The sequence below is a fragment of the Burkholderia sp. HI2500 genome, from assembly GCF_002223055.1.
Taxonomy (GTDB): domain Bacteria; phylum Pseudomonadota; class Gammaproteobacteria; order Burkholderiales; family Burkholderiaceae; genus Burkholderia.
The window spans coordinates 3136521-3219523 of the sequence record NZ_NKFL01000006.1; the positions used below are offsets into that span (position 1 = coordinate 3136521).

73 protein-coding genes, 1 rRNA gene and 2 pseudogenes (1 of these 76 only partly in view) are annotated in these 83003 nt (G+C 67.1%); 42 read left to right on the top strand and 34 right to left on the bottom strand.

Annotated elements, in window-relative coordinates; translation table 11 throughout:
* The 11 genes from CFB45_RS31925 to CFB45_RS31975 all read right to left on the bottom strand — a co-directional run.
* Window positions 1-571, bottom strand: the 5' portion of a protein-coding gene (locus CFB45_RS31925; protein ID WP_089428971.1) for a TerD family protein. 5 nt of this gene lie to the left of the window's left edge; only the first 571 of its 576 coding nucleotides appear in the window; the start codon lies at window positions 569-571; its stop codon lies beyond the left edge, outside the window.
* A gap of 29 nt (window positions 572-600) precedes the next feature.
* Complete coding sequence (locus CFB45_RS31930; RefSeq protein ID WP_089428972.1) at window positions 601-1632, bottom strand: TerC/Alx family metal homeostasis membrane protein; 1032 nt, start codon at window positions 1630-1632, stop codon at window positions 601-603.
* Between the two features lie 11 nt (window positions 1633-1643).
* On the bottom strand, window positions 1644-2093 hold the full coding sequence (locus CFB45_RS31935; RefSeq protein WP_089428973.1) for a tellurite resistance TerB family protein: 450 nt from the start codon (window positions 2091-2093) through the stop codon (window positions 1644-1646).
* A 47-nt stretch (window positions 2094-2140) separates the two neighbouring features.
* Window positions 2141-3349, bottom strand: coding sequence for a TerD family protein (locus tag CFB45_RS31940; protein WP_089428974.1), 1209 nt, complete (start codon window positions 3347-3349; stop codon window positions 2141-2143).
* Window positions 3346-3939, bottom strand: a complete 594-nt coding sequence (locus tag CFB45_RS31945) for a TerD family protein (RefSeq protein WP_089428975.1) — start codon at window positions 3937-3939, stop codon at window positions 3346-3348. Before CFB45_RS31945 ends, CFB45_RS31940 begins: the two co-directional genes overlap by 4 nt.
* A gap of 256 nt (window positions 3940-4195) precedes the next feature.
* Entirely contained in the window at window positions 4196-5146 is a 951-nt protein-coding gene (locus tag CFB45_RS31950; protein ID WP_254600227.1) for an HpcH/HpaI aldolase/citrate lyase family protein, read from the bottom strand.
* Window positions 5143-6237: a cysteine protease StiP domain-containing protein gene (locus CFB45_RS31955; RefSeq protein WP_089428976.1), complete on the bottom strand. Its 1095-nt coding sequence runs from the start codon at window positions 6235-6237 to the stop codon at window positions 5143-5145. Before CFB45_RS31955 ends, CFB45_RS31950 begins: the two co-directional genes overlap by 4 nt.
* Window positions 6230-6988, bottom strand: a complete 759-nt coding sequence (locus CFB45_RS31960) for a trehalose phosphatase (protein WP_089428977.1) — start codon at window positions 6986-6988, stop codon at window positions 6230-6232. Before CFB45_RS31960 ends, CFB45_RS31955 begins: the two co-directional genes overlap by 8 nt.
* Window positions 6978-8105: a phosphoribosyltransferase domain-containing protein gene (locus CFB45_RS31965; protein WP_089429224.1), complete on the bottom strand. Its 1128-nt coding sequence runs from the start codon at window positions 8103-8105 to the stop codon at window positions 6978-6980. Before CFB45_RS31965 ends, CFB45_RS31960 begins: the two co-directional genes overlap by 11 nt.
* Window positions 8106-8555: 450 nt before the next feature.
* Window positions 8556-10025, bottom strand: a complete 1470-nt coding sequence (gabD, locus tag CFB45_RS31970; protein WP_021156413.1) for an NADP-dependent succinate-semialdehyde dehydrogenase — start codon at window positions 10023-10025, stop codon at window positions 8556-8558.
* Between the two features lie 92 nt (window positions 10026-10117).
* Window positions 10118-11401 carry a 4-aminobutyrate--2-oxoglutarate transaminase gene (locus CFB45_RS31975; RefSeq protein ID WP_089429225.1) on the bottom strand — a complete coding sequence of 428 codons (1284 nt, stop codon included), beginning with the start codon at window positions 11399-11401 and terminating at the stop codon, window positions 10118-10120.
* A gap of 125 nt (window positions 11402-11526) precedes the next feature.
* On the opposite strand from CFB45_RS31975, the gene pdxR reads away from it, so the two are divergent.
* Entirely contained in the window at window positions 11527-13038 is a 1512-nt protein-coding gene (pdxR, locus tag CFB45_RS31980) for a MocR-like pyridoxine biosynthesis transcription factor PdxR (protein ID WP_089428978.1), read from the top strand.
* Between the two features lie 118 nt (window positions 13039-13156).
* Here the strand turns inward: pdxR and CFB45_RS31985 are convergent, their stop codons facing one another.
* The 3 genes from CFB45_RS31985 to CFB45_RS31995 are packed head-to-tail and all read right to left on the bottom strand — an operon-like array spanning window position 13157 to window position 16365.
* Entirely contained in the window at window positions 13157-14665 is a 1509-nt protein-coding gene (locus CFB45_RS31985; RefSeq protein WP_089428979.1) for an SLC13 family permease, read from the bottom strand.
* Between the two features lie 30 nt (window positions 14666-14695).
* Window positions 14696-15469 carry an IclR family transcriptional regulator gene (locus CFB45_RS31990; protein ID WP_089428980.1) on the bottom strand — a complete coding sequence of 258 codons (774 nt, stop codon included), beginning with the start codon at window positions 15467-15469 and terminating at the stop codon, window positions 14696-14698.
* On the bottom strand, window positions 15466-16365 hold the full coding sequence (locus CFB45_RS31995) for an N-formylglutamate amidohydrolase (protein WP_089428981.1): 900 nt from the start codon (window positions 16363-16365) through the stop codon (window positions 15466-15468). Before CFB45_RS31995 ends, CFB45_RS31990 begins: the two co-directional genes overlap by 4 nt.
* A 349-nt stretch (window positions 16366-16714) precedes the next feature.
* Between CFB45_RS31995 and CFB45_RS32000 the strand changes: the two are divergent.
* A pseudogene (locus CFB45_RS32000) lies at window positions 16715-17817 on the top strand (porin).
* 35 nt (window positions 17818-17852) lie between these two features.
* Here the strand turns inward: CFB45_RS32000 and CFB45_RS32005 are convergent.
* A complete protein-coding gene (locus CFB45_RS32005) occupies window positions 17853-18689 on the bottom strand; it encodes a DMT family transporter (protein WP_089428982.1) in 837 nt (278 codons plus the stop codon).
* Window positions 18690-18804: 115 nt separating this feature from the next.
* Between CFB45_RS32005 and selD the strand changes: the two genes are divergently transcribed.
* The 3 genes from selD to CFB45_RS32020 all read left to right on the top strand — a co-directional run bounded on the left by selD (window position 18805) and on the right by CFB45_RS32020 (window position 21858).
* Window positions 18805-19869, top strand: coding sequence for a selenide, water dikinase SelD (gene selD, locus CFB45_RS32010; RefSeq protein ID WP_089429226.1), 1065 nt, complete (start codon window positions 18805-18807; stop codon window positions 19867-19869).
* Between the two features lie 73 nt (window positions 19870-19942).
* Window positions 19943-20533 (top strand): LysE family translocator, encoded by a 591-nt coding sequence (locus CFB45_RS32015; protein ID WP_089428983.1) that lies wholly within the window; start codon window positions 19943-19945, stop codon window positions 20531-20533.
* Between the two features lie 245 nt (window positions 20534-20778).
* Window positions 20779-21858 (top strand): purine-nucleoside phosphorylase, encoded by a 1080-nt coding sequence (locus CFB45_RS32020; protein ID WP_011353903.1) that lies wholly within the window; start codon window positions 20779-20781, stop codon window positions 21856-21858.
* Window positions 21859-22077: 219 nt separating this feature from the next.
* Here CFB45_RS32020 and CFB45_RS32025 read toward each other — a convergent pair whose 3' ends face one another.
* Both CFB45_RS32025 and ceoR read right to left on the bottom strand, forming a co-directional pair.
* Window positions 22078-22371 carry a DUF4148 domain-containing protein gene (locus CFB45_RS32025; RefSeq protein ID WP_077021359.1) on the bottom strand — a complete coding sequence of 98 codons (294 nt, stop codon included), beginning with the start codon at window positions 22369-22371 and terminating at the stop codon, window positions 22078-22080.
* Window positions 22372-22778: 407 nt separating this feature from the next.
* A complete protein-coding gene (gene ceoR / locus CFB45_RS32030) occupies window positions 22779-23783 on the bottom strand; it encodes a putative multidrug efflux transcriptional regulator CeoR (RefSeq protein ID WP_039367883.1) in 1005 nt (334 codons plus the stop codon).
* A 174-nt stretch (window positions 23784-23957) separates the two neighbouring features.
* Between ceoR and CFB45_RS32035 the strand changes: the two genes are divergently transcribed.
* Genes CFB45_RS32035 through opcM form a run of 4 tightly spaced genes read left to right on the top strand, consistent with a single transcriptional unit; the run spans window position 23958 to window position 30860 of the window.
* Window positions 23958-24818 carry an alpha/beta hydrolase gene (locus tag CFB45_RS32035; protein ID WP_089428984.1) on the top strand — a complete coding sequence of 287 codons (861 nt, stop codon included), beginning with the start codon at window positions 23958-23960 and terminating at the stop codon, window positions 24816-24818.
* A gap of 32 nt (window positions 24819-24850) precedes the next feature.
* A complete protein-coding gene (gene ceoA / locus CFB45_RS32040; protein WP_089428985.1) occupies window positions 24851-26068 on the top strand; it encodes a multidrug efflux RND transporter periplasmic adaptor subunit CeoA in 1218 nt (405 codons plus the stop codon).
* Window positions 26069-26113: 45 nt separating this feature from the next.
* A complete protein-coding gene (gene ceoB, locus CFB45_RS32045) occupies window positions 26114-29314 on the top strand; it encodes a multidrug efflux RND transporter permease subunit CeoB (RefSeq protein ID WP_089428986.1) in 3201 nt (1066 codons plus the stop codon).
* Window positions 29315-29324: 10 nt separating this feature from the next.
* Window positions 29325-30860, top strand: coding sequence for a multidrug efflux transporter outer membrane subunit OpcM (opcM, locus tag CFB45_RS32050; protein WP_089428987.1), 1536 nt, complete (start codon window positions 29325-29327; stop codon window positions 30858-30860).
* Between the two features lie 101 nt (window positions 30861-30961).
* On the opposite strand, the gene CFB45_RS32055 is transcribed toward opcM, so the two are convergent.
* Complete coding sequence (locus CFB45_RS32055; protein ID WP_089428988.1) at window positions 30962-31558, bottom strand: TetR/AcrR family transcriptional regulator; 597 nt, start codon at window positions 31556-31558, stop codon at window positions 30962-30964.
* A 125-nt stretch (window positions 31559-31683) separates the two neighbouring features.
* On the opposite strand from CFB45_RS32055, the gene CFB45_RS32060 reads away from it, so the two are divergent.
* Window positions 31684-32112, top strand: coding sequence for a Tautomerase enzyme (locus CFB45_RS32060; protein ID WP_089428989.1), 429 nt, complete (start codon window positions 31684-31686; stop codon window positions 32110-32112).
* 105 nt (window positions 32113-32217) lie between these two features.
* Here the strand turns inward: CFB45_RS32060 and CFB45_RS32065 are convergent.
* The 3 genes and pseudogenes from CFB45_RS32065 to CFB45_RS32075 form a co-directional block, all read right to left on the bottom strand.
* Window positions 32218-32618, bottom strand: a pseudogene (locus CFB45_RS32065) (PIN domain-containing protein).
* Window positions 32615-32860, bottom strand: a complete 246-nt coding sequence (locus tag CFB45_RS32070) for an AbrB/MazE/SpoVT family DNA-binding domain-containing protein (protein ID WP_089428990.1) — start codon at window positions 32858-32860, stop codon at window positions 32615-32617. Before CFB45_RS32070 ends, CFB45_RS32065 begins: the two are co-directional and overlap by 4 nt.
* 179 nt (window positions 32861-33039) lie before the next feature.
* Complete coding sequence (locus tag CFB45_RS32075) at window positions 33040-33930, bottom strand: LysR family transcriptional regulator (RefSeq protein WP_089428991.1); 891 nt, start codon at window positions 33928-33930, stop codon at window positions 33040-33042.
* 99 nt (window positions 33931-34029) lie between these two features.
* On the opposite strand from CFB45_RS32075, the gene CFB45_RS32080 reads away from it, so the two are divergent.
* A complete protein-coding gene (locus CFB45_RS32080; RefSeq protein ID WP_089429227.1) occupies window positions 34030-34479 on the top strand; it encodes a PACE efflux transporter in 450 nt (149 codons plus the stop codon).
* 149 nt (window positions 34480-34628) lie between these two features.
* Here the strand turns inward: CFB45_RS32080 and CFB45_RS32085 are convergent, their stop codons facing one another.
* The 5 genes from CFB45_RS32085 to CFB45_RS32105 all read right to left on the bottom strand — a co-directional run bounded on the left by CFB45_RS32085 (window position 34629) and on the right by CFB45_RS32105 (window position 40838).
* Window positions 34629-35480 (bottom strand): alpha/beta fold hydrolase, encoded by an 852-nt coding sequence (locus CFB45_RS32085; protein ID WP_089428992.1) that lies wholly within the window; start codon window positions 35478-35480, stop codon window positions 34629-34631.
* 276 nt (window positions 35481-35756) lie between these two features.
* Window positions 35757-36086, bottom strand: a complete 330-nt coding sequence (locus tag CFB45_RS32090) for a DUF3579 domain-containing protein (RefSeq protein WP_089429228.1) — start codon at window positions 36084-36086, stop codon at window positions 35757-35759.
* A 25-nt stretch (window positions 36087-36111) separates the two neighbouring features.
* On the bottom strand, window positions 36112-37473 hold the full coding sequence (locus tag CFB45_RS32095; RefSeq protein WP_089428993.1) for a sigma-54-dependent transcriptional regulator: 1362 nt from the start codon (window positions 37471-37473) through the stop codon (window positions 36112-36114).
* Window positions 37463-39346, bottom strand: coding sequence for a sensor histidine kinase (locus CFB45_RS32100; RefSeq protein ID WP_089428994.1), 1884 nt, complete (start codon window positions 39344-39346; stop codon window positions 37463-37465). Before CFB45_RS32100 ends, CFB45_RS32095 begins: the two co-directional genes overlap by 11 nt.
* 127 nt (window positions 39347-39473) lie before the next feature.
* Complete coding sequence (locus CFB45_RS32105; protein WP_089428995.1) at window positions 39474-40838, bottom strand: 2-hydroxycarboxylate transporter family protein; 1365 nt, start codon at window positions 40836-40838, stop codon at window positions 39474-39476.
* A 433-nt stretch (window positions 40839-41271) separates the two neighbouring features.
* Here CFB45_RS32105 and CFB45_RS32110 point away from each other — a divergent pair, with 433 nt between their 5' ends.
* The 11 genes from CFB45_RS32110 to CFB45_RS32160 all read left to right on the top strand — a co-directional run bounded on the left by CFB45_RS32110 (window position 41272) and on the right by CFB45_RS32160 (window position 52337).
* Complete coding sequence (locus tag CFB45_RS32110) at window positions 41272-42102, top strand: MetQ/NlpA family ABC transporter substrate-binding protein (protein WP_089428996.1); 831 nt, start codon at window positions 41272-41274, stop codon at window positions 42100-42102.
* Between the two features lie 11 nt (window positions 42103-42113).
* Window positions 42114-43532, top strand: coding sequence for an LLM class flavin-dependent oxidoreductase (locus CFB45_RS32115; RefSeq protein ID WP_089429229.1), 1419 nt, complete (start codon window positions 42114-42116; stop codon window positions 43530-43532).
* An 18-nt stretch (window positions 43533-43550) separates the two neighbouring features.
* Window positions 43551-44741: a methionine ABC transporter ATP-binding protein gene (locus tag CFB45_RS32120; protein WP_089428997.1), complete on the top strand. Its 1191-nt coding sequence runs from the start codon at window positions 43551-43553 to the stop codon at window positions 44739-44741.
* Window positions 44734-45390: a methionine ABC transporter permease gene (locus CFB45_RS32125; protein WP_046546161.1), complete on the top strand. Its 657-nt coding sequence runs from the start codon at window positions 44734-44736 to the stop codon at window positions 45388-45390. Before CFB45_RS32120 ends, CFB45_RS32125 begins: the two co-directional genes overlap by 8 nt.
* Before the next feature lie 54 nt (window positions 45391-45444).
* The gene (locus CFB45_RS32130) at window positions 45445-46287 is read left to right on the top strand and encodes a hypothetical protein (RefSeq protein WP_089428998.1); all 843 of its coding nucleotides are present in this window, start codon (window positions 45445-45447) and stop codon (window positions 46285-46287) included.
* Window positions 46284-47495, top strand: a complete 1212-nt coding sequence (locus tag CFB45_RS32135; RefSeq protein ID WP_089428999.1) for an acyl-CoA dehydrogenase family protein — start codon at window positions 46284-46286, stop codon at window positions 47493-47495. Before CFB45_RS32130 ends, CFB45_RS32135 begins: the two co-directional genes overlap by 4 nt.
* A gap of 136 nt (window positions 47496-47631) precedes the next feature.
* A complete protein-coding gene (zigA, locus tag CFB45_RS32140) occupies window positions 47632-48840 on the top strand; it encodes a zinc metallochaperone GTPase ZigA (protein WP_089429000.1) in 1209 nt (402 codons plus the stop codon).
* 58 nt (window positions 48841-48898) lie between these two features.
* Complete coding sequence (gene folE2, locus CFB45_RS32145; protein ID WP_179255119.1) at window positions 48899-49819, top strand: GTP cyclohydrolase FolE2; 921 nt, start codon at window positions 48899-48901, stop codon at window positions 49817-49819.
* Window positions 49813-50391 carry a 6-pyruvoyl trahydropterin synthase family protein gene (locus CFB45_RS32150; RefSeq protein ID WP_089429002.1) on the top strand — a complete coding sequence of 193 codons (579 nt, stop codon included), beginning with the start codon at window positions 49813-49815 and terminating at the stop codon, window positions 50389-50391. The genes folE2 and CFB45_RS32150 overlap by 7 nt, the downstream gene beginning before the upstream one ends.
* On the top strand, window positions 50391-50951 hold the full coding sequence (locus CFB45_RS32155) for a gamma carbonic anhydrase family protein (RefSeq protein ID WP_089429003.1): 561 nt from the start codon (window positions 50391-50393) through the stop codon (window positions 50949-50951). The genes CFB45_RS32150 and CFB45_RS32155 overlap by 1 nt, the downstream gene beginning before the upstream one ends.
* A gap of 3 nt (window positions 50952-50954) precedes the next feature.
* On the top strand, window positions 50955-52337 hold the full coding sequence (locus tag CFB45_RS32160) for a dihydroorotase (RefSeq protein ID WP_089429004.1): 1383 nt from the start codon (window positions 50955-50957) through the stop codon (window positions 52335-52337).
* A gap of 7 nt (window positions 52338-52344) precedes the next feature.
* On the opposite strand, the gene CFB45_RS32165 is transcribed toward CFB45_RS32160, so the two are convergent.
* Complete coding sequence (locus CFB45_RS32165; RefSeq protein WP_089429005.1) at window positions 52345-53190, bottom strand: helix-turn-helix domain-containing protein; 846 nt, start codon at window positions 53188-53190, stop codon at window positions 52345-52347.
* 196 nt (window positions 53191-53386) lie between these two features.
* On the opposite strand from CFB45_RS32165, the gene CFB45_RS32170 reads away from it, so the two are divergent.
* Both CFB45_RS32170 and CFB45_RS32175 read left to right on the top strand, forming a co-directional pair.
* Window positions 53387-54349, top strand: coding sequence for a DUF2167 domain-containing protein (locus CFB45_RS32170; protein ID WP_089429006.1), 963 nt, complete (start codon window positions 53387-53389; stop codon window positions 54347-54349).
* Window positions 54346-55071, top strand: a complete 726-nt coding sequence (locus tag CFB45_RS32175; RefSeq protein ID WP_089429007.1) for a site-2 protease family protein — start codon at window positions 54346-54348, stop codon at window positions 55069-55071. Before CFB45_RS32170 ends, CFB45_RS32175 begins: the two co-directional genes overlap by 4 nt.
* A 78-nt stretch (window positions 55072-55149) precedes the next feature.
* Here CFB45_RS32175 and CFB45_RS32180 read toward each other — a convergent pair whose 3' ends face one another.
* Entirely contained in the window at window positions 55150-56529 is a 1380-nt protein-coding gene (locus CFB45_RS32180) for an MFS transporter (RefSeq protein WP_089429008.1), read from the bottom strand.
* Window positions 56530-56776: 247 nt separating this feature from the next.
* On the opposite strand from CFB45_RS32180, the gene CFB45_RS32185 reads away from it, so the two are divergent.
* Window positions 56777-58354, top strand: a complete 1578-nt coding sequence (locus CFB45_RS32185) for an aldehyde dehydrogenase (NADP(+)) (protein ID WP_089429009.1) — start codon at window positions 56777-56779, stop codon at window positions 58352-58354.
* A gap of 256 nt (window positions 58355-58610) precedes the next feature.
* Window positions 58611-59162, top strand: coding sequence for a hypothetical protein (locus CFB45_RS32190; RefSeq protein ID WP_089429010.1), 552 nt, complete (start codon window positions 58611-58613; stop codon window positions 59160-59162).
* 137 nt (window positions 59163-59299) lie between these two features.
* Here the strand turns inward: CFB45_RS32190 and kdgD are convergent, their stop codons facing one another.
* Entirely contained in the window at window positions 59300-60214 is a 915-nt protein-coding gene (kdgD, locus tag CFB45_RS32195) for a 5-dehydro-4-deoxyglucarate dehydratase (protein WP_089429011.1), read from the bottom strand.
* Window positions 60215-60443: 229 nt separating this feature from the next.
* Between kdgD and garD the strand changes: the two genes are divergently transcribed.
* The 4 genes from garD to CFB45_RS32215 all read left to right on the top strand — a co-directional run bounded on the left by garD (window position 60444) and on the right by CFB45_RS32215 (window position 63835).
* Window positions 60444-61997: a galactarate dehydratase gene (gene garD / locus CFB45_RS32200; protein WP_089429012.1), complete on the top strand. Its 1554-nt coding sequence runs from the start codon at window positions 60444-60446 to the stop codon at window positions 61995-61997.
* A gap of 279 nt (window positions 61998-62276) precedes the next feature.
* A complete protein-coding gene (locus tag CFB45_RS32205; RefSeq protein WP_089429013.1) occupies window positions 62277-62669 on the top strand; it encodes a nuclear transport factor 2 family protein in 393 nt (130 codons plus the stop codon).
* Between the two features lie 79 nt (window positions 62670-62748).
* The gene (locus tag CFB45_RS32210) at window positions 62749-63204 is read left to right on the top strand and encodes an RbsD/FucU family protein (protein WP_089429014.1); all 456 of its coding nucleotides are present in this window, start codon (window positions 62749-62751) and stop codon (window positions 63202-63204) included.
* A 193-nt stretch (window positions 63205-63397) separates the two neighbouring features.
* Window positions 63398-63835: a DoxX family protein gene (locus CFB45_RS32215; RefSeq protein ID WP_069260786.1), complete on the top strand. Its 438-nt coding sequence runs from the start codon at window positions 63398-63400 to the stop codon at window positions 63833-63835.
* Window positions 63836-63968: 133 nt separating this feature from the next.
* Here the strand turns inward: CFB45_RS32215 and CFB45_RS32220 are convergent, their stop codons facing one another.
* Together CFB45_RS32220 and CFB45_RS32225 are read right to left on the bottom strand one after the other, a co-directional pair.
* The gene (locus tag CFB45_RS32220; RefSeq protein ID WP_089429015.1) at window positions 63969-65276 is read right to left on the bottom strand and encodes an MFS transporter; all 1308 of its coding nucleotides are present in this window, start codon (window positions 65274-65276) and stop codon (window positions 63969-63971) included.
* A gap of 329 nt (window positions 65277-65605) precedes the next feature.
* The gene (locus CFB45_RS32225; protein WP_089429016.1) at window positions 65606-66742 is read right to left on the bottom strand and encodes a branched-chain amino acid ABC transporter substrate-binding protein; all 1137 of its coding nucleotides are present in this window, start codon (window positions 66740-66742) and stop codon (window positions 65606-65608) included.
* Window positions 66743-67403: 661 nt separating this feature from the next.
* Here CFB45_RS32225 and CFB45_RS32235 point away from each other — a divergent pair.
* Entirely contained in the window at window positions 67404-68198 is a 795-nt protein-coding gene (locus CFB45_RS32235; protein WP_089429017.1) for an AraC family transcriptional regulator, read from the top strand.
* Window positions 68199-68277: 79 nt separating this feature from the next.
* Here the strand turns inward: CFB45_RS32235 and CFB45_RS32240 are convergent, their stop codons facing one another.
* Together CFB45_RS32240 and CFB45_RS32245 are read right to left on the bottom strand one after the other, a co-directional pair.
* Window positions 68278-68541 (bottom strand): hypothetical protein, encoded by a 264-nt coding sequence (locus CFB45_RS32240; RefSeq protein WP_039367795.1) that lies wholly within the window; start codon window positions 68539-68541, stop codon window positions 68278-68280.
* 288 nt (window positions 68542-68829) lie between these two features.
* Window positions 68830-70722, bottom strand: coding sequence for a bifunctional sugar phosphate isomerase/epimerase/4-hydroxyphenylpyruvate dioxygenase family protein (locus CFB45_RS32245; protein ID WP_089429018.1), 1893 nt, complete (start codon window positions 70720-70722; stop codon window positions 68830-68832).
* Between the two features lie 256 nt (window positions 70723-70978).
* Here CFB45_RS32245 and aroQ point away from each other — a divergent pair, with 256 nt between their 5' ends.
* From aroQ to CFB45_RS32260, 3 genes are read left to right on the top strand one after another with little or no spacing between them, the layout of a single operon-like run.
* A complete protein-coding gene (gene aroQ / locus CFB45_RS32250; protein WP_089429019.1) occupies window positions 70979-71434 on the top strand; it encodes a type II 3-dehydroquinate dehydratase in 456 nt (151 codons plus the stop codon).
* On the top strand, window positions 71431-72285 hold the full coding sequence (locus CFB45_RS32255) for a shikimate dehydrogenase (protein ID WP_089429020.1): 855 nt from the start codon (window positions 71431-71433) through the stop codon (window positions 72283-72285). Before aroQ ends, CFB45_RS32255 begins: the two co-directional genes overlap by 4 nt.
* A gap of 32 nt (window positions 72286-72317) precedes the next feature.
* On the top strand, window positions 72318-73661 hold the full coding sequence (locus CFB45_RS32260; RefSeq protein WP_089429021.1) for an MFS transporter: 1344 nt from the start codon (window positions 72318-72320) through the stop codon (window positions 73659-73661).
* Window positions 73662-73737: 76 nt separating this feature from the next.
* On the opposite strand, the gene CFB45_RS32265 is transcribed toward CFB45_RS32260, so the two are convergent.
* Complete coding sequence (locus CFB45_RS32265; RefSeq protein WP_089429022.1) at window positions 73738-74847, bottom strand: 2-aminoethylphosphonate--pyruvate transaminase; 1110 nt, start codon at window positions 74845-74847, stop codon at window positions 73738-73740.
* A 259-nt stretch (window positions 74848-75106) separates the two neighbouring features.
* Here CFB45_RS32265 and phnS point away from each other — a divergent pair, with 259 nt between their 5' ends.
* From phnS to CFB45_RS32310, 8 genes are all read left to right on the top strand, one after another.
* Complete coding sequence (gene phnS / locus CFB45_RS32270; protein ID WP_089429023.1) at window positions 75107-76195, top strand: 2-aminoethylphosphonate ABC transporter substrate-binding protein; 1089 nt, start codon at window positions 75107-75109, stop codon at window positions 76193-76195.
* Window positions 76196-76229: 34 nt separating this feature from the next.
* Entirely contained in the window at window positions 76230-77333 is a 1104-nt protein-coding gene (phnT, locus tag CFB45_RS32275; protein WP_179255120.1) for a 2-aminoethylphosphonate ABC transport system ATP-binding subunit PhnT, read from the top strand.
* Window positions 77311-78231: a 2-aminoethylphosphonate ABC transporter permease subunit gene (locus CFB45_RS32280; protein WP_069252528.1), complete on the top strand. Its 921-nt coding sequence runs from the start codon at window positions 77311-77313 to the stop codon at window positions 78229-78231. Before phnT ends, CFB45_RS32280 begins: the two co-directional genes overlap by 23 nt.
* Window positions 78221-79081 carry a 2-aminoethylphosphonate ABC transport system, membrane component PhnV gene (gene phnV / locus CFB45_RS32285; protein WP_089429024.1) on the top strand — a complete coding sequence of 287 codons (861 nt, stop codon included), beginning with the start codon at window positions 78221-78223 and terminating at the stop codon, window positions 79079-79081. Before CFB45_RS32280 ends, phnV begins: the two co-directional genes overlap by 11 nt.
* The gene (gene phnA, locus CFB45_RS32290) at window positions 79078-80385 is read left to right on the top strand and encodes a phosphonoacetate hydrolase (protein WP_089429025.1); all 1308 of its coding nucleotides are present in this window, start codon (window positions 79078-79080) and stop codon (window positions 80383-80385) included. Before phnV ends, phnA begins: the two co-directional genes overlap by 4 nt.
* On the top strand, window positions 80382-81836 hold the full coding sequence (gene phnY / locus CFB45_RS32295; RefSeq protein ID WP_089429026.1) for a phosphonoacetaldehyde dehydrogenase: 1455 nt from the start codon (window positions 80382-80384) through the stop codon (window positions 81834-81836). Before phnA ends, phnY begins: the two co-directional genes overlap by 4 nt.
* A 4-nt stretch (window positions 81837-81840) precedes the next feature.
* Window positions 81841-82392: a phosphonate degradation HD-domain oxygenase gene (locus tag CFB45_RS32300; RefSeq protein WP_089429027.1), complete on the top strand. Its 552-nt coding sequence runs from the start codon at window positions 81841-81843 to the stop codon at window positions 82390-82392.
* Window positions 82393-82899: 507 nt separating this feature from the next.
* Window positions 82900-83003: ribosomal RNA gene (locus tag CFB45_RS32310) — 16S ribosomal RNA — on the top strand; the annotation flags it as partial.

Below are 83003 nucleotides of genomic sequence, written 5' to 3' on the forward strand. Positions count from 1 at the left end.
AGTTCATGCCGTAGCCGTTGGCCAGGGCACGCAGGCCGCCGGCGTAGCCTTGGCCAACGGCGCGGAATTTCCACTCGCCGCTGCTGCGGTACAACTCCGCGAAGATCATCGCGGTTTCGGTGGAGGCGTCTTCCGCCAGGTCGTAGCGGACCACCTCGGCACCGGAGGTCTCGTTCACGACGCGGATGAACGAATTGCTGACCTGGCCGAAGTTCTGCTTGCGCGCTTCCGCGTCGTGGATGGTGACCGTGAAGGCGATCTTGTCGATGTCGGCCGGAACGCGGCTCAGGTCGACCTTGATGACTTCGTCGTCGCCGTCGCCCGCGCCGGTGCGGTTGTCGCCGGTATGCTCGACGGAGCCGTCCTGGCTGCGCAACTGGTTGTAGAAGATGAAGTCGGCTTCACCGCGGACTTTGCCGTTGGCCCCCAGCAGGAACGCGCTGGCGTCCAGATCGAACTCGGCGCCATCGGTCGCGCGCGGGTCCCAGCCCAGGCCAACCAGGATTCGGGTCAGGCTCGGGTCGGCTTTGGACAGGGAGAGGTTGCCGCCTTTTTGAAGAGTCAGTGCCATGAAAAACAGCTCCTTTGGGTTGTGACGGGTTACTGATTTTCGGCTTGCGCGTCTTCCTTGTTCGGGAAGATCACGCTGGCCAGGATTCCGATTGCCAGGACCGCCATGACGATGAGCAGGCTGGTGTTCGGGGAGATGCTGATACCGTGGTGGAACAGATGGTCGGTCGCGTTCAAGCCCAGCTTCGCCGCGATGAAGAACAGCAAGACGACCACGGCCTTTTCCAGATGCACCACGTAGCGCTTCAGCGCTTCCAGCACGAAATACAGCGTGCGAAGGCCAAGAATGGCGAACAGCATCGCCGAGTAGACGATCAGCGGTTCACGGCTGACTGCGATGACCGCGGGGACCGAGTCGAACGCGAACAGGACGTCGGACACTTCGATCACGACCAGGCAGAGGAACAGCGGCGTAGCGAACAGGCCGCCTTTGGCCGCCAGGCTCATGTCCCGCTCGGCCGTCCGTGCTTCCGCCTCGAGCTGCTTGCGGCTCACGAAAAATTTGTGGCCGTGCAGCCTGGGCCATACGGGGAAGAGCTTTTTCGCGAAGCGGCAAGCAAGATGCTGCGAGTAGTCCTTCGCCTCGTCATCGTCGTCACCGCCCTTGAGCATCATGACGGCGGTCCACGCCACGATCAGCGCGAAGGCGATCTCGACCCATGGGCCGAATGCCAGCAGGCCGGTACCGATGACGACAAAGACACCGCGGAACACGATGGCCCCGATGATGCCCCAGTGCAGGATGCGGTGACGCATGCCGTCCGGGACCTTGAACCACGCGAAGATCGCCATGAAGACGAACAGGTTGTCGACGGAGAGGACCTTCTCCAGCGCATAACCGGTCAGGAACAGGCTGGCCACTTCCGCGCCGTGCTGCACGTACAGGAAGCCGGCGAATGCAACGGAGATGGCCACCCAGAATACCGACCAGATGGACGCCCGGGCGAGGGTGATCGGCTTGTCGTCGCGGTGGGTCACCATGTCCAGCACCAGGGCGGCCAGCGCCAGGCCGATGAATACCGCCATGGTCAACGGCGGGAAGCCAATGTGTGTCGTTTCCACGTTTCGGTTTCCTACAGTTCGAAGTCAACCGGGTTCAAGCCGAGCTCGAGGCAAATCAGGCGGCAAGCTGCTTTTTCCTTGTCGTCGAAATGACCGTCGGATGCGCCAATGGCACAGGCCACACGCACCAGCAAGCGTGCTTCGCCGTCCTTGCCCTTGATCTTGCCGATGGCCTTCAGCGCCTCGGCCTGGCCGATCTGGAAATCGAATTCGAACTTGCCGCAGGCGTCGTTGAACACCGCGATCACGTCGCTCAGGTTGAAGACCTTCAATTCCGGGGAATTGTTGATGAAGCCGACCATCTTCAGCTTCTCTTCGGATTTGATCTCGCCATCCGCGGCGGAGATCAGCGCGCAAGCATTGGCGGTCGCCTCCATGAACGTCCGGTTCTTGAATTTGGCGACTTCGATGGTCAAGGTTTCGCGGGCTTTGGCCGCGTTGGTTTTCAGCCAGTCGAGCATGTGTTTCCCCTCAGTGAGCGGGGCCGGACGGCCCCGCCGGTCAATGGTTACTTGGAGCCTGCTTTCCAGCGCATTCCCCAGCCGTAGGCACGATCCATTTCCTCGTGTCCGGGATGGAAGTCGACTCGACGAGAGACCTTGACGGCCCCGTTCACGTTTTCAAGCAGGGCAATCGCGCACATGCCGTGGCGGCCGCCCTCCTCGTTCATGCGAACTTCGATGTCGGACTGGCCGGGCACGAAAATGGTGACGACACCATCCGTTGCCTTCCAGTTCGGCGCGCCGTCGTAGATGAACGCGAAAATCAGGATGCGTTCGATCTTGTTCCACTGTTGCCCATTGATGCGAAGCCACTCGCCATCGGCAACCGAGCCGGTGCGGTCATCTCCCATCAGCTGGATGTAGGGTGCCTCCCGCAGATCGCCGAAACGCTTGCCGAGCGCCTGCACGGCCCCTTTGAATCCGTCCTGCATTTCGAACAGGCAACCCAGGTCCAGATCGATGGCGCCGCGTTTTCCCAGGAAGCCGCCGAGCAGGCCACTCGTACCCTGGTTCCAGTTGAGGTTCACCTTGATTTCACCGAAGCCGGCAGCGGACTTCTCCAGACTGATGCTGGGGCGTGATTTGTCGAGCGTGACTTTGCTGAGCCGGATCGTGGACGTCGGTGCGCCAGGCGGGGCCGGTGCGAGCGCGGGCGCTGGTACGGGCGCCGGAGCCGGCGCGGGAGGGCTCTGTGTCGGGCTACCGGAAGGCGCGGCAACGTCGACGCCGAAGTGCCTGGCCAGCGGCTCCAGGCCGCCGGCAAAGCCTTGTGCGACACAGCGGAACTTCCATGCGTCCTGACGGCGGTAAAACTCCCCGAGGATCAGTGCAGTCTCATTCATCCCGGCAGTCGGGATCTGCGCCTCGATCCCGCCCGTCACGGCCAGCGCCAGCATCGAAACGCGATCGAAGGTCGCCTTGTTCTCATGGATGGTCGCGGTGAGCGCGACTTTCTCGACGGCAGGGTCGATCCGGGCGAGATCCACGGTGAACGTTGCCCGGCCGGCCGTCGTGGCGGTCAGCTGAACCGCGCCGCCCAGGACGCTGGTTTGGCCGTAGAAGCACATGTCGCCATCGCCCCGGACTTTCGCCGCAGCGGTGAGCGCGAATGCGGAGATATCGATCTCCGCGCCTGGAATCGGCGCGTAGTTGATGTCCACGCGCAATTGACCGGTGGCCACCGGTGCATTGCCGCCAGGTACCAGTGTCGTCATGCTCGCACCGCCTGAATCGCCAGATTGACGAGATCGTCCGCGGTGCGGCCGTGGGTGGACTGGCCGATCGCCTTGAATTCCCAGCCGCCGCCGCCACGGCTGAGGCTGGCCATGACAACACCAGTGTGGCGGCCCTTCTCTGCGAGGTTGAAGCGCGCCAGCTCCTTGTCTTGGGCGTCGTCGAGGATGCGGCAGTAGGCGTTTTCGACTTGGTCGAACGTCTGTCCGCGGAAGCTGTTCACGGTGAACACCAGGTGCTGGATGGTGCCCGGCAGGCGCAGCAGGTCGACGTGGATGGTTTCATCGTCGCCATCGCCTTCACCCGTCAGGTTGTCGCCGGAGTGCTCGATGGCGCCGTCCCTGGATGCCAGTTGTCGGAACCAGACCAGGTCGACGGATTTCATGTCGCCGTCCAGCAGGATGCAGGACGCATCGAGGTCGATGTCGTTGCTGCCGCCGCCCAGCATCTTGGAGAAGAAGCCGCTGGGCTTTACCGGGTCCCAACCCAGGCCCAGACTAATCGAGGTCAAGCCACGGCCCGCGGTTTTTTCCAGCGAGATGCTCTGATTCTTGCTCAGGGTGAGTGCCATCTTTACGCTCCTTGTTGATCTTCAATGTTCAGTGTTCGTGCGAGGGATCGGACGGAGTCACGTTGCCGAGTCCCGGCTTGGCCAAACCGCGAGCGGGATTGCCGCCACACGGGGAAAGCGTCGCCATGACTCGTCTTGTGCGGCAGCCGCTCACTCACGGTCCGGATGCAAGTCGCCGCTGCTGCTCGGCCGACATCGCGTCGGCGGACAGCAGGCCGTGCGCCTTTGGGGGCAGCCTCATGCATTTCCACGCGCATCAGCCGGCCTCCGCCAGTCGAACGCCATGCTCGCCATTGCTCGGGGCGGTGGGCTTCACGCCGTGCCACTTGGCGCGTTCGAGGATGTTGACCGCCCACTTGTAGTGGGTTGCCGGCTCGCACATCGCGTCGTTGTGCTTGAAAACGGCAGGGGCCGCATCGTTGACGATCAGCGTGGCGCAGTTGAAGTCTTCGAGGCTCACGCGCAGCGCCTCCTGGATGATGCGGATCTGGCTCGGATGAATGGCCGTCTTCCCGACCAGGCCATGAGCGATGTCCAGTTCCAGTTCCTCGTTCAGGAGATGGGGCGTGGCGAGTTGCTCGAAGACGGGCGCGGTCAGGGCAAATCCCTGCGCCCCCATGATTCCGGCAAGCATGGGAATCACGTAGCTGAGAGGCGTGCGGTAGAGCGTGGTGGCCGGATTGCGCCGCAGACCAAGACAACCCATCAGGTCGTTGCCGCCGATGCGCAGCGCGATGATGCGTCGGTTCAGGTTCGCCTTCAGGGCCGAGCCAAGCTCCACCATTGCGCCCGGGTCGTAAACGTCGGCCGTCTCCAGTGTCGGCATGAGGTACAGGTCAGGATGACTGACCGCGTTCTCCCACGACGAAAGGGACCGCAGGGTCAACTTGGGTACGACGAACCCGTCGACGTGCTTCATCAGCGGCCAGTCGTTCAGCACCGCCGCCATCGCGGCATCACGTGGCCGAACGAACAGCAAGGGACCGGATTCGACGCGCCCGCCCCGGGCGTCGATATTCATGAGGAGGGCCCGCAGGTTCACCAGCGCGCTGTCGACGTCGATTGCCGCCACCGCGTCTTCCAGACAGACCACCAGCGAGCGCAGCTCAGGGAATCGGGTGCCGGAAACCACATCCAGAATGTCGCTGCGGGTGGCCGGCATGTACAGCGTCGCGCCGAGGGCGAACGGAGAGAGGGTTTTAATCAATTCGCGCTCCGAATGATGGTGACCGCGCAGTACGGCCCCAGATCGGCGCCAGCTTCCTCCACGGTCACGCCCGCGCGTTCGGTGAGATGCAGCAGCAACTGAACATCGCTGTCATCGCGGTCACGTACCAGCACGCGATCCGGCACACGGCGCAGGACCGCTCGGGTTGCCTCGGCGATACCCGGTTTCACGCGGTTCAGGTTGCCGATGTCGAAGCGGGTTGCCAGCGCGGACACCACGTCGTCCGCGGACGCCTGGAGCGTCCGTCGCTGATCGTTGGTCCATGGAGCGGCAGGCCGGGCGCCTGCCAGCGCCCGACGTTCGGCGTCGATCCTGTCGATGAACGCGCGCGTGACATCGTGTTCGCGCAGGTGTTCGTAGACCACGCAACCATGCAGGCCGCCTTGAGCCGGCCAGATGGAGCGGGACACCAGCCCGGAAACGGTTGCACCGAGAATGCCGGACGGAATGGTCCAGTCTTGCGCGGAGGCAGCCAGCCACGCGCGGCCGCAAGGATCCGCCAGAACCACGAGGCGCGGACCTTCAGGGAAGCGCGTGTCGTCCGCGAGGGTCCGTGCGAGCTCGCCGGAAATGGCACCTTTGCCGGTCCAGCCGTCGACGAAGACGATGTTTTCGGCGCCATGCAGCCGGATGATGGCTTCCAGCGCAACCGTGTCGATCCCGCGATCGCGAATGATGCTGATCCCGTAGTGGCGGGCGTCGCGCCCCATCTCCACGAGTGCCCGGCGCAGCAGCACGCCAAGCGGCAGGCCCGCGCGCACAAACGAGACCAACGCGATGCCCGGCCCGGTGCAAGCGGCATTCAGCGCCAGCGCCAGGGACTGCACCTCCGAAGCCATGCGGGCGCCGTTCTGCACCAGCGCGCGGGCGTAAAGGCGCTGGTGCACGTCGCTGGGCGCCTGCTCGAGGCCGATCATTTCCGAGTAGTGTTTTTGATTCGTCTGGATCAGACGTTCCTTCTCCTCGACGTCGGTGACGCTCATCCGCACGTGTTGCAGCAGGACGTGCACATCGTCGGGGGCATAGCTGCCGCTGCCGACGGTGTTCAGGCTCGCGAGGCGATTACCCATGGATCGTCCCCGTCACCCAATTCGCAAGCTGGCTGCGCGCCGGTGTCGCCCACATGTGGCAGAGATCCATGTACCCGAGATCGGTGATGCTGTCGCCGAAGCCCAGGACCGGTCGCTCGCCGTGGATCTCACGGTCGCGGCGCAACCATTCCTGAACCGCCGCGCGCTTGGCCAGCCCCGTTGGCAGGAAGGCGAGGTTGTTGCCGTTGGCATGAACGTGCATGCCGTCCACCATGCGCCGGGACCGCACTCCGGCCAGCACCTCGGCGAGCACCGCGTCGTCGGACGCGTTGTGCTTGATCACCACGTAGTGGCGCAAGCCTTCTTCTTCCACGACCCAGCCGCGGAGTGAGTAGCCGAGTTCCTCGCCGATCGCCAGCGTGGCCTCGCACAGTGCCGGCAGTCGCTCCTGAACGCCCTGGAGAACCTCGACCATTCGCCCGTGCCAGCTTCGATCGCGTAACCCGTCGGGGCGGAGCATGACGCCGCCGTGCGAGCAGATTGCGCCTTCGGTGAAGGGAAGCATGACGCGGCCGTATGCCTCCACGCTGCGCGCGGTGACCGGAACGACGTCGGCGGTGGCGAGCAGCCACGTGATGAACGCGTGCTGGACCGGGTCCATGAAGCCGTTTGGCTGACCGTGCACGTCCAGCGTGGCCGCCGTGCGCGGGACGCCTTCCGCCATCTTGCGGGCGGTCTGGAACAGGGTGTCGTCGAGGTCGACGAATGCCAGGGGGCGGTTACCGCTCATCGACAATCACCTCTGCGTTCAGTGCATCGACGAGTTCCACGGGGAGTGCCTGAGCGGGCGTTTCCGTGCAGATCAGGACCCGGTCGAACTGGCCGGGCTTCACGTTGTAGAGGAAGTTCGGCATACCGAGGCCGTAGTTGTCGGGGAACGACAGCGCGTGCTCGATCGCGTGGCCCAGGGCGATGGGGGACCGCGTGGTCGAGCTGAAGTGGACATCCGCGCCAGATCGCTCCAGGCGTTCCGCCAGCAGAAAAGGACGCCAGACGAACTCGCCGGTACCGACGACAATGACTTTCTCGCCGGGCTGGACCTGAACGTCCGGCGCAAGCGTGTCGTCCACCTCCCGGACGCCCAGACGTCCCCAGTCGTTGCGGGGCGAGAGCGGCCATTCGCCCATGGAAACGGTGCCGACGTTCGGCATGTCCGGGAGGGGCGCGGACTGATCCTCGTGGAACTGGTAGGCGCCGGTCAGCAGCGATACCGCGGTGACCGGTTCCCCGATCGCGTGACGCGCGGCACCGGCAGTCCAGTCCGTCAGGACGCAGGTGACCACTCGCTCGACGTTGCTCAGGCCTGCTGCGACCAGTGCGCGGTGCAGGTTCAGGAAGGTCTTGCCGGTGGAGGCTTCGTCGTCCACCAGGATCAGCGATCGAGCCTTCAGCATCAGGTCACGAATCTCGGGATCGACCGGCAAGTGGATCAGATGAGCGCTCGCATGGCTGTGTTCTTCCTCGAATCGAGCAAAGACGCGGGTACCCAGCGGATGCCGGGTACTGGTGAGGTACACGCTGTCAGCGCGGCCCGCACGATAGGCGCGGTGCACCCCGGCACCGAGGCCCACCGCGGTTTCGGCCATGCCGATCACCAGTACCGGCCCAGGCAGGTCCGCCGGAATGCCGGCCGCCAGGCGCTCGAAGCTGGCCGCCACGATCGACGGGCGTACCGGGATGTGACGGCCCAGGACCTTGGATACGAAGAGGAAGGCTCGCTTGGGATTCCGGCGCTCCGCGAAACCGAACAGGTTCGCGGGAGGCAGCGCGGCGGTGTCGACTCTGATCTCGAGCAGCCCCCGCTTGAGTTGGGCGCGCAGGCACGTTGGTCCTACGTGGCTTTCCATGAACAGCATCCTCGTTGAGCGTGGCTCGAAGGCCCACGACGACCGCTTGCGCCTCGTGCGCAGTCGGTCGAACCGCGTTCGCGCCGGGCGCCGGCACCGTCGGTCCGGCATCCCGAAACCTTTCAAAATGAAATTGAATCGTATCAAATTTGAAAGGTTGGTGGGTGGAGGCGTGTGCCGATGTCGCGAGGGCTTTTGTTTTTCGGTTTTGTTCGAGAAGACGGGCGTTGCGGGCGTGGCGTGGCCTGATGACGACGGTCAGCCGTTCGATCAAAGCCGATGCTGTGATCGCAGTCCGGTGAAAGCGGTGAGGAGGGGGAGGGGGAAGGGGAGAGGAGGGGAAGAGATGACGCGGGCACGACGGAGAGAGAGGGACGCCGGCCCGCGTCGGACCGCCCGGTTCCGGCCGGGCGGTCAGGGCCTGTCGCCGAAGCGGCAGGCCCTGAACCGTCAGACGGCGAGGCAGAGGTACTTGATCACGACGTAGTCGTCGATGCCGTAGTGCGAGCCTTCGCGGCCGAGGCCCGACTGCTTCACGCCACCGAACGGCGCGACTTCGTTCGAGATCAGGCCCGTGTTCACGCCGACCATCCCGTATTCGAGCGCTTCCGCCACCTTCCACACGCGGCCGATGTCGCGGCTGTAGAAGTACGCGGCCAGGCCGAACTCGGTGTCGTTCGCGAGGCGGATCACTTCGTCGTCGCTGCCGAACTTGAACAGCGGCGCGAGCGGCCCGAACGTCTCTTCCTTCGCGACCTTCATCGCCGGCGTGACACCCGTCAGCACGGTCGGCTCGAAGAAGCCGTGGCCGAGCGCGTGGCGCTTGCCGCCCGTCACGACGGTCGCACCCTTCGCGAGCGCGTCCTCGATGTGCGCCTCGACCTTCAGCACGGCGGCTTCGTTGATCAGCGGACCTTGCGTGACGCCCGGCTCCGTGCCGCGGCCCACCTTCAGCTGGCCGACGGCTGCCGCGAGCTTCTGCGCGAACTGGTCGTACACGGCTTCATGCACGTAGAAACGGTTCGTGCACACGCAGGTCTGGCCGCTGTTGCGGTACTTCGATGCGATCGCGCCCTGCACGGCTGCATCGAGGTCGGCGTCGTCGAACACGATGAACGGCGCGTTGCCGCCGAGCTCCAGCGACACCTTCTTGACCGTCGCCGCGCATTGCGACATCAGCAGGCGGCCGACCGGCGTCGAGCCGGTGAACGACAGCTTGCGCACGATCGGGTTCGACGTCAGCTCGCCGCCGATCGCTTTCGGATCGCCCGTGACGACGCTGAACACGCCCGCCGGCACGCCCGCGCGCTCGGCCAGCACGGCCATCGCGAGCGCGGAGAACGGCGTCGCCTCGGCCGGCTTCACGACGATCGGGCAGCCTGCGGCAAGCGCCGGGCCGACCTTGCGCGTGATCATCGCCGCCGGGAAGTTCCACGGCGTGATCGCCGCGCACACGCCGATCGCTTCCTTCGTCACGACGATGCGCTTGTCGCTCGCCGGCGTCGGGATCGTGTCGCCGTACACGCGCTTGCCTTCTTCCGCGAACCACTCGAGGAACGATGCGGCATAGCCGATCTCGCCCTTCGCTTCGGCCAGCGACTTGCCCTGCTCGGTGGTCAGGATCAGCGCGAGATCGTCGGCGTTTTCCATCATCAGGTCGTGCCACTTGCGCAGGACGACCGCGCGTTCCTTCGCGGTCTTCTTGCGCCACGCCGGCCAGGCGGCGTTCGCGGCTTCGATCGCGTGACGCGTTTCGGCCGTGCCCATCGCCGGCACCGTGCCGAGCAGGCCGCCCGTCGCCGGGTTGCGGACTTCGAACGTCTCGCCGTTCGTCGCGCCTTGCCATTCGCCGTTGACGTACGCCTGCTGGCGGAACAGCGACGGGTCTTTCAGTGCCAGGGTTTCCTGAACCGTGCTCATATGAATCACCTGCTTCGAAAAGGACGGATGAAACGGCCGCCGCCGTCATGAAGACGGCGGCGGCGCATTCAATGGATGAAATCGACGGATACTCAGGCCGGCACGCCGACCGTTTCCTTCAGCACTTCCTCGAGGATCACGAGCGCTTCGTCGAACACGGCTTGCGGGATCGTCAGCGGGAACAGGAAGCGCACGACGTTCGAGTACACGCCGCACACGAGCAGCAGCAGGCCGCGCTCGAGCGCACGCGCCTGCACGCGCTTCGTGAATTCCGCATCCGGCTCGCCCGAGCCCGGCTTCAGGAACTCGACCGCGATCATCGCGCCCGGGCCGCGCACGTCGGCGATCTGCGGCACGTCGGCCTGCAGTGCGTTCAGCTTCGCCTTCAGCACGTCGCCGAGTTGCGTCGCGCGCTCGCACAGCTTCTCTTCGTCGATGATCTCGAGCACCGCGTGTGCCGAGGCGACGGCCAGCGGGTTGCCCGCGTACGTGCCGCCGAGGCCGCCGGGCGCTGCCGCGTCCATCACGTCCGCACGGCCGACGACGCCCGACAGCGGCATGCCGCCCGCGAGGCTCTTCGCCATCGTGATCAGGTCGGCCAGCACGTCGTAGTGCTGCATCGCGAACAGCTTGCCGGTACGCGCGAAGCCGGTCTGGACTTCGTCGGCGATCAGCAGGATGCCGTGTTCGTTACAGATCTTGCGCAGCGCGCGCACGAACTCGGCCGGCGCCGGGTTGAAGCCGCCTTCGCCCTGGACCGGTTCGAAGATGATCGCGGCGACGCGCTTCGGATCGATGTCGGCCTTGAACAGCATCTCGATCGCCTTGATCGAGTCGGCGGTCGTCACGCCGTGCACGGCGTTCGGGTACGGGGCGTGGAACACGTCGCCCGGGAACGGGCCGAAGTTCAGCTTGTACGGGGCGACCTTGCCGGTCAGCGCCATGCCCATCATCGTGCGGCCGTGGAAGCCGCCCGAGAACGCGATGACGCCCGGGCGGCCGGTCGCTGCACGCGCGATCTTGATCGCGTTCTCGACGGCTTCCGCGCCGGTCGTGAAGAACGCGGTCTTCTTCGGGAAATCGCCCGGCGCGCGGTCGTTGATCTTTTCAGCCAGCTCGACGTACGACGCGTACGGGACGATCTGGTAAGCGGTGTGCGTGAAGTTGTTCAGCTGATCCGCGATCGCCTTGACGATCTTCGGGTGGCGGTGGCCGGTGTTCAGCACGGCGATGCCGGCGGCGAAATCGATGAAGCGGCGGCCTTCGACATCCCACAGTTCCGCGTTCTCGGCGCGGGCTGCGTAGAAATCGCACATCACGCCGACGCCGCGCGGGGTGGCGGCGTTCTTGCGGGCCTGCAGGTCGGCATTCTTCACGGTCATCTCCTTGATGTTCTTTCCGGTGAGTAGAAATCGGGCGCTTCGACTGCCCATGGAGGCGACTATAATCACATTTGGCTCTGGCAATCAGAGCCATTTCAATAAATATTCAGGAGCCAATCATGCGCGCGAGCGTGTTGTCGGACTGGCTGGCGCAGCGCCTCGTGCGCGGCGGCGAACAGCCGATCTACCGGCAGCTTCACCGGCTGCTGCAACAGGCGATCCTGTCGCGCGAACTGCCGGCCGGCACGCGTGTGCCGTCGTCGCGGCTCCTGGCTGCCGAGCTCGGGATCGCGCGCAACACGGTCACGCAGGTTTACGAGCAGCTTGCGCTCGAAGGCTACGTGAACTCGGCGACCGGCCGCGGCACGTTCGTCGCCGACAGCGCGCCGGACGAGATCGTCGGTGCGCCGACCGACGCGGCTACCACCCACGCGGCGCTCGTGCAGCCGTCCGCGCGGCGGCTGTCCGCGCGCGGCACGCGGCTCGTGGAAGGCGCCGGCGTGTCGAAACGGCAGGGCGGCGCGTTCATGCCGGGCGTGCCCGATGTGTCGCGATTTCCGGCGCGGGTGTGGACGCGGCTGCACAACAAGTACTGGCGGCGCCTGCGCCCCGACCTGCTGACCTACGCGCCGGGCGGCGGGCTCGCGCTGCTGCGCGAGGCGCTGGCCGACTACCTGCGCACGTCGCGCTCGGTGCGCTGCACGCCGGAGCAGATCGTGATCACGACCGGCATCCACCAGTCGATCGACCTCGCGGTGCGGCTGCTGACCGACCCGGGCGATGCAATCTGGACCGAGGATCCGTGCTACTGGGGCGTGCGCAGCGTGCTGAACGTGTCGGGGCTGACAACGCGGCCGATTCCGGTCGACGACGAAGGCATCGCGCCGTCGGCCGCCGATCTCGCCGAACCGCCGAAGCTGATGCTGGTCACGCCGTCGCACCAGTATCCGCTCGGGATGGTGATGAGCCTCGCGCGGCGGCGGATGCTGCTCGAATACGCGCGCCAGCACGGCTGCTGGATCATCGAGGACGACTACGACAGCGAATTCCGCTACGGCAGCCGGCCGCTCGCGTCGCTGCAGGGTCTCGATACGGCCGGGCAGGTGATCTATGTCGGCAGCTTCGGCAAGACGCTGTTCCCGGGGCTGCGGGTCGGTTATCTGGTTGCGCCGGAGCCGCTCGCGGAAAGTTTCGCGACCGCCAGCGCCGAGCTGTATCGCGAAGGGCAGTTGCTGCAGCAGGCGGTGCTGGCCGAGTTCATCGCGGAAGGGCACTTCGTGTCGCATATCCGCAAGATGCGCACGTTATATGGGCAGCGCCGCGAGGTGCTGCTCGACGCGGTCGCGCAGCGCTACGGCGACACGCTGCACGCGCTCGGCAGCGATGCGGGGCTGCATCTGGTCACGCAGTTGCCGGAAGGCGTCGACGATCGCGCGGTCGCGCAGGCCGCCCTCGAACGCAATATCGTCGTGCGGCCGTTGTCGGGGTATTACGCGGACCGCGACCGTGCGGCATCGGGGTTGCTGCTCGGTTATGCGTGCGTGCCGGAGGACGAGATCGCGACCGCGTTCGCGACGCTTGCCGAGGCGATCGACGAGCGGGCGTTTGGTCGGGTGGTCGAGGTGGCTTGAGCGGCGTATTCGGTGGCGGCATCGCGTTGCGATGCCCGCTGCGGCCATCGATACCGGACGGCGGCGTGCGCTGCGCACCGCGAAGCGCACGCGCGTTCTGCCGACCCTGCGGTGAAGCTCAGTATCCGATCCACACCGCGAACGTCAGCACGACGCACGATAGCGCGAGCAGCGTGAGGAACAGCGGCAGCACGAAGCGGATCCACGCGCCGAAATCGACGCGTGCGGTGGCCAGATACGCGAGCAGCATCCCGGACGTCGGCGTGACGAGGTTCGTCAGCCCGCCGCCGAGCACGAACGCGAGCACCGACGTCTGGCCGCTCACGCCCGACAGCTGCGCGATCGGCCCGATGATCGGCATGCTGACCGCGGCCTTGCCCGACACCGACGGAATGAACACGTCGAGCACCATCTGCACGCCCATCAGCCCGTTCGCGACCCACACCGGCGACTGCCCGTCCGCGAGCCGCGTGAAGAAGTGGATCAGCGTGTCGAGCACGAGGCTGTTCTGCAGCAGCAGTTCGACGGACGCGGCGAGCCCCATCAACAGCGCCGCGAGGATCATGTTCTTCATCCCGTCGACGAACGCGTCCGCCGCGCTGCGCGAATCGAGCCCGCCGATCACGGCCGTCACGATGCTCACGAACGTATAGAACGCCGCCAGCTCGACGTTGCCCCACTTCAGTTCGCGCGTGCCGTAGATCAGCATCGCGACCGCCGCGGCGAACACGGCCAGCGTCGCCTTGTGGCGCAGCGACAGCTTCGCGGTTGCGTGCGCGGCGTGGCCGGCGGCGGTCTGCCCGGCGCGATAGCCGGTGCTGCGCACGTAGCGCAGCAGGTACAGGATGCCGATCGTCAGGAAGACGACGAACACGGCCGCGCGCAGCGCGACGCCGCTGAACAGCGGCACGCCGACGAGCGGCTGCGCGACGGCCAGCGCGAGCGGGTTCGTCACCGACGCGATATAGCCGATCTTCGCGGCGAGCGCGACCAGGGCGACCGCGAACAGGTCGGAGAGCCCCAGGCGCCGCGCGATCACGACCACCATCGGAATGATCACGAGGTACTCGGAGATGAAGCCGAGCAGCGTGCTGCCGAGCCCGATCAGGATCATCAGCATCGGTGTCAGCAGGTACGCATTGTTGCCGGTGAGCTGCAGCAGACGGTCGATGCCCGCGTCGACCACGCCGGTGCGGCGCATCACGCCGAACATCCCGCCGACGAACATCACCATCACGATCAGCGGCGCATTCTTCAGCAATCCTTCCGGTATCGCGACGAATGCCGAGACGACGCTCGCGGGCATCGCATGCGTGGGCGTGCTGTGGCTGACTGCCGGTGCAACGAGCGTCGTGAGCGCGGTGGTCTTCGGCACCACGTGATAGGTGCCCGGCACGACGAGCCGGCCGTTGCGCTCGAAGCGGCCGGAATCGACGAACCACGTGAGTGCGATCGCGACGGCCAGCACCCACAGCATCATCACGACCGGATGCAGCATCTTGCCGTGCGGATGCGGCGCGCGGCCGGCGTGGGCCGATGCGTCGCCGGTCGATGCATCGGCCGGAGCGGCGAGCGTGGTGGCGTCGGCGGCGCGTGCGCCGGCAGGGTTCGGGGAAGAGGCGGACATCGGATCCTCGTCGGAGAAGGAAGCGGGCCGTCAGGCCGGTTGCAGCGCGGCACGCGCCGGGACGTAGCCGAGTTCGGCGGAAATCGCGAGGCTGCACGCCTGCAGTCGTTCGAGATAGTCGGGAATGTCGGCGTGGCTCACGCGCACCTCGGGCCCCGTCACGCTGACCGACGCGACTGTCGCCCCCGTCAGGTCGCGCACCGGCACCGCGATCCCGACCGCGCCGGGCGTCACCTCGCCGCTGCTCACCGCGTAGCCCTTGCGCGCGACCGCGTCGAGTTCGCCGGCGAGCTTCGCCGGATCGTCGGCGTGCCCGTTTCGGCGCAGTTGCGCGAGAAAGTCGTCGCGCACCGGATCGGGCGCGAATGCGAGCAGCACCTTGCCCGATGCGCCGAAATTGATCGGCCGGCGGTTGCCGACCGCGCCGACGGTGCGTACCGCGTGCGTCGTTTCGCAGCGCGCGACGCACACCGATTCGAGCCCTTCGCGCACGCGCAGCACGATGGTCTCGTTGATCGCCTGGTTGAGCGCGAGCATGTGCCGGTGCGCGGCGCGCACGAGCGCGTTCTGCTGCGACGCCGCTACGCCGATCACGAACGCCTGCGGGCCGAGCGCATAGGTGGACGTGCGCGGGTCCTGCACGACGAAGCGGTGCAGTTCGAGCGTGCACAGCATCCGGTACGTGCGGGACTTGTTGATGCCGAGCTGCGATGCGAGCTCGGTCACGCCGAGGTTCGGATGCTCGGCCACGTAGGTCAGCAGCTTCAGCGCGCTGTCGACGGCGTCGACGATATAGGTCGTCATGCGGGGTCTCCCTGCGGCGCGATGCGCACGCGGACGTAATCGGCGAGTGCATCGAGATACGCATCGACCGAGCGCTTCAGCGTGGCGAAGCCCACGTGTTTCGCGAACGCGGCCTCGTCCATGTACAGCGCGCGGTTGAATTCGATCTGGATGCTGTGGCGCTGCCGCGCGGGATCGGCGAGCGCGGTCAGCAGGTCGCCGCCCTGGTACGGGTCGTTGATCTGCACGCGATAACCGGCGTCGGCGAACCACTGCGCGGTCCACGCGGTGAAGGCCGGGTCCGCGGTCGTGCCGCGCCGGTCGCTGACGACGACGTCCGGCCGCCATGCGCCCGCGTCGACGTTCATCGCGTTGCCGCGGGACTTCATCGAATGGCAGTCGATATGCCACAGCGCGCCGTGCGCGGCGTGCAGCGGCTCGGCGATGCCGGCGAGCGCGCGGCGGTACGGCAGGTAGTACGCGTCGATCCGGTGGCGTACTGCTTCGAGCGACAGCTTGCGGTCGTATAGCGGCACGCCGGGCAGCGCGTCGCGACGGATCAGCCCCATCCCGCGCTGCGTGTACGGCTGCGGCGCAAGCGGCTCGGGCCACGGCTCGGCGAGCAGCGTTGCGTCGATGTCCGTTTCCGCGCGGTTCGGATCGATGTATGCGCGCGGAAACGTCGCGCCGAGCAGCGTGCCGCCGCGCGCGGGCGTGCCGGCCCACAGTTCGTCGACGTACGCGTCCCACGTCGTGCGGATCGCGTCATCGGGCGCGACGGTGGCGAAGTCCGGCGGATACGCGATGCCGCTGTGCGGCGAGTCGACGACGATCGGCAGGGCCGGCACCGTCGGCGTCGCGACGAAATACGCAGGCGATGCGCCGGCGGTCGCGTTGTTGCAATTAAACGTCAGCATGGGGATCAGGTTCTTTACCTAGTTTCTCGAAGCGTCTCGTGCGTTTGTTTTAATCATTAAAACAGCGTATCAATATTTCACAACGACTGAAAATCGCGGTCAAGGGCTTTTTGCGATATCGGGATTGCGTGTCGAGATCGGGCTGTAATGCCCGTAATTATTGGGTGCGTTTCATTCCTTGAAACGCCTGGAGATTCAGGGGTATTTCACTCCCATGTACGATTTTTGGCATCGCTTGACGCTTCAAATCGCCGAATTCGACAATGAATAAGACGATGTTTTATTCAATAAAACACGTATCGAGCGAAATAAATCGCTCCCCATATTCAATCGATAAAAGGGGTCGGAGATGAAGCGGAAAGGAATTGCGGTCGCGCTGGCGGGACTCGCAACGGCGGCGGGTGCGATGCACGCGCATGCGCAGTCGAGCGTGACGTTGTACGGCGTGGTCGATTCGGGGATCACGTACACGAACAACCAGAACGGGCATGCCGCGTGGCAGGCGACCGGCGGCAACGAGCAGGCACGCGCTTCGGGCTGCTCGGCAAGGAGGATCTCGGCGGCGGCACGCGCGCGGTGTTCCGGCTCGAGAACGGCTTCAACATCGAGAGCGGCGCCGCGAGCCAGGGCGGCCGGCTGTTCGGGCGCCGCGCGTACGTCGGGCTGGAAAACGACCGCTGGGGCACGCTGACGATGGGTCGCCAGTACAACGCGGCGCAGGAAGTGCTGGAGCCGCTGCAGATCGGCGCGACCACCGCGCTCACGCAGTACGCGCTGCACCCGTTCGACACCGACGACCTGAACAACACGTTCCGCACCAACAATTCGGTGCAGTACCAGACGCCCGCCTGGTACGGCTTGCGCGCGGTCGGCCTGTACGGCTTCTCGAATTCGACGTCGTTCGCGCAAAACCGCGTGTGGAGCATCGGCACGAGCTACGAGAACGGGCCGCTGCAACTCGGTGCGGCCTACGTGCGCGTCGATCATCCGGCGCTCGACACCACCGGCGCGGCGGCATCCGACAACTACTACACGTTCATCAAGGGCGTGACGCGCCAGCAGATCTGGGGCGCGGGCGGCGCGTATGCGTGGGGCGCCGCGACGTTCGGGCTGCTGTACACGAGTTCGCTGTTCAACCTGCAGACGGGCGGCGCGATGCGCTTCAACAACTACGAGGGCAGCGTGCGCTACCTGATGACGCCCGCGCTGCAGTTCGCGCTCGGCGAAACCTATACGCAGGTGTTCGCGTCGCAAGGGCCGAAGCCGAGTTCGCACTACCTGCAGACGAGCGTCGGTGCGCAGTATTTCCTGTCGAAGCGCACCGATATCTACGTGAACGCGTTCTACCAGCGTGCGTCGTCGAACACGGTGGCCGCGATCGAAGGCATCTCGAATCCGTCGAGCACGCGCACGCAGATCGTCGCGGTGACGGGCATCCGCCACAAGTTCTGACGCGGCGCCAGGCCGCGGGCGCGCGCTCGTTCTGCTTACAGCCGGATCAGCGCCGCGCCCGCCACCACCAGCGCACACGCGGCGAGCCGCTGCGCGCCGGGCCGCTCGCGCATCACGAGCCAGCCGATCGCGACCGCGAAGATCGAGCTCGTTTCGCGCAGCGCCGACACCGTGCCGACCGGCAAGTACCGGTACGCGAGGATCACGATCCCGTACGCGGCGAGCGAGATCGTGCCGGCGATCGCGCCCTGCGTGAGCGCGGTGCGCGAGCCGAGCACCGCGCGCGGGCCGCCACGCACCGCGCACACCAGCACGAATTGCGGCACGCTCCACAGCACGTACACCCACGCGATGTAGCCGAGCGCGCTGCCGGATACGCGCGAGCCGATGCCGTCGCAGATCGAATACGCGGCGATGAACACGCCCGTGAGCAGCGCGAACGGCACGCCTTCGCCGGAGAACCGGAAGCCGCGCCGCAGTGCGAGCGACATGATGCCGAACGACACGAGCGCGATGCCCGCGAAGCCGAGCGGCGTCGGCCGCTCATGCAGGATCGCGAGCGCGAGTACCGACACGAGCAGCGGAGAAATCCCGCGTGCGATCGGGTAGATCTGCCCGAATTCGCCGCTGCGATACGCGCGCGCCAGCGTGAAGCAGTACGCGACCTCGAGCACGGCCGACCCGGCGATATACGGCCACGCGGCGGGCGCCGGCGCGGGCAGCAGCGCGGCGCCGGCCGCGCCGAACACGAAATACGGCAGCGACATCGTGCCGAGCTGGACGAGCCGGTCTTCACTGACGTGGAGGAAGGCATTCCAGATCGCGTGCAGCAACGCGGAGCACAGCACGAGGCCGATGAAGAGGTGGTCCATGGACGAAGGGGCGGACAGGGGCGGGAGCGGAGGCGGCGCGATCATTATGTGGGTATCGGGCGCACTCGCAAGGAATTGTCGATAATGGCGTGTTGTTATTCACCGGATGCCGACCATGACCGAAGCCACCCAAGCCCAGCCTGCCGTTCCGCGCCTCACGAGCCTGTCACATGGCGGCGGCTGCGGCTGCAAGATCGCGCCGGGCGTGCTGTCCGAGCTGCTGAAGCGCGCGACGCCGCCCGCGCTGTTCCCGGATCTGCTGGTCGGCACCGAGACCTCCGACGACGCAGCCGTCTACCGCCTCAACGACGAGCAGGCGATCGTCGCGACCACCGACTTCTTCATGCCGATCGTCGACGATCCGTTCGACTTCGGCCGCATCGCCGCGACCAACGCGCTGTCCGACGTCTATGCGATGGGCGGCAAGCCGATCCTCGCGCTCGCGCTGGTCGGCATGCCGATCAACGTGCTGCCGCACGAAACGATCGCGGCCGTGCTGCGCGGCGGCGAATCGGTGTGCGCGGACGCCGGCATCCCGGTCGCGGGCGGCCATTCGATCGATTCGGTCGAGCCGATCTACGGGCTTGCGGCAATCGGCGTCGTGCATCCGTCGCGCGTGAAGCGCAATGCGGCCGCGCGCGCGGGCGACGTGCTCGTGCTCGGCAAGCCGCTCGGCGTCGGTGTGCTGTCCGCCGCGCTGAAGAAGAACCAGCTCGATGCCGATGGCTATGCGCAGATGGTCGCGACGACCACCAAGCTGAACCGGCCGGGCGCCGAGCTCGCCGCGCTGCCGGGCGTGCATGCGCTGACCGACGTGACGGGCTTCGGGCTGCTCGGCCATACGCTCGAGCTGGCGCGCGGCGCGCACCTCACCGCGCGCGTGCACTATGCGTCGCTGCCGTGGCTCGCGGGCGTCGAGGCGTTCGTCGCCGATGGCGTGTTCACCGGCGCGTCAGGCCGCAACTGGGCCGCATACGGCACGGACGTGCGGCTGGCCGCCACGCTGCCGCCCGTCGCGCAGGCGCTGCTGACCGATCCGCAGACGTCGGGCGGCTTGCTGGTCGCGTGCGCACCGGAGGCCGTCGACGACGTGCTCGCGTGCTTCCGTGCCGACGGCTTCGACCGCGCGGGCGTGATCGGCGAGATGGTGGACGGGCCCGCACGCGTCGACGTCGCGTGACGCTCACGCGCCACACAGGATTTTTTTTGCGGTCGCTAGAATCGATGCCTTCCATCGAAGGCATCGACGACCGATGAACGACTTCCTGTTCGGGCTGATGATCGCGCTGTCGGTCGGGCCCGTTGCGCTGATGATCGCGAACTACGGGATGCGCGCCGGCACCGCAAGCGGCGTGCGCGCGGCGGTGGGTGTCGCGATGGCCGACGGCTGCTATGCGGTCGTCGCATTCACGCTCGGTGCGATGCTCGCGAGCACGCTCGCCGCCCATCTGTCGCTGTTTCGCCTGGTCGGCGCGCTCGTGCTGCTCGCGATGGGCGCGCGGATGCTGTGGCAGGCGCTGCGGGATCGCCGCCGCACGCTCGACGGTGATGCACGGCCGCCGGGCAGCCGCCCGTTTTCATCGATGTTCTTCGTCACGCTGGCGAACCCGCTCACGATCCTGTTGTTCTACGGTTATGCAACGGCTGCCGCCGGTGCGCATCGGCACTGGCTGCTGGGTGCCGCGTGCGTGTTTGCCGGCAGCCTCGCGGGGCAGCTCGTGTTCGCATTCGGCGGCAGCGTGATCGGGCGGATCGTGAAGTCGCCGGCGTTGCTCGCGGCGAGCCATGTGGTCGCCGCGCTTGTCGTGCTGGGTTACGGGGTGGCGGGGCTGGCGCGGCTGTAGCGGTGCCGGGTGACACGCGTGCACGTGCGATTGACGTGCCGGTGTCGAGCAACCGGATAGTAATCCTGATGGTGTGTCGACGCGCGGAGACCATTTCCTTCGTCATTCCCGCGCGTACCCGACCCGCACCGACGCACCGTCGCCGTTTCGTAGTCGGGTTCCGCATCGGGCACGCGCGTTCTATACTCCGACGCGCAGTCTACGAGAGCCGTTCTCACCCAACATCATCGAAACAAGGAACGCCGATGCTGACTCGCTCCATTCTTTCCGCCGCTGCATTCTCGCTCGCAGCCTGTGCGACCGCGCCGTCGATCGCGCAGGACAACCAGGGCAACAACGCGGGCAACAATGCATTCGCCGAGACCGGTGCGCAGGGCCGCCCGGTCAAGGTCATGATCATCACGATGTTCGGTCCGGAGGGCCAGGCCTGGCTCGACCGGATCGGCCCGTGGCGCGACATCGCCGTGCCCGGTCTGTCGCCCGACTATCCGAACGTGCATTGCAACAAGCAGGACGTGTGCGTGGTCACGACCGGCATGGGCTATGCGAACGCGTCGGCGACGATCATGGCGCTCACGTTCTCGCAGCGCTTCGACCTGCGCCGCACGTACTTCCTGATTTCCGGCATCGCGGGCGTCGACCCCGCGCAAGGCACGGTCGGTTCGGCCGCGTGGTCGAAATACCTGGTCGATTTCAGCCTGCAGTGGGAGCTCGATGCACGCGAGATTCCGGCCGGCTGGAATACGGGCTTCCTCGGCATCAACACGAAGAGCCCGAACGACAAGCCGCCGCTCGACTATCGCACCGAGGTGTTCCAGCTCAACCCGCAGCTGACCGACGCCGCGGTCGCGCTGTCGCGCAACGTCGTGCTCGCCGACAGCGCGCAGGCGCAGGCCGCACGCGCGAAGTTCAACTACGCGCCGGCGAACCGGCCGCCGACGGTGATCCAGTGCGACACGTCATCGGGCAACACGTGGTTCTCGGGCACGCTGATCGGCGAGCGCGCGCGCCAGTGGACGAAGATCCTGACCGACGGCAAGGGCACGTACTGCATGACCGCGCAGGAAGACAACGCGACGTATGAGGCGCTCAAGCGCGCGGCGAGCGTGAAGCGGGTCGACCTGTCGCGCGTCGCGGTGCTGCGCACCGGGTCCGATTTCGACCGGCCGTATGCGGGGCAGACGAGTGCCGACAACCTGCTGAACTACGCGGACCAGGGCGGCTTCGCCCCGGCGACCGAAAACCTGTACCGCGCGGGCAATCCGCTCGTGCAGGACATCGTGACGCACTGGGGCGAATGGCGTGACGGGGTGCCGCGCCGGTAAGTGCCGGACGACGACTCAGCCGCGATCAGTGCGCGTGCGGGGCCGAACGGAACGGCGTCCATACCGGCGTGGTGTCGTCCCAGTGATCGAGCGGCGAAGGGAGTTGATCGTTCATCATGTTCTCCTGCAACTAACTATCTAGCTGACTGACTCGGCGAGTCGTCGATGGCGGGTTCGAAACGCCGCGCGCGGGGCAACCCGTTGCGCGGCGTTGCGCGTTTACCGGCCCCCGCCGGCGAGCTGGTTGCTTTCCGGCATCGAGCGATACGGGCCTTGCGCCAGTTCGAGCCCTTGCGGATACGAGTTGGCCTTGCGCAGGTACGCGAGCGTGCCGTCCTTGCGTGCCTGCTCGACTTCCGCGTTCACTTCGGCGCGGGTACGCGGGCCGTTGTGTTGCGAGTACCACGACGTGTTGCCGTAGTCGCCGGCATGCGGGGTGCCGGAATCGGCGAAGGCCGGGGCGGACACGGCGAGCGTGAGGGCGAGGGCGGAGAGAAGATGGCGGCGGTTCATGGCGAGACTCCTGGAATGTCGGAGCTGGCGCTGAGCGCTTACTCCGGTCCCATCAAGCGGGATCTGTTCGATGCGCAACGAGGTGCGCGACAGGGTTTACTCTAGGTATCTGTTCCGTCGCGATAAATGCGGCAGATGCGAATTGAATTGTCGTGTCAGTGGAACAATCGCCATCCGTACACCCGGCAGGGTTATGCGGAAATCGCTCGAACCCGCTTGCAGCGGGCCTCGCACGGGCGCGACGACGGCGCGCGGCGACGCAGGCGGACGATTGCGTCGCCTGGCACAAAGGTTTGCTGCGGATTCGGGAAGGATCGGCTGCGCCGGGCGGGAAATGGGGCGCGGAGGCGGGGCGACACGCGGGCCTGGCAGCCCGCGTGTGCGGTTCAGTTGCTCAGTTCAGGCGCTTACGCAACCCACTCGTTGATGACCGGCGTGTCGAGCGCCGGTGCGCGTTCGGCTTCCTCGAACGTGCGCTTGCTGCACGTCGCGTCGAGGCTGCCCTTGCCGCTCAGCAGCGGGCAGCGGTCGAACACCTCGGCGATCCAGTCGACGAACACGCGCACCTTCGGCGACAGATGGCGGCTGTGCGGATACACGACCGAGATCGGCATCGGCAGCGGCTTGACGCCCGGCAGCACTTCCTTGAGCCGGCCTTCGCGCAGATGCGGCAGCACCATGAAGAGCGGCGGCTGGATCAGCCCGAAGCCTTCGATCCCGCAGGTCACGTACGCATCCGCGTCGTTGACCGACACGATGCCTTCCATCTTCATCTCGACTTCCTTGCCGTCGGTCAGGAACGTCCAGTCGATCGTGCGGCCGGTGCGGCTCGAGAAGTAGTTGACGGCCTTGTGCTGGTTCAGGTCGTCGATCGTCTGCGGCTCGCCGTGGCGCTCGAGATAGTCGGGCGACGCGACCGTCACGCATTCGAACAGGCCGACCCGGCGTGCGACGAGCGACGAGTCCTGCAGCGCACCGACGCGGATCACGCAATCGACCCCTTCCTGCAGCAGGTCGACCGGCCGGTCGGACAGGCCGAGCTGCAGGTCGATGTCCGGATAGCGCGTATGGAATTCGCACAGCGACGGAATCACGAGCAGCCGCCCGATCGAACCCGGCATGTCGATACGCAACTTTCCGTGCGGCTTCCGGTTGTTCGCCTGGAAGCTCGCCTCGGTTTCCTCGACGTCCGCGAGGATCCGCACGCATCGTTCGTAGTACGCGGCGCCGTCCGGCGTGAGCGACAGCCGGCGCGTGGTCCGGTGCATCAGCCGCACACCGAGGAATGCTTCGAGATTCTGGATGATCGTCGTGACGGACGCTCGCGGCAAGCTGAGCGTTTCTGCTGCCTTGGTGAAGCTGCTTGTATCGACGACGCGAGTAAACACCTGCATGGCCTGAAGCCGGTCCATCACAACCTCCGCAATCTAATGAGCCTCCGGAACAAGAAGGCTGCGCTACCTCGTGGGTAAACGCAGCCTCGGATTGTTCGGGGGCGTTGAATTGTGTTGCCGGATTATAGGCATTTATCCCAATGTCTGCCGGACCCAGAATTCGTTCCATCTCGAAATGGATGCTGCATCGTCATGGACGCTTCTGAATTCAGCAAATTCCTGAAGGCCGCGTTGCCCGTGCAAGCCACGGCAGGCGCGGCGCTGACGGTCGCCGAAGTCGAAATTCCCGGCTACGCGCAGGACATCGTGCTGCGACTCTACCGCCGCCCGGACAAGACCGGGTTGCCAGTAGTGCTTTATTTCCACGGCGGCGGCTTCGTGCGCGGTTCGCTCGAAGACGCCGATTTCGCCGCGCGTTTTTTAGCAGAACGCTTACCAGCGCTCGTAGTGTCGGTCGATTATTCGCTCGCGCCGGCCTTTCCTTTTCCGGCCGCGCCGGAGGATGCGTATCGCGCCGCCGTGTGGGCCGCGACGCGCGCCCGCGCGTTCGGCGGCAACCCGAAGAAGATCGGTGTCGCGGGCCACGACGCGGGCGGCCAGCTCGCGAACTGCCTCGCGTTCATCGCGCGCGATCGCGGCGAGGTGCAGATCGTCGCGCAGGCGCTGTTCGGGCCGATGCTCGACCCCAGCATGACGCGCATCGGCGACGCCGATCGTCTTTCCTCCGACATCACCCCGCGCGAATGCGCTGCCTGTTATCGCGCGTATCTGCCGCAGGCCGCGCAACGCATGCACCCGTACGCGGCGCCACTCGAATCGGTGCGCCTCGCGGGGCTGCCGCCGACGCTCGTCGTCACCGCGCAGAACGATGTGCTGCACGTCGAGGCGGAGAAATATGCGGGCTGCCTGATCTCGTCGGGCGTGCTCACGCAGGTGATCCGCTATCCGGACATCACGCACGCCGCGCTCGCGACGCACGAAGCCGCCTTCGAGGAAGCCGTGCGCTTCTTCCAGTGCCGCTTCCAGGCGCGCCAGCCGAACCGTTCCGAATAACCAAAACCAATCCACGTTTACTGGAGATCCACATGGCCATCCTACGCACCTCCCGTTCCCGAATCGCGACAGCGGCGATCGTGACGCTCGCCGTCGTCGGCCTCGGAACGTTCGGCGCGATGCGCGTGAACGCAAACGCACCGGAGAAAGCGGCAGCACCGCTGCCCGAAGTCGACGTCGCGACCGTCGTGCCGCAGACCGTGACCGACTGGCAGAGTTATTCGGGCCGCCTCGAAGCGGTCGAGAAAGTCGACGTGCGCCCGCAGGTGTCGGGCACGATCGTCGCGGTGAACTTCAAGGACGGCGCGCTCGTGAAGAAAGGCGACGTGCTGTTCGTGATCGACCCGCGCCCGTACCAGGCCGAGACCGATCGCGCAGCCGCGCAGCTCGCGGCCGCACAGGCGCGCAACGGCTACGCGCAGACCGACTGGCAGCGCGCGCAGCGGCTGATCGGCGACAACGCGATCGCCAAGCGCGACTACGACGAGAAGCAGAATGCGGCCCGCGAGGCGACGGCGAACCTGAAGGCCGCCGAAGCCGCGCTGGAAACGGCGCGGATCAACCTCGGCTATACGCGGATCACGGCGCCGGTGTCGGGCCGCGTGTCGCGTGCGGAAATCACGCTCGGCAACGTCGTGTCGGCCGGCGCAGCGGCCGCGCCGCTGACGACGCTGGTGTCGGTGTCGCCGATCTACGCGTCGTTCGACGCGGACGAGCAGACCTACCTGCAATACATCAACGGCGCGCGCAGCGGCCGCAAGGTGCCGGTCGATCTCGGCCTCGCGAACGAAACCGGCTACTCGCGCAGCGGCGAGATCGACTCGGTCGACAACCGGCTCGACACGTCGTCCGGCACGATCCGCGTGCGCGCGCGCTTCGACAACGCCGACGGTGCGCTCGTCCCGGGCCTGTATGCACGCGTGAAGGTGGGCGGCAGCGCGCCGCACGAGGCACTGCTCGTCGACGACGCGGCGATCAACACCGACCAGGACAAGAAGTTCGTGTTCGTCGTCGACCAGCAAGGCCGCGTGTCGTACCGCGAAGTGCAGCAGGGGATGCAGCACGGCAACCGGCGCGTGATCGTGAGCGGGCTCTCCGCCGGCGATCGCGTGGTCGTGAACGGCACGCAGCGCGTGCGCCCCGGCGAGCAGGTGAAGCCGCACATGGTCCCGATGACGGGCGGTGACGCGCCGTCCGCGCCTTTGGCGGGCAACGCGAAGCCGGCCGCCCCGGCGAAGGCGGATTCGTAAGCGGCCCGCCGCTTCGTATCCGCGTTCAACCAGACAGAGCCACACATGAACATTTCCAAATTCTTTATCGACCGGCCGATCTTCGCAGGAGTCCTATCGGTGATCATCCTGCTCGGCGGGGTGATCGCGATGTTCCTGCTGCCGATCTCCGAGTATCCGGAAGTCGTGCCGCCTTCCGTGATCGTCAAGGCGCAGTACCCGGGCGCGAACCCGAAAGTGATCGCCGAGACGGTCGCGTCGCCGCTCGAAGAGCAGATCAACGGCGTCGAGGACATGCTCTACATGCAGTCGCAGGCGAACAGCGACGGCAACATGACGATCACCGTCACGTTCAAGCTCGGCACCGATCCGGACAAGGCCACGCAGCTCGTGCAGAACCGCGTGAACCAGGCGCTGCCGCGCCTGCCGGAAGACGTGCAGCGGCTCGGCATCACGACGGTGAAGAGCTCGCCGACGCTGACGATGGTGGTCCACCTGATCTCGCCGGACAACCGTTACGACATGACCTACCTGCGCAACTATGCGCTGATCAACGTGAAGGATCGCCTGTCGCGGATCCAGGGCGTCGGCCAGGTGCAGCTGTGGGGTTCGGGCGACTACGCGATGCGCGTGTGGCTCGATCCGCAGAAGGTCGCGCAGCGCGGGCTGTCGGCCGAGGACGTCGTGCAGGCGATCCGCGAGCAGAACGTGCAGGTCGCGGCCGGCGTGATCGGCGCGTCGCCGTCGTTGCCCGGCACGCCGCTGCAGTTGTCGGTGAACGCGCGCGGCCGTCTGCAGACGGAGGACGAGTTCGGCGACATCGTCGTGAAGACGACGCCGGATGGCGGCGTCACGCACCTGCGCGACATCGCGCGGATCCAGCTCGACGCGTCCGAGTACGGGCTGCGCTCGCTGCTCGACAACAAGCCGGCCGTCGCGATGGCGATCAACCAGTCGCCGGGCGCGAACTCGCTGCAGATCTCGGACGAAGTGCGCAAGACGATGGCCGAGCTGAAGCAGGACATGCCGGCGGGCGTCGACTACAAGATCGTGTATGACCCGACGCAGTTCGTGCGGTCGTCGATCAAGGCCGTCGTGCACACGCTGCTCGAAGCGATCGCGCTGGTCGTGATCGTCGTGATCGTGTTCCTGCAGACCTGGCGCGCATCGATCATTCCGCTGATCGCGGTGCCGGTGTCGATCGTCGGCACGTTCTCGCTGCTGCTCGCGTTCGGGTATTCGATCAACGCGTTGTCATTGTTCGGGATGGTGCTCGCGATCGGGATCGTGGTCGACGATGCGATCGTGGTGGTCGAGAACGTCGAGCGCAACATCGAAAGCGGGATGAACGCACGGGCGGCGACCTACAAGGCGATGCAGGAAGTGAGCGGGCCGATCATCGCGATCGCGCTGACGCTCGTCGCCGTGTTCGTGCCGCTCGCGTTCATGTCGGGCCTGACCGGCCAGTTCTACAAGCAGTTCGCGATGACCATCGCGATCTCGACGGTGATCTCGGCGTTCAACTCGCTGACGTTGTCGCCGGCGCTGTCCGCGATCCTGCTGAAGGGTCACGGTGACAAGGAAGACTGGCTCACGCGCGTGATGAACCGCGTGCTCGGCGGCTTCTTCCGCGGCTTCAACAAGGTGTTCCATCGCGGCGCGGAGAACTACGGCCGCGGCGTGCGCGGCGTGCTGTCGCGCAAGACGGTGATGCTCGGCGTGTACCTCGTGCTGGTGGGCGCGACCGTGCTCGTGTCGAAGGTCGTGCCGGGCGGCTTCGTGCCCGCGCAGGACAAGGAATACCTGATCGCGTTCGCGCAGCTGCCGAACGGCGCGTCGCTCGACCGCACCGAGAAGGTGATCCGCGACATGGGCTCGATCGCGCTGAAGCAGCCGGGTGTCGAGAGCGCGGTGGCGTTCCCGGGGCTGTCGGTGAACGGCTTCACGAACAGCTCGAGCGCGGGCATCGTGTTCGTCACGCTGAAGCCGTTCTCGGAACGGCACGGCAAGGCGCTGTCGGCCGGCGCGATCGCGGGGGCGCTGAACCAGAAGTACGGCGCGATGAAGGACTCGTTCGTCGCGGTGTTCCCGCCGCCGCCGGTGCTCGGCCTCGGTACGCTGGGCGGGTTCAAGATGCAGGTGGAGGATCGCGGCGCGGTCGGCTATGCGCGGCTCGCGGATGCGACCAACGACTTCATCAAGCGCGCTCAGCAGGCGCCTGAGCTTGGCCCGTTGTTCACGAGCTACCAGATCAACGTGCCGCAGCTCAACGTCGATCTCGATCGCGTGAAGGCGAAGCAGTTGGGCGTGCCGGTGACCGACGTGTTCAACACGATGCAGGTGTATCTCGGCTCGCTGTACGTGAACGACTTCAACCGCTTCGGCCGTGTGTATCAGGTACGTGTGCAGGCCGATGCGCCGTTCCGCCAGCGCGCGGACGACATCCTGCAGTTGAAGACACGCAACGACCGTGGCGAGATGGTGCCGCTGTCGTCGCTCGTCACGGTGACGCCGACGTTCGGCCCGGAAATGGTCGTGCGCTACAACGGCTACACGGCGGCCGACATCAACGGCGGCCCGGCACCGGGCTTCTCGTCGGGCCAGGCGCAGGCCGCGATCGAGCGCATCGCGCATGAAACGCTGCCGCGCGGCGTGCGGTTCGAATGGACCGACCTCACGTACCAGCAGATTCTTGCCGGCGATTCGGCGATGTACGTGTTCCCGATCAGCGTGCTGCTCGTGTTCCTCGTGCTCGCGGCGTTGTATGAAAGCCTGACGCTGCCGCTCGCGGTGATCCTGATCGTGCCGATGAGCATTCTGTCGGCGCTGACGGGCGTGTGGCTCACGCAGGGCGACAACAACATCTTCACGCAGATCGGCTTGATGGTGCTGGTGGGGCTGTCGGCGAAGAACGCGATCCTGATCGTCGAATTCGCGCGTGAACTCGAACACGACGGCAGGACGCCGCTCGAGGCCGCGATCGAGGCGAGCCGGCTGCGGCTGCGCCCGATCCTGATGACGTCGATCGCCTTCATCATGGGTGTGGTGCCGCTCGTCACGTCGACGGGCGCCGGTTCGGAAATGCGCCATGCGATGGGGGTCGCGGTGTTCTTCGGGATGCTCGGCGTGACGCTGTTCGGGCTGATGCTGACGCCGGTGTTCTACGTCGTGCTACGCACGCTCGCGGGCGGCAAGATCCACGTCGCCGGGAAGGACTCGGCGGGTTATGGTGTGCCGTCCCAGCACGTGCCGGCTTCGGATGCTTGAGGACAGGAAGATGAATAACTTGCACAACACGAATGGCCTGATGCGCTTCGCGAAGGTGGCGGCCGCGAGCACCCTGCTCGCGACGCTGCTCGCCGCGTGCGCGGTGGGGCCCGACTACAAGCGCCCGGATGCGCCGACGCCTGCCGCATTCAAGGAAGCGCCGACGCTTGCCGCCGGCGAGCAGGCCGGCACGTGGAAGACGGCCGAGCCGGCGGACGGCGCGCATCGCGGCGAATGGTGGAAGGTGTTCGGCGACCCGGTGCTCGATTCGCTCGAGACGCAGGCGCTCGCCGCGAACCAGAACCTGAAGGCCGCGGCTGCACGTGTCGAGGAAGCGCGCGCGGCGACGCGTTCGGCGCGCTCGCAATGGTTCCCGCAGGTCGGCGCCGGCTTCGGGCCGACGCGCGAGGGGCTGTCGTCGGCGTCACAGTTCCAGCCGCAGGGCACGGGGCCGACCAACGCGACGCTGTGGCGCGCGCAGGGCACCGTGTCGTATGAAGCCGACCTGTTCGGCCGCGTCGGCCGCAACGTCGAGGCGTCGCGTGCCGACCAGGCGCAGAGCGAAGCGCTGTTCCGCTCGGTGCAGCTCGCGCTGCAGGCGGACGTCGCGCAGAACTACTTCGAACTGCGTCAGCTCGATTCCGACCAGGACTTGTACCGCCGCACGGTGGAGTTGCGCGAGCAGGCACTGAAGCTCGTGCAGCGCCGCTTCAACGAAGGCGACATCAGCGAGCTCGACGTGTCGCGCGCGAAGAACGAGCTGGCGACCGCGCAGGCCGATGCGGTCGGCGTCGCGCGGCGGCGCGCGGCGTCCGAGCATGCGCTCGCGATCCTGCTCGGCAAGGCGCCCGCGGATTTCGCGTTCAAGGAAACGCCGATCGTGCCGGTCGCGGTGAAGGTGCCGCCGGGCCTGCCGTCCGCGCTGCTCGAGCGCCGTCCGGACGTGTCGGCGGCCGAACGCGCGATGGCGGCCGCGAACGCGCGGATCGGCCTCGCGAAGTCGGCGTACTTCCCGAAGCTCGACATCACGGGGGCGTTTGGGTATGAAGCGTCGACGCTCGGCAACCTGTTCCTGTGGTCGAGCCGCACGTTCCTGCTCGGGCCGTTCGCCGGTACCGCGCTGACATTGCCGCTGTTCGACGGCGGCCGTCGTGCGGCCGGTGTGCAGCAGGCACGCGCGCAGTACGACGAGCAGGTCGCGAACTACCGGCAGCAGGTGCTCGTCGCGTTCCGCGAGGTCGAGGACAATCTCGCCGACCTGCGCCTGCTCGACGACCAGATCCGCGCGCAGGATGCGGCCGTCAACGCGTCGCGTCGCGCGGCGACGTTGTCGCGCACGCAGTATCAGGAAGGGGAGGTCGCGTATCTCGACGTGATCGACAGCGAACGCTCGGTGCTGCAGTCGCAATTGCAGTCGAACCAGTTGACCGGCGCGCAGGCCGTGTCGACCGTGAACCTGATCCGCGCGCTGGGCGGCGGATGGGGGCCGGCACCGACGGCGGTGGGCGATGCGGCGACGGGCAAGGCGGAGGTGGCTGCGCGGTGATGCACCGGCCCGAGACGGGCCGACTTACTGGGTAGTCGATCGAAGAACCCCGATCCGTGGCGACGCGGATCGGGTTTTTTATTGGCGGTCAGTCACGGCGGTCAGGCCTGTTGCTCCGGTTTCACGTCTGTGCGTTCCGCGATCACCACCGCGTAGCGGCCGACCGCATCGGCGATGCGATGCGCCAGTTCCGGATCGCGCACCGCGCGCGCGAGCGTGACGCCGCCCGACAGCAGCGCAAGAAACGCGATGGCCCGATCGTCATCGGGTGGGTTATCCATTCCTGCCGACACTTCGTCAACGATCTGCCGCAGTGCCTGCTCGTAAGCGTCGCGCGTTTCGTCGTCGGCGCGCATCACTTCCGGGGACAGGCTTGGCAGCGCACAGCTTTCACCGAGCTCGCAAGTGCGTCGCGGCCCGAGGTAGAACGACACGAACGGGCGCCGCCAGCGCGCGCCATGCTCGGCCTTGAACGTCGCGACGCCTTGCCGGAGCTGGGCGAGGCCATCGAGGACGACCTGCCGGAACGCTTCGCCCTTCGTTTTGAAATGGCCGTAGAACGCGCCGTTGGTGACGCCCGCCGCCTTCGTCAGCGGACCGATGCCGGAGCCGCCATACCCCTCCTCGCGGAACAGCCGGCTCGCGGCTTCGAGGATGCGCGTACGGGTTTCGTGCTTGTGCTCGACGGAATAACGCATGACAGGCTCGCTTCAGAGTGATCACTCTTTATCTTGCATAGAGAGCGATCAGTGTCTAATGTATAGAGAGTGACTGGTATTTATATCACGTCACCTGACCGATGACCTGACCAGGAGAAAGTGCGATGCCGATTACGCTGACAGTATCCGAAGGGGTTTTCACGCCGGACGACGAGGGGGCGGTGTTTGCCGAGTTGACCGATGCGCTGCTGGACGTCGAGGGGCTTACCGGGAATGCGTTCCTGGCGCCGAACGTGGTGGGCACGCTCAACGTGCTGCCGCGACACCGGACCTTCGTGCATGGGCGCGCGGAGCCTGCCGCGTTCGTCGAGCTGAAGTTGCCCGCCGTGGCGCTCGCGGCGCCTGAGCGGCAGCGGCAATTCGTCGAACGGGCGACCGCGATCGTGCTGCGCCGGGCAGGCGGGCGGCTGACGCCTGCGCAGGTGTGGGTGAATGTCGTCCATGCGGTCGACGGTGGATGGGGCATTGCCGGACGACGCTACGACAACGCGTCGCTCGTCGATTCGATCCAGAGCGCGGCTGCTGCGCTCTGATCGCAACTAACGGTCAAGCCGTCCGGTGTTGACCGACGGCGTGGCGGCGCTCGCCGCCACGCCGCATTCGCACCCCGGTGCCGCGCGTGTCGGTTCGCGTCAAAATTACTTGATCAAACGCATCCCGGCGACCTTCGAGGCCGTGACATCGAAAGTTGCCGTGTACTCGCAATCGGCGGCGTGCCCCGACCGCTCGATCAGGCAGTCGGCGAAATCGGCCTTCGCCGATGCCACGAAAGTGCGAAGCGCTTTTCGCACTGTGTCCGCACCTTCAACGACCAATTCCTTGGTCGCGATCATCGAATCGATAATGTCCTTCATCTGCTCGCGTTCGACACCGTAGCAGCGACCGAGTACCCACACGACCTCGACCAGCGCGACCTGCGAAACGTACCCCGGCTGTTCGGCCGAAAGGCTCTCCATCAGCGCTGTCGCCTTCTTCGACTGCACGACGTCATCCTGGGCGAAGTAACGAACCAGCACGTTTTCACATCCAGCCCAATCATCGCGCGGATGCTCCCTGCTCGGCGATGGCCCGGTTCATCTCTTCGAGCGACACCGGTTTCGAGGGCTTCCTCACGATGCCCTTGAGCGACGCGAGCGAGCGTGTGGCTGGATAGACCTCGTACCGGCCCGTGGTCTCGTTGTAGCTGAATTCGATCCGGTCGCCGGACCGCAAGCCAAGCCGATTCCGCACGTCGACGGGAATCGTGACTTGGCCCTTCGAAGTGATGGTTGCAGTGGTCATGGTGATGGCTCCAATTTTCCCTGCTTTAAGGTAAGGGAATGGGAAAGACAAGGTGGAGCACGCAGGTGCTCCGTGGACCAACTGGCCACGAGATCGGTCGGCGTCACTCGCCGAGGTCGATCGTGGCGACAGCATCTAGCTACTCGCGTTCGGACGCCGCCGCCACGAACGGATACCCCCTAATTTTCGTCACCCGCCACCCGCAGCGCGCGAACCAGTTCGCTCGCCGCCTTGCCGAGCCCCGTATGCTTCGGCCGCCGCAGGTACACGGGCAGCGGCAACCCGTTGCGGATGTTCGCGAACACGAGCGGCGCGAGTTCGCCGTCGGCGACGTATCGGCCGATCATGGATTCAGGCAAATTCGCCCAGCCATGCCCGGCCTTCACGAGCGCGATCGCGGTGGCCATGTCGGTCACCTTCCACGTGCGGTTGCCGATCACCGGCCGCACGTCGGTGAGCGGCCGTTCGGGATCGGCGATCACGATCTGCCTGAAGCCCGACAACCGCTCGATCGCTTCCGGTTGCGCGCATTCGGCGATCGCCGGATGGCTCGGCGCGGCGACCGCGACGAGCGTCTCGGTCCACAGCGCGTGGATCTGCTCCTGCGGATGCAGGTCGAGCCCGCCATACGCGACACAGAGATCGACGGCGCCGCGATGCAGCGCATCGATGATCACGTCCTGCGGCGCCGTGACGATGCTGATCGCGAGCGCCGGGTATTTCGCGGCGACGGCCGTCAGCGCGTGGGCGACCGGCGCGCCGTCGAGTTCGGCCGCGAGGCCGAGCCGCAACGTATCCTCGACGCCTTCCGACAGGTGCTGCGCATGCGCACGCAGCGCGTGCAGCCGCTCGGCGATCGAGCGCGCGTCGGGCAGCAGCGCCGCCATCGCGGCGGTCGGCGTCGGTTCGCGCGTGCCGCGGTCGAACAGCACGAGGTCGAGCTCGGCCTCGAGGTTCGCGATCGCCATGCTGATCGCCGACGGCGTGCGGCCGAGCGCCCGCGCGGCCGCGGAAAACGAGCCTTTGTCGATGACGGTCAGCAGCATGTCGATGTGGTCGCTGGTCAGCATGCACTGGCCTCCTGTCAGAAAAATTGAAAGGACCTGACTTTTGCGGACGCGCTACCCGCTGATAGTCTCGCCACCTTGTTCGATAGAAGGTGGATGGTCATGCAAGGGTGGAAGAGACGCATAGTCTACGTCGTGATGTTCGAGGTGCTCGGCATCCTGATCGCATCGTCGGTGCTCGGCATGCTGAGCGGCGCGAGCGTGGCGGCGAGCGGCCTGCTGGGCGTGATGATCTCGACGACGGGTGTCACCGTCAATTTTGTGTACAACCTCGTGTTCGAGGCTTGGGAGCGCAGGAGTGCGGCGACGACGCGCACGGTCGGACGCCGTGTGGTGCATGCGATCGGCTTCCAGGTCGCGCTCGTGACGTTCCTGATCCCGCTGATCGCGTGGTGGCTCGACGTGTCGCTGCTGCAGGCGTTCCTGTACGACGCGGTGCTGATCGTGTTCTTCCCGATCTTCACGTTCACGTACAACTGGGCGTTCGACAGCGTGTTCGGGCTGCCCGATGCGGTCACGCGCAAGGCGGAGCCGGAGCCCGCCGCGTGGTAAGCCGTGCTGACGGAATTGCGCAGGCAGGCAGATTGACGGAACGGACGCGCCGGTCACGCACGGCGGTTGATGAAGCGGCGATGCGGCACGGATCCGCATCGTCGTTGAACAGCGAGGAGAACGGGCGGCGCGGAAACCGCCCGCGAGCGTTACGCGGCGACGAACTCGTGCACGAAGCGGTTGAACACGGCGGGGCTCGCGGCGTTCATCCCGTGCGATGCGCCGGCGACGGTCTGCCGTTGCGCATTGCCGATCCATTGCGACAGCGTGTCGACGTTGTTGCGGAACATCTTCGGGCTGCGCTGGCCGTCGATCAGCAGCGTGCGGCATGCGATGTCGCCGGCCGTGTGCTGCGAGTACGCGGGCAGCGGGTCGCGCAGCTGCTTCGGCAGCGTGCTCGCGTTGTCGATCGCCATCGTGCGGAAACGCGACGTGCTCTTCTTCCATGCGCCCGGCAGGCTCACGGAATCGACGAACATCTCGAGGCCCGATTCGACGTCGCCTTGCCCGATCAGGTTCACGGCCTGCGTGCGCAGCGCGATCGCGGCGGCCGGCAGCGCGGCTTCGCGCACGCCCGGCTGTTGCAGCGGGCCGCCCGGATCGGCGAGCGTCAGCGATTCGACGAGATGCGGATGCTGGCGCGCGACGTTGAACGCAACGCTGCCGCCGCGCGAGTGGCCGACCAGGTGCACGGGGCCGAGGTCGAGCGCGTCGATGAATTCGGCGAGCTCGTCGACGTGGTTCTGCCAGCTGAACTCGTCCTGGATGCCCGCTTCGACGGCCGGCCAGTAATGGCTGAGGCTCGGCGCGATGCAGCGGTAGTGGGCCGACAGCGACGCGAGCTGCGGATCCCAGTAGCGGTAGTCGCACAGCGAGCCGTGCACGAACACCATCGGCGCGCCGCTGCCCCGCTCGACATACGGCAGGCTGATGCCTGACGAAAGCGTCGCAAATTGCAGGTCGGGGTTCGCGAGCACGGACGGCTCGATTCGCATGTTCATGACTGAAAGACTCAAAGGTGCGTCAACACGACGCAACTATGCATCACGGCGACCTGCAAGGAAAACGCATAATTTTCATCGTGACGATCAATTTTATTGATGGCTCGGCCGGAAACCCTTGTCGTGAGGGGACGGGTGTCGATGCTTTCAATCATCTGACGATTGGTCGAGGCGCCGGAAACGCCGGAAAAGGGCGTCCGGCGACCTGCGCATCCGCGCATGGCACCTTTGGAAAACGGGAAGCAGGTACGCGAGCCGCCGAAAGCGGCCCGCGCGTCAGCGCACCGTCAACGCGGGCGCGGTCTGAAGCACGACGGGGAGGTCGTTGTCGGTCGCGAACTGCATCGCGAAATCGAACGCGTCCGCACACACGGTGCGCAATTCGTCCGACACGAACAGGCATTTGACGTTGCCGTCGACGACGGGCATCGCGAGCCGCGACAGCGCGCACGGATAGCCGGGCCGCCGTTCGCCGACGAACAGCGTGATGACGCCCGCGAGGCGTTCGGGCCAGTCGCTCGGGCGGAAGGTTTTCTGCGCGTGCGTGACGCCGCGGATCAGGTGGCCAGTGACGCGGCCGTGTTCGGTGATGTCGATGCGATCCATGCTGGAGTGTGTGTCCTCGTTCGCGTCATTCGCCGCCATCGGCCGCCGCGTCGCCGCGCGCGGGAATCCGCAGGTTGCGCAGCTTGTGATAGAGCGTTTTCTTCGGCATCCCGAGCGCTTCGCTTGCCTCCGCGACGTTGCCGTTGTGACGCTGCAGCATGTCCTCGATCAGCATCCGCTCGAAATACGCGAGCTGCTCCGCGAGCGTGCCGCCCGCGGCCGGCGTGCCGCCGGACGACAGCAGGCTGTCGCCGGTCAGCCCGAGCACGAAGCGGTCGGCCACGTTCTGCAGCTCACGCACGTTGCCGGGCCACGCATGCGTCATCAGTTCGGACACCTGCGCAGCCGTGACGACCGGTGCCGGCTGCCCGAAGCGGCGCGCGGCCGCGAGCACGAAATGTTCGAACAGCAGCGGGACGTCCTCGCGCCGCTCGCGCAGCGGCGGCAGTTCGATCTGCGCGACGTTGAGGCGATACAGCAAGTCCGCGCGAAAGCGGCCGTCGGCCGCGAGCTCGGCAAGATCGGCCTTCGACGCGGCGACCACGCGGCAGTCGACCGGAATCAGCTCGTTCGCGCCGAGCCGCTCGACCACGCGCTCCTGCAGCACGCGCAGCATCTTGACCTGCAGCGGAATCGGCATCGTCTCGATCTCGTCGAGGAACAGCGTGCCGCCGTCCGCCCATTCGATCTTGCCAATGCGCTTCTTGATCGCGCCGGTAAATGCGCCGGCTTCATGGCCGAACAGTTCGCTCTCGAAGACCTGCTCAGGCAGGCCGCCGCAGTTCAGCGCGACGAAATGCGCGTCGCGCCGGCCGCCGAAGTCGTGCAGGCTGCGCGCGATCAGTTCCTTGCCGGTGCCCGTCTCGCCGGTGATCAGCACCGACACCGACGTATCGGCGAGGCGCAGGATCTTCTTGCGCACGTCGGCCATCGCGGGCGACTTGCCGAGCACGAACGCCTCGATGCCCTGCCAGTTGTTCAGCGCCGCGCGCAGCCCCTGGACCTCGAGCGTCAGGCGGCGCTTCTCGACCGCGCGCGCGACGCGCCCCGCGATCACGTCCGACGAGAACGGCTTCTCGATGAAGTCGTACGCGCCGACTTGCATCGCGCCGACGGCCGTCGAGATGTCGGCATGGCCGCTGATCAGCACGACCGGGATCTGCGCGTCGATGGCCATCACGCGATCGAGCAGCTGCAGCCCGTCGATGCCCGGCATCCGCACGTCCGACACGATCACGACCGGCGCGCCGGGCGCGACGTGATGCAGCGCGTCGGCGGCCGACGCGAACGCGTCCACTGCGAAGCCGGCAAGCGCTACCGCCTGCTCGACGCCGATCCGGACGTTTTCATCGTCCTCGACGACCAGCACCCGAATCTCATCTTCCATGCTCTGTCCTTTGCAGCGTGGCCGCCGCGAATTCGATACTGAACTGCGCGCCGCCTTCGTCGCGGTTCGTCGCGGCGATCTTCGCGCCGAACGCCTCGACGATGCGCGACGTGATCGCGAGGCCGAGCCCGAGGCCCTGGCCGCGCGGCTTGGTCGTGACGAACGGCTCGAACAGATGCGGCAGCACGTCGGGCGCGATGCCCGCGCCGCTGTCGGCCACCGTGAAGCGCACGCGGCCGGCTTCGTCCGGCCCGGCGGCCTCGATGACGATACGGCGCACGCTCGCGTCGTGCACCGCGTCGAGCGCATTGCCGAGCAGGTTCACGATCACCTGCTGCAACTGGCTCGATTCGGCCGACACGGCGGTGCCCGGCGCGATGTTCACGTCGAGCTGCACGCCTTCGTCGCGGATCCGCGCATCGTAGATGAGTCGCGCATGCGCGACGGCCTCGTTCAGCGACACCGCGACGCGCTCGACGTCCGGCTTGCGCGCGAAGGTCTTCAGCTCGCCGGTGAGCACCGCCATGCTGTCGACGAGCTTGCCGATCCGTTCGAGATTGGCGAGCGCCGGCGCGGGCTGGCCGCGCTCGAAGAACGTGCGCGCGTTGTCGCACAGCGTGCGGATCGCGACGAGCGGCTGGTTCAGCTCGTGCGTGAGGCCGGCGGCCATCTGCCCGAGCACCGCGAGCTTGCCCGCATGCACGACTTCCTGCTGCGATGCGCGCAGCCGCTGCTCGGTGCGCTCGCGCTCGACGATCTCGCGCTGCATCCGTTCGTTCGCGGCCGTCAGCGCGGCCGTGCGCTGCGCGACGGTCAGCTCGAGCTGGTCGTTCGCGCGCCGCAGCGCGTCCTGCGCGTTCAGCCGCGCGACGATCGCCCGGCGGCGCTGGATCGCGTAGCCGGCGAGCAGCGCGGCGATCAGGAACGCGCCGGTGACGAACACGAAAGCCGTCTGCTGCTGGCGCCGCGCGCCCGCGATGTCGAGCAGCACCATCAGCGAATCGCCGGCCTGCGGCGCGGGGCGCGACATCACGAGATAGCGCGTGGTGCGGCCGCTGTGGCGCGTATCGGGGAAGGTGCCGAACCACGCGGCCGCGCTGCGGTCGCCGATATGGCGGTACGGCAGCGCGTCGACCGTGCGGCCCGCGTATTGCCGCGACGCCTGGATGTCGCGCTGCTGCTGCGCGGTGATCGGGCGCAGCGCGGTGAATTTCCATGCGGGTTCGGTCGAGATCACGACCACGCCGTTGCTGTCGACGACCATCGCGGCGACGCCCGGCGCGCGCCACGCCGATTCGAGCGAATCGACGCTGATCTTCACGGCGGCCACGCCGATCGGCACGCCTTCGTCGCGCACCGCGCTGGCGAAGTAGACGCCCGGCACGCCGGTGTTGGTGCCGATGCCGAAGAAGCGGCCGCTGCCGCGCGCGAGCGCGTCCTTGAAATACGGCCGGTACGACACGTTGGTGCCGACGAAGCTGAGCGTCTCGTTCCAGTTGCTGGCGGCGATCACGTCGCCCTGCAGGTCGATCACGTCGACCGCGCCGCTGCCCGCGTCGCGGTTCACGGCTTCGAGGTAGGTGTCGACCGTGTGCACGAGTTCGGGAGCGTCATGCGGCGCGGCTTTCAGCATCGTGCGCACGCCGTCCTGCCGCGCGACCAGGCCGGGCAGGATCTCGAAGCGGCCGAGCTCGCTCTTCAGGCTCGACGCATACAGGTCGAGCCGGTGCGCGCCGGTTTCCTCGAGCGCGTCGATCGCGCGTTCCCACGCGAAATCGACGGCCGCGGCCGCCACGCACACATACAGCACGCCGGCCGATGCCCAGCCCCACCACGGGATGCCCTTGAAGCTCTTCTGCACGTTCGCCCTCATCGAAGCCCGCAATCGTCCGCACGGCGTGACGCCCGAAACGACACCCCGAACGACGCGCGCCGCGCGCCGGGTGGGCCGGCGGCGGCGCGTGCGAAGCGGCCTGCGCGACGGTGCGCGCGGCGGCGCGTCATCCGAAGTGGGCGACCAGGATCAGCGTGACCGTGACGACGATCGCGCCGCCGATCCGCGTCGCGATCTGCGCGAACGGCATCAGCTGCATCCGGTTCGCGGCGGTCAGGATCGCGACGTCGCCGGTGCCGCCTTGCCCACTGTGGCAGGCGTTCACGATTGCGGTGTCGATAGGGTACATCTTCATCAGGCGGCCGACCACGAAACCGGTGCCCATCAGCGTCGCGACGGTCGACACGATGGTGACGACGTTGACGATCGTGAACGCGGCGGTCAGCTTGTCCCACGGCGTCATCGCGACGCCGATCGCGAACAGCAGCGGGTACGTGACGGCGGTCGAGAAGAACTTGTAGACGACGAACGCGCCTTCCTGCAGCGGCGGCGACACCGCGCGCGCGAGCTTCACGAGCACCGCGAGGAACAGCATCGCAACCGGCGCGGGCAGGCCGAACAGCTTGTGCGCCATCAGGCCGACCAGGTACAGCGTGATCGCGGTGATGCCGGCGCCCGCGATGTGCGAAACGTCGACGTGGCCGCGGATTTCCTCGTTCTCGGGCGTCATGTCGCCCGATTCGCCGACCTGCAGGCGGCCGTTGCCGGTCAGGTGCGGGAAGCGCTTGCCGAGCATGTCGAGCGCGCCCGACAGGATGATCGCGGTCAGGCTGCCGAGCATCACCGGCGGCAGCACCATCGCGAACATTTCGCCTTGCGGCAGGTGCATCAGTTCCGAATAGCCGATCGACAGCGGAATCGCGCCTTCGCCGACGCCGCCGGCCATGATCGGCACGACGATGTACAGCAGAGTGTGGCGCGCGCCGAGGCCGAGCGCGGTGCCGACCGCCGTGCCGACGATCGCGGCCGCGACCGAGCCGGCCGCGAGCGGGATGAAGATCTTCACGAAGCCCTGGATCAGCACGCGGCGATCCATGCTCAGGATGCTGCCGACGATGATCGACGCGATGAACAGGTACAGGAAGTTGGTCGACTTCGTGAACTCGACGGTCAGGTTCAGCACCGGCTTCGGCAGCACGTGGTAGTACGTGAGCGCCGACGGCACGAAGGTCGCGAAGATCGCGGCCGCGCCGATGTTGCGCAAGAGCGGCAGGCGCTTGCCCAGTTCCGCGCAGGTGAAGCCGAAGAACGCGAGCACCGCGATCGCCATCGAGATCTCGCCGGGCACCTTGCCGGTCACCGAGAAGCCGACGATCAGCGCGAGCAGGATGAAATAGACGGGCAGCGGAATGATGCCGATGCGGATTTCCATCAGTTTCCACCAGCCTTCAGGCCAGAAGCGCGCGCGCGGGGTGGCGACGGCGTCGGAAACCGGCTCCGGATGGGACGGGGTATGGATAGAGGTCTGCAAGACGTGTCTCCTGATGTTGGTATGCCTGCATGGCTTCGCGGCATCGTGTGCCGTCTATTACGCAACCCTCGTGCCAGAAATCCGGCCTGTCGGAATATTTTTAATGCATTGATTTATAAGGGGTTTGTTTCGTCTGCGGAAAGGGAGTCCCGGCCCGCTGGCCGAGATTTCGGAATTCGCGCGGCGCCCAGGCCGAGATTTCGGCCTGGCGGCCGGCCGGGCAGCCGGTCAGGCCGCCGATCCCGTATGGCCGCCCGCCATATCGCCGCGCGCGATTTTCTTCGCACAATCGCTTCGTAGACCGCCCCCGCGCCGCTCTCTATCATCGGCTGATCTTTTCCGATGCGTTTGACCTCTGTCCGGAGAACGCCCGTGCGTTCGCCGCGGCGTCGCTCATCCATCGATACCGTCTTTGGACAGGAGAGTGGTTTCCATGCTGCATGCCGTTTTTTCCGCCCGCTTTTCCGCCGGCCGCGTCGCGCGCCTGCTGGCTGCCGCCGTGCTTGGCGTCGCATTGCTCAACGGCGCGCACGCCGACACCGCGCCGCTGAAGGTCGGCATCTCGACCAGCCCGCAGATCGAGGCGCTGAAGGTCGCCGCGAAGGAAGCGAAGGCGCAGGGGCTCGACGTGAAGATCGTCGAGTTCACCGACTGGAATACGCCGAACGCGGCGCTCGCGAACAAGGACATCGACGTCAACTACTTCCAGCACATCCCGTTCCTCGAGAACGCGAACAAGCAGGGCGGCTACAACTTCGTGTCGATCGCGCCCGGCACGATCATGAAGATCGGCCTCTATTCGAAGAAGGTGAAAAGCTTCAGCGAGCTGAAGGACGGCGCGAAAGTCGCGATCGCGAACGATCCGGTGAACGGCGGGCGCGGGCTGCTGTTGCTGCAGCGCGCGGGGCTCATCACGCTGAAGCCGGGTGCCGACTACCGCGCGACGACGCATGACATCGTCGCGAACCCGAAGCACCTGAAGATCATCCCGCTCGAAGCGTCGCAGCTCGCGCGCTCACTCGACGACGTCGATCTCGCGCAGGGCTACCCGAGCTTCATCAAGCTCGCCGGCACGACCGACCCGAACAGCGCGCTGCTGTTCGACGGCACCGAGAACAAGATCTTCGCGATCCAGTGGGTCGTGCGGCCGGACAGCGTGAACGATCCGCGCATCCGCAAGTTCATCTCGATCTATCAGCACTCGCCTGCGGTGCGCAAGGCGCTCGACAACGCGTTCGGCTCGCTGTACGCGATCGCGTGGTGACGGAGGCGGGCATGACGACGGCGAACCGCAAGAAAATCCTGCTCAACGCGTTCAACATGAACTGCGTCGGGCACATCAACCACGGGCTGTGGACGCATCCGCGCGACCGCTCCGCGCACTACACCGATCTCGACTACTGGGCCGACCTCGCGAAGACGCTCGAACGCGGCAAGTTCGACGGGATCTTCCTCGCGGACATCGTCGGCGTGTACGACGTGTTCGGCGGCGGCCCCGATGCCGCGCTGCGCGAATCGGTGCAGGTGCCGGTCAACGATCCGCTGCTGCTCGTGCCCGCGATGGCGCAGGTCACGCGGCACCTCGGCTTCGGCGTGACCGCGAACCTCACCTACGAGCCGCCATACCTGTTCGCGCGCCGCATGTCGACGCTCGATCACCTGACGAAAGGGCGCGTGGGCTGGAACATCGTCACCGGCTATCTCGACAGCGCCGCGCGCGGGATGGGCCTCGCGCAGCAGATCGGCCACGACGACCGCTACGAGCGCGCGGACGACTACATGGACGTCGTCTACAAGCTGTGGGAACAGAGCTGGGACGACGATGCGGTGATCCGCGACGCGCAGGCGCGCGTGTTCGCGCAGCCGGGCAAGGTGCGGCGCGTGAAGCACGACGGGCCGTTCTATTCGATCGACGCGATTCATCTGAGCGAGCCGTCGCTGCAGCGCACGCCGGTGCTGTACCAGGCCGGTTCGTCCGCGCGCGGCGTCGAGTTCGCCGGCCGTCACGCGGAATGCGTGTTCGTGAACGGGCAGAGCAAGGCCGCCGCGCGTGCGGCGACACTCGACATTCGCGCGGCCGCTGCACGGCAGGGCCGCGACCCGGCGTCGATCAAGATCTTTGCCGGCGTGAGCGTCGTGACGGCCGAGACTGAATTGCTTGCCCGCGAGAAGTTCGACGAGTACCGGCGCTATGCGAGCGCCGAGGCCGGTCTCGCGCATTTCGCGAGCTCGACCGGCATCGACTTCGCGAAGTACGGACTCGACGAACCGATCTCGTACGTGAAGACCGATTCGATCCAGTCGGCCGTCGACGCGATCTCGCGCAAGAGCACGACCGGCACGTGGACCGTGCGGCGCATGCTCGAACAGATGTCGCTCGGCGGCCGCTATGCGCCGATCGTCGGCTCGCCGTCGCAGGTCGCGGACGAACTGCAGTCGTGGATCGACGAGACCGGCATCGACGGCTTCAACCTGACGCGCACCGTGATGCCCGAGTCGTTCGAGGATTTCGTCGACTGGGTCGTGCCCGAGCTGCAGAACCGCGGCGTCTACAAGGAAGACTACGATCCCGCGCCGACGCTGCGCGAGAAGCTGTTCGGCGCGGGCCCGCGCCTGCCCGCGTGGCATACCGGCGCGCAGCACCGGCCGGGCGCCGCCGTGCACGCCGAATCCGCGCATCCCGCGCATGTCTGAACGTGACGGAGCGAAGCGATGACGCAATTGTTCGATACGCTGGGTTTCATTGAGACGTCGGCAGTACGTGCGGGAGCCGAGGCAACGGCACATGACGAAGCGGCCGCGTCGGCCGAATCGACCCGCGCCGGCGCCGCCGTATCGCTGGAGCAGGTCGGCAAGGTGTTCGCGACGCCGCGCGGCCAGGCTGCCGCGCTGCGCGACGTGACGCTCGACGTGCGGCGCGGCGAGGTTTTCGGGATCATCGGCCGCAGCGGCGCCGGCAAGTCGACGCTGCTGCGGCTCGTGAACGGCCTCGAGCGGCCGAGCTCGGGCCGCGTGCGCGTGCAGGGCGTCGACGTCGGCGCGCTCGACGAGAACGGGCTCGTCGCGTTGCGGCGCCGCACCGGGATGGTGTTCCAGCATTTCAACCTGCTGTCCGCGAAGACGGTGTTCGAGAACGTCGCGCTGCCGCTGAAGATCGCCGGCGTGCCGAAGGCCGAGCGCGTGCGCAAGGTCGAGGCGCTGCTCGACCTCGTCGGGCTCGCCGCGAAGCGCGACGCGTATCCGGCCAGCCTGTCGGGCGGGCAGAAGCAGCGCGTCGGCATTGCCCGCGCGCTCGTGCACGATCCGGAGGTGCTGCTGTGCGACGAGGCGACGTCGGCGCTCGATCCCGAGACGACGCAGTCGATCCTCGCGCTGCTCGCCGACATCAACCGTCGCCTCGGGCTGACGATCGTGCTGATCACGCACGAGATGGAAGTGATCCGCGCGGTGTGCGACACGGTCGCGGTAATCGAGCAGGGCGAAGTCGTCGAAACGGGCCCCGTGTGGCGCGTGTTCGGCGATCCGCGCCACGGCGCGACGCGCGCGCTGCTCAGCACGCTCGTGCACGACCTGCCGGCCGAACTGGCCGCGCGCGTGCAGCCGTTGCCGGCACAAGCCGCGTTGCCTGAAGGCGCGCAGGTCGTGCTCGACGTCCGCTATACGGGCGAGAGCGGCGGCGAGCCGGATGTCGGCGCGCTCGCGGTGGCGCTCGGCGGCTCGGTGCGTTTCCTGCACGGCGGGATCGAGCGCATCCAGGGGCACGCACAGGGGCGGCTCGTGATCGCGGCGGCACTGCGTGCGGACGACGCCGGCCAATCGACCGCCCGCGGCGGCGCGGTGGCCGCGCTGCTCGAACGCGCGCGGCGCCACGCGAATCACGCGGAGGTGCTCGGCTATGTTTGATCTCTGGTGGCCCGAACTGCTCGACGCGATCCGCGACACGTTGTCGATGGTCGCAGCGTCGGCCGTGATTGCCGCGCTGATCGGCATCCCGCTCGCGGTGATCCTCGTGACGACCGCGCCCGGCGGCATCTACGAGCGGCGCGGCGTGAACGCGGTGCTCGGCGCGCTCGTCAACGTGTTCCGCTCGACGCCGTTCATCATCCTGCTCGTCGCGCTGTTGCCGTTCACGCGCGTGCTGATCGGCACGACGATCGGCGTCTGGGCGGCCGTCGTGCCGCTGTCGATCGCCGCGATCCCGTTCTTCGCGCGGATCGCCGAGGTGAGCCTGCGCGAAGTCGACCGCGGGCTGATCGAGGCCGCGCTCGCGATGGGTGCGAAGCGCCGCCACATCGTGTGGCACGTGCTGCTGCCCGAAGCGCTGCCCGGCATGCTCGGCGGCTTCACCATTACCGTCGTCGCGCTGATCGGCTCGACGGCGATGGCGGGCGCCGTCGGCGCGGGCGGCCTCGGCGATCTCGCGATCCGCTATGGCTACCAGCGTTTCGACACCACCGTCATGGCGACCGTGATCGTGATCCTGATCGCGCTCGTCTCGGCCGTGCAAATCACGGGCGACCGCCTGGTCCGACGCGTGACCCGGCGTACCTGAGCGACGCCACAAGCGTCTGCTCGCTTCATTCATGATCCTGAGAGAAAGAAACCTATGACCTTGCCCATCGGCGCGCCGCGCGAATGGAACGGACAATTCGAGGAAGCGCTGTTTCTCGACGTGGCGCGACGCCATCGTCCTGACTTCCCGGCGAAGCTCGCCACGCCGCCGCGCGAGCCGCGCAACGACGACGAACTGGCCGCCGTCGCCGACTACTACACGAAGATGGCGTCGCATGACCTGTTCATCGTGCAGGTCGTCGCGAAGGCGATCGACACGCTGTTCCGCGACGATCCCCATTTCCAGCTGATCCTGTCGCGCCAGCTCGGCGACGACGGCGCGCACGCGGTGATCGGCCGCGAACGCGTGACCGAACTGACGGGGCGTGATCCGCTGCCGGAAGTCGACCGGCTCGTCGCCGCGCACTGGGCGCGCATCGGCGACATCGCGGTGCGCGACATCGCCGGCTTTCTCGCGTTCGAATGGCATTACGAGCTGCACATCCTCGCGAAGCTGTGGATCCAGCGCAAGACCGGCCGCATCGGCGATTCCGCGATGCGCGAGCACGGCGAGAACCGGATCCGGCCGGACGAGGAATGGCATCGCGTGCAGATCGTCCAGTGGTGGTTCGACACGTTGAAGGCGCTGCCGGCAGCCGAACGCGATGCGCTGATCGATCGCGTGATCGCGGCCGACGAGGAAACGCAGGCGCGGCTCGACGGTTACCTGCACGACGAGTACGCGCACACCGCGCACGTGTTCGGCGCGGATATCGCCGAATACCGCGCGATCTACGACGACTGGCGGCGCGAGATCCTGTCGCGGCTGACCGGCCGCACGCTCGACGCGCTGGTGCCGCTGTCGGGTGAAGCGGTTGCGCAGGAAGCCGTCGCATGAACGATCCGCGTGGCCCGGCGACCTTTGCGCCCGATACCGATACGCCTGCTTTCGACCACGTCGCGCTGGCGCGCGCGATCGACGCGTTGCGGACCACGGCCGCCGCGCGCGACCGCGCGGGCGGTCATGCGGCGCAGGAGAAGCAGTGGCTCGCCGATGCGGGCCTGCTGACGCTCGCGGTGCCGCGTGCGTTCGGCGGGCAGGAAGCCGCGTGGCCCGGGATCTACGATGCGATCCGGCAGATCGCGCGCGTCGACAGCGCGCTCGCGCATCTCGTCGGGTTCCAGTGCCTGCAGGTGGTGAGCGTCGACGTGTGGGGCAACGCCGCGCAGCGCGAGCGCTACCTGCGTGGCACGGTCGAGCAGCAATGGTGGTGGGGCAATGCGGTCAATCCGCTCGACACGCGGCTCGTGGCCACGGCCACGCCTGACGGCGGCTACCGGCTCGATGGCGTGAAGGGCTTCTGTTCGGGCACGCGCGGCTCGCAGCGGATGACGGTGTCCGCGCACGATCCGGACACCGGCCGCACCGTGTTTGGCGTGGTGCCGACCGATCGCGCGGGGATCACGGTCAACGAAGACTGGGATCCGATCGGCCAGCGCCAGACCGACAGCGGCAGCGTGCGCTTCGACGGCGTGACGCTTGCGGCGGACGAGGTGCTGCACCGTTCCGAGACGCCGCCGACCCCGCGCGCGACGCTGCGCACGCTCGTGTCGCAGCTGGTGCTGACCAACCTGTTCGTCGGGCTCGCGGAAGGCGCGCTGGCGGAAGCGCGCGACTACGTGCTGAAGCATGGCCGCCCGTGGATCCAGTCGGAGGTCGCGCAGGCGAGCGACGATCCGTACACGCTGCAGCGCTTCGGCGACATGCGCGTGCGGGCGATCGCCGCAGCGGCGCTGGCCGATCGCGCGGCCGCCGCGTTGCAGCGTGCATGGGCGCGGCAGGATGCGCTGACGGCAGACGAGCGCGCCGAGGTGGCGCTCGCGGTATCGGAGGCGAAGATCGTAGCGCAGCGCGCGGCGCTCGAGAACGGCGAGGCGCTGTTCGACGCCTGCGGCGCACGCGCGACGGCCGCGTCGCTCGGCCTCGACCGCTTCTGGCGGAACGCGCGCACGCATACGCTGCACGATCCGCTCGACTACCGGTTGCGGGATGTGGGCCGGTTCGCGCTGACGGCCGAGTTGCCGCAGGCGTCGCTCTATACATGACGGCGTGATGCCGGAGCGGCGCGGTCCGCTCCGGACAAAACCTAACCGGCAAGCTGGACGTTTGAAATGATATGTTATATCGTTTCGATACCGTGTATCACTCGATGACCGTCCACTCTCCTCCCGGAATCGCCCGATGAGCCCCGCACTCTCCCCGTCCACGCGGCTTCCCGTGACCGTCCTGTCCGGCTTCCTCGGCGCCGGCAAGACGACGCTGCTCAACCACATCCTGAACAATCGCGAGGGCCGGCGCGTCGCGGTCATCGTCAACGACATGTCCGAGGTCAACATCGACGCCGCGCTCGTGCGCGACGGCGGCGCGGGGCTGTCGCGCACCGACGAGAAGCTGGTCGAGATGAGCAACGGCTGCATCTGCTGCACGCTGCGCGAGGATCTGCTGATCGAGGTCGACCGGCTCGCGCGCGAAGGGCGGTTCGACCAGCTCGTGATCGAATCGACCGGCATCTCGGAGCCGCTGCCGGTGGCCGAGACGTTCACGTTCGAAGGCGAGGACGGCCGCAGCCTCGGCGAAGTCGCGCGGCTCGACACGATGGTGACGGTGGTCGACGCGTTCAATTTCCTGCGCGACTACGCGTCGCGCGACAGCCTGCAGTCGCGCGGCGAATCGATGGGCGAGGAAGATGCGCGCACGGTCGTCGATCTGCTGATCGACCAGATCGAGTTCTGCGACGTGATCGTGATCAACAAGATCGACCTGATCGATGCAAGCGCGCGCGAGCGGCTGGTCGCGCTGCTGCGTGGCTTGAACCCGCGCGCACGGATCGAGATCGCCGAATTCGGCAAGGTGCCGCTCGAGCGCGTGCTCGACACGGGCCTGTTCGACTTCGAAGCCGCATCGCGCGCACCGGGCTGGCTGCAGGAGATGCGCGGCACGCACACGCCCGAGACCGACGAATACGGCATTCGCAGCTTCGTCTATCTCGCGCGCCGGCCGTTCCATCCGCGGCGTTTCTTCGATCTCGTCGAAAGCGAATGGCCGGGCGTCGTCCGCTCGAAGGGGTTCTTCTGGCTCGCCACCCACCCGACAGTCGCCGGCTCGTGGTCGCAGGCCGGCGCGGTCGCGCGGCACGGGCCGGCCGGCTACTGGTGGGCGGCCACGCCGCCCGAGCGCTGGCCGCAGGACGCGGAAGCCGTCGCGCAGATCCGCGCGCGCTGGGACGAGCACGTCGGCGATGCGCGGCAGGAACTCGTGCTGATCGGCATGGACATGGACGAGCCCGCGCTGCGCGCGCGCTTCGACGCGTGTCTGCTGACCGACGCCGAGATGGCCACCGGCCCCGAACACTGGACCACGTGGGACAACCCGTTTCACGACTGGCCCTGACCTGAACGCGCTTCCTGCATCGATCCGGATGGAGAAGGCGCTCCACCGGATCCCGAGCATGAACGCACCGCTTCCCGATATTTCCCTGACCGATGCCGCGCCGGGCGGCCGCCCGCTCGAATGGGTCGGCATGCAGGGCATCGACCTGCCCGTTGCCGTGGCCGAGCCCGGCTGCCGGCGCGACGTGCATGCGCGCGCCGACGTGCAGGTCGATCTGCCTGCGCCGCACGTGAAGGGCATCCACATGTCGCGGCTGTACCGGCTGCTCGACGGGCTCGATGTTGGCGCGGCGCTGTCGCCGGCCGGCCTTCAGCGGGTGCTGCACGCGTTGGTCGACAGCCATCGCGACTGCGACACGCGCAGCGCGCGGCTCCGGTTGCGCTTCGACTTGCTGGCGCGCCGCGCCGCGCTGGTGACCGACGGGCTGGCCGGATGGAAAGCCTATCCGGTCCGGCTCGACGCGACGCTGACCGGCTCCCGGTTCGAGCTGCGCGCGCAGGTGACGGTCGTCTATTCGTCGACGTGCCCGTGCTCGGCCGCGCTGTCGCGGCACTGGGTCGAGCAGGCGTTCCTGGCGGCATTCGGCCGCGACGATCGCGTGGAGCCGGCGGCAGTCGCCGCGTGGCTGAAGCGGCACGCGACGGCGGCCACGCCGCACAGCCAGCGCAGCGAAGCCGTCGTCAGCGTGGCGCTGCCCGACGATGGCGCGACGCTGGGGCTGATCGACCTGATCGATCGCATCGAGCATGCGCTCGGCACGCCGGTGCAGACGGCTGTCAAGCGCGCGGACGAGCAGGCCTTCGCGGTGCTGAACGGCGGCAACCTGATGTTCGTTGAGGATGCCGCGCGCCGGGTCCAGGCCGCGCTGGACGGCCACCATGCGACCCCGCACGTGCACGTGCGCCATCTGGAAAGCCTGCATCCGCACGATGCGGTGGCCTGGGCCGCGCCGGTGCGCGAAGGCGCCGACGCATGCTGATCCGCAAGCTGTTCCGCTTCGAGAACGCGCACGTCGTGCGCGGCTGCAGCACGCGGCGCTGCTCGCATTCGATCCATGGTCATTCGTACCGCGTCGAGCTGCTGCTGGAAGCGCACGCGCTGGATCACGGGCAGATGATCTACGACTTCGGGCTGCTCAAGGGCGACGTGCGCGACCTGATCGACGCGTTCGACCACGCCGTGACGCTGTGGACGGGTGACGACCCGTGCTATGTCGAGAGCATGCGCCGGCATTCCGAGCGCTGGGTGCTGCTGCCCGTGTCGCCGAGCGCCGAGCAGTTCTCGCGCGTGTTCTTTCGCCTCGTCGATGCGGCACTGTCCAGCACCCGCATGACGAACGGCGAAGCTGACGTGCGGCTGCATTCGATCATCGTTCACGAGACCGAGACCGGTTACGCGCAGTGCTTTCGCGACGATGCGTTCAACCCGCGCATGGGCCGCATCGACCTGGACGACATCGTGTTCGCGCCGGCCATCGCCGGACAGTGGCGCGATCCGGGCCTGTTCGAGCGGATCAAGCGCGGCCGCCCCACTTCAAGGCAGGAATCCTGATGATCAGAAAGAACCCGCGCGGCGACCTGCCGCAGATCCACCCGAGCGCCTTCGTCGATCCGACCGCCATTCTGTGCGGCCTCGTGATCGTCGAGGAGAACGTGTTCATCGGCCCGTACGCAGTGATCCGCGCCGACGAAACGGATGCCGACGGCCGGATCGCGCCGATCGTGATCGGTGCGCATTCGAACATCCAGGACGGCGTGGTGATCCATTCGAAGTCGGGCGCGAGCGTCACCATCGGCCAGCACACGTCGATCGCGCATCGCGCGATCGTCCACGGGCCGTGCAAGGTCGGCAACGGCGTGTTCGTCGGCTTCAACAGCGTGCTGTTCAACTGCACCATCGACGACGGCTGCGTGGTGCGCTACAACGCGGTCGTCGACGGCTGCCACCTGCCGCCGGGTTTCTACGTGCGTTCGACCGAGCGCATCGGGCCGGAAACCGATCTCGCCGCGTTGCCGCAGGTGACGGCCGACGCGAGCGATTTCTCCGAGGACGTTGCACGCACGAACAATGCGCTGGTGCTGGGCTACAAGCACATCCAGGACGAGTTCTGAGTCATGGACGAGCCCATCCGACGTGAAGCGGGCGCGAGCGACGCGCTGAAGCGACGTCACGCCGACCTGCTCGTGCACGGCGGGACGGTGATGACACCCAACGGGGCCGAGCGGATCGACATCGCGTGCGTGGACGGCCGTGTCGTTGCGCTGGGCGCGTTGCACGGCACGTGGAGCGCCGACGTCCTGCTGGATGCCGGCGGGCTGCACGTGTTGCCGGGCGTCGTCGACAGCCAGGTGCATTTCCGCGAACCGGGCTTGATGCACAAGGAGACCCTCGAGGCCGGCACGCGCGGCGCGGTGCTCGGCGGCGTCACGACGATCTTCGAGATGCCCAACACGCATCCGCTGACGCTGACCGCGCAGGATCTGCAGGCCAAGCTGGATCTTGCGCGCGGCCGTGCATGGTGCGACTACGCGTTCTACATCGGAGGCTCGGCCGCGAACGCCGAACGGCTGCCGGTACTCGAAAACCTGCCGGGCTGCGCGGGGGTGAAGGTCTTCATGGGCAGTTCGTTCGGTGACCTGCTGGCCGACGACGAAGCCGTGTTGCGCCGGATCGTGCGCAACGGGCGGCGGCGCATGGCCGTGCACGCGGAAGACGAGGCGCGGCTGCGCGAACGCCGGGGGCTCGTCGAAGCGAGCGGCGACGTGCGTGATCATCCTCGCTGGCGCGACGAGGAAAGCGCGCTGGCGGCGACGCGGCGCATCGTCGGGCTGGCTGCCGAGACGGGCCGCCGGCTGCATGTGCTGCACGTGTCCACCGCCGGCGAAATGGCGTTCCTCGCGCGGCACCGGCAGCGCGTGACGGTCGAGGTCACGCCGCATCACCTGAGCCTGCACGCGCCCGATTGCTACGAGCGGCTCGGCACGTTCGCGCAGATGAATCCGCCGGTGCGCGAGCGGCATCATCAGGACGCGCTGTGGCAGGCCGTTCGCGATGGCGTGGTCGACGTGATCGGCAGCGATCACGCGCCGCATACGCGCGACGAAAAACGCCGGCCCTATCCGCAGTCGCCGAGCGGGATGACCGGCGTGCAGACGCTGCTGCCGTTGATGCTCGATCACGTGCAAGCGGGCCGCCTGAGCCTCGCGCGGCTGGTCGACCTGACAAGTGCCGGGCCGGCGCGCATCTTCGGCATCGCGGGGAAAGGGCGGATCGCGGCGGGCTACGACGCCGATTTCAGCATCGTCGACTTGCGTGCGCGTCGCATCATCCGGGACGAATGGATTGCGAGCGTGAGCGGCTGGACGCCCTATGACGGGTGCACGGTGACGGGCTGGCCCGTGCACACGGTCGTGCGCGGGCAGGCCGTCGTGCGTGACGGTGCGTTGAACGGGGCCCCGGCAGGGCAGGCCGTGACGTTTCTGGATGCGGCGGGTTAGCCGCGCATTACGCCGGCAACGCGTCCGCCAGCGCCCGCATTGCCTCCACCGTCTCCGGGTTCGCCGGAAAGAACGCCTCGATCGCGAGTTCCGACAGCGTCACGTCGACCGGCGTGCCGAACACCGTCGTCGTGCTGAAGAACGTCAGTTCGCCGGCCGCCGTGCGCAGCCGCAGCGGCACGGCGATCTCCGCGAAGTCGGTGCGCGCGTGCGTGTCGTCGGGCTGGCCGGCCGGCGCCGGATACGCGGCGAGTTCGTCACGCAGCGTGTGCAGCGTGCGGTCGCCGCTCGCATCGATCTGCCGCTGCAGCCGATGCAGGATGTGCGCGCGCCATTCGTGCCAGTTGACGATCTGCGACGCGAGCCCGTCCGGATGCAGGCTCAGTCGCAGCACGTTGACGGGCGGCTGCAGCAACGCCGGGTCGGCCTGCGCGACCAGCGCACCGAGCATCCGGTTCGCCGCGAGCAGCGTCCAGTGGCGGTCCACGGCGAGCGCCGGATAGGGCTCGTGGCCGCGCAGCACGGCTTCGACCGCATGGCGCGCGGCATCCAGTTGCGGATCCGAAAACGGCCGTTCGCGGAACAGCGGCGCGAAGCCGGCCGCGACGAGCAGCGCATTGCGCTCGCGCAGCGGCACGTCGAGACGCTCGGCGAGATGCAGCACCATCTCGCGGCTCGGCTGCGCGCGACCCGATTCGACGAAGCTGAGGTGGCGCGCGGAGACGTCCGCGTCGAGCGCAAGCGCCATCTGGCTCAGGCGCCGGCGTTGCCGCCACGTGCGCAGCAGCGGGCCGATGCCGGATGCGCGGCCGGCGGACGGGGAGGGCGAATGGAGGGCGGCGGTCGGGTTCATGTGGCAGATGATAGGCAATCCCGCGCAGCTTGGGCATTACCTCGGACGTAAGCATCGCGCCGTTCCCCGGGCGTGTCACCGCGCTGCGTTACCATAGCCCCCGTGCCAACTGAGAGACGATGCCGGACCCGCGATTGAAAACGCCTGGGCCGGTGCCGTGCATATTTACGACAAGGCATTCCAGGGGAATCCAACAATGAAAAAACTTGCCGTCCGGCTCGCCTGCGTGGCGACGCTTGCATTCGCCGCGACCACCAGCCACGCGCAGACCGAAGCTGCACAGGTGGAAATGAGGGCCGCCGCCGCGGCCGCCAACGACGCGGTCGTGAAGGGCCCGACCGACATCGACGTGAAACACGAAGCCGTGCTGAAGCTGAAAGCCGGCGAATCGTTCGTGCCGGCTGCCGAAGCCGGCCGCTACCTGCGTTCGATGGGCAACTCGATCGACGAATCCAAGCTGGTCGGCCTCGTGCTGCCCGACGATCCCGATGCCGACTGGATCTCGGTCGTGTCGTTCGAGCCGAGCGGCTATATCCGCGACGACGACGCGAAGGACTGGAAGCCCGACGAGTTGCTGAAGAGCCTGCAGTCCGGCACCGAGGAAGACAACCCGGGGCGCAAGGAGCGCGGCCTTCCGGAGACCGAGGTGGTCGGCTGGGCGAAGGCGCCCGCGTACGACGCGGCCACGCACCGGCTCGTGTGGTCGGCGATCATCCGCGACAAGGGCGCGGCCCCGAACGCCGAGAACGACGGCGTGAACTACCGGACGCTCGTGCTCGGCCGTGACGGCTACCTGTCGCTGACGATGGCGTCGACGCTTGCCGACCTGCCGAAATACAAGGCGTCGGCCGACGAGCTGCTGTCGAACATCCGCTTCAACGACGGCAAGCGCTACGCCGATTTCAACAAGTTGACCGACCACGTCGCCGAGTATGGCCTCGCGGCGCTGATCGTCGGCGTCGGCGCGAAGAAGCTCGGCCTGCTCGCGCTGATCGGCGCGTTCGCGGTGAAGTTCTTCAAGATCGGCGCGGTCGCGCTGCTGGCCGGCGGTGCGGCACTGAAGCGCTTCTTCGGGCGCAAGCCGAAGGCGGCCGCGGTGCCGGCCGTCGCCGAGGCATCCAGCGTATCCGATGCGTCCGGCACGGAGCGCAAGGAATGACGAAGCTGTTGCTGCTGATCTTCGGCGGCCTCAAGCTCGGCAAGGTGCTCATGTCGGCGGGCACCATGCTGGCGTCGATCGCGGTCTACGCGCTGTTCTACGGCTGGCGGTTCGCCGCCGGTTTCGTGGCGCTGCTGCTGGTGCACGAGGCCGGCCACTACATCGCCGCGCAGCGGCGCGGGCTCGACGTCGGGCTGCCGACCTTCATCCCGTTCGTCGGCGCGTGGATCCAGCTGAAGGAGATGCCGCACGACGCGGAAACCGAAGCGTACGTCGGGCTCGCCGGGCCGTTCGTCGGCACGCTCGGCGCGCTGGCCTGCTACGCGGCCGCGCGCCACACCGACAGCAACCTGCTGCTCGCGCTGTCGTATACGGGCTTCTTCCTGAACCTGTTCAACATGATTCCGCTGTCGCCGTTCGACGGCGGCCGGATCACCGCGGTGCTGTCGCCGCGCATCTGGTTCGCGGGCGTGCCGGTGCTGATCGCGCTGTTCGTGTACCGCCCGAGCCCGTTGCTGATCGTGATGGCGATCCTCGCGCTGCCGCAACTGAAGCGTGCGTGGCGCTACGACCCCGACGCGCCGGAGAACCGCGTGTACTATGCGACGTCGATCGAGACGAAGACGACGTACGCGCTCTGCTACGTGGGCCTGCTCGCGTTCCTCGCGCTGATGACGTCCGGCGTGCACGACATGCTGCGCGCCGCGCATTCGTCGATCTGACAGCGGATATCTGAGGTCGAATGCAACAACGGCGGCCGTTTTCATGCGGCCGCCGTTGCTTTGTCTTGAAGCCGAACGTCAGGCGTCGCGATGACGCAGTTCGACGCGTTTGATGTCCTTCACGATCACGAGATAGCTGAACACGGTGACGAGCGCGTTCAGCCCGACGAACACGAGCGCGCCGTTGAACGAGCCGCTCGCGCCGACGAGGTAGCCGATCGCGATCGGCGCGATGATGCCGGCCGTGTTGCCGAACATGTTGAACAGGCTGCCCGACAGGCCGATCGCTTCCTTCGGCGCGGTATCCGCGACGACGGCCCAGCCCAGCGAGCCGATCCCCTTGCCGAAGAACGACACGGCCATCAGCACGATCACCAGTACTTCGCTGTCGACGTAGTTGCAGCCGATGATGACCATCGACAGCGCCATCCCGCCGACGATCGGGATCTTGCGCGCGAGCGTGAGCGACACGCCGCGGCGGATCAGCCCGTCCGACAGCATCCCGCCGAGCACGCCGCCGAGGAACCCGCAGATCGCGGGCAGCGACGTCATGAAGCCGGCCTTCAGCAGCGACATGCCGCGCGCCTGCACGAGATAGATCGGGAACCACGTGAGGAAGAAGTACGTGAGCACGTTCACGCAGTACTGGCCGAGGTACACGCCGATCAGCATCCGGTTCGACAGCAGCTGGCGCACGTAGTACCAGCCGGCCACGCGGCTGCTTTCGGAGCGCGCGCCGTTGCTGCTGCGTGCGGCGGTGCGCACGAGGCCGCCGCCTTGCTCGATATGCTCGAGTTCCGCGCGGTTCACGGCCGGATGGTCGGCCGGATCCTTCATGACCCGCAGCCACAGGAACGCGAGCGCGATGCCCGCGAGGCCGAGCCACAGATACACCTGGTGCCAGCCGTACGCATGCGTGAGCCACGCCATCAGCGGCGAGAACACCACGGCCGCGAAGTACTGCGCGGCGTTGAAGATCGCCGACGCGGTGCCGCGTTCGGCGGTCGGGAACCAGCTCGCGACGACCTTCGCGTTCGCCGGAAAGGCCGGGGCTTCGGCGATGCCGACCGCGAAGCGCATCGCGAACAGCGCGGCGACCGCGAACGCGGCGCTGCCGCCGAGGCCGATCGTGCTCTGCAGCAGCGTGAACGCTGACCACAGGAAGATGCTGGCCGCATACACGCGCCGCGCGCCGAAGCGGTCGAGCAGCCAGCCGCTCGGCAGTTGCGCGAGCACGTACGCCCAGCTGAACGCCGAGAAGATGTAGCCCATCGTCACCGGATCGATGCCGAACGCCTTGCGGATCGGCGTGCCGGTGATCGACAGCGTCGCGCGGTCCGCATAGTTGAGCGTCGTGACGACGAACAGCATCGTCAGGATCCAGTAGCGCACGGCGGTCCGGCGCGCGGTGCGCGCGAGGTCGAGCGGAAGCTCGCGAGAAGGGGTTTGATTAGGCACTTTAATGTATGTCGTCGTATGACTTGGCGACAGTTTATTGGCAATAATCAGACGCAGAAACCTCGGGTTTTCCCTCTGGATGGTGGCGTGAAAGGGTAAAAATCCCAGATATTGGCCGGTGAAATAAGGGTTTTGCGCGTGGCGGCACTCGCCCGACAATTGACGTGAATATTGATGCTCAGTGGGCGGACATCATATCTGTTGAGCTACAATGAGCGATCTATTCCCGAACCACGGAGCACACCCCATGCAACTGACTGGAGAGATGCTGATCGGCGCCGAAGCGGTCGCCGGCTCGGCCGGTACCTTGCGCGCGTTCGACCCGTCGAAGGGCGAGCCGATCGACGCGCCGGTGTTCGGCGTTGCGGCGCAGGCGGACGTCGAGCGCGCATGCGAACTCGCGCGCGATGCGTTCGACGCGTACCGCGCGCAGCCGCTCGCGGCCCGCGCGGCGTTTCTCGACGCGATCGCGGATGAAATCGTCGCGCTCGGCGACGTGCTGATCGAGCGCGCGCACGCCGAAACGGGCCTGCCCGTCGCGCGGCTGCAGGGCGAGCGCGGCCGCACCGTCGGCCAGCTCCGGCTGTTCGCGCGCGTCGTGCGCGACGGGCGCTTCCTCGCCGCGTCGATCGATCCCGCGCAGCCGGCGCGCACGCCGCTGCCGCGTTCGGACCTGCGGCTGCAGAAAGTCGGGCTTGGGCCCGTCGTCGTGTTCGGGGCGAGCAATTTCCCGCTCGCGTTCTCGGTGGCCGGCGGCGATACGGCGTCGGCGCTCGCGGCCGGCTGCCCGGTGATCGTGAAGGCGCACGAGGCGCACCTCGGCACGTCCGAGCTGGTCGGCCGCGCGATCCGCGCCGCCGTCGCGAAAACCGGCATGCCGGCGGGCGTGTTCTCGCTGCTGGTCGGCCCCGGCCGCGTGATCGGCGCGGCGCTCGTCAGCCATCCGGCGGTCCAGGCGGTCGGCTTCACGGGGTCGCGGCAGGGCGGCATGGCGCTCGTGCAGCTCGCGAACGCGCGCCCGCAGCCGATTCCCGTTTACGCGGAAATGAGCAGCATCAACCCCGTCGTGCTGTTCCCGGCGGCGCTTGCCGCGCGCGGCGACGCGATCGCGACGGGCTTCGTCGATTCGCTGACGCTGGGCGTCGGCCAGTTCTGCACCAACCCGGGCCTCGTGCTCGCGATCGACGGCCCCGATCTCGACCGCTTCGAAACCGTCGCCGCGCAGGCGCTCGCGAAGAAGCCGGCCGGCGTGATGCTCACGCGCGGCATCGCCGATGCGTATCGCAACGGCCGCGGCAAGCTGGCCGAACTGCCGGGCGTGCGCGAAATCGGCGCGGGCGAGGCGGCGCAGACCGACTGCCAGGCCGGCGGTGCGCTGTACGAAGTCGGTGCGCAGGCGTTCCTCGCCGAGCCGGCGTTCAGCCACGAGGTGTTCGGGCCGGCGTCGCTGATCGTGCGTTGTCGCGATCTCGACGAAGTCGCGCGCGTGCTCGAAGCGCTCGAAGGCCAGCTGACGGCCACGCTGCAGATGGACGCCGACGACAAGCCGCTCGCGCGCCGGCTGTTGCCGATCCTCGAACGCAAGGCGGGCCGTCTGCTGGTCAACGGCTACCCGACCGGCGTCGAGGTGTGCGATGCGATGGTGCACGGCGGGCCGTTCCCGGCCACGTCGAATCCGGCCGTCACGTCGGTCGGCGCGACGGCGATCGAGCGCTTCCTGCGGCCCGTGTGCTACCAGGATTTCCCGGACGATCTGCTGCCGGAAGGGTTGCAGGAAAGCAATCCGCTCGCGATTCCGCGGCTGCGGGACGGGAAGGCGGAGTAATCGGCCCGCACGGCTGATGGCGTCATGACGGCGGTCAATGCGCCGATTGCGTGCCTGAAATCGGAAAGGCGGAGGTAGCCGGTCGGCTGCTTCCGCCTTTTTTGCGTGCTTCGGAAGCTGTCGGAGAACGGGTGCATGCCACCCCGGCAGACTTTCGCCGCCCCCGCTTTTCTCCTACAGTACCGAAGCCCCGGGTCGACCGACCTGCGGGCGAAGCCTGAGAGATCCAGAAAAAGTCTAAAAGGGTACCGAATCCATGAATATCAACAAACGTGGCGACCACCTGTTCGCGGCCGGATTGTGGAAAGCGATCGGCGACGTCGCGAAATCCGTGCGCACCCAGATCGGCCAGTACAGCGAAGGACGCGTGCTCGCGAATGCACTGCTGGAATTCCAGCGCGACCTGGGCGGCAGCGAATTCGACATCACGATCAACCAGGGGCGGCTCGTCACGGGTTCCGACGCGCATTCGCTCGTGTTCGGTCAAGCCGTTCGCCGTTTCCGGCAGGACATGGAAGCGCTGGTGTTCGCGCTCCAGTACCGGCGCGGCATCGATGAACGCGATCCGGGCTTGCGCACCGAAGCGTTGATGCAGGCGAACAGCCAGCTCGCGACCGCGAAGCAGTCGGCGACGATCACGGTCGGCCGGTTCTTCGACGCGGTCGTTGACCGTGACGTACTGGGGCAGATCCTTGGCAGCGAATCGAATTCGCGCGCGCGATCGGGTGCGCAGGACCAGATCGAGGCGACACGCGTCAAGCTGGGGAACGTGCGTTACCGGATCGTCGGGGTCATCGCGCAGATGTGACGGTGGCGACACGCATTGCGGCGGATGCGTGCGTCATCGCGGAAAGCGCGCAAAAGGTCGCGGCCGGCGAATGCCGGCCGCGATGTAGCACTGCCGGCGCGGCGCCAATGAAGACGTGCGCCGCCGACGAACACCGCTTATTGCGGCCCCATCTTCTTGATCAGCACGTCGAGCTCCGCCGCTTCTGCATCGGTGAGATCGACGAGCGGCGCACGCACCGGGCCTGCGTCATGGCCGACGAGCTTCGCGCCCGCCTTCACGATGCTGACCGCATAGCCCGCGCGGCGATTGCGGATCTTCAGGTACGGCAGGAAGAATTCGTCGATCAGGCGGCCGACCGTGGCGTGGTCGTCCTTCGCGATCGCTTCGTAGAATGCCATCGCCGTCTTCGGGATGAAGTTGAACACGGCCGACGAATACACCGGCACGCCGAGCGCCTTGTACGCGGCCGCATAGACTTCAGCCGTCGGCAGGCCGCCGAGGTACGCGAAACGGTCGCCGAGGCGGCGGCGGATCGTCACCATGCTTTCGATTTCGCCCACGCCGTCCTTGAAGCCGATCAGGTTCGGGCAACGATCGGCGAGGCGCTCGAGCATGTCGGCGTTCAGCTTCGAATTCGCGCGGTTGTACACCACGACACCGATCTTCAGCGCACGGCACACCTGCTCGACGTGGTCGGCGATCCCTTCCTGGCTGGCTTCGGTCAGGTAATGCGGCATCAGCAGCACGCCGCTCGCGCCGAGGCGCTCGGCCTCCTGCGCATATTCGATCGCGACGCGCGTCGCGCCGCCCGCGCCGGCGAGGATCGGCACCTTGCCCTTGCAGGTTTCCGTCGCGACACGGATCACGTCCGAATACTCGCGCTGCGTGAGCGAGAAGAATTCACCGGTGCCGCCGGCCGCGAACAGCGCGCTCGCACCGTACGGCGCGAGCCATTCCAGGCGCTCGGCATAGGTGGACGGGCGGAAGCTGCCGTCGGCGTCGAAATCCGTCAGCGGAAACGACAGCAGGCCGTGGGAAATGATCTGTTTGAGTTCTTGCGGTGAGGTCATGGTTGGGTCGTCCGTCTAGCGCGAGTGCTGGGTTCGTTGGGAACGGCATACGAGCCACATTGGCGATGTCGTTGTATGTCATCGTACAACGAGGGGAAGGGCGACGCAAGCGGTTTGCGGGTCGATAAATAGTAGGGTCTTTCCGGATAAGGGTTTACGCAGCATCGCCGAGCAAGGTCGAGTGTCGTATGATGACTAATGATATAGCTGATAGCCTCCAGGAATTCCGATGACTGCTTCCCCGCTCTATATCCGTGTGCATCCGGACGACAACGTCGCGATCGTCGTCAACGACGGCGGCCTGCCCGAGGGCGCGATGTTCGCCGACGGGCTGACGCTGCGCGAAGGCGTGCCGCAGGGGCACAAGGTTGCGCTGGTCGATCTCGCGGCCGGCGACCCGATCGTCCGCTACAACGTGGTGATCGGCTATGCGCTGGTCGAGCTGCGCCGCGGCAGCTGGGTCAACGAACGCACGATGCGCATGCCCGAGCCACCGGGGCTTGACGACCTGCCGCTCGCAACCCGCGCCGCGCCGCCGCTGCCGCCGCTCGAAGGCTATACGTTCGAGGGCTTCCGCAATGCCGACGGCTCGGTCGGCACGCGCAACATCCTCGCGATCACGACGACCGTGCAGTGCGTGTCGGGCGTCGTCGAGCACGCGGTGAAGCGGATCAAGGCCGAGCTGCTGCCGCGCTACCCGAACGTCGACGACGTGGTCGGGCTCGAGCACACGTACGGTTGCGGCGTGGCGATCGACGCGCCCGACGCCGACATCCCGATCCGCACGCTGCGCAACATCAGCCTGAATCCGAACTTCGGCGGCGAGGTGATGACCGTGAGTCTCGGCTGCGAGAAGCTGCAGCCGGAGCGCCTGCTGCCGCCCGGCACGATTCCGGTCGCGGCCGACGGTGCGACCGACAACGGCGGCGTGGTGTGCCTGCAGGACGCCGCGCACGTCGGCTTCAACTCGATGATCGACTCGATCATGACGATGGCCGAATCGCATCTCGAGCGGCTCAACCGCCGCCGCCGCGAGACGTGCCCGGCATCGGATCTCGTCGTCGGCGTGCAGTGCGGCGGCAGCGATGCGTTCTCGGGGCTCACCGCGAACCCGGCCGTCGGCTTCGCGGCCGACCTGCTGGTGCGCGCGGGCGCGACGATCATGTTCTCCGAGGTGACGGAAGTGCGCGATGGGGTCGCGCAGCTCACGTCGCGCGCGGCGACCGAGGACGTGGCGCGCGAGATCATCCGCGAGATGGACTGGTACGACCGTTACCTGCAGCGCGGCCGCGTCGACCGCAGCGCGAACACGACGCCCGGCAACAAGAAGGGTGGCCTGTCGAACATCGTCGAGAAGGCAATGGGCTCGATCGTGAAGTCGGGCAGCGCGCCGATCGCCGGCGTCGTGCGTCCCGGCGATCGCGCGAAGCAGAAGGGGCTGCTGTACGCGGCGACACCCGCGAGCGATTTCATCTGCGGCACGCTGCAGCTCGCGGCCGGGATGAACCTGCACATCTTCACGACCGGCCGCGGCACGCCGTACGGTCTCGCGCAGGTGCCGGTGATCAAGGTCGCGACGCGCAGCGACCTCGCGCGCCGCTGGCACGACCTGATGGATCTCGACGCGGGGCAGATTGCAACCGGCGCGGCCACGATCGAGGACACCGGCTGGGCACTGTTCCGGCTGATGCTCGATGTCGCGAGCGGCAAGCGCCGCACGTGGGCCGAGCAGTGGAAGCTCGCGAATGCGCTGACGCTGTTCAATCCGGCGCCGGTGACCTGACACGCGCGGCCGTTGCCGCCGGACGAAGCGGGCGCCCGAGGGCGCCCGTTTTCATTGCGGTGGAGCACGTGTCGGCTGGATGTCCACGATGAGGAGAACTGATGCATGGCGGCCCACGTCCGGCGTGCGGAGCAGCCATGGGCTCGAAGCGACCGGCGCGATTTCCTTACCCCGCACGTAATCGACTGCCCGCGCGCGGCCGGCGACGATGACTGCACGCGAACACGCAACACGCCACGTTCGCGACATCGTCCTCTCATCGACACTAGGAGCCTCGCCATGAACACCGCCCAATCCGCTTCTTCCGTTCACGCCGACCTGATCGACCGCTACTTCGACGCCTGGAACGAACCCGACGTCGCGCGCCGCCGTGCGCTGATCGACGCGACCTACGCGAGCGACGCGGCCTATCGCGATCCGCTGATGGCCGGCGACGGCCACGCGGGCATCGACGCGATGATCGCGGCCGTGCAGGCGCGTTTCCCCGCATTCCGCTTCCGCCGCACGACCGACGTCGACGGCTTCGGCCAGCACCTGAGGTTCTCGTGGGCGCTCGTGTCGCCCGACGGCGCGGCGATCGTGAAGGGCTCGGACTTCGGCACCGTTGACGCGTCGGGCCGCCTCGCGTCAGTGACGGGTTTCATCGACGAAATGCCGGCCGCGGCGTCGTGACGCGAGCGACGCATGCGCAGCGGCCACCGGGATCGGGTAACGTTATGCGATTCGTTCCTGATCCCGGAGACTAGCCGACATGCTGAAGAATCTCGACCCGCTGCTGCACGCCGACATCCTGCACACGCTGCGCGCGATGGGCCACGGTGACGAAATCGCGATCTGCGATGCGAATTTCCCGGCGGAATCCGTCGCGGAGCACACGGTGGTCGGCCGCGCGTTGCGGATCGACGGCGCCGATTCGGCGCGCGTCGCGCGCGCGGTGCTGTCCGTGCTGCCGCTCGACACGTTCGTCGACACCCCCGCGTGGCGGATGGAAGTCGTCGGCGATGCGGCGGCGGTGCCGCCCGTGCAGCGCGAAGTGCAGGCCGAGATCGACCATGCGGAGGGGCGCGCGGTGCCGCTCGCGGGCATCGACCGGTTCGCGTTCTACGAGCGCGCGCAGCAGGCCTACGCGGTGATCGTCACCGGCGAGCTGCGCGGCTACGGCTGCTTCATCTTCAAGAAGGGCGTGTTGTTGAGCGACGCGGGCTAAACGCCTTTTCATCCCGCCGCCTTCCGGCCGCGCGGCCGCCGCCGTGTAAAGATTTGCTACAACCTTTTTCTTGGACACGGCCGAAACTCTGTCTATGCTGGCCCATTTGCCGCGGGCCCCGCAGGGTCGCGCGGCGCCGAGCTGTCCGGGTGTGCTCCGGGCAGTCGGCCGAATTGCATACGAGGAGAGAGGCATGACGCGTTCCGTCGATTCCGGCGTCATTTTTTTCGCGCGCCTGGCGCTGGCGGCGTTGTTCCTGTGGGGCGGCGTGATGAAGCTGCTCGGCTACGGGGATTTCATCGGCTACCTGCATGGGCTGAACGTGCCGTATCCGCAGGTGATCGGGCCGATCGTCGTCGCGATCGAGGGGCTCGGCGGGCTGCTGCTGATCGTCGGCTACAAGGTGAAACCGCTCGCGCTGCTGATGGCGTTCTACACGGTCGCGACCGCGATGGTCGGGCACAATTTCTGGGACGCGACGGACGCCGCGGTCCAGCACGACATGGTGATCCATTTCTGGAAGAACATCGCGATTGCCGGCGGTTTCCTGCTGCTGTTCGTCACCGGCGCCGGCGGCGCGAGCATCGACGGCCTGCGTCGGCCGAGTACGACGTACGGCAGCCTGCGCTGATCGCACGCACGCCGTTGCGCTGAAGCAAAACAAAAGGGCCGAATCCCGCGGGATTCGGCCCTTTGTTCATGGAGCGCGTGCATTCGGTCATTCAACGCGGTGCTGGACGCCACCGCACGCGCATCGTCGCCGCTCAGTGCGGCGAATCCTCCTTCGCATCCTTCGAGAACTGCACGGCGATCGCGCCGACCACGCAGATCGCCGCGACATACACCACCGGTGCGAGCGGATTCGACTTCATCATCAGCGACACGATCACCGGCGTGAGGCCGCCGAAGATCGCATACGCGACGTTGTACGAGAACGAGATGCCCGAGAAGCGCACGACGGCCGGGAAGCTCTTGACCATCACGAACGGCACCGCGCCGATCGTGCCGACCATGAAGCCCGCGATTCCGTAGTAGAGCGGCAGCGTCGACGCGTCGGCCGCGACTTGCACGAACAGCAGGTAGTAGCACGCGGCCAGCCCGATGCCGCCGATGCCGAGCACGCGCTTCGCGCCGATCCAGCCCGCGAGCGAACCCGCGGTGATGCAGCCGGCCGTCAGGCACAGCGTCGCGACGCTGTTCGCGAACAGCGTCGTCGCGGGTGTCAGGTGGAACTGCTTCTGCAGCAGCGCGGGCGTCATCAGGATCACGACGACGATCGCGGCCGACAGCATCCACGTGAGCAGCATCGACACGATCACCGCGCGGCCGTGGTCGCGCAGCACGGCCTTCAGCGGAATCTCGGCCGCGAGCGCCTTCTTCGCCTTCATCTCGGCGAACACCGGCGTCTCGTGCAGCCAGCGGCGCAGGTACACCGAGAACAGGCCGAACACGCCGCCGAGCAGGAACGGGATGCGCCACGCGAACGCGCCGACTTCAGCGCTCGAGTAGCGGCTGTTGATGCCGGCGGCCACCAGCGAGCCGAGCAGGATGCCGGCCGTCAGGCCCGCGGTCAGCGTGCCGCACGCATAGCCGATGTGGCGCGACGGCACGTGCTCGGACACGAACACCCATGCGCCCGGCACTTCGCCGCCGACGGCCGCGCCCTGCAGCACGCGGAACAGCAGCAGCAACACCGGCGCGAGGATGCCGATCGTGTCGTAGGTCGGCAGCAGGCCCATCAGCAGCGTCGGCACGGACATCATCAGCACGCTCAGCGTGAACATCCGCTTGCGGCCGAACAGGTCGCCGAAGTGCGCCATGATCACGCCGCCGAGCGGACGCGCGAGATAGCCGGCCGCGAAGATGCCGAACGTCTGCAACTGGCGCAGCCAGTCGGGAATGTCGTGCGGGAAGAACAGTTGCCCAATCGCCGGCGCGAAGAACACGAAGATGATGAAGTCGTAGAACTCGAGGGCGCCGCCGAGTGCGGCAAGGCCAAGGGTCTTGTAGTCGCTGCGCGTGAGCGCGCGTTCGGCGGCGCGAGGCACGCCGCTCAATTCGGAAGCTTGCATGGTCAGGACGATTGGTTTTCGAATAGTGTTGTCGGTGCTGCGTCTCCAGGGCCCGCTTTTCGGCATGGACTGACAAGGCGCGGCTTGCGTCGTCGAAGCGTGCCGCGTGCCGGGTGAGGCACGAAACACGCGCCGCCGCACCGGGATGGGGCGCGGCGGAGACGAAGCGTCAAAGCGGGTGGTGGGATTCTACAGGAGCGCGAAATGCACGCGCGTGGGTGCGCGCCGAGGAACGGTTCGGACCGCGAAGCCGAGGCCGAGGCAAAAGCGCGCGCGGCGCGGGCGGCCGGTGAGCCGCTGACGCGCCGCGCGGGGCAGGGTTTTACGTATCAGTTGCCGGCGATCGTATCGACCGGCTTGAACGCGCCGTGCTCGACCTTGTAGATCGTCACCGGCGCATCCCTCAGGTCGCCTTTCGTGTCGTACGCGATGCTGGGGGCCGACACGCCCTTGACCGACACCTTGCCGAGATACGGCGTGTACACCTTCGGGTCGGTCGAGTTCGCGTCCTTCATCGCGGTGAGCAGCGCGATCGTGCCGTCGTACGAGTACGGCGAGTAGGTGATCACGTCTTCGTTGAAGCGCGCCTTGTAGCGTGCCGCGTAGCCGGCGAAGCCCGGCATCTTCTCCTTCGGCAGCCCGCCCATGTAGACGATCGCGCCTTCGGCCGCGTCGCCGCCGACCTTCAGGAACGTCGGCGAGCGCGACATCTCGCCCGTCACGAACGCCGACTTCATCCCGCGCTGGCGCATCTTGCGGATCATCGGCGACGATTGCGCGTCGCCGCCGCCGTAGAAGATCGCGTCCGGGTTCATCCCCTTGAGGTTGGTCAGGATCGCGGAGAAATCGAGCGCCTTGTCGTTCGTGAAGTCGCGCTTGATGATCGTGCCGCCCGCCGCTTCGACGGCCTTCGCGAATTCGTCGGCGATGCCCTGGCCGTAGGCCGTGCGGTCGTCGATGATCGCGATGCGCTTGAAGCGTAGCGTCTTCACCGCGTACGTGCCGACGATGCGGCCCGCCTGCGCGTCGCTCGTCAGCAGCCGGTAGGTCGTCTTGTAGCCGCGCGCCGTGTATTGCGGCGACGTGGCCATCGAGATCTGCGGCAGCCCCGCGCGATCGTACAGGTCGGACGCGGGAATGCTCGTGCCCGAGTTGAAGTGTCCGATGATCCCGCGGACGTTGTCGTCGATCAGCCGCTGCGCGACGGTCGTGCCGGTGCGCGGGTCGGCCTGGTCGTCCTGCGAGTCGAGCTGGAACGTGACGGGCTTGCCGCCGATCGTCGGACGCGTCGCGTTGAAATCGGCGATCGCGAGCTGCACGCCCTTCTGCATGTCCGTGCCGTAGTTCGACTGCGGGCCGGTCAGCGGTGCGGCGAAACCGATCTTGACGACGTCGGCGGCGATGGCGTGCGCGCCCGACAGTGCGCAGGCAGCGGCCAGCGCGACGTGCGATACCTTCAGCTTCACTTTCACTTCCCCTTGATGGCGTGGTTGGGCCGCCGCCGGCTGGCGGGCCGGCGCCGGTAAACCGGGCGAGACGGTTCGGTCGGCAGGCCGATGCGAGGGCCATGCGTGCGTGCCGCGTGCTGCCCGGGCTGTGCCGGAATCGGCGCACCTGATGGCCGATGCCGCAGGCCATGCATGCCGATTGCTGCCGCGGCGTGAGGTCGTCTCGTGACCGTGAAGCGAAGTCTAGATAGCGAAAATGCGTGCGTCTTGCGCGTTCGATGCGCGGCCGGCGACGATATCGGCATATCGTCGATAACCCTGATATATGCCGAAATCGTCACGCCGAATGCGCAAACGCGCCAAGACGCTGCACGTCCGCATTTCTATGCTGGCGAGTTCGGGCGTACGGTGCCGGTGTGCGAATGCGCCAGTCCGCGCGTGGCGTGCCGCCACCGACGCACGCGGGGTGGCTGCGTCGACACAAGCGGATTCGCGGCGGGCCGCCGCACGCTCGACGTAGTGGTTGCGCGCGCAACCTATGTCGCATGACGATGCCGGCCGATCGGCGGCACGTTGCGACGGCCGCCGCCAACTTGCCCGCCTTTGCGATCGGCGCGACGCGATCGAAGGGGCGCTTCTATAATCGACGCCATCTGCCACTCGCATTGCGGTTGCCGGGATGACGCCCTTGCTTGCCGTACCGCCCATGAGCCTGTCCGAACCGTTGCGCTACCAGCCCGACAACGCCGATTTCGGCGCGATGCTTGCGCACTTCCGCCTGCTCGAACCGGTGTTCGATGCACTGCCGGACGTCGCGTTCTTCGTGAAGGATGCGGGCGGCCGCTACGCGATCGTCAATCGCACGCTGGCGATGCGCTGCGGCTACAAGGACAAGCGCGACCTGCTCGGCAAGACGGCCGACGAAGTGTTTCCGCGCCGCTTCGGCCGCAGCTATTTCGAGCAGGACATGGCGACGATCAACGCCGGCCAGCAACTGGTGGACCAGCTCGAACTGCACCTGTATCCGGGCCGTCAGCCGGGCTGGTGCCTGACCTGCAAGGAGCCGCTGCGCGACGCCGCGGGCAGGGTGGTCGGCCTCGCGGGCATCTCGCGCGACCTGAAGGCGCACGAGGGATCGCACCCGGCGTACAGCCGGCTCGCCGACGTCGTGCAGCACATCCAGGATCACTACGTGCAGCCGCTGAACCTGAAGCAGCTCGCGCAGATGGCGGGAATGTCGGTCGCGCAGCTCGAACGCTACTTCCACAAGGTGTTCCACCTGACGCCGCGCCAGGTGCTGCTGAAGACGCGGCTCGACGCGGCCACCGCGCTGCTCGTCACGCACGACAAGGTGACCGACGTCGCGGCGCTATGCGGCTATACGGATCACAGCGCGTTCACGCGCCAGTTCAAGGCGACGGTCGGCGTCACGCCGACGGAATACCGGTTGATGCTGCAGGAGCGGGCAGGGTGACGCGACACGCCGACAGGGCCGGCGAGTCGCTGGGAATCGGGGTGATGCGGGAAAACGGGAAAGGGATGAAAACGGCGGCTCAGCGGTAGCCGAGCCCTTTCAGGACGGCGGTGCCGTCTTCGGTCAGCCGGAAGCTGGGTGCCGTTTCGGTGTCGAGCTTGACCATCTCGACGAGACCGGCTTCCTGCAGCGCAGGCAGTTCGGGTTTGGCATTGGCGCCGATCGGTGCGTGCAGCAGCACGAGCAGCGTCGCGATTTCATGATGACTGAGCAGGCGGCGCAGCATCGTCTTCTTTGCAGGGGGCGCGGCCGGGCGGCCCGCGGGTGCTTCTACGGCGCTCATCGCTTTCCTCCTTTTCGAGATAACCATCGGGTACTGGCTGCGGATGGTGCCGTCGAAGACTTAAGCGATTCTTAAAACCGCACGGGGCGACGGGATGCTGCGCTGCGGTATGGGTTACGGGATGTAACGCCATATGGGAAGCGGTTTCCGGCCCGATCGCGGCGAGCCGCGCGGGCGGGGGCGCGGCCGCGCGATTCACCACGATGGTGCGCGCAGGACGCGGCCCTTTGAAGCAGCCGCGGGCCGAGGATGTGATGCGCCCCTTGAATCCCTGTCGGCTTCCTTCCCTTATTTCCTGCGCTGCGCCTGTGCGGCGAGCCGCACGGCCGCATTCGTCGCGCCGTAGCCGTCGTATCCGCCGCGCCGCTCGACGATCTCGAGCGAGAAGCGGTTGTCGACCAATTCTGTATACGCGTGCAGGAATTCGCCGCCGTGCTCGTCGCGGTCGTACAGCAGGTGATGCGTGCTCAGCGTGTCGATCAGCTCGTCCGACAGCGCGTAGCGCGCGGCGAGATCGTCGTAGTAGTTCGGCGGAATGCGCAGGAACGGAATGCCGTCGGCCGCGAACGCGGCGACCGTCTTCACGATGTCGTCCGTGCGGAACGCAACGTGGTTCAGCCCCGTGCCGTGGTAGCGGTCGAGCGATTCGGCGACCGCCGTGTGCCGGTCGACCGACGCGTTCAGCGCGATCCGCACCGAGCCGTCGGCGCTGCGCACCGCGCGGCTGCGCATCAGCCCGTACGGGTCGGGCACGAGCCAGCTGCGCTCGGCCTCGAAGCCGAATGCCGTCTTGAAGAACAGGATCCACGTATCGAGCGCGTCGGCCGGCAGCGCAAGGCATACGTGGTCGATACCCGTGAGCGGGCCGACTTCGCTCGGGCCGTCGATGTCGGTCAGCACGAAATCCGATTCGTACAGCGTCGGCGCGTTCGGCGCTTCGTCGACGAAGTATTCGAGGCTGCCGTCCGGCGCCTGCACGCTCGGCAGCACGCGCTCGTTCGGCCCGACGCGGCCGGAGAACGGCGCATAGCCGAAGCCGGCCGCGCGTTCGAACGCCACTTTCGCGTCGTCGACACGGAATGCCGATGCGCACAGCGACAGCCCGTGCTGCTGGAAGAACGCATCGGCGAACGAGTCGCGCTCCGCGTTCAGCACGATCGACGCGGCGCCGTGCTGGAACAGCGTCACGTCCTTCGAGCGATGGCGGCCCGCGAGCCGGAAGCGCATCCGGCCGAGCCATTCGCCGACGGTCGCCGCCGCCTGCGCGTCGACCGCGAATTCGATGAACTGGAACCCGACGTGCGCGGGCGGCGCCGGCGGCGCGAACAGCGGTTGGCCGGCGGCCGGTGCGCGGCCGTCCTGCGCGAGCCGCTCGCGCGTCAGTTCTTCCAGATAAAGCAGCGAACGATGACCGTCGGCGGCGGTGATCGCGGTCGGCGCGGCGCGGAAGCCGTCGTTGAAGATCTCGAGCGACAGCGGCCCCGTATAGCCCGACTGGATCACGCGCGCGGTGAAGCGTGCGAGGTCGAAGTCGCCCTGGCCCGGGAACGAGCGGAAATGGCGGCTCCATTCGAGCACGTCCATCACGAGCTTCGGCGCATCGGCGATCTGCACGAACGCGATCCGGTCGCCGGGGATGTCCGCGATCGCGTCCGGCGAATCGTCGAGCGACAGCGTGTGGAAGCTGTCGAGCGCCAGGCCGAGGTGCGGGCTGTTCACGGCATTCACGAGTTTCCACGCATGGCCGTAGCGCTTCACGACGCGGCCCCACGCGAGCGCTTCGTACGCGGCGACCACGCCGGCCTGCCGCGCGGCTTCGGCGAGCGCGCCGAGCTGGTCGACGAGCAGCCCGTCATCCGCGATCGTGTCGGCCGACACGTTGCTGCACACCAGGATGCGGTCGGTGCCGAGCGCATGCATCACGTCGAACTTGCGCTTGATCCGGTCGAGGTTGCGGGCGAGCTGGGCCGCGCTTACCCCCTCGAAGTCGCGAAACGGCTGGAACAGCACGATGTCGAGGCCGAGATCGGCGGCCATGCGCCGGACGTCGGCCGGCGATCCATCGAAGTAGACGAGGTCGTTTTCGAAGATTTCGACGCCGTCGAAGCCTGCGGCCTGGACGGCGGCGAGTTTCTCGGCGAGCGTGCCGGACAGTGACACGGTGGCGATCGAGCGCTGCATGGGCGATTCCTGAGGATGAGCGGGCATGGCGTCGGCCGAACCGACCCTGAATGAACCAGTCATTGAGTTCCTGACGGGCGCCATATCCCGAATTTACTAGGCTGGTGATGCGTATTGTACAAACTAACTAGGTGGTACAAATTAGCGAAAACCCGAAAAGACAGCCCGCTTGCACGGGCGCACACTAGCGCCACATTCCGATGTCTTCGGGGCGGCGCCGATCGTGGTCCGCCCCTGTTTCAGGAGCAGAAACACGATGAGCAAGCACAAGGTGCTCGTGCTGAACGGCCCGAACCTGAATTTGTTGGGCACACGCGAGCCCCATATCTACGGCGCGGAAACGCTCGCCGATGTCGAGCAGCGCTGCCGTACGGCGGGCGAGGCGCTCGGGCTGGAAATCGACTTCCGCCAGTCGAACGCCGAGCACCAGCTGATCGACTGGCTGCATGCCGCGCGTCATGACACGCACGGCATCGTGATCAACCCGGCCGCCTATACGCATACGTCGGTGGCGCTGGCCGATGCGCTTTCCGCGATCGCGAAGCCGGTGATCGAAGTGCATATCTCGAACGTGCATCGCCGCGAGGCGTTCCGGCACCATTCCTATGTGTCGGCGCTCGCCGAAGCCGTGATCTGCGGCTGCGGCACCGAGGGCTACGTGTTCGCGCTGCAGCGTCTGGCGACGCTGTTCGCGCAGGGAGCCGCGCGATGAGCCGCCCGTCGTTTCTGATCGGCCTGATCGGCCAGGGCATCGGCGGCTCGCTGTCGCCCGCGATGCACGAGGAAGAAGGCTTCCGCCAGGGGTTCGGCTATGTCTACCGGCGCATCGATCTCGACGTGCTGGGCGTGACCGTCGACGCGCTGCCGCAACTGCTCGACGCCGCGCAGCGGATGGGCTTCAACGGGCTGAACATCACGCATCCGTGCAAGCAGCGCGTAATCGAGCACCTCGATGAATTGTCGGACGATGCGCGCGCGCTCGGCGCGGTGAACACCGTGCTGTTCAAGGACGGCAAGCGGATCGGCCACAACACCGACTGGTCGGGTTTCGCGAAATCGTTCCGCCGCGGGTTGCCCGGCGCGTCGCTCGAACGCGTCGTCCAGCTCGGCGCGGGCGGCGCGGGCGCGGCCGTGGCGCACGCAGCGCTGCAGATGGGCGCGGCCGAACTGACGATTTTCGATGTCGACGGCACGCGCGCCGCCGCGCTCGCCGCCGAGCTGCAGCAGCGCTTCCCGGCGGCCCGCGTCGTGCAGGGCGACGATCTCGCGGCCTCGATGCGCGCCGCGACGGGCCTGATCCACTGCACGCCCACCGGCATGGCCAAGCATCCGGGCCTGCCGCTGCCGGCCGAACTGCTCCACGCGGGCATGTGGGTGGCCGACATCGTGTACTTCCCGCTCGAAACCGAACTGATCCACGCGGCGCGCGCGGCCGGTTGCGCCACGTTGCCGGGCGGCGGGATGGCCGTCTACCAGGCGGTCGACGCGTTCGAGATCTTCACCGGACGCACGCCCGACGCCGAGCGGATGTTCGAACACTTTCAGTCGCTCGTCGCGCGCTGACCCCTTCCATAAAGAGAGACCAGGAGACGACCATGCAGCACACCACCCACACGAGCGCCGCGCCGGCGCAGGCGTCCGGCACCGTCCGGCGCACTTCGGCGCGCTACAAGATTCTCGCGCTGCTCGCGATCGGCACGATGATCAACTATCTCGACCGCACCGTGCTGGGGGTGGCTGCGCCTCAGCTCACCAAGGAGCTCGGCATCAACGCGGCCGTGATGGGCATCATGTTTTCCGCATTTTCGTGGACGTATGTCGCGATGCAGGTTCCCGGCGGCCTGTTCCTCGACCGCTTCGGCAGCAAGATCACCTATTACTGGTCGATGACGCTGTGGTCGTTGTGCACGTTCCTGCAAGGCTTCGTGCCGGGCGTCGCGACGCTGCTCGCGTGCCGGCTCGGCCTCGGGGTGACGGAAGCGCCGTGCTTCCCGACCAACAGCCGCGTCGTCGCGACGTGGTTCCCGCAGAACGAGCGTGCGATGGCGACGGGGACCTACACCGTCGGCGAGTACATCGGCCTCGCGTTCTTCAGCCCGGTGCTGTTCGCGCTGATGGGGGCGTTCGGCTGGCGCTCGCTGTTCTGGGTCGTCGGCGCGGTGGGTATCGTGTTCGGCCTGGTCTGGTGGAAGTTCTATCACGAGCCGCGCAACCATCCGGGTGCGAATTCGGAGGAGCTGGCCTATATCGAGGCGGGCGGCGGTCTCGTACACGGTGCGCGCAAGAGCGGCGACAAGGGCGACAAGCCGGCGCAGGCCAAGTTCAGCTGGTCGATGGTCGGCAAACTGGTGAAGAAGCGCCAGCTCGCGGGCATCTGCCTCGGCCAGTTCGCCGGCAACTCGACGCTCGTGTTCTTCCTGACCTGGTTCCCGACCTACCTCGCCACCGAACGCCACATGGGCTGGCTGAAGATCGGCTTCTTCGCGGTGATGCCGTTCATCGCCGCGTCGGTCGGCGTGATGTTCGGCGGGATCTTCTCCGACTGGCTGCTGCGTCGCGGCAAGTCCGCGAACCTCGCGCGCAAGCTGCCGATCATCGCGGGCCTGCTGCTCGCATCGACGATCATTCTCGCGAACTACGTGCAGAGCAACGAAGCCGTGATCGCGATCATGTCGGTCGCATTCTTCGCGCAGGGGATGGCTGCACTCGGCTGGACGCTCGTGTCGGACATCGCGCCGGACGGCCTGCTCGGCGTCACGGGCGGCATCTTCAACTTCGCGGCGAACCTGGCGGGCATCGTCACGCCGCTCGTGGTCGGCTTCATCGTCGCGTCGACCGGCTCGTTCGTCGGCGCGCTCGTGTTCATCGGCGTGATCGCGCTGGTCGGTGCGGCGTCGTACATCTTCGTGGTCGGCGACATCAAGCGGATCGAGCTGTAAGCACCGGCTCCACGCAGATCCTGTGCGTTAGCCCGGCAGCCGCAAGGCCGCCGGGCTTTTTTGCGTGGTACGGCGCTTATGCGCGCTGCACTGCGATGCCGAGCGATTCGACCGCCTGCGCAATGGCCGCGACCGCGCGGCGGATATCGTTCGAGTCGATCGCGCCGATGCAGCCGACACGGAACGTCTCGAGCTGCGTGAGCTTGCCCGGATACAGGATGAAGCCCGCGTCGCGCACCGCGTCGTAGAAGCGGCGGAAATCGTAGGCCGGGTGGTCGGGCGCGTGGAACGTGACGATCACCGGCGCCTGCACGCTCGGATCGAGGAACGGCGTGAAGCCGAGCGCGTGCATCGACTCGACCAGCGTCCGGCAGTTGTCCACATAGCGCGCGCCGCGCGCCGGCTGGCCGCCTTCGGCGAGATACTGGTCGAGCGCGGCGCGCAGCGCGGCGATCACATGCGTCGGCGGCGTGAAGCGCCACTGGCCCGTCTTGCGCAGGTACGCATATTGATCGTGCAGATCGAGCGCGAGCGACGGCGAGTTGCCTTCGCTCGCGTCGAGCGCGTCGCGTCGCACGATCGCGAACCCCATCCCCGGCACGCCTTCCAGGCATTTGCCGCTCGCCGAGATCAGCGCATCGATGCCGCTGCCGGCCAGCGTGATCGGCAGCGCGCCGAACGAGCTCATTGCGTCGACGATCAGCCTCTTGCCGTGGCGCCGGCACACGGCGGCGATGTCGTCGAGCGGGTTCAGGATGCCGGCGCTCGTCTCCAGATGCACCTGCGCGACGTGCGTGATGCGCGGCTCGCGTGCGAACGCGGCTTCGAGCGCGGCCGGATCGACGGCTGCGTCCTCGCCGAACGGCAAGGCGATTGCTTCGATACCGAGCCGGCCGAGGATCTTCAGGATGCGCGCGCAGTACGCGCCGTTGTCGGGCACCAGCACGACGCCGTCACGCGGCACCAGCGTGCCGAGCGCGGCTTCGACCGAGAACGTGCCGCTGCCCTGCATCGGCACGCACACGTATTCATCGCCGCCGTGCGCGATCGTGACGAGATCCGCGCAGACGCTGGCCGTCAGTTGATTGAACGCGGCATCCCACGAGCCCCAGTCGTGTTGCATTGCGTGGCGGGTTGTGGCGGACGTGGTGAGCGGGCCAGGCGTAAGAAGAATCGGATCGGACATGGTTTTCCCTTGCAAAGATCGGAAGAAACGCCGAGCGGCATTTCTGAATGACTTGCATGATATTGGCAAAATGTGTCATTTTTTGGAAATTGCCGCATTCGTCACGGGTTTGTCATCGAACGCTGTGATCCTTCGCTTGCCGCGCGAAACCTAACCTCGGCGCGGTAGCGAGGCGGGCCGTCGCTCGGCCTTGCCCGGAGATAACAGGAGAGCCGGATCGTGCCCCGGCCATTTGGTGTTCCGCCTACGGAGAAGTCAGATGACACTGCAGAAACCCTCGCGCGCCGCTGCCGGCGCGTTCCGCAAGCTTGCGCTGGCCGCCAGCGTCGCCGGCCTGATGGGCGCCGCGCTGCCCGCACATGCGGCGAACGCGGTCGTGCTGTATACGGCAGACGGCCTCGAGAACCTCTATCGCGATGTGCTGCCGGCTTTCGAGAAGAAGGAAGGCGTCAAGGTCAACATCGTGACGGCGGGCAGCGGTGAAGTCGTCAACCGCGCGAACATCGAGAAGAACTCCCCGAAGGCCGACGTGATCGTCACGCTGCCGCCGTTCATTCAGCAAGCTGGCCAGATGGGCCTGCTGCAGCCGTACCAGAGCGTGAACTACAAGAACGTGCCGGCCATCGCGAAGGCTGAAGACGGCACGTGGGCAACGTTCGTGAACAACTACTTCTCGTTCGCGATCAACCCGGACGTCGTGAAGAGCCAGCCGAAGACGTTCGCCGACCTGCTCGCGCCGGCCTACGCCGGCAAGGTCGCGTACTCGAACCCGGCCACCGCCGGCGACGGGATGGCCGTGCTGATCCTGACGACGTCGCTGATGGGCGAGGACAAGGCGTTCGACTACCTCGCGAAGCTGTCACAGAGCGTGAAGTTCCACACGAAGGGCACGGGCTACCTGAACGTGCTGCTGTCGCGTAACGAAATCAGCGTCGCGAACGGCGACCTGCAGATGGACCTCGACGATGCCGAACACGGCGCGCTGTCCGTCAAGCCGATCTTCCTGGCCGCGAAGGAAGGCGACCAGCCGACCACGTTCCAGCTCCCGTACGGCATCGGCCTGATCAAGAGCGGCCCGAACCAGGACGCCGGCAAGAAGCTGATCGACTACCTGATGTCGACGGACGTGCAGTCGAAGGTGCCTGACATGTACGGCATCCCGGGCCGCACGGACGTGCCGCTGGCCGGCAAGAACGGCGAAGCGGTCAAGAAGGCGATCGCGGGCGTGAAGCTGATCCCGGTCGACTGGACCCAGGTGATGGCGAAGAAGCCAGTGTGGATCGAGCGCTGGAAGAAGGACGTGATCGGCAGCTCGGGCAAGCAGCTCGACGTCGTCAAGCCGAAGTGATCGGCGCACGCCGCCTGTATTTGTGAGCAAGAGGATGAACCCGGTGGAAACCGCCCTGACCCATCCCGGCGCATTCGGCGCCGCCGAACCGCAGGCTACGCTGCGGTCCGGCGCGCCGGGCGGCGTGCAGATCGAACACGTGAGCGTGCGCTACGGCGCACGCACGGTGCTGGAAGATCTGTCACTGTCGATCGGTGCCGGTGAATTTCTGACCGTGCTCGGCAAGAGCGGCTGCGGCAAGACCACGCTGCTGCGCTTCATTGCCGGGTTCGTGAAGGCCGACGGCCTGACCGGCACGCTGACCGTTGCCGGACGCGACCTGACCTATGCGCCGCCGCACAAGCGCAATCTTGGTCTGCTGTTCCAGAATTACGCGCTGTTCCCGCACCTGACGGTGTTCGAGAACGTCGCATTCGGGCTGCGCGCACGCGGCATGGCGTCGTCGGAAGTGACGCGCCGCGTCGCCGATGCGCTGAAGCTCGTGCAGCTCGGCGATGCGGGCCATCACCTGCCCGCGCAACTGTCGGGCGGGATGCAGCAGCGCGTCGCGCTGGCGCGTGCGCTCGTGATCGAGCCGGACGTGCTGCTGCTCGACGAGCCGCTGTCGGCGCTCGACGCCAACCTGCGCGCCTCGGTGCGCAGCGAACTGAAGGCGCTGCACGAGCGCCTGCCGAACCTGACCGTCGTCTGCGTCACGCATGACCGCGACGATGCACTCGTGCTGTCCGATCGCGCGCTGCTGATGCGCGACGGCCACATCGCGCAACTCGGCACGCCGCAGCAGCTGTACGACGCGCCGCAGGACGGCTACGTCGCACGCTATCTCGGCCCGGCGAACCTGCTGCCGCCGCACGTGATCTTCCCGCTCGGCGATCCGCGCCACGAAGTGCGCGGCAAGGTGGCCTGCGTGCGCCCCGAGCGCCTGACCCTGATGCCGCCCGCCGCAGGCGGGCTGCACGGCACGGTGTCGTCGGTCGAATGGCAAGGCGCGGACCTGTCGATCGCGGTCACGATCGATGCGGCCCCCGACGAGCCGGTGCGCGTCACGATGCAACGCGGCCGCGGTGCGGCTCCCGAGCGCGGTGCGCGCGTTTCCCTGCATTGCGAGGCAGACGATGTCGTCCTTATCGAGCCCTGAAGCCGGCCTGCCGCCGCACGTGCTCGCGTCGGCCGCTGCGCACGCTGCCGCCGCGCGGCGCCGCAAGCGCATGGGCGACCTGCACCTGGCCGCGCTCGCGATCGTCCTGCTCGGACCGCTCGTCGTCTATCCGCTGGTGCGGCTCGTGCTGCTGAGCGTGTCGGGCGACCACGGGCTGAGTTTCGCCGCGTACCGCACGTTCTTCGGCAACCCCGATACGCGCAGCGTGCTGCTGACCACACTCGGCGTGCTGTTCGCGAGCGCCGGCACCGCGTCGGTGCTCGGCGTGCTGCTGGCCGCGCTGCTGTTCTTCAAGCCGTTTCCGGGCGCGTCGCTCGTCACGCGTTTCCTGGAACTGTACGTCGCGTTCCCGTCGTTCCTCGTCGCGTTCACGCTGATCTTCCTGTACGGCTCGCAAGGCTCGATCAGCATTGCGCTGCAGCACCTGTTCCATCTCGAGAATCCGCCGCTCGATTTCCTGTTCGGCATCGGCGGCGTGATTCTCGCGCAGACCGTGTTCTATACGCCGTTCGTCGTGCGCCCGACGCTCGCGTCGTTCGCGACGCTCGACCTGAGGCTGATCGAAGCCGCGCGCAGCCTCGGCGCGTCCGGCTGGATGCTGGCACGTCGCGTCGTGCTGCCGATCGCATGGCCGGGCATCGCCGCCGGCACCGTGCTGTGTTTCCTGCTGACGCTGAACGAATTCGGGATTCTGCTCGTGCTCGGCAGCGCGCGGCTCGTGACGCTGCCGGTTGCGATCTACAGCAGCGCGACGGTCGACCTGGACCTGCCGACCGCGTCGGCAGGCGCGGTCGTGATGCTCGCGCTGTCGCTGGCGCTGTATGCGGTTTATCGCCGGGTGAACCGGCGTGCGACGGGAGGGAACGATGTCCGCTGAATTCCGTATCGGGCAAGCCGTGCCGCGCCACCAGATCGGCTGGGGCGACACGGTGCTCAAGCATGCGTCGCGCGCGGCGCTCGCGCTGGCCGCGTTCGCGTGCTTCTGGCTGTTCGTGTTGCCGGTCATCGTCGTCGCGCTGTCGAGCGTGTCGACGCAGTGGTCGGGCACGATTCTGCCGGCCGGCTACAGCCTGCGCTGGTTCGAGCGGCTCGGGTCGCCGGAATACGATGCGCTGCTGACGAGCCTGGAAATCGGCTTCGGCGTGTCGGCGGTCGGCACGATTCTCGGGCTGTGGCTCGCGCTGGCGCTCGAGGGACGTGACCGGCGCGGCCTTGGCGCGGTGGTCGACGCGCTCGTGATGGTGCCGAACGGTGTGCCTAGCGTTGTACTGGGGCTCGCGGTGCTGATCGCGTATCACCAGAAGCCGGTCGACCTGTCGAGCTCGGCGGCGATCGTCGTGCTCGTGCAACTCGCGCTGATCTTGCCGTTCTGCTATCGCTGCGCGGCCGCCGCGCTGCGTCCGGAACTGACCGTGCTGCGCGAAGCGGCGGCAAGCCTCGGTGCCCCGCCCGCGATGGTGCTGCACCGCGTGCTGCTGCCGCAGCTCGTGCCGGCGCTGCGCGCGAGCCTCGCGCTCGGTTTCGCGCTGTCGCTCGGTGAGCTCGGCGCGACGCTGACGGTTTATCCGCCCGGCTTCGCCACCGTGCCGATCGTCGTGATCGGCCAGGTGGAGCGCGGGTATTACCTTCCGGCATCGGCACTGTCGCTGCTGATGCTCGGCGCGTCGCTCGCGGCGCTGCTACTGATCGCTGCGCGCGTGCCGCGCGGCAAGCGGGTGGCATCATGAACGCCGCGTTCGCCTTGCGCCAGCCTGGTGAAGCGTCGGCTGCCGGCGCATCGACGGGGCTCGCGGGGCGTTCCGTCGACGTCAACGGCCGGCACTACCGGCTGCCGGTCGAGCCGACCGTCGTCGTCTGCGTCGACGGCTGCGAGTACGACTATCTCGAACGGGCGGTGGCAGCGGGCGTCGCGCCGTTCATCGGCCGGATGATCGCGGAAGGCACGGCCTGGCGCGCCGACTGCGTCGTGCCGACCTTCACCAACCCGAACAACCTGTCGATCGTCTGCGGCGTGCCGCCGGCGGTCCACGGTATCTGCGGCAACTATTTCTGGGATCCGACCGCCGACGGCGGACGCGGCGCCGAAGTCATGATGAACGACCCGGCCTACCTGCGGGCCGGCACGCTGCTCGCGGCGGCATCCGACGCCGGTGCGCGGGTCGCCGTCGTGACGGCGAAGGACAAGCTGCGCCGGCTGCTCGGCTGGCAGCTGAACGGCATCTGCTTTTCGGCCGAGAAGGCGGCGCAGGCGAATCTCGCGGAAAACGGGATCGTCGACGTGCTCGACTGGGTCGGCCTGCCGTCGCCGGACGTCTACAGCGCGGCGTTGTCCGAATTCGTGTTCGCGGCCGGCGTGCGGCTTGCGCAGACGCGCCAGGTCGACCTGATGTACCTGTCGACCACCGATTACGTACAGCACAAGTGCGAGCCGGGGAGTGCCGGCGCGAACGCGTTCTACGCGATGATGGATGGCTACCTTGCGCAGCTCGACGCGCTCGGCTGGGCGATCGGCCTCACGGCCGACCACGGGATGAACGCGAAGCACGATCCCGCGACGGGCCGGCCGAACGTCATCTATCTGCAGGACGCATTCGACGGCTGGTACGGCGCGCGGGCCGCGCGCGTGATCCTGCCGATCACGGATCCGTACGTCGTGCACCACGGCGCGCTTGGCTCGTTTGCGACCGTCTATCTGGCGCCTGGCGTGGACCGCGCCGAGGCGATGTGGCGCGTCGGCGGCCTCGACGGCGTCGAGCTCGTGCTCGACAACGCGGAAGCCGCCGCCCGTTTCGAGCTGCCGGCCGACCGGATCGGCGATCTCGTCGTAATCGGCCGCCGTGACATGACGCTCGGCACGCGCGAGCGCGAACACGATCTGTCGGGCCTCACGGTGCCGCTGCGTTCGCATGGCGGCGTGTCGGAGCAGGAAGTGCCGCTGCTGTTCAATCGCCGTATCGAGCCGGCCGATCCCGCGCGTCGCCCGCGCAACTTCGACGTGTTCGATTTCGTGCTGAACCGGGTCGCGACATGATGGCTCATCCCCGACACGATCACCCGGCGTTTCGTGCAGAGGCGCTGCGCTGGTGCGGCACGCGCGCGACGCGGGAACGCACGCTCGACGTCATGGACCCTTACACGGGCACGCGCGTCGGGACGGTGCCGCTGGCGAGCGTCGACGATGTGCGCGCGGCATTCGACTATGCGATGGCGTACCGGCCGAAGCTCACGCGGTACGAGCGTTCACAGATCCTCGAGCGTGCGGCCGCGCTGCTGCGCGAGCGCACCGAGGAAGCGTCCGACCTGATCACGCTCGAATCGGGGTTGTCGAAACAGGACTCGCGCTACGAGATCGGCCGCGTGGCCGACGTGTTGAAGTTTGCAGCGGTCGAGGCGCTGCGCGACGACGCGCAGAGTTTCTCGTGCGACCTGACGCCCCACGGCAAGGCGCGCCGCGTGTTTTCGCAGCGCCAGCCGCTCGACGGTGTGATCGTCGCGATCACGCCGTTCAATCATCCGATGAACCAGGTGGCGCACAAGATCGCGCCGGCGATCGCGACCAACAACCGCGTGATCGTGAAGCCGTCGGAGAAGGTGCCGCTGTCGGCGTTCTACCTGGCCGACCTGCTGTATGAAGCCGGGCTGCCGGAGCCGATGCTGCAGGTGCTGACCGGCGATCCGCGCGAGATCGCGGACGAACTCGTTACGCATCCGCATGCGTCGCTGATTACGTTTACGGGCGGCGTGGCGATCGGCAAGGCGATTGCCGCGCGGGCCGGCTACCGCCGCATCGTGCTGGAACTGGGCGGCAACGATCCGCTGATCGTGCTCGACGATGCCGATCTCGACCGCGCGACGTCGCTGGCGGTGCTCGGCTCGTACCGGAATTCGGGCCAGCGCTGCACGGCCGTCAAGCGGATGCTGGTGCAGCGTTCGATCGCGCCGGCGTTTACCGAATTGCTCGTCGAGAAGACGCGTGCATGGAAGTACGGCGATCCGTTCGATCCCGCGAACGAAATGGGCACGGTGATCGACGAGGAAGCGGCGCGGCTGTTCGAGGCGCGAGTGGAAGAGGCGGTCGCGCAGGGCGCGCGCTTGTTGACCGGCAATGTGCGGCGCGGCGCGCTGTATGCGCCGACCGTGCTCGACAACGTCGATCCGTCGATGACGCTCGTGCGCGAGGAGACCTTCGGGCCGGTCTCGCCGGTGATCACGTTCGACACGATCGACGACGCGATCCGGATCAGCAACGGGACGGCGTTCGGGCTGTCGTCGGGCGTCTGTACCGACAGCACGGCGGCGGTCGTGCGGTTCGTGAACGAGCTGAACGTCGGCACGGTGAATGTATGGGAAGTGCCCGGCTACCGGATCGAGCTGTCACCGTTCGGCGGGATCAAGGATTCGGGGCTCGGTTACAAGGAAGGCGTTCAGGAGGCGATGAAGAGCTTCACGAACCTGAAGACGTTTTCGCTGCCTTGGGAGTGAATGAATGGCATTGACGGTGGAAGAGATCCACGGGCTGTATCGCGAGCATGGCCATGTGGCCTATAGCGGCGAGCCGGTCACGCAGCTCGAGCATGCATTGCAGAGCGGATTGCTGGCCGAAGAGGCGGGGGCTGACGAAGCGCTGGTCGCGGCGGCGTTCCTGCATGACCTCGGGCATCTGCTGAATCGCCAGGGCGAGACGCCGAGCGCGCGCGGGATCGACGATCTGCATCAGTATTACGTGCTGCCGTTCCTGCGGCCGCTGTTCTCCGACGCGGTGCTGGAGCCGATCCGGCTGCACGTCGACGCGAAGCGCTGCCTGTGCCGCACGGACGCCGGCTACTTCGAGAGCCTGTCGCCTGACTCGGTGCGCAGCCTCGCGCTGCAGGGCGGCATCTTCAATGAAGAGGAGGCGGCGGCGTTCCTGCAGCGCCCGTTCGCGCAGGACGCGCTGCGTCTGCGCCGCTGGGACGATACGGCGAAGGAGGAAGGCAAGGCGACGCCGGATCTCGATCACTATATGGAGATCGTCGCGCGCCAGGTGCGCGCGGCCTGACGGTTGGGCTGCTTCCATATAAGGCCCCGCACGCGGCAGCGTGCGGGGCCTTATATTTTTTGAGAAACCCCTTGCGCAGATCGAAGAGGCTGCCTACAATCACGCCTCTTTCGCGCTAACGGAAACGCAGCGCGGGAGAAGGGAAGCAAGGTGGGCGGTGTGCTGAAGTCTGGAGCGCGCAGCTGGCCTGGAAGTTGAACCCCGCAGTCGCAACGATGTAGTGTAAAAAGTTGTTGACGAACTGCGAAACACGGTTCATAATCTCGCTTCTCTGCTGCTGAAAACGCAGCGCTGCTGGGAAACACGAAGTTCCTCGCAGAATGCTCTTTAAAAATTAACAGCCGATAAGTGTGGGCGCTTGATGAAAGCGGGCTGATCCTCGGATCAGATAGCGAAAGTATCAAGAGTCTCACACTAAAGTAAGTCAGGTTTATGAAGCAATTCATATTCCTGTCAGCTTTGAGTGAGCGACCGGTTCTTAACCGAACCGAAAACAGTAACAGGTTTAAACTGAAGAGTTTGATCCTGGCTCAGATTGAACGCTGGCGGCATGCCTTACACATGCAAGTCGAACGGCAGCACGGGTGCTTGCACCTGGTGGCGAGTGGCGA

What these genes read in the sequence shown, in the direction of transcription:
- phnT (WP_179255120.1), top strand. Translation starts at nt 76,230, where the DNA reads ATGAACCCGGTGGAAACCGCCCTGACCCATCCCGGCGCATTCGGCGCC.
- folE2 (WP_179255119.1), top strand. Translation starts at nt 48,899, where the DNA reads ATGAACGCACCGCTTCCCGATATTTCCCTGACCGATGCCGCGCCGGGC.
- CFB45_RS32190 (WP_089429010.1), top strand. Translation starts at nt 58,611, where the DNA reads ATGAATATCAACAAACGTGGCGACCACCTGTTCGCGGCCGGATTGTGG.
- CFB45_RS32090 (WP_089429228.1), bottom strand. Translation starts at nt 36,086, where the DNA reads ATGGATCGCATCGACATCACCGAACACGGCCGCGTCACTGGCCACCTG.
- CFB45_RS31945 (WP_089428975.1), bottom strand. Translation starts at nt 3,939, where the DNA reads ATGGCACTCACCCTGAGCAAGAATCAGAGCATCTCGCTGGAAAAAACC.
- CFB45_RS32245 (WP_089429018.1), bottom strand. Translation starts at nt 70,722, where the DNA reads ATGCAGCGCTCGATCGCCACCGTGTCACTGTCCGGCACGCTCGCCGAG.
- CFB45_RS32085 (WP_089428992.1), bottom strand. Translation starts at nt 35,480, where the DNA reads ATGAACATGCGAATCGAGCCGTCCGTGCTCGCGAACCCCGACCTGCAA.
- CFB45_RS32020 (WP_011353903.1), top strand. Translation starts at nt 20,779, where the DNA reads ATGCTGACTCGCTCCATTCTTTCCGCCGCTGCATTCTCGCTCGCAGCC.
- opcM (WP_089428987.1), top strand. Translation starts at nt 29,325, where the DNA reads ATGAATAACTTGCACAACACGAATGGCCTGATGCGCTTCGCGAAGGTG.
- CFB45_RS32110 (WP_089428996.1), top strand. Translation starts at nt 41,272, where the DNA reads ATGCTGCATGCCGTTTTTTCCGCCCGCTTTTCCGCCGGCCGCGTCGCG.
- CFB45_RS32185 (WP_089429009.1), top strand. Translation starts at nt 56,777, where the DNA reads ATGCAACTGACTGGAGAGATGCTGATCGGCGCCGAAGCGGTCGCCGGC.
- phnS (WP_089429023.1), top strand. Translation starts at nt 75,107, where the DNA reads ATGACACTGCAGAAACCCTCGCGCGCCGCTGCCGGCGCGTTCCGCAAG.
- phnY (WP_089429026.1), top strand. Translation starts at nt 80,382, where the DNA reads ATGATGGCTCATCCCCGACACGATCACCCGGCGTTTCGTGCAGAGGCG.
- CFB45_RS32135 (WP_089428999.1), top strand. Translation starts at nt 46,284, where the DNA reads ATGAACGATCCGCGTGGCCCGGCGACCTTTGCGCCCGATACCGATACG.
- CFB45_RS31960 (WP_089428977.1), bottom strand. Translation starts at nt 6,988, where the DNA reads ATGAGCGGTAACCGCCCCCTGGCATTCGTCGACCTCGACGACACCCTG.
- CFB45_RS31990 (WP_089428980.1), bottom strand. Translation starts at nt 15,469, where the DNA reads ATGACGACCTATATCGTCGACGCCGTCGACAGCGCGCTGAAGCTGCTG.
- aroQ (WP_089429019.1), top strand. Translation starts at nt 70,979, where the DNA reads ATGAGCAAGCACAAGGTGCTCGTGCTGAACGGCCCGAACCTGAATTTG.
- CFB45_RS32210 (WP_089429014.1), top strand. Translation starts at nt 62,749, where the DNA reads ATGCTGAAGAATCTCGACCCGCTGCTGCACGCCGACATCCTGCACACG.
- CFB45_RS31985 (WP_089428979.1), bottom strand. Translation starts at nt 14,665, where the DNA reads ATGTCCGCCTCTTCCCCGAACCCTGCCGGCGCACGCGCCGCCGACGCC.
- zigA (WP_089429000.1), top strand. Translation starts at nt 47,632, where the DNA reads ATGAGCCCCGCACTCTCCCCGTCCACGCGGCTTCCCGTGACCGTCCTG.
- CFB45_RS32150 (WP_089429002.1), top strand. Translation starts at nt 49,813, where the DNA reads ATGCTGATCCGCAAGCTGTTCCGCTTCGAGAACGCGCACGTCGTGCGC.
- ceoB (WP_089428986.1), top strand. Translation starts at nt 26,114, where the DNA reads ATGAACATTTCCAAATTCTTTATCGACCGGCCGATCTTCGCAGGAGTC.
- CFB45_RS31935 (WP_089428973.1), bottom strand. Translation starts at nt 2,093, where the DNA reads ATGCTCGACTGGCTGAAAACCAACGCGGCCAAAGCCCGCGAAACCTTG.
- CFB45_RS32015 (WP_089428983.1), top strand. Translation starts at nt 19,943, where the DNA reads ATGAACGACTTCCTGTTCGGGCTGATGATCGCGCTGTCGGTCGGGCCC.
- CFB45_RS32235 (WP_089429017.1), top strand. Translation starts at nt 67,404, where the DNA reads ATGACGCCCTTGCTTGCCGTACCGCCCATGAGCCTGTCCGAACCGTTG.
- CFB45_RS31940 (WP_089428974.1), bottom strand. Translation starts at nt 3,349, where the DNA reads ATGACGACACTGGTACCTGGCGGCAATGCACCGGTGGCCACCGGTCAA.
- CFB45_RS32125 (WP_046546161.1), top strand. Translation starts at nt 44,734, where the DNA reads ATGTTTGATCTCTGGTGGCCCGAACTGCTCGACGCGATCCGCGACACG.
- CFB45_RS32215 (WP_069260786.1), top strand. Translation starts at nt 63,398, where the DNA reads ATGACGCGTTCCGTCGATTCCGGCGTCATTTTTTTCGCGCGCCTGGCG.
- CFB45_RS32035 (WP_089428984.1), top strand. Translation starts at nt 23,958, where the DNA reads ATGGACGCTTCTGAATTCAGCAAATTCCTGAAGGCCGCGTTGCCCGTG.
- kdgD (WP_089429011.1), bottom strand. Translation starts at nt 60,214, where the DNA reads ATGACCTCACCGCAAGAACTCAAACAGATCATTTCCCACGGCCTGCTG.
- selD (WP_089429226.1), top strand. Translation starts at nt 18,805, where the DNA reads ATGACCGAAGCCACCCAAGCCCAGCCTGCCGTTCCGCGCCTCACGAGC.
- CFB45_RS32280 (WP_069252528.1), top strand. Translation starts at nt 77,311, where the DNA reads ATGTCGTCCTTATCGAGCCCTGAAGCCGGCCTGCCGCCGCACGTGCTC.
- CFB45_RS32070 (WP_089428990.1), bottom strand. Translation starts at nt 32,860, where the DNA reads ATGACCACTGCAACCATCACTTCGAAGGGCCAAGTCACGATTCCCGTC.
- CFB45_RS32060 (WP_089428989.1), top strand. Translation starts at nt 31,684, where the DNA reads ATGCCGATTACGCTGACAGTATCCGAAGGGGTTTTCACGCCGGACGAC.
- CFB45_RS32005 (WP_089428982.1), bottom strand. Translation starts at nt 18,689, where the DNA reads ATGGACCACCTCTTCATCGGCCTCGTGCTGTGCTCCGCGTTGCTGCAC.
- CFB45_RS32055 (WP_089428988.1), bottom strand. Translation starts at nt 31,558, where the DNA reads ATGCGTTATTCCGTCGAGCACAAGCACGAAACCCGTACGCGCATCCTC.
- CFB45_RS32265 (WP_089429022.1), bottom strand. Translation starts at nt 74,847, where the DNA reads ATGTCCGATCCGATTCTTCTTACGCCTGGCCCGCTCACCACGTCCGCC.
- phnA (WP_089429025.1), top strand. Translation starts at nt 79,078, where the DNA reads ATGAACGCCGCGTTCGCCTTGCGCCAGCCTGGTGAAGCGTCGGCTGCC.
- pdxR (WP_089428978.1), top strand. Translation starts at nt 11,527, where the DNA reads ATGCGCGCGAGCGTGTTGTCGGACTGGCTGGCGCAGCGCCTCGTGCGC.
- CFB45_RS32115 (WP_089429229.1), top strand. Translation starts at nt 42,114, where the DNA reads ATGACGACGGCGAACCGCAAGAAAATCCTGCTCAACGCGTTCAACATG.
- CFB45_RS31965 (WP_089429224.1), bottom strand. Translation starts at nt 8,105, where the DNA reads ATGGAAAGCCACGTAGGACCAACGTGCCTGCGCGCCCAACTCAAGCGG.
- CFB45_RS32240 (WP_039367795.1), bottom strand. Translation starts at nt 68,541, where the DNA reads ATGAGCGCCGTAGAAGCACCCGCGGGCCGCCCGGCCGCGCCCCCTGCA.
- CFB45_RS32155 (WP_089429003.1), top strand. Translation starts at nt 50,391, where the DNA reads ATGATCAGAAAGAACCCGCGCGGCGACCTGCCGCAGATCCACCCGAGC.
- CFB45_RS32255 (WP_089429020.1), top strand. Translation starts at nt 71,431, where the DNA reads ATGAGCCGCCCGTCGTTTCTGATCGGCCTGATCGGCCAGGGCATCGGC.
- phnV (WP_089429024.1), top strand. Translation starts at nt 78,221, where the DNA reads ATGTCCGCTGAATTCCGTATCGGGCAAGCCGTGCCGCGCCACCAGATC.
- CFB45_RS32130 (WP_089428998.1), top strand. Translation starts at nt 45,445, where the DNA reads ATGACCTTGCCCATCGGCGCGCCGCGCGAATGGAACGGACAATTCGAG.
- ceoR (WP_039367883.1), bottom strand. Translation starts at nt 23,783, where the DNA reads ATGGACCGGCTTCAGGCCATGCAGGTGTTTACTCGCGTCGTCGATACA.
- CFB45_RS31995 (WP_089428981.1), bottom strand. Translation starts at nt 16,365, where the DNA reads ATGCTGACGTTTAATTGCAACAACGCGACCGCCGGCGCATCGCCTGCG.
- ceoA (WP_089428985.1), top strand. Translation starts at nt 24,851, where the DNA reads ATGGCCATCCTACGCACCTCCCGTTCCCGAATCGCGACAGCGGCGATC.
- CFB45_RS32025 (WP_077021359.1), bottom strand. Translation starts at nt 22,371, where the DNA reads ATGAACCGCCGCCATCTTCTCTCCGCCCTCGCCCTCACGCTCGCCGTG.
- CFB45_RS32100 (WP_089428994.1), bottom strand. Translation starts at nt 39,346, where the DNA reads ATGAGGGCGAACGTGCAGAAGAGCTTCAAGGGCATCCCGTGGTGGGGC.
- CFB45_RS32205 (WP_089429013.1), top strand. Translation starts at nt 62,277, where the DNA reads ATGAACACCGCCCAATCCGCTTCTTCCGTTCACGCCGACCTGATCGAC.
- CFB45_RS32175 (WP_089429007.1), top strand. Translation starts at nt 54,346, where the DNA reads ATGACGAAGCTGTTGCTGCTGATCTTCGGCGGCCTCAAGCTCGGCAAG.
- CFB45_RS32160 (WP_089429004.1), top strand. Translation starts at nt 50,955, where the DNA reads ATGGACGAGCCCATCCGACGTGAAGCGGGCGCGAGCGACGCGCTGAAG.
- garD (WP_089429012.1), top strand. Translation starts at nt 60,444, where the DNA reads ATGACTGCTTCCCCGCTCTATATCCGTGTGCATCCGGACGACAACGTC.
- CFB45_RS32260 (WP_089429021.1), top strand. Translation starts at nt 72,318, where the DNA reads ATGCAGCACACCACCCACACGAGCGCCGCGCCGGCGCAGGCGTCCGGC.
- CFB45_RS32220 (WP_089429015.1), bottom strand. Translation starts at nt 65,276, where the DNA reads ATGCAAGCTTCCGAATTGAGCGGCGTGCCTCGCGCCGCCGAACGCGCG.
- gabD (WP_021156413.1), bottom strand. Translation starts at nt 10,025, where the DNA reads ATGAGCACGGTTCAGGAAACCCTGGCACTGAAAGACCCGTCGCTGTTC.
- CFB45_RS32080 (WP_089429227.1), top strand. Translation starts at nt 34,030, where the DNA reads ATGCAAGGGTGGAAGAGACGCATAGTCTACGTCGTGATGTTCGAGGTG.
- CFB45_RS32095 (WP_089428993.1), bottom strand. Translation starts at nt 37,473, where the DNA reads ATGGAAGATGAGATTCGGGTGCTGGTCGTCGAGGACGATGAAAACGTC.
- CFB45_RS32165 (WP_089429005.1), bottom strand. Translation starts at nt 53,190, where the DNA reads ATGAACCCGACCGCCGCCCTCCATTCGCCCTCCCCGTCCGCCGGCCGC.
- CFB45_RS32170 (WP_089429006.1), top strand. Translation starts at nt 53,387, where the DNA reads ATGAAAAAACTTGCCGTCCGGCTCGCCTGCGTGGCGACGCTTGCATTC.
- CFB45_RS32075 (WP_089428991.1), bottom strand. Translation starts at nt 33,930, where the DNA reads ATGCTGACCAGCGACCACATCGACATGCTGCTGACCGTCATCGACAAA.
- CFB45_RS32120 (WP_089428997.1), top strand. Translation starts at nt 43,551, where the DNA reads ATGACGCAATTGTTCGATACGCTGGGTTTCATTGAGACGTCGGCAGTA.
- CFB45_RS32300 (WP_089429027.1), top strand. Translation starts at nt 81,841, where the DNA reads ATGGCATTGACGGTGGAAGAGATCCACGGGCTGTATCGCGAGCATGGC.
- CFB45_RS31955 (WP_089428976.1), bottom strand. Translation starts at nt 6,237, where the DNA reads ATGGGTAATCGCCTCGCGAGCCTGAACACCGTCGGCAGCGGCAGCTAT.